The sequence below is a fragment of the Amycolatopsis sp. genome (assembly GCF_025464955.1).
In the GTDB taxonomy this organism is placed as follows: Bacteria; Actinomycetota; Actinomycetes; order Mycobacteriales; family Pseudonocardiaceae; genus Amycolatopsis.
The window spans coordinates 218,038-331,146 of record NZ_JAODNM010000124.1; the positions used below are offsets into that span (position 1 = coordinate 218,038).

Sequence of the window (113,109 nt, forward strand, 5' to 3'; positions counted from 1 at the left end):
GCTGGTCAGCTCCGGCATGGCGCGCTTGTACTGCTCCTGGACACCGGCGCCTTCCTTGCGCAGCCGGTTGATCACCTTGGCGCCGCGCCGGGCGAGGTCGAACATCTTCGCCCGGTCGTACTTCCGCACGCGGACGCCCTCCTGGTTGGCGTCGGTCACGACGGCGGTGTCGAACTGGGCCACGTGCCACCAGTTCGCCTCGTCGGTCGGGATGGCGCCGAGGGAGTGCTTGTGCCTGCCGAGGAGGCGGTCGAAGACGCGCTTGAGCAGGATGACGCGCTGCAGGCTGGGCCGCGGCGCGCTGTTGATGATCCCGATGTCGTTCGACGCGATCCCCGGCACGTCGGTGGCCGGGTGGCGCTTCGTCTCCGGGTACTCGTCGCGGATGCGGCGGATGTCCTTCATCGCGGCGACACCGCCGTCACGCAGGATCTCCGGGCCCTCGAGGAAGTCCTCGACGGCCTTGATCAGCGTGGCCGAGAGGCCGTACTGCATCCCGAGCAGGTACCTGATCAGCTGCGCGACGAGCACACGCGAAAGCAGGTTGAGGTTGAACGGGCTGTGCAGTGCCGCGGTGATGATCGAGTTGCGCAGGTTGAAGTACCGGTGCCACTCGTCCCAGTCCTTCCAGTGGAAGTCGGCGTGCCAGACGCCAGCGCCGGGAAGGGTGACTGTGGGGAAGCCGTGCTCGCGGGCGCGGTAGCTGTACTCGGCGTCGTCCCACTGGAAGAAGAACGGCATCGGGTACCCGGTGGCTTTGACGATCTCGTACGGGATCAGGCAGGACCACCAGCCGTTGTACCCGGCGTCGAGGCGACGCTCCTGGCGGTTCGGTTTGAGGGTCTCCTCGTCCACGCCGAGCAGGTCCGCGGTGGACAGGCTGTGCTCGACCGGCTGGCCGGGCTCGAGGGTGTTCAAGTTGGCGTACTCGGCGCCGACGTGCAGCTGGTTCGGGTGCAGCAGGTTCAGCATCTGGCCGCCGACGATGATCGGGTTCGCCGAGCGGTTGGAGAACGCCGTCATCCGGATCACCAGGTCCGGCTCGAGCAGCACGTCGTCGTCCATGAACAGGACGTTCGCGTGCTCGGTCTCGGTGTGCCCGGCGACCTCGTAGAGGCCGCGGGTGAACCCGCCGGCGCCGCCGAGGTTCGGCTGGATGATGTAGTGCAGCTTCTCGCCGAGGTCCTTCGCGACCTGCGCGAACCCGTCGCGGGAGTCGACCCGGTCGGTGCCCTGGTCGGCCACGTAGATGGCGTCGAGGGTGTCCAGCGAGGAGATGTCCCCGGCGAGGGCCCGCAGGTTGGCGAGGCAGTCGTCGGCGCGGTTCATCGTGCAGATGGTGACCGCAGTCGGCCGGATCTTCTCCGGCGCCTCGACCGTCCAGCGCACCTGCTCGATGGTCAGCGTCTGGCCGCCCTCGGTCTCGAGGTCGAGCCAGAGCGCGCCGCCGTCGTAGAACCGGTCCAGCTTGGCGGTGAGCGACACGGCCAGCGCCTTCGCGCCGACGATGTTCTGCGCCGCGACGACCCGAGCGTCGCCCTCGACGTCGGAAGCGCCGACCGTGAGGAGGCCGTCACCGGAGACGACTGCCTCGACGGTGACGTCCTTCGCGGTGGTCCAGCGCTGCCAGTAGCTGGCCGGGAAGCGGCCGAAGTAGGTGTTGCCGGACACCTTCGAACCGGGCTCGACGCGGACACTCGTCCGGTCGCGCACGACCGTGCCCCACTCGAGCTCGGCGTACATGTCCTTGCTGATCACCGGCGACGGGCCGGCGTACAGCCCACGCTGCGCGGTGAGCCTGCCCTGCGGAGCACGCTCGGCGAAGGTCGTCTCGTCAGCGGCCGACACGCTGGGGCCTGCCGTTGGGGCGGCCGCGGTCACGGCTCCTGCTTTGCCGGGCATAGATCCTCAGTTCTCCTCTAGTGGCTTTTCAAGAACGGGGGTTTTCTCAGGTGCGGGCTCGCGGAAAACAACCCACTTGAGCATCACGAAATTGATCACGGTCGCGGTTGCCTGGGAAACGACCCAACCGAGGGTGCTCTTCCACGTCGACTCTGGCAGAAGACTCAGCATCAGGCCATTCACACTCACCGCGACGAAGAACGTCACCGTGTAAAGCGCCACAAAACTCCCGATCTGGGCGGCGCCGGTCTTGCGCCCACCTGCGAACGTGAATTTGCGGTTAAGAAAATAGGCAGTGGTGGTACCGATGATGAAACTGATCGCCCTGGCGACGTCGACCCATGGTGACGCGGACATCCCGAGCGCGCGCAGGCCCTGGTAGGTGCCGAAATCGAGCAGCGCGCAGCAACCACCGATCACCGCGAAGCGGATGAGCTGCCCGAGCAGCCCGGGAGCGGCCGGTTTTTCCGCCGTCACACTCGCCTGGGGGTTGGTCGCCACCACTGCTCTACCTCACGGATTTCGATCGGCTGGAGCTTGAAGTGTAGAAGCGGGCACTTCAGGGGCATGTCTCGGGCGGGGTTCGGCACCATTACGCTGGTCGCGTGACCGACTACCCCCATACCGAGCGGCGCACCCTCACCGGCTGGGCTCGAACGGCACCGACCACCGCCGAGGTCCTCACCACCACGGACCTCGACGCCATCAGCCGAGCGGTGACCAGGGCGGGCGAACGCGGCGTCATCGCGCGCGGCCTCGGCCGGTCCTACGGCGACCCCGCGCAGAACGCCGGCGGCCTGGTGATCGACATGACCGCGTTGAGCCGGATCCACTCGATGGACCCCGACTCCGCGATCGTCGACGTCGATGCCGGCGTCAGCCTGGACCAGTTGATGCGCGCGGCGCTGCCGTACGGCCTGTGGGTCCCGGTGCTGCCCGGAACGCGCCAGGTCACCATCGGCGGCGCGATCGCCAACGACATCCACGGCAAGAACCACCACAGCGCGGGCAGCTTCGGCAACCACGTCGTGTCGATGGACCTGCTGACCGCCGACGGCCAAGTGCGCACCGTCACCCCGGACGGTCCCGATTCGGAGCTGTTCTGGGCCACGGTCGCCGGCATCGGCCTCACCGGCATCATCCTGCGCGCCAGGATCAAGATGACGAAGACGGAAACGGCGTACTTCAAGGCGGACATCCAGCGCACCGCGAACCTCGAGGAAACCCTCGAACTCGTCAGCGACGGCTCGGACGACAACTACACGTATTCATCCGGCTGGTTCGATTCGATGTCGGTCGGCCCGAAGCTGGGCCGCGGGGCGTTCCAGCGCGGTTCACTGGCCAAGCTGGACGAGCTGCCGCCGAAACTGCGCGCGGACCCGTTGAAGTTCAACGCCGTCCAGCTGGCGAAGCTGCCGGACGTCTTCCCGAACGGGTTGGCGAACAAGCTTTCGTTCACCGCGATCGGCGAGCTGTACTACCGCAAGACGGCGAAAAACGCACGTGGCGTGATCCAGAACCTGACGGCGTTCTACCACCCGCTGGACCTCTTCGGCGAGTGGAACCGCGCGTACGGCTCGAAGGGGTTCGTGCAGTACCAGTTCAGCACTCCACTGAACGCCCACGAGCCCCTCACCCGGATCCTCCACAAGATCGCCGAGTCGGGACACGTGTCCTTCCTCAACGTGTTCAAGCGCATGGGCGAGGGCAACCGGGCGCCGCTGTCCTACCCGCACCCCGGCTGGATGGTCTGCCTGGACTTCCCGGTCAAGGATGGCCTCAGCGCCTTCTGTCAGGAGCTGGACGAGGACGTGCTCGCCTTCGGCGGCCGCCTGTACACGGCCAAGGATTCCCGCACCTCCCCCGAAACGTTCGCGAAGATGTATCCACGCATCGACGAGTGGCGCAAGGTCCGCGCTTCCGTAGACCCCGATGGCGTTTTCGCCTCGGACATGAGCCGAAGGTTGGAACTGTGATCGACGCCGTTGGAAACCCCCAGTCGCTGCTGCTGCTCGGCGGCACCTCCGATATCGCGCTGGCAATCGCCGAGAAGTACCTCGCGCAGCGCCCACTGAAGGTCATCCTGGCCGCGCGGAAGTCCGAGCGCCTGGACGCGGCCGTGCAGCGCATCAAGAACGCGGGCGGCGAGGTGTCCACTGTGGACTTCGATGCCAAGGACACCGCCTCGCATCCCGGTGTGCTCGACAAGGCGTTCGCCGACGGTGATGTCGACGTCGCCGTCGTCGCGTTCGGACTGCTCGGCGACCCCGAAGAGGTCTGGCAGGACCACGCCAAGGCCGTCGAACTCGCCGCGGTGAACTACACGGCGGCCGTCTCCGTCGGCGTCGCGCTGTCGGACCGGCTGAAGAAGCAGGGCCACGGCACGATCATCGCGCTGTCTTCCGTCGCCGGTGAGCGCGTCCGCCGGTCGAACTTCGTTTACGGCTCCACCAAAGCCGGTTTCGACGGGTTCTATCTGGGCCTCGGCGAGGCGCTGCGGCCGCTGGGCGTGCGGGTGACCGTCGTCCGGCCTGGGCACGTCAAGACCAAGATGACCGCCGGGCTCCCGGACGCGCCGCTCGCGCAGACCGCCGAGCAGGTCGCCGAGATCGCCGTCGACGCCGCCAAGAAGGGCAAGGAGCTCGTCTGGGCTCCCGCGCCGTTCCGGGCCGTCATGTCGGTACTGCGGCACGTCCCCCGCCCCATCTTCCGCAAACTTCCGTTCTAGGACTCGTGAGCGTTCCGGCACGCCCGGGTGCGGGTGCCCCGCAGGGCACAGTAAGCGGCCGGAACGCTCACGAGGGCCGACCTCCACTGATCGGTTGATGCGCGCCGAAGTCAAGGAGCGCACGATCAGGGCATGGCTGACACACCGGTTCGCTCGAACGCGTCCCCCGGGACGACACTCGTCACGCTCCTGTGCGACGTCGTGGCACCCGTCGGCGGCTACTACCTGCTCCGCGCGTTCGGGGTCGACGAGCTGTGGGCGCTGCTCCTGAGCGGCCTGCCGCCGGCCGCCCGAGTGGTGTTTTCGCTGGTCAAGCACCGCAAGGTGGACGGCATGGGCCTGTTCGTGCTGTTCATCGTCGGGCTGAGTGTGCTCACCGCGGTCATCAGCGGCGACCCGCGCACGCTGCTGATCCGGAGCGGCTGGGTAAGCCTGCTCGGCTCCGTCTGGATGTTCACCAGCCTGGTCGTCGGGCACCGGCCGACCACCTACCAAGCCACGATCGCGCTCCTCCCGAATCGGGCCGAGGCGCTGGAGCACTTCTGGGAGACCCGGCCGCGGTTCCGGCAGATGTGGCGGCGGCTCACCGTGATCTGGGGTTTCGGCACGCTTGTGGGCGGCCTGCTGAACGTCCTGATGGCGTACACGCTGCCTATCGACTCGGTGCCCGCGCTGGACACCACGCTCCAGGTCGCATCGATCGTGATCCTGCAGGTCATCACCCAGCTGATGCAGCGACGGGAAGGCACCATGCGCGAGACCTTTGCGGGCGGTAACCACGTCGGAGCGGCGTCCACTTGAGCAAGTCCGTCGAGATCCCGCCACCCGGTGACTACGTGATCGACCCCGGTCGGTCGAGGATCACCTTCTCCGGGCGGCATCTCTTCGGGCTCGCGCCGGTGCGCGGGAGGTTCGCCATCAACAGCGGACGGATCCGCGTCGCCAACCCTGTAACCGGTTCCGTCGCCGAAGCGCAGATCGACGCGACCAGCTTCGACACCGGGAACCGGATGCGGGACAGCGAGCTCAAGTCCTCGCGCTTCCTCGACGTCGACCGCTACCCGGAGATCACCTTCCGCGACGGCCACGTGCGCGAAACCCGTGGTGGATGGGTACTCGAAGGCACACTGACCGTGCACGACGTGGCCAACAACGCCCGCATCGAGATCGAACGCGCGACGGTCTCGGACGGCGAGTTCACCGTCCGAGGCACGACCCGGATCGACCGGGGCGAGTTCGGTATCACCACCGGCAGCACGCTGGGCGGCCGGGAGTTCGACCTCGCACTCGACGTCACCGCGCGGCTGAGCTGAACTCCGAGCTCAGACGGCTTGTCCTTGCCGATTATGCCGCCGACCACGCGGTAGTCGAAGGGAGAACGTTGCCCCCACGATCCTGACGAAACCTTACCGTTCAAGGCTTGCCGGCCTGATCACCTTGATACTGGAACCGACTGTCGTCGGGCCGGCCTTACCTGTCATTGAGATGCAGCGGAGTCGTCAGAACCAACCCTCGATGGAAACAGGAGGTCATACCGGTACTCATAGTACCGGGATAGATCGAAAACGTTGATCGTCTTGGCCCAGGTGCCGACGTCTATCTGGGTAAATCCCCGTTTCTGCGCTTCCGATTTCTCGTCTCCGGCGTAGTACAACCCTACAGATCCGTCCGCATCAATCGCGACGATACGACATGGCATTCCCAGATAAGTCGTATTGGTGGTTATCTCCACCAATGTTTCACAGTGTTCAACAGGAACCACGGCCAGCCAAGCACCGAACGCTTCGTTCCAGGAAAAGAGTTCAGAAAGCGGAGGATCTTCGCCGCGGTGCACCAAGGTTATTCGATCTCCATGAGGATACGAACTTGCTTCGTACTCCCGACCATCCACCGTCGCGAAGATTCCCGACCTGGGCCGCTGGATCGTCATCGAAGACTCTCCCACCCTAGCGCAGCTCCACGGTAGATCGCCACTGGCACCTTGACTCCCCGCCTGTCGTGCTCAATAATTGTCGCCGACTCCGGCACTTCACCAAATCGCATCCAGCGCTCCGGGAAGCCGATCTCCGAATTCGCCGTAATCCCCGTACCTGTGTACGGCCAAGGGTTCAGCTCCATCCGGTATGTACCGGGATCCAACTCGCTGCGCCGCGCCGCATCAAACATTTCCCACGCTGCTACTCGAACGTCTGCTTGGTTAGGCGGGTAACCAATTCCCGGATAAGGCAACGTCGGCGCACCGAGCGGAATAACAAATTTGTCCGGATCCACCGCCAGAAACTCCATCGCATGAATGACCGGAATATTCGGCGTGAACGGGCTTCCTGGGAAATCGAGTCGGAACCCGGCGATGAAGTCTTCTGGACCTCGCAGGTGCGTCGTATCCTGCTGGCGCGCAACCATACCGCCGACCGTCCGAAAATTGAAGGGCGGCTGCCGTCCGGAAACTCCAGCGGACATCTCGCGACGTAGATAGCGACTGAGCGCGTCGGGACGCAAGACCTTGATCATGACAGTGTTGCTCTCGACCGGCGCGAACTGGAGGGAGCGTGCAACCAGGTCTCGCTGCTCACGAGTCAACTGCCCAGAACCGGGGATAGGTTGCGTCACGTTCGCGCGGCCTCGCCGTCGACTCGCTTAAAAGAATCTTCTCTCCAGAGATCGAACAGGAGGTCCTGCCACTCCTCGCGATACCCGCGGAGCTCCGAAATCGGGACAACCTTCGAAAAGGTTCCGGGATCACTCTGCACGAAACCATCTTCTTCTGCTCGCCCTGTGTTCCCGCCAAGATAGTAGACCAACGCCGTCTTGTCATCCGAGATCGAGATAACCTGGCACTCATATCCCAGGTAGCTGGCCTTACTCTTGATATAATAAGCAGCCTGACACTCTACAAGAGGCACTTCAGCTTGCCAGGCATTCCACTTTTCCAGGTATTCAAAACGGTCATCAGGTGGACGCTCGCCGCCCACCTGAGTGAGACCGACCATGTCGTCATCCAGTTCATCAACTCCGGTATAAATGATCCCTTTGAATTCTACTATTCTATCGAATCTTGGGTATTTGTTACTCATCTCAGGTCCTCCCACCCCAGCGTCAGCCCACGGTAGCGCGCTACCGGAGTCTTGTTTCCGGCAGAATCGTATTCGTAGATAGTACTGCCGCTCTTAAGATCGTCATAAGGTCGAATTCGCTCGGGAACACCGTTCTGGGCATCTGCAGTCATCCCTGTCCCACTGTATGGCCATTTCGACACATCCCTGCGGTAGGAACTCGAATCGTGGCCCTGGGACTCTGCCGCTCCGACCATGTCGTCAGCTGCACCTTGAACCGAACGCCAGTTCTCACGAGTACCGCTCCCTCCACCAAAAGGCGCTCCGAAAGGCGTCTGATACTCACTTTTTCCTGCTGGAAATTCAATTACGTGAACAGGCCTCGAAGAGACCTTGTAGGGACTGTTTTCGTAGTCAAGACGGTTACCCTGGATGATCTCCGCCGGCGTACGCATGTGCGTGGCGTCCTGCGCTCGGGCCACGAAACCGCCGACTGTGTTCGAGTTGAATCTCGAATCCGGGCTGTCGTCGACTTCGTTTCTCAGGTATCTGTCCAGCTGACCTGGCGGGATCACCTTTTGCATCGTGGTGTCGGGGGTGATGACGACGAGTTTCTGGGCGCGGGCGACGAGTTCGCGTTCGCGTTGGGTGAGCTGGCCGGAGCCGGGGACTTCACCGGGTTTGGGTTTGGCGGCCATCTTGCCGAAGGCCGTGTCCAGTTCCTTCTGCTCGCCCGGGGTGAAGTTGTCCTTGATCGTGTCCCGCCAGTGCTGCGGCGGCGGGTTGGTGGGCGGGGCCGCCGACGAGGGCGGGGTGCTGGAGCGGCCGCCACCGGGTGGGGTGGAGTCGCCTGGGGTGGGGGTGCCGGCGTGATCCGACGGGGTCGTGGGGTGCGGGGTCGGAGTGGGGGTTGACGTACTTGAGGGCGACGTCGAGGTGCTGGGGCTGGCCGAGGACGCCTTCGTCGACGAGGTGTCGGGGACGTCGTTGACCTTCTTGTTGAGCGCGTCGGCGGCATCGGTTTCGGTCTGCTCGTAGCGCCGGGCGACTTCCGTCGTGCGGTCGCGGGCGGAGCGGACGGTGCCGGCGGCCGATTGGACGTGGGTGTGCGCGGTGGCGATGCCGTTGTTGACGTCGCCGGCCGCACCGGCGCCGAGGAGGCCCAGCGACCGCGAGTCGAAGTGGACCCCGCCGACGGTCTGTGCGACACCGTCGAGTCGCCCGGCCGTGGCGTCGAGTTTGGTCGACATCGCGTGGACGGTTTCGGGATCGGCGTTGAAGCCGGTGCCTCGCCCGCCGCTCGTGCCTGGCCTGCCTCCCGAACTCGGCTTGCCGCCCGGCTTATCCGGTTTGCCGCCGGGCTTGGTGCTCGGCTTCGACGGCGTTTCGTCCGGCCCCGGTCTGGATCTGGTCTCGGGTTTGGTCTCGGGTTTGGTCTCCGGCTTGTCGCGCGGTTTGGTGCTCGGCTTCGTGTGCTCGGTCGTTGTGTGGTGGCTCGTACCGTGTTTGACCACCGCCTACGCCCCCTCGGCCGGCATCGGCTTCGCCGCGTCATACGCGCCCATGGCGAGGCCGCCGGCCTGCGAGAACCGGTCCAACCCCTTCGTGAGCTTCTCCATCGACTCCGCCAGCTTCGCGATTCGGCCACCCTGCCTGCCGAAGCCTTCCAGGAGTTTCGAGATCTTGCTCGCGATCTTCGACGCCGTAGCCGCCGCACGAGCCGCGCCGACGCCACAGAAGGCCGCGATCGAGCCGCCGAAGGTGACGACCGCCGACGCCGCGGCGATCAGCGCGTCCCGGATCAGTTCGGAGATCACCGAGGAGATCAGGCCGAACACGATCCCGCGCAACGTCGTCACGAGCATGCCCGAGATCCCGGCGACGGCGGCCGTGCCGTCGATCGTCTTACCGAGCGACTCGAGTTCCTCGGCCGCCTGGGTCAGGCTCGAGCGGTACGCGTCCGCGGCCTCACCGTTCCAGTCGCCGATCGTCGCGAGGTCCTGCCGGTGCTCGTCGGCGAGGGTGCGCATCTCGGCCGCGGCCTGTTTCAGCTGGTCGACGTTGGCATTGATCGCATCGGGGTTGCCGAGCAGCGCGTCCAGCGGCTCACGCAGGAAGCTCACGTGCTCGAGCAACCAGCCGACACCGGCGTTGAGCAGCGCGCCCAGCGGGTCCACCATGGCCCCGACGGTGTCCACCACGGCGCCGGCCGCGGCGATCGAGACGCCGACGACCTTCTCCCCCTCGGACTCCGAGTCCGAAACCACCGAATCGACCAGGCCCGAATAGGTGTCGAAGATGCCCGCACCCGAAGTCGCCGTTGTCATGTGATCCCCCTAGTGCCGTCTCAAGAACGAATTGTCGCCGAAGTCTTCGTCGTCCTCGTCCGGCCGAGGCCGCCGCGGACGGGCCGGCGGCGGTGTCGGTGGCCGTGGCGGGGCGGGCATGTGGGGTACTTCGGGCTCGTCGGTGACGAACAGCCGGCGCTCCTGCGGCCCGCCTGGCGTCTCCGGCTCGTCCGGTTCCTCCGGCGGGATGTACCCGGTGACCATGTGCATGGCCTCCGAGTCGCCACCCAGCGGCGCGAACGCCTCCGCGACGTGCACGGCGGCCTCCCGCTGCGCCTTCCGCGCCAGCTTGAGGATGTCCTCGGCGAGCTTCGTGCCCGACCCCTTCACCGCCGAATCGGCGATCACCAGGTCGGTCAGCGAACCGTTCGGCGCGACGGTGACCCGGATCGAGCCGTCACCGGACGCCGCGGAAGCACCGGACGCCTCCAGGTTCTCCTGGAACTCCGCTGCCTTCTCCCGCACGTCGGCGATCTTCGATTCGAAGTTCGCCAGCCACTCCTCGGGTGTCACCCGTTCCTCCCATACACCGCAAAGCCGACACTAAGAGTGCAGGGACAACGTACCGGTTCCCTCGCCGCGCGATTATTTTCGCGCGGCGAACCACTGAGAAGACAGACTAAGCATTGACCAGGAAGAGCCGCTGCCGACCGGTCCACGGCGAACTGATCAGCCAGACGGCCAGCGCGTTGGGCGGCGGTGTCCCGGCGGTCTCGCCCAGGATCAGGTCCGCGGTCATCGGCGCGACGGACTGGTCGAAGAACCTGAAGTTGGCGTCGATGAACGCCTTGCCGACGTCGCCGGCGCGGTCCTTGCTCGCCTCGATCTCCGGCTCGACGGTGCCACGATCGGAGAACTGGTCGACGATCGGGCAGCCGCAGTAGTACGCGAGCGCGCCGATCTCGCCGGCGCTGTGGACCGTCCGCCCAGCGGCGATGACGGCGACCTGCTTGCCGATCGCCTCGTACTGGGCCGAAGTCGCGTGGTTCGTCGTGATGGGCGGCGCACCTGGCACCAGGTACGCCCCGAGGGCAGCCGCGGCCGTGAGCACGAGTGCCGCGGTCGCGCCGACACGGTAATGCTCGCCCACCAGCGCGATGCCTGCCGACACGAAGATCGTCGCGCAGATGATGCCCGGGCCGTAGTACCAGTGATAGGGCGGCACGGTCAGCCACCCGTAGGCCGCGTAGTGCAGGCCCCCGGCTGCGGCGAGAGCCGCAAATGGCGTCAGCCTGCGGGCGGCGTCCGACCCCCTTCGCAGCGCGACAAGCCACAGCACGCCACCCACACCGGCCAGGAGCACCGGCAGGAAGGACAGCACGGTCGCTTCGGGGAAGTGCCGCCAGTAGACGAGCGGACCGTTGGCAAAACTCCACGGTCCCCAGGATCGCTGCAACGTCTTGATGATCAGCGTGTCCGGCACCGCGGAGCCGAGCACGACCCAACTGAAGGTGAACCACGGCAGCGCCACGGCCAGCGCGGCGAACAACGACCGCCAGATGCCTTCCCAGAACGTGCGGCGGGCGAAGAAGACGACCGCGGCCAGCAGCAGCAGGTCCAGCCGGATCATCGCGAGCAGGCCGACGGCGACCCCGAACGCGACCGGCCGCCGTTCGACCGAGAACACCAGCAACCAGGCGACCCCGGCAGCGCCGAGCACGACTTCGAGGCCGACGGACGACAGCAGCAGCGGGTTGACCAGCAGCAGACCCGTCGCCAGCGGCGCGAACCAAGCCGGTAGGTCGGCGTGCTCCCCCAGCCGCCGCAACGCCAGGACGAACAGCACCTGGCAGACGACGAACAGGACTCCGGCGGCGAGGACGGTGTCACGCAGGACGACCGTCAGTGTTGCCAGTGCGAACACGTTGAGCGGCGAAGTCGCGGTGTTGGCCGTGCCCTGCTCGATGAGGCCCCAGTGCCCGTGGAACGCGAGGTTCTTCGCGTACGAGCAGGTGATGAACGCGTCATCGATCAACTGGCCTCTGACCAGCACAAACACCACAGTCGAGGCGACCGCGGCGGCCGCTGGGACGCCCCACCGCCCGCCTGCGGACAGCAGGCGGGCGGTGGGCTGCGTTTCACCGGGTGCGCTGCGCATCGGAGAAAGCGTACACGCCCGTCGTTACTGTTCTGTTACCAAGCCGCCCGAGGACTCAGGTGTTGTTGCCGGCCCCTGGGCCGTTGCCCTGGTTGCCGCCCTGGAACCCACCGGGGCCGTAGCCCTGCTGGCCGCCGGGGAAGCCGCCTTGCTCACCGCCGCGGAAGTTGTGGGTGCGGGAGTACGAGCCGCCGGGGCCGCCGCGGTGGCCGTCGGAGTGGCTGACGATCGCACCGACGACTCCGCCGCCGATGGCCAGGCCCAGCACCCCGGCCGCGACGATCTGGGTGGCGCGGTGGCCGGCGAACGTGCGGAACGAACTGGGCTGCTTCGGCCCGGGAGGAGGCGCATACGGCGGCTGCTGCGCGTACGCCGGCTGTGGGCCGGGGGCAGCGGCCTGCGGCGCTTCGGCGGCCGACGCAGCCGTGGGCGCGGCGGCCGGCGGGGTCTGCGGGGCTTCGGAGCCGAGTGCGGCCTCTGGGGCTTCGGTGGCCGGCGGCGTCACGACCGTCGGCTGCTCACCGGCGTCAGGCCCGGGGGTCACCGGCAGCGTCGTCTCGGGCTCCGGGGTCTGCGCGTGGTCCTGCGGCTCGTTCATCTGGGAGCTCCTGGTGTCGCTGAGGGCCGGCGACTTGCCTGCCCTGCTGACTCCAGGATCGTCCCCGATCCTGTGCCCAACCTGAAGCGAACCTGTCGGTTTCTTGTACGACTTGTCCGAACTGCGCCTGTCAGTTGAAGTAGAACGAGAGGAACAGGGTGACGATCCAGGTCGCGCCGAGCACCTGCAGCACCCGGTCGCCCAGCGCGATCTCCTCGGGAGCGCCGGCGTTCCCGCTGTCCGCGTCGACCGCGTAGCGCAGCACGGCGACCACGAACGGCACCATCGAGACGACCGGCCACACCGAGTTGTGCGAGTCACCGCGCAGCTCGAACGCCCAGAGGCAGTACGACATGATCATGATCGCCGCCGACGTCGCCCACACGAACCGCAGGTAGCTCGACGAGTACTTCTTCAGCGAAGACCGGATCTTGGCGCCCGTCCGCTCGAACAGCATGACTTCGGCGTAGCGCTTGCCGGCCACCATGAACAGCGAGCCGAACGCCGTGACCAGCAGGAACCACTGCGAAAGGGCGATCCCGGAGGCGACACCACCGGCGATCGAGCGCATCAGGAAGCCGGAGCTCACGATCGCCAGGTCCACCACCGGCTGGTGCTTGAGGCCAAAGCAGTAACCGAGCTGCACGGCCTCGTAGACGCCGAGCACGATCGCCAGCTGCGGGTGCGCTAAGAACGAGACGCCGATCCCGACCGCGAGGAACGCCACAGCCGAGGCGTAGGCCACCGGCACCGGCACGATCCCGGCCGCGATGGGCCGGTTCCGCTTGGTCGGGTGGGCCTTGTCCGCCTCGACGTCGACGGCGTCATTGATCAGGTACACCGAAGAAGCGACGAGCGAGAACGCGATGAACGCGATCACGGCGTGCATCAGCAGGCTGCCGCGGTCGTCGGAAGTGGAGAACACGAAGAACGGCGCCGCGAAGACGAGGACGTTCTTCACCCACTGGCGCGGCCGAGCCGTTTTGAGGACGCCTCGCGCGATCCGGAGCGGGCTGTTCGGGCCGGCCGGCGTGGCTGACGGCTCGGCGCTCGCCATGTCCGGCTCGATCGGCTCGATCGCCTCGATCGCCTCGGATGACGCGACAGCTTCAGCCGCCGCGTCGTTTTCCGCGGTCTTGTTCGGTGAATCGCTCACTAGCGGTTACCCCTAAGCCGGAATTTCTTACGGAGAACACCCCCGACCACACCGCCGAGGACAGCGCCCGCGAGCACATCGGTCGGGTAGTGCACGCCGAGCACGAGTCGCGAAGCCAGCATCGGCGGCACGAGGGCCGGGACCAGGTTACGCCCGGTCAAACCGGAGTAGAGCACCGCGGCCGCCGTGGTCGACGTCGCGTGGGACGACGGGAAGCTCAGCTTCGACGGCGTGTCGACGAGGACCCGGACGGTCGGATGGTCCGGGCGGGGCCGCCGGACGACCCGCTTCACCGCGATCGACGCAGCGTGCGCGCCGACCACGCCGGTGGCCGCGACCAGCCATTCCTTACGCCTCGACTTGTCGACAGCGGCGCCGAGGAGACCGAGGGCGAACCAGCCCGCGCTGTGCTCGCCGAAGTGGGACAGCCCCCGTGCGGCCTTGACCGTGGTCGGGTTCGCGATGGCGCGCTGCACCGAGGCGAGGAGCGCGATCTCACCCTTCGGCTTGCCCTCAAGCATCGATCGAACCGTCCAGCGGCGCACCATCGGTGAGGTGCGGGGCGATCTTGTTGTCGAACGCGGACAGCGCCGAACCGATCGCCATGTGCATGTCGAGGTACTTGTAGGTGCCGAGGCGCCCGCCGAAGAGGACGTTGCGCTCGGCGGCTTCGGTCTTGGCCAGCTCGCGGTAGCGGGTCAGCTTGTCGCGGTCGTCCGTGGCGTTGAGCGGGTAGTACGGCTCGTCGTCTTCCTTCGCGAACCGCGAGTACTCACGGACGATGACCGTCTTGTCCTTCGGGTAGTCGCGCTCGGGGTGGAAGTGCCGGAACTCGTGGATCCGGGTGTACGGGACGTCTTCGTCGTTGTAGTTCATCACCGGGGTGCCCTGGAAATCACCGGTCGCGACAACCTCCTGCTCGAAGTCGAGCGTGCGCCAGCCCAGCCGGCCCTCGGAGTAGTCGAAGTAGCGGTCCAGCGGGCCGGTGTACACCGTCGGTGTGCCGGCCGGGATGTGCGCGCGGACGTCGAAGTAGTCGACGTCGAGCCGGACGTCGATGTTCGCGTGGTCGGCCATCTTCTCCAGCCACGCGGTGTAACCGTCGACGGGCAGGCCCTCGTAGGTGTCGTTGAAGTAGCGGTTCTCGAAGTTGTAGCGGACCGGGAGGCGGCTGATGACGGCCGCCGCGAGCTCCTTCGGGTCGGTCTGCCACTGCTTCGCGGTGTAACCGCGGACGAACGCCTCGTACAGGGGCCGCCCGATCAGCGAGATCCCCTTCTCCTCGAGGTTCTGCGCGTGCTCGGTGTCGATCTCGGCGGACTGCTCGGCGATCAGCGCCCGCGCCTCGTCCGGGGTGTAGGACTTGCCGAAGAACTGGTTGATCAGCGCCAGGTTCATCGGGAACGAGTAGACCTGGTCGGCCACCTTCGCGAAGACGCGGTGCTGGTAGCCGGTGAAGGCGGTGAACTGGTTGACGTACTCCCACACGCGCTTGTTCGAGGTGTGGAACAGGTGCGCGCCGTAGCGGTGCACCTCGATACCGGTCTCCGGTTCGGCCTCCGAATAGGCGTTGCCGCCGAGGTGGCTGCGGCGCTCGAGGACGAGAACCTTCTTGTCGAGCTGCGTCGCAGCCCTCTCGGCAATGGTCAAACCGAAGAAACCGGACCCGACCACGACGAGGTCGTAACCGGCGAAATCGTCTTCAGTAATCTTGGCTTGGTTCGAGTGCGCGCTCACGGGCGATTAGGGTACGCAAGTCCCCGGGGCGCACCGCACCGACCATGACATTGCAACCGACAGTCACGAACGTCGGCCATCGCCGGACGACCCTGAGGAAGCAGTGCCCCCACCGGACACGTCCTGGACCTACTTCGGCGCGGTCGCGCTCTACCTCGGAGTACTTGCGGTCCCCGGCGGGCTGATCGGCGTCGCCGCCGGGCTCCGCGGCTGGGCGCTCGCCGGCCTCGCCCCCCTGCTCACCTACGCCGCGCTCGGGCTCGCCGGGCCGTGGCTCTCGGTGATCGGGCTGAAGTACAACGTCGGCACGGCCGCAGCGTGCACGCTGCTGCTCGCGGCCGCGGCTTACGGACTTCGACGGCTGGGCCTGCGCCGCAGCTGGTCTGCGGCCGAACCCGACCGGCCGCCGGTGGACTGGAGCCGCGGCGCCCACCTCGTCGTCCTCGGATTCGTGCTGGTCGCGACGGCCCTGTCGGTGATCGTGTTCCTGCGCGGCTCCGCCGGGACCGGGGCCATCTTCCAGCGCTGGGACACGGTGTTCCACGCCAACGGCATCCGCTACATCGCCGACACCGGCGACGGCGGCCTGTTCGGGATGAGCACGGTCAACTGGTACCAGCCGGGCGCCGCGCAGTTCTATCCGAACGCGTACCACCTGGTCGGCGCATTGGTGTACTCGCTTTCGGGCGCCACCATCCCGACCGTGCTCAACGCCATCACGGTGCCGATCGCCGGCATCTTCGCGCTGTCGATGGTCACCCTGGTCCGCCAGTTCGGCGGCCGCGCGGTGCTTGCCGGCAGCGCCGCGCTGGTGGCGGGCGCCGCGACGACCGGCGCCTACGAGTCCGTTTCGAGCGGCCTGCTGCCCTACGCGCTGTGCATCGTGCTGACGCCGTTGTCCGCTGTCGCCGTCCAGCGCTTCCTGGCGCGTCCGGCCCCGGACAGCGGCATGGTGCTCGCGCTGGCGGCCGTGGGGCTGCTGGCGGTGCACTCGAGCGCGCTGTTCGGCGGCATCCTGTTCTCTCTCCCGCTCCTCGTCCAGCGTTGGCTGACGCGCGAAGGCAAGGTCGGCCGTGACCTGCTCCGGCTGCTCCCGGTGATGGTGGGGGCCGTCGTGGTCGCCGCGCCGCACGTTCTGGGCGCGATAGGCGTGACGTCGAGCGGCTACCCGTACACGGCCTGGGCGTCGGGTATCGAGGTGTCCGAAGCGCTGGACGAGCTCCGGCAGTTCCGGCAGATCCTCCCGACGGCTCAGCCGTGGCTTTCGGTGCTGATGGTGCTGGGGCTGCTGAGTGTGTGGACGTTGCGCCGGCTGCGGTGGATCGGGCTGTCCGCGGTGCTGCTTTCGGCGATGTTCGTGCTGGTCGCCTGCTTCGGCGGGCTGTCGTGGGTGATTTCGTTCTCCCGGCCATGGTGGAACGACCGGTACCGGCTGATGGCGCTGGCGGCGATCCCGCTCTGCCTGCTGGCCGCGCACGGACTGGCCGAGCTGCAACGCTGGATCGCGAAGGGCTTCTCGTACTGGGGCTGGCTGCGGTCGAGGCCTCGGCTGGCAATGCGGCTCGGGGTGTCGGGCGCGGTGGTCGTACTGGCGGTCGGCGGCGTGCTCACCAACGGGTTCTACGCGGCCGCGAACGCGACAGCCGTCGGCTACGCGTTCAACAACGGCGAGCCGGAGGACGTGGGCCAGCCGCCGGTCAGCGTGGACGAGCTGACCGCGATGTACGTCCTGCAGAAGATGGGCGTGGGGCCGAACGAGAAGGTCCTCAACGACCGCATCGACGGCACCGCGTGGCTTTACGCCATCACCGGCATCCGCCCGGTCGCCGGGCACTACGACGCGGGTGTCCCGCCCAAGGACGCCGCGTACCTCGCGCTCCACTTCCGCGACTACGACACCGACCCCGAGGTGCGCGCCGCGGTGAAGCGGCTCGACATCCACCACGTCCTGCTCGGCTGGGGCGCGATCCAGCCCGGCCTGATGCGCGCGCCCGGCATCAGCAACCTCGACGGACTCGACTTCCTCCGCCGCGACTACGTGAACCCGCACGCGGTCATCTACACGCTCGTGAGTGTTCCGGCCGCTTAGAACCTGCCTAGAACCGGCCGGAACACTCACGAGACCTGCGCCGGACAAAGCAGTAGCCCCCGTGGCCGCGGCTGCCCCGTCCGCGTCCACGGGGGCTACTCATCCCCCATTCACCCCCGGGGTGAATCCGGTGCGGGCCGAAACCCGCTCCCCTCATCACAGTCGACGCCTGGAGCGGGTAATCGGTTTCCTGAACCGGCGACTATCACCCGTTCGTACTAACAGTCAGGGAGTTTCTTGAAGTTTCGGAAGCAAGTCGCCAGCTACCACTTCGAGGACGGTCTCCCGGCCTTCGTACGGGCTGCCAGAGCGCGGCCAGTGAGTCACGATGTCGGTGAAGCCGAGTTCCCCGGCACGGCCGGCGGCGTCGGCGAAGGCCTCGACGCTGCTCAGTGAGAACACCGGCGACGCGTCGATGTTGACGTAGCGGTTGATCGTCGACGGGTCGCGGCCCACCTCCGCCAGGGTTTCCTCGAACCGCTTGGCCAGCCCGGCGACGCCGTTCCACCACTCGTCGACGGTTTTGTTCTTCAGCCCGGTGGTGGACCAACCGGTGCCGTACCGCGCGGCCAGGCGCAGGGTGCGCGGACCGTTCGCGGCGATCACGAACGGGAGCCGCGGCCGCTGTACCGGGCCTGGGACGTTCCTGGCGCCGACGGCCGCGTAATAGGCGCCCTTGTGGTCGTACTTGTCCGTGGTGAGCAGCCCGTCGAGCGCTTCGACGAACTCGAAGAACCGGTCGGCGCGCTCCTTGGCTGTCAACTCGGGCTCGCCGAGGACCTGGCCGTCGTAGCTGCTCGCGTCGACCCCGGCACCGACGCCGAGAATGAACCGCCCGTCGGACATGTCGTCGAGTGTGATCAGTTCGCGCGCGAACGGGACGGGGTGGCGGAACACCGGTGACGCGACGAACGTGCCCAGCCGGATCCGCGAGGTCACCATGGCGGCCGCGGTCAGCGTCGGCACGGCGCTGAACCACGGCCCGTCGACCAGGGTTCTCCACCCGAGATGGTCATACGTCCAGGCGTGGTCGAAGCCGTATTCCTCGGCCGCGCGCCACTTGGGCTCGGCGGCCCACCACCGGTCTTCGGGAAGGATCACAATGCCTACTCGCACGGCGGCACACGCTAGCGGTCGCCACCGACACTTCTGCCGACGGGGACCGTTCAGGAACAATGGGATCCGTGGACAAACCCCAGCTGATCGCATCGGACGTTGACGGCACCCTGCTCGGCCCGTTGGAGCTGCTGACCGAACGGACCGTCGCGGTGATCCGCCGGGCCACCGCCGCCGACGTGCCGTTCGTGCTGGTCAGCGGCCGTCCGCCGCGCTGGATCCCGAGGGTGGCCGAGGCCGCGGGCCTGACCGGCTACGCGGTTTGCGCCAACGGCGCGATCCTGTACGACGTCGGCGCGGACGAGATCGTCGAGGTGCACGGGCTGCTCGACCCGATGCAGCTGCACGACGTCGCCACCGCGCTCGACACGGCGTTGCCGGGCGCCAAACTGGCCGTCGAGCGCATCGGCAAGCGCGCTGTCGACCCGGACGTGAAGAACTACGAGTACGAGCACGGCTACCGCAACCCGTGGGGCGACGGCGAAGGCGAGACCGCCAGCCGCGCCGAAGTCCTCGGCTACCCGGCGGTGAAACTGCTGGTCAGGCACGCGGGAATGACCTCGGACGAGATGGCGACCGCGGCCAGGACAATCCTTGACGGCACGGTCGACATCACCTTCTCGTCCAACAGCGGCCTGATCGAAGTCGCCGCGCACGGGGTGACCAAAGCCACCGGGCTGGCCGAGGTCGCCGACCGGCTCGGGGTCGGGCCGGACCGGATCATCGCGTTCGGCGACATGCCCAACGACCTCGAGATGCTGCGCTGGGCGGGCCACGGGGTCGCCATGGCCAACGCCCACCCTGCCGTGCTCGCCGCGGCCGACGAGGTCACCGGCCCCAACTCGGAGGACGGCGTCGCGCAAGTCCTGGAACGCTGGTTCTGACGTGAAGGCCACCTTCACGGCGTAAGGCGCACGCAACTAGGCCTTCACAACCTCACTGCCCTACCGAAAGTCGCCATGTCGTGGCCTTGAGGGAACGCCGCAACCACCCGCCGACCCGCGCCTAGTCGCGCTTGGCGTCCAGTTCGGCGGCTTCCTCGGGGGTGGGCGCGGTGCCGCCGAGATGCGCCGGGAGCCACCACTTCTCGTCCAGTGAGCGGGGTGCTTCCGGGTACTCGGCCTGGACCTGGTCGAGGAGCTCGGACATGCGCGTCCGGAGGTTCTTGGCCAGCAGCTCGCGATCCTCGCCCTTGACCGGCAGCATCGGCTCGCCGACCAGTACCGAGATCGGCATGTGCCGCTTGGTCAACGTCTTGGGCCGGCCCTTCGTCCACAGTCGCTGGGTGCCCCACAGCGCCATCGGGATGATCGGGACGTGGGCCGCGGCCGCCATGCGCACCGCGCCCGACTTGATCTCCTTGACGGTGAACGAGCGGCTGATCGTGGCCTCCGGGAAGATGCCGACCACCTCGCCCGCCTTCAGCCGGTTGACGCCTTCACGGAAGGACGCCATGCCCGCGTCGCGGTCGACCGGGATGTGGTGCATCCCGCGCATCAGCGGGCCGGCGATCTTGTTGTCGAAGATCTCCTTCTTCGCCATGAACCGCACGAGCCGCTTGGCGGGCAGGGCACCGAGACCGCAGTAGATGAAGTCGAGGTAGCTGATGTGGTTGCACGCGATCACGGCACCGCCGGTGGCCGGAATGTGCTCGGTACCCGCGATCTTGAATCGGTTGTCGAGCACCCGGAACAGGGTTTTTGCCGTCAGCAGGACGGGCGGGTAAACGAGCTCAGCCATCTCGTCAGGTTACGCGACCGTAGGTTGGCTTGGTGCTCTCAAGCGGGACAGGCCACATAAACAAAACGCTGGTCTTTCGCCAGGTCGGCGATCAGCGTCGCGGCCTGGTCGTTGCGCAGGTAGAGGGTGACCCACTCCGGCAGACCCGCCCGCTGGAACGTCGCGACCTGGTCGTCACCGCCGTAACGCGCGTCGAACCCGCACTCCTGGTGGTTCGAATACCCGTTCCCGGTGGTCACCGAGACCGACGGACGACGCACATTGACGACGTAGTCGTAGTCGCTCGCGATATGGCCGATCGGGCCGGCGTTCTCGTCGCGCTGACCGTCACGCGCGATGTGCTCGTCGGTCAGGCCGAGGACGTCGACAACGACGATCTGCGTGCCCGCGTGGTAGGACAGCGTCCCGTTCGCGTAGGTGCTGATGACGGTTCCGGGCTGCAAGCTCGTCCCCAGCCACGACCCGATCTCGGACAGCTGCGAGATCGCGGTCCGCCAGCCGTGCATGCGGTCCAGCACGTTCGGGCTGGCCACGGTGACCAGCACCGAGAGGCCGGCCAGCACGGACGCGACCAGCGGCACCAGCCGCGTGTTCGGCCGCCGCGCGCCCTCCTTGGCGAGGACGCCGTACGCGGACGCGGCGGCCACGGCGATCAGCGGTGGCACCGGCGCGAGCAGGCGCCAAGCCGGCATCCAGTCGCCACCGGCGTACGTCACGAACGCCGTGTACGCGACCGTGACGACGAGGACGAGCCAAACCATCGACCGCGCCACGGGCGTACCGCGGCCGCGGCGAGCCACCATGGCCACGATCGTGACCAGTGCCAACAGCAGGAAACCCAGGTGTACCAAGGAGAACTGCGTCAGATAGTGCCAGCCCTGGCCGAGCTGCCAGCCCAGCGAACCGCCGCTCTTCGCCGCGATCGCGTTAGGCACCAGGTGGCCGTAGTAGGTCACTCGCCATGCCGTCCAGGGCACCGCGAACACCAGTGCGCCGAGCGCGTACCCGGCCGGTGCCCACCAGGTATGTCGCTGGTGGATCGCCGCCCAGATGAGCCACAGGCCGCACAGCACAGCGATGAGCAGCCCGTCCGGCCTGGTCATCCCGGCCAGGGTCACGAACACCCCGGCTACCACCGGATGCCGGGTGGTCAGTGCGTAGAACACACCCAGGACGAGCAACAGGAACAACGGCGTCTCGAGCCCGGACGGCCCGTACGCGGCAAGACCGCTCGCGGCGGCGGTCAGCACGGCGGCGGCGATGCCGAGCGCGGGCAGCTCCCGCTCTGCCGACGCCACGATCCGGTTGACGAGCAGGTAGACCATCACCACGCAGCCCAGCGCGCAGAGCACCCCGAACACTGACGCGGTGACCACGATGTCCCAGCCGAACATCGCCTTCGGCAGCGCGATCACGATCATCCACAGGAAGTTCGAGTAACCCTCGACGTGCTCACCCGGGTTGAACACCGGGCCGTAGCCCTCGGCGATGTTCAGCGCGTACCGGAAGGTGATGTAGGCGTCCTCGGCCACGGTCGAGAAGACGAGCTGGTTGAGGAGGGAAAACGCCAGCGTCAGCAGGAGCGCGCCGACGCGCCACGACTTCTCGGCGTTGATCTTCGGCCAGGCGGCGACGACGAACACCGCGAGTACCAGCCACCCACAGCCCAGCACGAACACCAAGTGCTCCCCGCCCTTCGATCCGGACCTCGGCTATCAGTATCGAGCAAGTCGGTCAGGCGGGCCGGAGCCGGGCAGCGAGCGCGGCGCCACCGGCGGTCAGGAGGTCGGCGACGGTGAACATAACCCGCGAAGCCAGCGCGAACGCGGTGGCCTGGACCACTGTCAGCCCGCTCGCGGTGAGCACCGCGATCTGCACGACCTCGCGGACGCCGACCCCGCTGGGCAGGATGAACGCGAACGTGCCCGCCGTCATCGCGACGGCCATCGCGCCCACGCACAGGATGAACCCGCCGAAACCGGGGGCGCCAACGGAGTTGGCGAGCAGCCACAGGTGCACGCCCTGCAAGCACCACGCGACGACCGAAGCGCCGAAGACCTTGCCGATGACCGGCCAGCCGAGCTCGTGGTCGAGCGGCGGCCGCCGCAGGATCTTCAGCACGAGCGACGTGCCCCAGGTCAGTACCTTGGGGTGCAGCGCGGCGAGGCCGAACGGGATCAGGACGAAGAGCCACCACGCGTTGGGGCTGTGGCTGAACACGGCAGGCATCGCGAGCAGCGACAACACGAGCGCCGCGACGATGCCGACGCCGAGCTGGATCAGCGAGCCGGTGAACGTCCGCGCCCTGGCCAGCCCCGCCTTTCGGCCGAGCTCCATCTGCAGGAGATACGCCCACACCGAACCCGGCACGTACTTGCCGAGCGAGCCGACCAGGAAGATCTGCGCGCCGGTGGCGTACCGGATGGGTTTGCCGAGGTCGTTGACCATGACCTGCCAGCCGTACGTGGTCACCGCGATGCCGGCCACCAGCGCCAGCAGGCTGAGGATCGACGACGGCCACGCGACGTCGGCGAGCGTCCGCCAGAACGCGCCCCAATTCGACGCGAGCTGTTTGCCCGCGAACACGACGACGGCGGTCAGGGCGACCCATCGGGCGACGTCGATGATTTTGGTTTTGGTCGACTTCGGCTGCTTTTCGACAACCGGCGATTGCCGATCCGGCAGCTCGGACTCGACGGTCGTCATCAGATCCTGGTCTCCCTGTAGGCCACGGCGGGCACGATACTTGCTGCTCAGACCCGCACAGTGACCAGGCGGCTGAATTCGGCGGGCAGGTCATAGCCGTCCCAGATCGCGGAGAATGTCAACGCCGAGCCAAACGGAACAATCCGGTCAACTCCGCGGCCGGCCAATTCGGCCGCGAATAGCACCAATTCTTCTTTCGTGAACCCGAATTGCGTCACCGTCTGGTCTTTGCGTCGCACGATCGGCACGAGGTCGGTGAGCGCAGACACGCGGGAGTTGGCGAACGTACCCGCACCGAGCCATTCACGCGGCAGCGAAGCGGCGTCGGCGAGTTCCAAGGTCGCGAGGCCGTTGGTGTCGGCTCCGGCGCCGTCGAAGGAGATCTTCGTGATCAGCCCGTCGACAGCGGCACCATAGGCCGAAACTCGCTTCTGGACAGCCATCGCGGGCTCGGTGACGTGCTGTTTCTCGGCGAGGACAGCGGCGAGGAGGCTGCGGAACTGCGCACCCGATTCCGCCGCGCCCTCGACGTCGCCGACCCAGAAGATCGCCCGCGGTGAGGAACACGCGGCCTGGTCGAACCAGTAAGCGTCGTTGTAGAAGCCTTCGGCAGCGGCTTTGCGCTCCTGTTCGGACGAACCCTGCCAGCCGGCCACCGACGCGATCGCGAAGGACGAACGATCCGGGAACGTGAGATCGCGGGCGTGCGGGGCCAGCGGGTACTGCCGCAAAGCGTGCACCGCGGCGTCCCCTCCCCAGATGACCCGCAGGTCCGCGGCCTTCGAGAGGGCACCGCTGATCTCCTCGCTGCGGTCGTAGGTCACCATCCGCTGCGTCGCCGCGACGAGCCGCGCGGTCGCGGGGTCCACATCGGACAAAGCGGCGTTCAGTGTCTCGATGACCGTCTCGGCGGCACCGGCCGAACGGGACGACACCCGCACCACGTTCCGGTTTCCCGCCAGCGCGGACAACGCCCACGAGTACACGAAAATCGTGTCCACATTGGCCGGTGGCACATGAAAGACGAGCCCGCGCGGGAACCGGTACGAATCGCCGTCGGTGTCCAGCTTGGACAGCACCTTGGCGATCTCGCCCTTGCGCAGGAAGAAGCCGAGCGACGCGAGCTCCGGGTAACGCCGTGCTGTCGCGGGCGCGAGGAGTCGTCGAGCGAACTTGGTCAGGAACTCGACGATCCGGGGGTCGCCGACGGTCAGCCTGCCGCCTTCCGGCTCGTCCTGGACTTCCGAAACGAGCACGTCGACGTCGACCGGTGCCTCACCGGGGAAACGCTGGGTGAGGGTCATGCCGACGCTCCCGCGAAGGTGTCCGAGCAGCCGCGGGCTTCGGCCTTCGGCAACCTGCCGAGCACCGAGAAGTGCTTGCCCGGCCAGTCGCCGTCGTCGATTCCGTTGTAGACGCCGAGATCTTCGGTCAGCAGGACGTGCCCGGGATACGAAGTCGGCAGCGTGCTGACGACCTCGATCACGCCTGGCACACCGACCGGCCGCTCCGCCCAGGTGTGCGGGTCCCGGATCACGACCTCGGCGAAATCGGGGCAGTACAAGGAATTCCCCGACGGACCTTCGAGGAACACCGTCCCGATCTGCTCGATCATCCCGTAGTAGTTGTGGATCCTGGTCAGTCCGGTGTCCTCTTTGAACCGGCGGCGGAACTCCGCGTTGTCGACGGCGCGGTCGATCAGCTTCTTCCAGCCGCCGGAGTGGATCAGGATGCCGTTCGACAGGTCCAGCCCGTGCTCGCGCGCGACCTCGTAGAGGTACTGCCACACCATGAACGTGAACCCGAAGATCAGGAACGGCTTATCGCCATACGCGGCAAGGAATCCCTTCACCGCCTCGACGTCCGGCTGGTCGTTCTCGTCGAGGACGTACACGTGCTTGCGGCCGAAGTTGGCCATGCCCAGCACCCCGGCACCACGCGCGGAGAACGAGCGCCGGTTCTTGATGATGCCGACGGTGTCGACCATCAGCATCGGCAGGCGCTCGTTGCCGAGCACTTCCTGCAGCGTCGCGCCGAGCTGCTTGGTCTGCGCGCCCGCCGCGGCCTTATCGAGGTAGATCCGCGACGCGCCGGAGCCGGTGGTGCCCGAGGACGTCAACGTCTTGAACACCTCGTCGTCCGGAATGCTCTTGAGGTCGTGTGTCTTGAACAGCCGGACCGGCAGCCACGGCAGGTCCGCGATGGACCCGAACTCGACGTCGGGCGCGATTCCCAGCGAGGACAGGATCCGTTCGTAGCCCGAAGAATTCGCCCGGTGGAACGCCGTGAGCTCGGCCAGCCGCGGCAGCAAGAACTGCTCACGTTCCGAAGTGGACAACGTGAACACGCTCATAGCCGGGACTCCAGCCGCCGGTAGTCGATCTTGCCGCTGGCGAGCAGCGGCACGATGTCGATCGGGCGGACGTCGAACCCGCTCGTGTGCAGGTGCAGCCGTTCGGACAGCGCGCGGGAAGCGTCCTTGCAGATGGCCTTGGCGGCGGCTCCGCCCTCGGGCAGCTCGGCGAACAGGACCACCTTGTCCCCGGCCGCGACCGCGGCAACGATGTCGATCCCCACCGCGGCCGTGCGGACGGCCTGTTCGAGGTCGTCCAGGCTGATCCGGTTACCGAAGACCTTGCCGATGCGCTTGAGCCTGCCGGTGATGAAGAGATAGCCGTCCTGGTCGAGATAGCCCAGGTCACCGGTGGCGAGTACGCCCCCGACGGTGTGGCCGTCGGCCAGCTCGGACTCGGTCTCCGCGTAACCCATCATGACGTTCGGGCCGCGGTAGACGACCTCGCCGGTGATCTTGGGATGCGTGGTCTCGGACCCGTCGTCGCGGCGGATGCCGAATTTGCCGCCGGGCAGCGCGGGCCCGACGGAACCGAGCTTCTCGCCGAGTCTGTCCGCGGGCAGCGTCGTCATGCGCGGCGCGGCTTCGGTCTGCCCGTACATGACGTGCATCCGGCCGCCGACCGCGCGGATCCGGTCGTTGAACTCGGCTACGAGTTCGTCCCGCATCTTGCCACCGGCCTGCGTCAACGTGCGTAGGGTCGGGTATTTCGCGGGGTCGAACTTCATGCGCCGCAACATCTCGTAGTGGTAAGGGACACCCGCCAGCGACGTGACGTTGTGCTCGGCGACGGCGTCCCAGAACCCGCGGCCGAGCACGCCAGAGGCCTCGATCACCACGGTCGCGCCGCGCACGAGGTGGGAGTTGAGCACGGACAGGCCGTAGCTGTAGTGCAGCGGCAGGCTGGTTGGCGCGACCTCGTCGGCGTCGATCCCGAGCGCCTCCGCGATGGCCTCGGCATTGGACAGGATCGCGTCGCGGGAGAGCCGGACGAGCTTCGGGTTCCCGGTCGAGCCGCTGGTCGGCAGCAACACGGCCAGGTCGGGATGCGGGCTGACGCCTTCGGGTGAGACGCGCCGCCAGCTGTCTCCGCTCGCCGCGTACCCCGGCGGCGCGGCGCCTTCCGGCGCGGCCAGCACGGCGGCGGGCCGGAATCGCTCGATCAGCTCGACCAGGACCTCGGTGTCGAGCGCGGGATCGATCAACGCGATCGCACGGCCGGCGCCGAACGCGGCGAGATACCGCAGGACGCTGTCCAGCTCGACCGGCATCCGCGCGAACAGCACGCCGGATGGCAGTCCCTCGAGCGCCGCAGCCTGCCGCGACACGGCCGCGTCCAGCTCTTCACCGGCGAGCGTCCGGCCGCTCGCCACCTCGATCAGCCGTGCGCCGGCGCCCACCAAAGTCACAGCGTCAAGCCTCCGTCGATGCCCAGCACCTGTCCGGTGATGAAGGACGCGTCGTCGCTGACCAGGAACAAGATGGCCTTCGCGACGTCCTCGGATTTGCCGAGGCGGCCCAGCGGCGTCCGCCCGACGTTCGCGGTGACGGCGTCCTCGCTCAGGCCCTCGGTGAGTGCCGTCTCGATGATGCCGGGCGCGACCGCGTTGACCCGGATGCCGGACCGGCCGAGCTCCTTCGCCGCGGACAGCGCGATGTTCGCCACTGCCGCCTTCGACGCGGCATACACCGTCTGACCAGCGCTTCCGTGCTCGCCGACGATCGAGGCGAGGACCACGATCGAGCCGGACTTCTTACGCATCATCGCGCGCGCGGCGGCCTGCACGGTGTGGATCGTGCCGGCGACGTTCGTGGCCAACGTGGTGTCGACCAGCTCCTCGCGGATCATGCCGAGCAGCGCGTCTTCCATGATCCCGGCGTTGGCGATGACGATGTCGAGCCTGCCGTGTTCCTTGGCGACACCGCGGACCAGCGCCGCGACGGCCTTCGCGTCCGTGACGTCGAGCGCCAGGCCGCTGACAGTGCCCGTGACAGCCGACGCGACGTCTTTCGCTTTCGCCTCGTCGCGACCGGTCAGCACCACGGTGGCGCCCGCCTCGGCGAGCGCCCGGACCGTCGCCAGGCCGATCCCGCGCGTGCCGCCGGTGACCAGCGCGATCCGGCCGGAAAGGTCAGGCATCCGGCGACTGCAGCTCGACGACCATTTCCGCGGCGACCTTGAAACTGCTCATGTCGATCACCTGGTCGGTATCGAACTGCACGTCGAACTCGTCCTCGATGGCGGCGACCAGCGCCATGTGGCCGACCGAGTCCCAGGCTTCGAGGTCGCGGTACTTCAGGTTCTCGACGTCCACGTCCTCGTCGAGGTCGAGCGCCTCGACGAAGATCTCGCGCAACTTGGTGGCCACAGACGCGGTCATGTACTTCCTTCGGTCAGTTCTCGAGCGGGCGGGCGTCCCATGCCTTCACCAAGGTAGAGAGGTCGCCGGGCAGCCGGTCGGCCAGCCCATCCGCGGCGAGGTCGCCCTTGCCCTTGAGCCACGGCCCCAGCGCCTCGATGGTCTCCTCGTCGAGGCCGCGCCGGGACAGGCCCACCACGTTGACGCCGGTCACCCTGGCCGGGTTACCGACGGCGATGGTGAAGGCGCCCACCTCGCGGCGGACCGCGGAGAGCATGCCGACCATCGCGCCGGGGCCGATCCGGACGTGCTGGTGCACGGTGGTGCCCATGCCGAGGTTGGCACTGGACCAGATGTGGACGTGCCCGCCGAGGACGGTGTTGGAGGCCAAGGTCACGGCGTCGTCGATGAGGCAGTCGTGCGCGATATGGCTGTTGCGCAAGAAGTAACCGTCATCGCCGATCGTGGTGGTGCGCCAGGTCCCCTGGTGGACGCTGACGTACTCGCGGATGCGGTTGCGACTGCCGATGGCGATGCCGTGGCCGTCGTGGTCAGGATCACCCGTCGGGGCGGTGTCCCAAGCGGCGGGATGCTCGCGGCCGCGGTCCTCGCCCGGGGTGCCGATCGTGACGTGCGGGCCGATCCAGTTGCCGTCGCCGATCGTGGTCGGCCCGACGACCACCGCGAACGGACCGATGACGTTGTCTTCGCCGAGTTCGACACCCTCGCCGAGGACGGCTGTTGGGTGGATGCGATTCACCAGGTGGAGTCCGTTCGTCGCGGCTGGTAGCAAGCCTGGAGTAAGCGGCTGACGTGCCTGCCCGTAACGTGGGCCCGCGTCGAGAGCCACACCGCGAACCGGCGGCCCACTGTACCCGAGGCGGCAAAACCGCCCGCCACCAGCGAGAGATGTGAATGATCCCGATTACCGTGGTCGATGTCCGTGACTCGGAAGCCCTCGTCGTCGAGGTGCTCCGGTCCGGCGCCATCGCGCAGGGACCGATGGTCAAGCGCTTCGAAGACGCGTTCGCCGCGATAGCCGGCACCAAGCACGCGGTGGCCGTCAACAACGGGACGACAGCGCTGGTCGCGTCGCTCCAGGTGCTCGACCTGCAGCCCGGCGACGAGGTCATCACGTCGCCGTTCACCTTCGTCGCGACGCTCAACGCCATCCTCGAGGCCGGCGCGACCGTGCGGTTCGCCGACATCAAGCGCGAAGACTTCGGTATCGACCCGGACGCGGTACCCGCGGCGATCGGCCCGCGGACCAAGGTCCTCATGCCGGTGCACCTCTACGGGCAGACCGCGAACATGGGCAAGCTCGCCCCGCTGGCCGCCGAGCACGGCCTCCACCTCGTCGAGGACGCCGCGCAGGCCATCGGCGCGTCGTTCGAAGGCCAGCGGTCGGGCTCGTTCGGCGTCGGATGCTTCTCGCTGTACGCGACGAAAAACATCACCACCGCCGAGGGCGGCGTGATCACCACCGACGACGACGAGTTGGCCGATCGCCTGCGGCTGCTGCGCAACCAGGGCATGCGCGCCCGCTACCAGTACGAGGTCGCCGGGCACAACTACCGGATGACCGATCTGCACGCGGCCGTCGGCATCCCGCAGCTGGAGAAGCTCGACGAGCTGACCGCGGCCCGCCAGTCCAACGCCAAGCGGCTTTCGGACGGCCTGGCCGGCACGCCCGGCCTGGAAACCCCGCAGGTGCTGCCCGGCCGCGAGCACGTGTGGCACCAGTACACCGTGCTCGTCGGCCCGCACGCGTTCCTGGAGCGGGACGAACTCGCCGCGGCGCTCACCGAAAAGGGCGTCGGCAACGGGATCTACTACCCGAAGCTGGTGTTCGACTACGACTGCTACACCGGGCACCCGCTGATCCCCCGGGTCTCGGCCGCGGACTTCCCGGTGGCCTCTTCCGTTGCGGTACAGGCACTTTCGCTGCCCGTGCACCCGAAGCTCACGGAGTCCGACATCGACTACATCATCGAGTCCGTTCGCGAGGTGCTCGGCGCGTGACCCACCGCATCGCGTTGGTCGGCACCGGAAGCATGGGCACGCTGCACGCGCGCGTGCTGTCGGGCAACGACCGGGTGGAGCTCACTCGCGTCATCGACCCCCGGGAAGAGGCCGGCCGTGCGGTGGCGGACCGCTTCGGTACGAAGTGGACACCCGAGCTCGGCTCACTGTCCGATGTGGACGCCGTCGTACTCGCTTCGGCCACCGAGGCGCACCACGAGCTGGCACAGGAGATTTTGGGCCAGGGCAAGCCTTTGCTCGTCGAAAAACCGGTCGCGAACAGCTTCGAGCTGGCCGAGGAGATCGTGTGGCTCTCGGCGACCAAGGACGTCCCGCTGATGTGCGGGCTGCTTGAGCGCTACAACCCGGCGGTCATGACCGCGCTCGCGCTCGTCGGCGAGCCGGTGCACCTGATGGCGATGCGGCACGGCCCGTACGCGCCGCGCATCAAAACCGGGGTGGCGTGGGACCTGCTGGTGCACGACGTCGACATCGCGATCCAGTTCTTCGGCGGCGCGACCCCGTCGCGGGTGACCTCGGGCGCCGGGTACTTCCACCCGCAGTCCGCCGCGGGCGCCGAGGACACCATCGAGACGGTCCTATCCTTCCCCACCGGCCTGGCCACCGTGTCGGCGTCCAGGCTGGGTCAGAAGAAGGTCCGCTCGCTCGTGGTGTCCGAACTGGACCGGATGATCGAGATCGACCTGCTCCGCCGCGATGTCACGATCTACCGGCACATCTCGCACGACTCGGTGACCGAGGACGGCCTCGGCTACCGGCAGCAGACCGTCATCGAGATCCCCGAACTCGTCAGCGCGCGCGAACCGCTGGCCACCCAGCTGGACCGGTTCGTCGACCTCATCGAGGGCAAGGTCGACGCCGCCGAGGAACGCGACTCGATCCTCCCGTCCCACCGCGTCGTCGCCGACGTCCTGACGCAAGCGTCGCTTCCTGCCTGAAGCTCAGTGGGAGAGCAGGTTGCCGGCGGCGTCGTAGGCCTTGGGCGGGGTCATCAGGTTCGAGTCCGGCACGTCCTGCTGGGCGAACCAGAGGATCTTGACGGCTGAGTTCTCGCTCCACTGGGCGAGGTGCGCCTGCACGGTCTGCCCGTGCACGGTGGTGGTGATCTTCGCGGCCGGGCCGACGTAGTAGCCGAAGGTCGGGATGAACGTCCCGGCGGCGTTCAGGGTGCCGTTGAGGCTGTGGAAGCCCGGCGCCACGTCCGATCCCGAGGTCTGGTTGCCGAGGTAGACGTCCGTCACGCTCCCGGTCGCGTCGCGGACGCCGGCCATCATCCCGAAAGTGACACCGGGAGCGACCGAGCCGTCGATCTTGACCCCGTAGATCATCAACTCGCCTTGGGACGAGCTGATCCCGGTGTCGACGAGGGTACCCAGCTGGGTGTGCTTGGGCACTGGGAACTCCGAGGTCGCCGAGGGCACCGCGACCGACAGCGTGGGGGCGGCGGCCGGGGTGCTGACCGTGCCGGACCGCCCGAGCTGGCCTGCCCCGAAGATGACCACGACCACCGCGACGACGGCCGCGGCGACACCGCCACCGGTAGCGAGCCGACGTCGACGGCGGATACGGCCGCCATCGGCCATGATCTTCGCCAGATCGGGAGCGCTGAAGCTCTCCGACGGCGGTTCCCGCAGTGCGGACCGCAAGCTTTCCAGGTCGGTCATCGGCCCGCTCCTCCGCTCATGCTCACATCGGCCGGATCCATCGTGACGCGCAGCTTGGCCAGTGCGCGCGAGTTGGTGCTCTTGACAGTGCCGAGGGAAACGCCGAGCTCCTCGGCCACCTCGGCTTCGGGAAGATCGAAGAAGTGCCGCATCACGACCACGGCACGCTCGCGGGGGGTCAGCCCCGCGATCATCTCGAGCAGCCATTGGCGTTGCGCCACCGAATCGGCCACGTCGCCCTTGGCGGGCACCTCCGGCAGCTCTTCGGTCGCGTGCTCGCGGATCGGACGTCGCCAGCCGTCGATGATGTGGTTGACGAGCACTGTGCGTGCGTAGGCATAAGCGTCCTTGTTCCGTATTCGGGCCCAAGCCGCGTAGGTACGGGCCAGCGCGGTCTGCGTCGCGTCCTCGGCCTGGTGCCGATTGCTGGTCAGGAGGTACGCGGCGTGCACGAGCCGCGAAGAACACGCCTGGACGAACTCGACGAACTCCTCGTCACCACGCGCCATTCGGACTCCTCATACCGGGTGCGACGGCTGAACGACGGAAAAGGTTGAGCGGGGACCACCACAACTTTCCCACGGGCTTGGCCGTACTACCCGGTGAAACGATCTTCACTTCGAGCACAGGGAGAATAGATGAAGTCCGAAAACCACCGTTCCGGTCGTACCCGCGGTCTGCTGATCGGCGGCGGCGTGGCCGCGGTCTGCGGCGCGATCGCGCTTTCCGGCGTCCTCACGGCCAATGCCTCCCCCGCTCCGACGCAGGTCGCCGCCGCACCGGCCGCCGCCGTTCAGCAGGCCGAGCAGCGCGCGGCAGCCGCACCCGCCGACGAGAACCCGAACCCCGCCCCGCTGGGTGCGGTCATCTCGAGCGGGGTCAAGACCGCGGGCGGTGAGCTGGTGTTCTACGGCGTCGCGATCAACGAGCCCGCGCTCCCGCACACGACGTTCGGCGTCATGGCCGGTACCCGCGACGCGGCAGGAAAGACCACCGGCGAGTACCTGACCAACGAGACCTCGGGCACCGACAAGGACGCGGGCTTCCACGGCATCAGCGGCGGCGCGAATGTCAACGGCATCGACGTCCCGACCTTCGGCTACTACTCCGGCCCGGCCGCGAAGATCACCGCCCAGGTCGGCGGAAAGACCGTCCAAGCACACCAGGCCGCGTGGAGCCAGGACTCGAAGATCGTGATCTTCTGGTTCGACGGCACCGCGGGTGACCCGACCCACATCACCGCGTTCGACGCCGCCGGCAAGACGCTGCCATCCGGCCGCACCGGCGTCAGCCACGGCTGAGGCTCGGCGATTGGACGTGAAGGCCACCTTCACAACGGATTACGCAATGAAGGTGGCCTTCACGTCCGATCAGACGCCCGGGGTGACCCCAGCCAGCGAGGACAGCGTGTCGAGGTGTTTGGCGATGACGGCCTTCATCGAGAAGTTCTCGTTCACCAGCTCGGCGGCCGCCCCGGCGATGTCCTTGGACTCGGCCGGGTCGGTGATCGTCTCGATCAGCCGCTCCGCCAGCTGCGCGGCCGAGCCGACGTCGACGAGGTGCACGTTGCCGCGGTCGACGAGCTTGATGTCGAGGAAGTTGTCCGCGCGGACGGCGGCGACCACGGGGACGCCGGCGGCCATGCTCTCCAGGCTCGCGGTGCCGAAGCCGTAGCCCTGCAACTCGTGGCTTTCCACGGTCGCCGCGGCCAGGTAGTGCGGGATGTCGGACTTGGGCACCGCGCCGGTGGTGATCACGGCCTTCTCGACACCCAGTTCGCGAGCCCGGTGCAGGAACGCGTCGAAGTAGATACCGCCGACGACGACGAGCTTCGCGTCCGGCACCGCGCGCAGTACCGCGGGCAGCGCCTCGACCAGCGCCAGCCGGTCGCGCAGCGGGATGACGTGCCCGGTGGACAGGATGACCGGGTCCTCACCGAGCTCGTGCTTGTCCCGCATCAGCAACGGATCGCCGTCGCGGACCCATTCCGGGTCGACCCCGACCGGAATGGCGACCGTGCCGGACACCCCGCGCTGGTACTTGCGCTCGATGTACTCCTTCATGTGGACGTCCATCACCACGTACGTCGGCTTGTACCGGCGCATGAACGGCGCGACCACCAGCGCGTCGAGCACAGTGAACACGGCCTGGTACAGCTTGCTCGGGCTCTGCAGTCGCGTGTGGACACTGAGCAGGGTCGGCACGCCGTTCTTGTGTGCCCACAGCCCGCTCGCCCAGGTGAGGTCGAAGAACTGGCCGTGCTGGTGGATGACCTCGGGCTGGAACTCGTCGAGCAGCTTGCGCATCCGGCGCGGCAGCGAAGGCCGGGTGGTGAACGCGATGTCGAAGTTCACCGCGAGCCGCGTCTCGGGCATCCGGAAGGCCGGGAAGCGGACGACCCTGATGCCGTCGACGTTGGCGTCCGACGGCGCTTCGGCGTGCTCGGCGGTGATGACCAGCACGTCGTGCCCGGCCACGGCGTACCCCTTCGCCAGCGACTCCGACAGGTGCGCGCTTCCCCCCACTCGAGGCGGGTAGAAGTTGTTGACCACGGCGATCTTCACTGCTCGGGCTCCTTCAGATACTCGAGGCGCGGCGTTGCGCCGTCGAGCCGCACGGTCCCGGTCCGCGTGGCCGGGACACCCGTGACCACCGCGCCCGCCGGGACGTCCTTGGTGACCACCGCGCCCGCGCCGATCACCGCCGAATCGCCGATGGTGACGCCCATCAGCACGACGGAGTTCGCGCCGAAGAACACGTTGTTCCCGATCACCACCGGCGCCCGGTCGATCTGGTCGTACGATCGCCCGGACACGCAGCGGCGGACGGTGTTGTGCGTGTAGATCTGCACGCCGCACGAAAGGTCGCAGCCGGACCCGATCTTGAGCCCGCCGGACCCGTCGACCACGGTGAAGGCACCGATCCAGGTGCCCGCACCGATTTCGGGATCTCCGCTGATCCAGGCCTGCGGGTTGTACTTGTTCGCGGGCAGCTCGGTCACTTGCCGGACGCGCCGACGATCGTTTTGACGAGGTCGCGCATGCCCTGTTCGACGGTGATCGTCGGCTCCCAGCCGAGGATCTCACGGGCGCGCGTGATGTCCGCCGCGCGGCGCGACACCAGCACGTCACGCTCGTTGAACTGCGCCTCGACGTCGACACCGACCGCCTCGATGAGGATCTTCGCCAGCGTGGCGACGGAGGTGTCGATGCCGGTGCCGATGTTGATCGGCACGTTCGACCGCTCCGACTCCAGCGCCGCGACCACGGACCGCGCCAGGTCGTGGACGTGCACGAAGTCCATCGACTGGTCGCCGCGGCCGTCGATGATCGGCGGCTGGCCCGCGCGCAGGCGCGTGATGAAGTGGTTGATGACCGAGGTGTAGTACGCCTCGCTTTTCTGGCCGGGTCCGTACACGTTGAAGAAGCGCAACGCGTTCCAGGACAAGCCCTTCTGCCGCTCGTAGAAGCCGAGCAGGTCCTCACCGGCGCGCTTGGAGATGCAGTACGGCGTCAGCGGGCGGAGCTCGTCGTCCTCGTGCATCGGCAGGCGCTTCGGCTCGCCGTAGACCGATGCCGTCGACGCGAACACGAGCCGCTCGACGCCTTCGTCGGCCGCGGCGGCGAACACGTTGTGGTTACCGGTCATGTTGATGTCGATCGACTCGTGCGGGTCGGCGATCGACTTGTTGATCGACACCGTCGCGAAGTGGATCACGTGGGAGCAGCCGCGGATGGCCTCGCGCACCGCGCCGCCGTACCGCACGTCCTTTTCGACCAGCTCGACCTTGCCGGTGGCGACCCAGTCGTTGATCCGGGCGCGGTCGCCGCGGGTCATGTTGTCGAAGATGCGCACCGAGTAGCCGCCGTCGAGCAGCAGCGGGACGACGTGGCCGGCGATGAACCCGCCGGCCCCGGTGAAGAAGACCTTCTTGTCTGACGTGTCTGACACAGTCGGGATTACTCCTTTTAGGACAGTACTTTCAGGACAGTGCCGGCTTCAGGGCAGCGCCGGTTCTACGACAGGGCCAGTACGGCGGCGCTCACGGTTTCGGCGACCCGGTCGACCTGCTGGTCGGTCAGGTTCGCGTGCATGGGGATGGCCAGGTGGCGCGCGAAGATGTCCGCCGACACCGGCAGCGACTCCGTCTTGCCGTACAACGGCTGGAGGTGCGAGGCGTAGGTGCCGAAGTTGCACTGGACGCCTTGCTCACGCACGCGCAACGCGAGTGTGTCGCGGCTGATCTCCGGCGCGATCGTCAGGATGTACGCCTGCCAAGGGTGTTCGCGGTCGGGCAGCGCGACCGGCACGGTCACGCCGGGCAGTCCGTCGAACGCCTCGTGGTAGCGCTTCGCGACCGAACGCCTCGTGGCGAGCAGGTCCGGCAGCCTGCCGAGCTGGACACCCATGATCGCGGCCTGGATGTCGGAGAGGCGGAAGTTGTAGCCGAGCTCGTGGAAGCTCGGGATCGGCAGCTCACCGGAGCCTTCGCGGGTGATCGCCGGCTCGATGCCGTAGGTGTGCAGCTTGCGAGCGTGGGCAATGAGGTCTTCGCGGTCCGAGACGAGCGCGCCGCCTTCGCCGGCGGTGATGCCCTTGCGGCCGTGGAAGGAGAAGGCCGCGAGGTCGGCCAGGCTGCCGGCCGGGCGCGTCTTGTAAGTCGCGCCCGCGGCGCAGGCGGCGTCCTCGAACAGCCACAGGCCGTGCTTGTCGGCGATCGCGCGGTACTCGTCGTAGTCACCAGGCTGGCCCGCGACGTCGACGGCGAGGATGCCGACCGTGCGCGGGGTGATGGCGGCTTCGATCGAGGTGGGATCGGCGGAGAAGATGTCCGGCCGCACGTCCGCGAACACCGGCGTCGCACCGGCTTGGAGGACGGCGTGGCCGGTCGCGGGGAACGTGTAGTCGCCGACGATGACCTCGTCACCCGGCTGGACCCCGAGGACCTTCAGGCCGAGGAACAACGCGGACCCGCAGTTGCTGGTGCTGAGTGCGTGGCGCGTACCGACGACCTTCGCGAACCGCTCTTCGAAGCGCCGGCAGGCGGGCCCGGCGCCGGCGAGCCACCCGGAACGGAAGACCTCCGCGACCGCGGCGAGCTCCTCGTCGCCAACCGTCGGCTGGCCGAGGGCGATGCTGTCAGTCATACCTCTCCCGTTGCGTGGGGACGCGCTGAAGTGTAGAGAGGCGCGCCTACGCCTCCCGGGCGCCCCGAGAATCCGCAGGTCAGGACTCGTGAGTGTGCCGGACGGCCAGAACCGGCCGGAACACTCACGAGCCCTGGTCCGGATACCCTCACACCATGCGATTCGGGATCCTCGGACCCACAGCGCTGCGCGGCGACGGCGGCGCGGTGCTGGCGGTGGGCGGGCCGCGGGTCCGGACGCTGCTCGCGTTGCTGCTGCTCGACGCCGGCCGCGTGGTTTCAGCCGAGCGCCTGATCGACGGGATGTACGGAGAGAACCCGCCGGAGGGCTCCGCGAATGCGTTGCAGTCGCAGGTTTCGCGGCTGCGCCTCGTCCTCAAGGCCACCAACGTCGCCGTCGAGTTCAGCGCCGCGGGTTACCGGCTCGACGTCGATCCTGACGACGTCGACGCGCATCGGTTCACGCGGCTGGCAGCTGAAGGGCACGCAGCGCTTGCGGCCAAGGAGCCCGCGAACGCGGCGACGGACCTGCGGGAGGCGCTCGCGTTGTGGCGCGGTCCCGCCTTCGCCGACCTCACCGAAGCGCCGTTCGTCGAACCGCAGGCGGCGCGGCTGCACGAACTCCGGATGACGGCGACCGAGGACCGGATCGAGGCCGACCTCGCCCTCGGTCGACACCAGCAAGTCGCCGCCGAGTTGCGGGAGCTGGTCGCGGCCGATCCGCTGCGCGAGCGCTCGATCGCCCTGCTCATGCGGGCCTTGCACACGGGCGGACGTCAGGCGGACGCACTCGCCGTCTACGAGGACACGCGGCGCGCGCTGGCCGACGAGCTCGGCGCGGACCCGGGTGCGGAACTCGCCGAAACCCATCTTTCCGTGCTGCGCGGCGAATCGACGTCGACAGCCCAACGCACCCTGCCCGCCCAGATCACCAGTTTCGTCGGCCGCTCGGACGACCTCCGACGCGTCGAACAGCTACTGGGCCGGGGCAGGCTCGTCACCCTCACCGGCCCGGGCGGCGCCGGCAAAACGCGGCTCGCCATCGAAGCCGCCGGGCGCCAGCCGGGTTCCGTCGCGTTCGTCGAACTCGCGCCGCTCACCGGCTCCGACGTGCCGAAAGCCGCACTGTCCGCACTCGGCCTGCGGGAGACCACGCTGGCCGTGACTCCGGGAGTACCACCGCCGGACCCGACGAAACGGCTGGTCAGCGCGCTCGCCGAACGGCCGGCCCTGCTCGTCCTCGACAACTGCGAGCACGTCGTCGACGCGGCCGCGCGGCTCGCCGCCACCCTGCTCGCCGACTGCCCCGGGGTGCGCCTGCTGGTCACCAGCCGCGAACCGCTCGGCATCACCGGCGAACTGATCTCGCCCGTTCCGCGTCTTGACGTGTCGCCGCCGGGCACCTCCGCCGTCGACTCGCTCGCTTACCCGGCGATCCGGTTGTTCGCCGACCGGGCTGCGGCCGGGAGCGAGGACTTCGCCGTCGACGACTCGACGATCGGTGACGTCCAGCGCATCTGCGCCGCGCTGGACGGTTTGCCGCTCGCGATCGAGCTCGCCGCGGCACGGGTGCGATCGCTGCCGGTCGGGGAGATCGCTGTCCGGCTCGACGACCGGTTCCGGTTGCTGTCACGGGGAAGCCGGACGGCCGAAGCGCGGCACCGCACGCTGCGCGGGGTCGTCGAATGGAGCTGGGAGCTGCTCGGCGAAGACGAGCGGGAGCTGGCGCGACGGCTGACTGTGTTCTCCGGCGGCGCGACGCTCGACGCCGTCGAGCGGGTGTCCGGGCTGGCAGACACCGTCGAGCTGACCACCAGCCTGGTCGACAAGTCGCTGGTCGAGGCCAACGGTGGCCGCTACCGCATGCTGGAGACGATCCGCGCGTTCTGCGACGAACGACTGGCCGAGGCCGGCGAGACCGAACGCCTGCGGGCGGCGCACGCCGCGTACTTCCTCGCGCTGGCCGAAGAAGCCGACCCACAGTTGCTCACGGCCGATCAGCTGGACTGGCTGGCGCGGCTCGACACCGAGTACGACAACCTGCTCTCGGCGTTGCGCTGGGCCACGGACGCTGACCACGAGCTGGCACTGCGTCTCGTCGCCGCGCTGGCGACGTACTGGTGGATGCGGGGGCGCCGGTTCGAGGGCGCGCAGCTGTGCCTCGAACTGGTGAAGACCCTCGGCCCGGAACCACCGGCCGGCCTGCCCGAGGAATTCCTGCTGTGCCTGCTCAGCGCCATGAGCGGGATGCCGGATCCCGAGCCCGTCCGGCCACACCGCGCCGTACTCGACGAGTTCGTCCGCGACCGGCCGTGGATACCGGAACGGCCGATTCTCCATCTGTTGCTCGGGGTCGCGATGGGACCGCCGAAGGACATGAGCACCATCAGCGACTGGGAAGCGGGCGTGCGGGCCAACGGCGACCTGTGGATCCAAGGCCTGCTGGAACTCGGGGCCGGGCTGCGGGGGCTGCTGATCGGGGACTTGGCCGAAGCAGAGCGCGGGCTCGTCGAAGCGCTGGTCCTGTGCCGCGCGACCGGCGAGCGCTGGATGACCGCGTCCGCGCTGGGGGACCTGTCCATCCTCGTCGCGTGGCGTGGGCAGGCTCCCGAAGCGCTCGCCATGATGGACGAGGCGCTCGACCTGATGCGCCAACTCGGCTCGAACGACGACGCCGCGGACCTGCTGTGCAAGCGCGCCGAATGCCGGGCGCGGTTCGGCGACCCGGTGGGCGCGCGAGCCGACTACGAAGTGGCGGTCCGCGCCGGGATGCCGGAAAGCCGTGCGGCCGGGATGCTCGGCCTCGCCGACCTGGCGCGGCTCGAAGGCGACCTGAGTACGGCACGGCGGCTGGGTGAACAGGCCCTCGCCGAGTGTCCGACCGGCGCGTTCAGCAACGAAGGCGTCCGGTCTCGGGCATTGATCGTGCTGGGCAGAGTCGCCGAAGCCGAGGGCAAGGTCGAAGAAGCGACCACACGGCATCGGCAGGCCCTGCTCTCGTCTGTCGATCACACGAACAGCACAGCCTCCGCACTCGCCGTCGAAGCGCTGGCGGGCGTCGCGCTGCTGGAGGGCGACCCCGGCCGTGCGGCGACCCTGCTCGGCGCGGGCGAATCGCTGCGCGGCACGACGATGGCAGGCGATCCCGACGTCGCCAGGGTGGCTACGGCGGCGCGCGAGCTGACCGGTGAGCATGCCTTCGACAGCTCCTACGCGCTGGGCCGCGAGATGAACTCCCCCAAAGTGCTGACTGTGGCGGGCGTCGACAGCGCGTAACCTGGTCGATCGTGCGCACTGTCGTGGTGATCGGTGGCGGGATACTCGGACTCGCCGTGGCCTGGGAGCTGACCAGGCGCGGCACGGACGTCACCGTGCTGGAGAAAGAGGACCGGTGGGCCGCCCACCAGACCGGTCACAACTCCAATGTGGTCCACGCCGGGCTGTACTACAAACCCGGCTCGGCCAAGGCCACCATGTCGACCGCGGGCAATCGGTCCATTGTGGACTTCGCGAAGCAGTACGGGGTCCCGGTGGAGATCTGCGGCAAGCTCGTCGTCGCCACCTCCGACGCCGAGTTGCCCGCCTTGAAGGTGCTCGCCGAGCGCGCCGAAGCCAACGGTGTCCCGGCGAAGCTGATCTCGGCGCGGGAAGCCGCCGAGTATGAGCCTGAGGTGTCCTGCGTCGCCGCGCTGCGGGTCGAATCCACCGGGATCATCGACTTTCCCGTCGTGTGCACCACGCTCGTGCGGCTGCTCGACGAAGCCGACTCAGACCTGCGCCTCAACACCACGGCACTCGGCATCCGCGCGGGTTCGGCGGGCGGGGTCGAGGTCGCGACGAACGACGAAGTCATCCGCGCGGACGCGCTCGTCAACTGCGCGGGGCTGCAGTCCGACCGGGTGGCGCGCCTCGCGGGCCTCGAGCCGAGCGCGCGGATCGTGCCGTTCCGCGGCGAGTACTACGAACTGCGGCCCGAACGCCGTCACCTCGTGCGCGGGCTGATCTACCCGGTGCCGGACGCGTCGCTGCCGTTCCTCGGCGTCCATCTGACGCGCATGCTCGACGGCAGCGTCCACGCCGGCCCGAACGCCGTGCTGGCGCTCAGCCGCGAGGGCTACAGCTGGGGCGACATCTCGGTGAAGGACATCGCCGAGATCGCGACCTTCCCCGGTGTGTGGAAACTCGCGCGTAAGTACGCCTACCCGACAGGCCTCGACGAGGTGCGCCGCTCGTTCTCCCAGCGCCGCTTCGCCGCGAGCCTCGCCCGCCTCGTGCCCGCGGTGCGTCCGGAGGACCTCGTGCGCCAAGGCTCCGGTGTCCGAGCGCAGGCACTCCTGCCCAGCGGCGCGCTGGTCGACGACTTCCTCATCGAGTCCGCGCCCAACCAGGTCCACGTCCTCAACGCGCCCTCACCAGCCGCCACCAGCGCGCTGGAGATCGCGAAGCACATCGCCGACCGCGTGGGCTAGGGCAGGGACCTCGTGAAGGCCTAGTTGAGTGCGCCTTACGCCATGAAGGTGGCCTTCACGACAGGTCACAACGCCCCACCTGCCGCATCAGCCGCACCAGTCACAACGACACGACGCGACAGGCCCTCGAACCCCTTGCGCGTTCACCAACTCGCCCCGGTCCTTGCTGCAGTAAAGCCGAACCCGCACCTCAACCGACCAACCACCCTCAAGGCGTGATCGGCCTCAGCTGGCGGGCAGGTTTCCGGTGACCAGCGGGATCGCGGCCTTGACCTCGTCGCACATCTTGGTGCTGTCGGTCAGGTTGCCGCTCGTGAGCATCACCGACGACTTGTCGGTCACCGCAAGCGTCGCCGAGCAGTTCCCCGGCAGGCCGCCGGCCACTGGGAACACGGTCCAGTTCTTCCCGGCTGACGGGAAGGGCTGGCCTTCGACGTCGAGGCCAGGCCAGCCGGTGGCCGGGGTCGACGGATCGACCCAGACGTCCAGTGCCTTCACGCCTTGGGGACCGTCAGTGTCTTTCCACTCGCAGCCGGGGGCGAGTTTGGTGGTTCCGCCGCCCATGGATTGCCCGGGGCCGGTCAGGTTGAGCTGGGTGACCTGAGCCGCGGTCAGCAGCTTGCACGGGTCCACTGTGGCCAGCGGGCCGGAGGGCGTGGTCGAGCTCGGCGCCGACGGAGCGGGCGCGGGCGCGCCGCCCGGCAGCTGGGAGCCGATGAACGGCAACGCCGCCTTGCCGAGGTCGCACGCCTTCGTGTCGTCGGAGTCGTTGTAGGAATCCACGGTCACGAAGGACGTCGGCGACAGCACGATGTCGAGGCTGCAGTAGAAGCTTCCCAGGATGTTGGCGTAGCGCTGCCACTTCAGGCCGCCGGCGGTGACCGTGTCCATCAGCTGCGCGCCGTTGATGTAGTCGGAGAACGACAGGTCCGTGGCCCAGCCGACGTCGAGCGAGTTCGTCGGCGCGGCCGGGTCGCTGATCTCCCAGTGGCAGGAAGGCGGGACGATCTTGTCCGGGTCGCCCTTGATGGCCTTCGGCGTAGTCGTCAGACCAAGCGACGTCGCCTGTGCGGCGGTCACCAGGGTGCAGGGGTCATCGGCCTTCTTGACCGGTCCCTGGCCCGGTACCGGCTGTGCCGAACCGACCACTGTGGACGTGCAGGCCCCGAGCAGGACCGTCCCCGAAAGCGCCAAACCCAGCAACGCGAGTCGCTTCACCGATGATCTCCCTCCCCCGACCGCTCGCACTTTACTTCTTGCGAGGGCTCAGCACCTCGAGACCGCCGAGATAGGGGCGCAGCGCTTCGGGGACCCGGACGGAACCGTCTTCGAGCTGGTGATTTTCCAGGATCGCCACGATCCAGCGTGTGGTCGCGAGCGTGCCGTTGAGGGTCGCGGCGATCTGCGGCTTGCCCTTGTCGTCGCGGTAGCGGACGCCGAGCCGCCGTGCCTGGAACGTCGTGCAGTTCGACGTCGACGTCAGCTCGCGGTACGCCTCCTGCGACGGGAACCAGGCCTCGCAGTCGAACTTGCGCGACGCGCTGGAGCCGAGGTCGCCGCCGGCGGTGTCGATGACCCGGTACGGAACCTCGATCTTGCCGAGCATTTCCTCTTCCCAGCCGAGCAGCCGGGCGTGCTCGGCCTCGGCGTCCTCGGGACGGCAGTAGGTGAACATCTCGATCTTGTCGAACTGGTGCACGCGGATGATGCCGCGCGTGTCCTTGCCGTAGCTGCCGGCTTCGCGGCGGAAGCACGACGACCAGCCCGCATACCGGCGCGGACCCTCGGCGACCTCGATGATCTCGTCGGAGTGGTAACCAGCCAGCGGCACCTCCGACGTCCCGACGAGGTACAGGTCGTCGTCGCGCAGCCGGTAGACCTCCGCGTCGTGCGCGCCGAGGAAACCGGTGCCCGCCATGATCTCCGGCCGCACCAGCGCGGGGGTGATCATCAGCTGGAAGCCGTTCGCGAGCGCCTGCGAGGTGGCCATGTTGAGCAAGGCGAGCTGCAGCTGCGCGCCGATCCCGGTGAGGAAGTAGAACCGCGAGCCCGAGACCTTCGCGCCGCGTTCCATGTCGATCGCGCCGAGGCCCTCGCCGAGGTCGAGGTGGTCGAGCGGGGTGAAGTCGAACTTCTTCGGCTCGCCGACGTGCTTGAGCACGACGTAGTCGTCTTCGCCGCCGGCGGGCGCGTCCGGGTGCACGATGTTCGACACCGAGCGGTGCAGCTGGGCGAACTCCTCGTCGGCGCGGGTTTGTTCGGCCTCGGCCGCCTTGGTCTCGGCGGCGAGCTCCTTGCCCTTGGCCAGCAACGCGGCCCGCTCGTCACCGGCGGCCTTGCCGACCGAGCGACCCAACGTCTTCTGCTCGGCCCTCAGGTTGTCGGCGCGCGCGATCGCGGAACGCCGACTGGTGTCGAGGGAGAGCAGCCTGTCGACCACTCCTTCGTCCTCACCACGGGCGCGCTGCGAAGCGCGCACGGCATCCGGGTTGTCGCGCAGAATCCTGGGGTCAATCACGCGACAGAGCGTATCCGCATGCCACTGGCGACCTCGAACCAGTTTCGGTATAAGGCTCGACCGCGGTCAGCCGCGGACGAATTTCGCCACGATGGCAGCGAGTTGCTCGCCGGCGTCCTCCTGGAGGAAGTGACCGGCACCGGGCACCGTCGGGTGCTCGAGCCCGGCCGCGCCCTTCATCGAACGCTGCAGGATCGGGCCCATCGCGCCGGTGATCGGGTCACTGTCGGAGAACGCGCACAGGAACGGCAGGTCCAGCTCGGTCAACGTCGCCCAGGCTGCGCGGTTTGCCTCGGACGCCGGATTGTCCGGACGGGTCGGCACGAGCGACGGCATCGCGCGTGGGCCGGCCTTGTACATCTCGTTGGGGAACGGCGCGTCGTACGCGGCGCGGACCTCCGGCGCGAGCTCGGTACGGCAGCCGGATTGCACGAACCGGCCGACGTCGAGCACCTGCGCGTTCTCCACCGCGTCGTGGAACGCCCACCAGAGCTTGGGCATGTCGGTGTCGCCGGTCGGCAGGCCGGTGTTCGCGGCGACGACGCGGGCGAACCGCTCCGGGTTCTCCGCGACCAGCCGCAGCCCGATCAGGCCGCCCCAGTCCTGCCCGACGACCGTGACGTCGTGCAGGTCCAGGGCGTCGAACGCGAGCGCGCGCATCCACTCGACGTGGCGGGCGTAGCTGTGGTCGACGATGTCGCCCGGCTTGTCCGAGCGGCCGAACCCGACCAGGTCCGGCGCGATCGCCCGCAGGCCCGCGTCGGCCAGCACGGGCAGCATCTTGCGGTAGAGGTACGACCAGCTCGGCTCGCCGTGCAGCAGCAGGACGGGTGGTCCGTCCGCTGGTCCTGCCTCCACATAAGCGACTCTGATCAAGCCGCCCTGTGGGTCCGAAATGTCCGCGTAGTGCGGCGCGTAGGCGAAGTCGGGCAGGTCCGCGAACCGGTCGTCCGGTGTCCTCAGTAGGCGCACCTACCCCACGGTAGTGGAACTCAGGAGATGGCGACGGCGATGACGAGCCCCAGTGCGATGTGCGCGGCCGCGACGACGACGCTGACCGGCTCGAACTTCTCGCTTTCGATGGTCTCGCCGACGTTGATCCGGGTCGCCCACTCCAGCAGCCGGACGGCGATGACCTGGACGACGATCCCGATCAGGCCGTAGACCAGCGCGGTGATCAGGCCGCCGGTCAGATCGCTGTCGGAGTTGGCGATGGCCACCACGATGATGAACGCCATCGACAGCAGCCCGGACGCCGTGACGATCACGGCGTTCGGCAGGCCGCGGTGGACCAGCTGCGACAGCTTGCCGGGCGTGGTCCAGTCGATCGCGTAGAACCCGATGAACATCAGCAGCAGGCCGACGACCCCGTAGAGCAGGATCGCCCCGATCCCGCGGACGAGGTCATGGCCGAACGTGCTGGACAGCGCAAGCGTGGTCGTCATCGGGTCTCCCACTGATTTGGACGCAGCCGGGTGGCGCCCGAATTATGCCGCTGTGAGGTCTCTTCTACGACTCGGGGATGCGATGCGGGACAAAAGCCGCGCCGTCGTCGGTGACCAGGCCCGAAGTCTCCCGGATGCCGAGCCCCGCCGCGCTGTCGCCGACCACCCACGCGCCGAGCGCCGGGCGGTAGCCCTGAAACTCCGGCAGCGGGTCGAACGCCTGGTAGACATACCCTTCGGCGCCGTAGACGCCACCTGTCTGGGTCTCGTAGCCGGTCGCGACGATCTGCACGTTCGCGCCCTCACGACCCAGCTTCGGCTTGCGGACGTACTCCGTGAGCAGGCCGGGGTCGTCGACGAACGCCGGCAGCAGGTTCGGGTGCCCGGGGTAGTTCTCCCAGAGCACCGCGAGCAGCGCCTTGTTCGACAGCAGCATCTTCCAGGTCGGCTCGATCCACAGGGTCTTCGGCTGGTTGGCGAGCGCGGACTTGCCGAACTCCTCCTCGACCATCCACTCCCACGGATACAGCTTGACCACGGTGTTCATCGCCGCTTCTTCGAGATCGACGAACCGCTTGAGCACCGGGTCCCAGCCGATCTCCTCGATCGCCAGGCCGACGGTGTCGAGCCCGGCCTCGGCCGCTGTCTCCTGCAGGTACGCCGTGGTGACGTGGTCCTCACCGGTGGGATCGGCTGAGGACCAGGTGAAGTGCAGCTCGTTCGACGGGAGCTTGTCGGCGATCTGGGCCCAGCGCTCGACGAGCTTCTCGTGGATCGAGTTCCACTGATCGTCGTCGGGGAAGACGTCGGTCTTCCAGTGCCACTGCACGATCGCGGCTTCGAGCAGCGTGGTCGGGGTGTCGGCGTTGTACTCGAGCATCTTGGCCGGGCCGCCGCCGTCGTAGCGCAGGTCGAACCGCCCGTAGACGTGCGGGTCCTGCCGCTTCCACGACTCGGCGATATGCGGCCAGGTCCACTCCGGGATGCCGAAGTCGCGGTAGCGCTCGGTCAGGATGACGTTGTCGACCGCTTCGAGGCACATCGAGTGCATCAGCTCGACGTCCGCTTCGAGGGACAGGATCTCGTCCATCTCGAACACGTAGTGCACGGACTCGTCCCAGTACGGACGCGATTTGCCCGCGCCGTCGCGCGCGGGGGTGCCGAACACCAGCCCCTGTTCTTCGACGGTCTTCTGCCAGTCACGCCGTGGGGCACTGGAATCCCTGCGCACCTACGAGCCCCCGCTCTTTCCCGTGCCGCCGGTGCCGCCGGTCTTGCCGCTGACCCCGCCGCTGCTGCCACTGCTGCTCTTGCCGATGCCGAAGCCGCCGCGCTGCACGGACTTGCCCGTCTTGGTGCTGACGTTCGAGTGGGTGGACGGCGCGCTGAACGAGCCGCCGGAGACCCGGCTTCCGACATTCCCCGAGCCGCCGTAGTTGTAGCGGTACTGGCCGCCGCCGAGGAACAGCGGCATCACCCAGAACCCGGTGCCCGCGTTGTACGTCGCGCCCTGGCTCTGCAGGTACGCCGGGTCGCAGTCCTGGTCGGCGACGACCGTACTGCTGCCGTCGGTGCACACCGCGGTGACCTCGTTCGGCTTCGCGACGGTGTAGAACGTCGCGATCAGCCCGACCAGCCCGATGGTGACGCCGCTGCCGATGAGGATCTTGCGCTTGGTCCCGGCCTTGCGGGCGGCGACCTCGGCGGCCTCGGACTCGGCCGCTTCGCGCTCGTTCTCCTCGATGAGCGCTTGGCGGCGTGCCCGCTGCTCAGCGAGGGAGAGCTCTCGGGGTGCGGTGTTCTCATCCTGGAACCGCATCGACCCACGCTTGGGCGGTTCTTCGGGTTCGCCGAGGGGGCTCTGCCCCTCCGGGTCGTTCACATCCGTCATCGAGCGCTCCGTAATCGCCTGCCGCCACGAACTCGAGCTGTGGGCCCTGCCCACCCTAGTTGCATTCCGTGCCCGAAGTGTCCAGTACCCCGATCCCGGCCGCACCCTCCCGCGCCGAGTTCGGCAATCGCGGGCATCATGGGACTCGATGTCTGGCAACCTCGAACGGTTCCGTTCGCCCCTGGATTCCCTGAGCACCCGCCTGGTGATGGCCGGGGTGTTCATCGGAGCGATCCTCGCGCTCGCCCTGAGCGTGACGTTTTCCTGGGGAAGCAACGCCAACGGCGGCAGCGGCGGCGGTGCCGGGCACCTGTCCGCGGAGGCCGACGCCGCGTTCCACTCGCCGCCGGGCAGCTGCCTGTCGTGGACGCAGGTGGACGCCGCCGACGCGCACAAGGTCGACTGCGCCCAGCCGCACCTGTTCGAGGTCACGCAGGTCGTCGACCTGACGGCCAAGTACCCGTCCGGGGCACCGGGGCCCAACCTCGACCTGTGGCAGCAGATCTCCCAGGCCAGCTGCAGCGATGGCGCGAAGGCGTATCTCGGCCGCCCCCTCGACCCGTACGGCAGGTTGATGGTGAACATCCTGCGGCCGACCGTCGACCAGTGGGGCAGCGGCGACCGGCAGATGCGCTGCGGGCTGGAGTGGACCGGCCCCGGCGGCGGGATCCAGCCGACCACCGGCCCGGCGAAAACCCAGCAGCAGTCCTACGTCTGGAACCCCGGCACCTGCCTCGGGCTCAACGGCAAGACCGTGGGCGACCCCGTCGACTGCAACCTGCCGCATTCCTACGAGATCATCGCGACGCTCGACCTGCGCACGAAGTTCCCGGACAGCTACCCGTCGCAAAACGACCAGAAGGCCTGGCTCGACACCCAGTGCGGCAAGGCCGCCGACGACTACGACGGCAAGGCCGACCTCTCCGCGAAGAAGCTGATCCTCACCTGGGACGTGCGTGAGCAGGAGAGCTGGGACGCCGGGTCGACCACGGTCAACTGCAAGGTCGCCGCGACGCTGCCGGACAAGAGCGGCCTCGCGCCGGTGACCGGCAGCATCAAGGGCGCGGCGGGCACCGGCGGCGACAGCCCGCCCGCGTCCGGCGGCGCGTCTTCCGACGCCGGAGCGAACCCGCCGCCCGGCGGAACGGGCGGCAACTGACCAATGCCTGTCGAAATGACGCGTCTGCGGTTCGAGGAGCTGGTGGCTGACGCGCTTGACGCCGTGCCCGTCCGTTTCGCCCAGGCCATGGACAACGTTGTCGTGCTGGTCGAGGAGTTCAACCCCGAGGTGCCGACCATTCTCGGGCTCTACCACGGCATCGCGCTCACCGAGCGGACCTCGCACTACGGCGGCGTCCTGCCGGACCGGATCTCGATCTACCGCCGCCCGATCCTGTTCCTGTGCGACACCGAAGAACAGGTCGTCGAGGAGGTACTGGTGACGGTGATGCACGAGATCGCGCACCACTTCGGCGTCGACGACGCACGCCTGCACGAACTCGGCTGGGGCTGACCGCTCCGGTCCAGGGCGGTCACTTTTGTACAAGAGTGCCCTGCTTGCGACTTCAACGAGGGCACAAAAGTACAAAAGTGCCCTCGTTGCGCCAAGTGCGGCTTTACGGATGGTGATAGGGCAACCACTTTCGGCTATCCTGGCTGATGGGCCGTGCCCGCGGCCTGAGCACCGGTTCCACCATGTACCTGGGGGTACTTGTTGGCCGAAGCAGAGTTTGTCCCCACCAGCCCGCGCCCGGACCGCCGCCTCACCTGGTTGCTGTCCTCCAGCGCGGTGTCGAACCTGGGCGACGGCATGGGAAAGGTCGCCTTCCCACTGCTGGCCGCCACGCTGACGCGCGATCCGGTGCTCATCGCCGGGCTGTCCGCCACCCAGTTCCTGCCGTGGCTCCTGTTCGCGGTGCTCGCGGGCGCGCTCGTCGACCGCGTCGACCGACGCCGGGCGATGATCGCGGCGAACGTCGTGCGCGCTGTCGTCGTCGGCGGGGTCGCCGCGCTCGCCCTCTCCGGGGCGGTGTCCATCTGGGTCGTCTACGCCGCCGCGCTCGTGATCGGCACCGCCGAGACTGTCGCCGAAAGCGCGGCGAACGTGATGATCCCGGCGATGGTCGACCGCGAGCGCCTCGAGGACGCGAACAGCAAGCTGCAGGCCTGCGAGATCGTCGGGCAGACGTTCCTGGGCGGTCCTGTCGGCAGTCTGACGTTCGGGCTGTTCGCGGCGTTCCCGTTCCTGCTGAACTCCGCGGGCTTCGCGATCGCGGCCGCGCTCTTGGTCGGCTTGACCGGCACCTACCGAGCACGCCCTCGCGACTCGAAACCGGCCGCTGAGCCGAGCCGCCTGCGCCAGGATCTCGCCGACGGCCTCCGCTGGCTCAAGGCCAGCCCGCTGCTGTTGCGATTGGTGATCATCGCCGGACTCGTCAGCCTGGCCAGCGAACTCGCGCAGGCGCAACTCGTGCTCTACGCCCTACAGGATCTGGGCTTGAGCAACACGACGTTCGGCCTGTTCGCGTTCGTCGGCGGTATCGGCGGGCTCGCCGGGGCCGCGGTCACACCGAGGCTGGTCAAGGCGTCGAGCCGGCGCGCTGTCCTGCTGTGGAGCATCGCGTGCTGCGGCGCCGGGTTCGGCGGCATGGGCCTGAGCGGGCAACCGGTGGTGTCGGCGGTCCTGTTCGGGGTGTTCGCCGCGGCGGTGGTCGCGGTGAACGTCGTACTCGGGACGGTCCGGCACACGCTCGTGCCCGGCGAACTGCTCGGCCGGGTCCTCGGTGTCTGGCGAACAGTCGTCTGGGGCGCGATCCCGGTCGGCGCCCTGCTGGGTGGCGTGCTCACCGACGCGCTCGGGACAGCGAGCCGCACGTTCGGCGTCTCCGGACTGTTACTGCTGGGTACCGCTGCGTTCGCGTTGGTCTCGCTGCGGCACTTGTCGCTCGGATCCGAGGCCGAACTGTCACGCCAGCAAGGGGTGTAAAGCCGCCATTTCGGTGCTGAAATGGCACATCACCCCTGGCTGGGAGGTTCGGCATGGTCACCATGAACAGTGCCGGCAGTGCCAACAGTGCCGGCAACATCGGGCTCACCGTGAGCACCGAAGCCACCTTGCCGGACGACGGCCGGATACGACGGCCCCTGGTGCTCGCCGCCGTCGCCGGGTTCGTGCTCGGCTGCGGCCTGATCGGGGTGCTGTGGAACGTCTCGGGTGTCCAGACCAGCTCGGTCGACGACGCGCAGGCCGCCTGCTCGGCGCTGTACCGGCTCGGTGACCTGCCCACTCCCGGGCAGAAGATCCCGCTGGGCGCACCCGTGCTCGCGGACGGCGTCGAGCACCGGATGACGGCGGCCCGCGAACTGGCCGCGGCCGCCGCCGAACAAAATCCGGCTTACCGGGCCCTGTCGGACGACATTTCCGATGTCAACACGATGGTGTCCAACCTGCGCTTCGACGACCCGCGTGGCCAGGCGAGCCTGGCGCACGCGAAGCAGCTCTGCGCGAGGTTCTAGCTCTTGGCGACGGTCTTGACGGTGAGCTGGTCGCCCGGGATCTTCTCGTTGGCGCAGCCGGTGCCCGGGTCCTGGATGAACTTCGACGCCGTGTCCTGCGGGAGGTAGATCCGCAGCCCGTTGGTCGCCGTCGGACGGCAGGTCGCCGGTTCGAAGTTCGCGACCTGCACGAACCCGATGTCAGCCTGGACGCTGTCGCCCTTGTTCAGGGTGAACGCCGCGCCCTTGGTCCCGACGCGGACCGCCGCCTGGCCGACCTGGTGACCGTCTGCGCCGGCCACGTACGAGACGCCGGGGAACCCCTGGACGATACATTTGCGACCGCTGGAGTTGGTGATCACCAACTGCCGGTAGACCGTGCCCGCGGCGGCGTCACCTTGGCCGAAGGACAGCGTGACATCGGCGGCTTTGCAGAAGCCGTCGGTGTTGCTCGCCTGCGCGGGCGGCTCAGTGGCGGAGTTGCTGCTCCCGGCCGGACTCGGTGTCGCGCTGGACGAGGATGAAGCGGGGGTCGAAGTGTCCGATGCAGGGGAGGATGGTGTCGACGACGCGGAGCTGCCGGAACCACTTCCGCACCCCGCGAGCACGGTGGCCAGCACCGCTCCGGCCGCGACCACCCCGACGTGCGTGATCTTGTTTCGCACCATGGTCTTACACCTCCAGTTACCAGTTGACTTACCAATCGGTAGACGTCTCATCAACCGGCCCGGTTGCGTCACACCCCCCGAAACGGTGAATCACCCACTTACCGAATGGCGACCATGACGGAATTTTGTAACGAAGCATGGCTCCACACTGTGAAACTACAACAGGCGGTGCTTGACCACCCGTTCAACGAGGAGCTGGCCGACGGATCACTCTCCCGGGAGCGGTTCCAGTTCTACCTCGCACAGGACGCCCGGTACCTCGTCGGCTTCGGCCGCGCACTGGCTGTCGCGGCCGCGCGGGCGCCGGAACCGGACGACCTGACGTTCTTCGCCGGCGCCGCGCGTGAGGCTGTCGTCGTCGAGCGCGCCCTGCACGAGGACTACTTCGAGAGCTTCGGGCTGAGCGAAGCGGATCTGTCGGCGATCGAAACCTCCCCGACCTGCCTCGCCTACACGTCGTTCCTGCTGGCCACCGCGCAAACCGCGAGCTACGGCGAGCTGGTCGCGGCCCTGTTGCCCTGCTTCTGGGTGTACCAGCACGTCGGCAGCGGCATCCTCGGCCGCACACAGGTGGCGGACAACCCGTACCGGGCGTGGATCGAGACCTACGCCGACGACGAGTTCGCGGCCTCGGTACAGGCGTGCCGGGACGCTGTCGACCGCGCCGCGGCCGCCGCCGACCCCGGCACCCGGCAGCGCATGCTGGCGGCCTTCACCCGGGCGTGCGAGTACGAGTGGATGTTCTGGGACAGCGCCTACCGGCTGGAATCCTGGCCGACGCTGCCTTACCGCGGTTAGCGGTCGTCACAGCGTCACGATGTCACAGCGTCAGAGCGGGGTGTCGACCCAGCGAAGGCAGTGCCAGCCGCCGGGTACGGCTTCCAGGACGACGACCCCGGTGTTCGGGATGAGGGCGGAGTTCGCGACCTCGGGCCGGACGTTATCCGAGAGCCAGTCCGCGGCCAGCCGGATCGCGCCGCCGTGGCTGACCAGCACCGCGATGCCGTCGGGGTCGGCCTGCTCGTGCTTCGCCCGGATCTGCGCGGCGGCGGCCGTCATCCGCGCGTGGACGCTCTCGCCGCTTTCCCCATCGGGCATCGACGAGCTGAGATCGCCCCTGGTCCAGGGTTCGACGGTGGTCAGGTAGGTCTTGACCGACTCCGGGTCGCTCAAGCCCTCGAGCGCGCCGGCCTGGACCTCATACGCCCCGGCGACGACCTGGACGTCGAGGCCGAGCTTCGCCGCGAGCGGCGCGGCCGTCTGCTGCGCGCGAGTCGCCTCCGACGCGTAAACGGCCACGATCGGCTCGCCGTCCAGCCGCTCCGCCAGTTCGTTCGCCTGCTCCAGGCCCAGTTCGGTCAGCGGCGGTCCCGGCAATGCCGTATCGAGCGACTTCCGCACGTTGCCGATCGTCTGTCCGTGCCGGACCAGGTAGAGCTTCAAGCGAGTTCGCCCTTTCGGATGGCCGCGACCCAGCCGGCGGCTTGGGTGAAGTCCTCGTTGGCGGCGTCCGGCTGGATAGTCGCCCGGACCTCGTCGGCGCGCGGGTGCGAACCGAGGAAGCGGACATCGCCGCAGCGGCGGCGCAGCGCGGCGAGCGCGTCCCCGATCCGCGCTTCGGACACGTGGCCTTCGAAGTCGACGAAGAACCGGTACTCGCCGAAGTTGCTCTTCGTCGGCCGGGCGTCGAGCTTGGTCAGGTTGATCCCGCGCGAAGCCAGCTCGGTGAGCAGCTCGGCGAGCGTCCCGATGCGGTTCGGGGTGGAGGCGACGATGGACGTCCGGTCGGCGCCCGTCGGCTCCGGCAGCGAACCCGGCTTCGTGACCAGCAGGAACCGGGTCTGCGCGTCGAGGACATCGGCGACGCCGGTCGCGAGCACCTTCAGCGGGTAGTGCTCGACAGCGATCGGCGCGCTCACCGCGGCGTCGAAATCACCGTTCTGGACCTCGACCGCGGCGGCGGACGTCGACGACGTGGCCACCGGGCGAGCGCCCGGGAGGTTGGCCTCGAGCCAGTGCCGGACCTGCGCCAGCGCATGCGGATGGCTCGCGACCGTGCGGATCTCGCCGGCGTCGTGCCTGGTGAGGATGCTGAAATGGACCGGCAGCAGCGCCTCGGCCACCGCGATGAGCGGCTCGCCCGTGCTGAGCCCGTCCAGGGTCGCCGTCACGGGCCCCTCGACCGAGTTCTCCACCGGCACACAGGCTGCATCGGCATCACCGGCCCGCACGGCGGCGAGCGCCAGCGGGATGGTTTCGGCGGGGATCAGTTCGTCGTCGGACGTGGCAAGGGTGCGGGTGGCCTGCTCGGCGAACGTTCCCCGTGGGCCCAAATAAGCGATTCGCGACACCCCGCCAGGCTACGCAACCCCGCGGTGACGGCGTTCACTCGCACAGACTCCACGGAAAGCGGTTACGCGCGGTGGCCTTTTTTGCCATGCTGGGCGGGTGACCGCTGAATCGGGCACACACACCGGCCCTGACGGTATGACCGAGCGGGTGTCTTCTCCCGCGCCGGAACTGGTGCTGTGCGCCGTCGACGAACCGCTTGCCCGCGCATGGCGAGCCGTGCTGGGCAGGATGACCGGTCCGGTGCGGGTCCACCCAGGGTCGGTGCTCGACGTCACCGCACAGGCCATCGTCAGCCCGGCGAACTCCTACGGCTGGATGCGGGGCGGGATCGACGCCGTCTACGCACGGGCGTTTCCCGGGGTCGAACAGAACGTCCGCAGTGCCGTGCTGGCCTTTCACGGCGGCGAGCTGCCGATCGGCGAGGCCCTCGTGGTGCCGACCGGCGAGACCGAACCCGCCTGGCTGATCAGCGCGCCGACCATGCGCGAACCGGGTGAACACCTGCCCGAGGACACCGTGCATCCGTACCTCGCCGCGCGGGCGGTGTTCCTGCAGTGGCGCGACGGCCGGCTGGAGCACGGTGTCGGCGTCCGCCAAACGGTGGACACGATCGCGATGCCGGGACTCGGCACCGGCGTCGGCGGAGTCGCCCCGGAGACCTGCGCGCGCCAGGTCGCGGCCGCCTGGGAAGAGGTTTTCGGTACCCGCTGAAGTCCGTCACCCAAGGTGACAACGGATTTCGGGTGCAGAACATCACAGCGCGTTCACCGGCCGTAGGCCCTACCGTTAAAACCCGTACGCAGTTGTACAACGCCAGTTCAGGCGACGGGCGAGGAGTGACGATGCCGCGGGTCCGTGAGCTCAGTCCTTATGTGGAACTGCACCGTGAGCAATGGCGGGAGCTGCGCAGCTCGACGCCGCTGCCGCTGACCGCCGACGAGCTGCTGCGCTTGCGCGGGCTCGGCGAGCAGGTCGATCTGGTGGAGGTGGCCGAGGTCTACCTGCCGCTGTCCCGGCTGATCAACTTGCAGGTCGCCGCCCGGCAGAGGCTGTACAAGGCGACCACGACGTTCCTCGGTGAGGACTGTCTCGCCACCAAGGTGCCGTATGTGATCGGCATCGCGGGAAGTGTCGCCGTCGGCAAGTCCACCACCGCCCGCATCCTGCGTACGCTGCTCGCCCGCTGGCCGGACCACCCCAGGGTCGACCTGGTCACCACGGACGGCTTCCTCTACCCCCGCGCGGAGCTCGTCCGCCGCGGCATCATGCACCGCAAGGGTTTCCCGGAGAGCTACGACCGCCGCGCGCTGCTGCGGTTCGTCACCGAGGTCAAGTCCGGCGCGGAGCGGGTCAGCGCGCCCGTCTACTCGCACCTCGCCTACGACATCCTGGCTGGTGAAGAGCAGGTTGTACGGCAGCCGGACATTCTGATCGTCGAGGGCTTGAACGTGCTCCAGCCGGGGCCCCGGCTCACCGTCTCCGACCTGTTCGACTTCTCGATCTACGTCGACGCGAACAGCTCGGACATCGAGCACTGGTACATCGAGCGGTTCCTCAAACTGCGCCATACCGCGTTCGCGGATCCGACCTCGCACTTCCACCACTACGCCGACCTGCCGGACGACGAGGCCCGCGCCGAAGCGCAGCACCTCTGGAGCTCCATCAACGAGCCGAACCTGGTGGAGAACATCAAGCCGACGCGGCCGCGCGCGACCCTCGTGCTCCGCAAGGACGCCGACCACTCGATCAACCGGGTCCGGCTGCGCAAGCTCTAGCTGTTCCCTCAAGCGCGGCGCTCCCGCGCACCGCCTGGCACGGTGCCGAGCACGCTGCAGCGGCCGCCGGGTAGGGATTCACGGTTCACCCGAAGGAACCGGACATTCTCACCGTTGGCGCCCGCTCGATCGCACACCGTCGCAGTTGGTCCCACCAGCCCCACGGGTCGGCCGAACGGCCGATCCAGTGACCGCACGTATAACCGGTTGGCCGATTCCAACAAGGCGACCTCGGAGCGACCCTTAGATAAGGAAAACGACCTTGACCTGGGGGGAGACCCAAAATGTTCTCGATCATCTTGACCTGGGTGGGTGCGGTCGGTGGTATCGGACTGCTGGTGGCAATGGCGTTGGGCACCTTCGCCGTCGACTTCGACGACGCGTTCGGCGACCGGCTCCGGAAAGCCAAGAAGCCTTCGGAGACCACCACAACCACAACCACTCCGGGACCGACGGTGGCCCCGCTGGGCTGAGGACTGGGCTGAGGACAGGTCCAGTCAGGCGAACGGGTTGTGCAACCGCGCTCCCGTGCCGGCCATGTCCGCGACGTTCCGCGTGACGAGTGTCAGGTCGTGGGCGGTGGCCGTGGCGGCGATGAGCCCGTCGATCGACGGGATCGCCTTGGCCGCCCGATGCCTGCCCCATTCCGCCGCGACCGCCACGTCGACCGGCAGGATGCGGTCGGAGAACTGGCGGACCAGATTTTCCAACCAGACGTCCAGCTCCTTCACGCGGCGGGTTTCCCCGCGACGCCTCAATTTCTCGATCCCGCGTTCGATCTCCCCCACGGTCAACGCGCTGAGATAGAGGCGGCCCGACTGGACGCTCGCCCACCAGGCCGCGAACCCGCGGTTCTGCGTCCGGCGACGAGCCTCGGACACGATGTTCGTATCCAGCAGAAAACTCACCCGTCTACGCCCATCTCCACCTCGCGCGGCAGATCCGCCCGCCGCTGCGCCACGATCTCGTCCAGGGCGTCGGCCAGCTCATCCTCGTCCTGACGCGCGCCGCTCAACGCGGCCTTGAAGTCCAGCTCGAACTCGACGCCGGTGAGCTGCCGGTAGTACGAAATATCGAGCACGACAGCCACCTCCTCCCCATGCCTGGTGACGAACTGCGGACCCTCCGCCGCCGCCTTACGCAGAAGCTCACTGAGTCGCTGCTTCGCATCCTGAACCTGCCATGCCGGTTCTTGTCCCATCTAGACAGACTAGACAGAGTTGGCCGCAGAGACAAGGGCGGGCGGGTACGAACGGCCCGTTCGCGCCCGCCCGCTTCCTTCGACTCAGCTGATCGCGTCCAGCGCCCGGCGGTAGTCCTCCAGGTCGAAGCGCATTTCCTCGGCATCGGTCGGCCGCAGCTGCCCGCTGAGCACGCCACCGAGCTCATCGAGGATCTCGTCGCGCTCCAAGCCCTTTTCCCGCAGCCGCTGCGCGGCCAGCCAGGTTTCCGCAGGCTCGTTGTCCCACAGCTGGTCGACGATGGCCGTCTTCAACGCGAGCTGCATGCGGGGTTCGCCGTCGAACGTGTCGTCGGCGAGGGACTCGTGGTACTCCGGGTGCTCACCGATCACCAGCAGCCGCCGCTGCTCGGGATCGGTCGGCTCCAGGTCGACCTCCTCGTCACCGATGTCGGTGGACACCGACGGAATCGCGAACATCCGCCGGTCCAGGGCCGCTGCCAGCTCGCCGGCGTCTTCGAACTCCTCGGAACCGTCGAGGTAGACGTCGATCGCGGTGTCGTCGCGGTCGAACTCCTCCAGATACTCCTCGACCGTGCCGAGCAGCATGGCGACGGCGGACTCTGACAGCTTCGCCCGCGTGCCCGCCCACTGCGTCCAAGCGAGCAGGACCTCCGGGAGAGCCGCCTGGAAGTCCTCGTCGAGCTCGCCTTCGAACTCCTCGAGCTCCTCGTCCAACTGGTCGAGCTCAACAAGCTCGTCACGCTCCGAAGCGCCGCTTTCGTCGAGGTCCGGGAAGAACTCGTCGACGTCTTCCTCAGTATCAGCTTCGGCATCAGTGTCCGTGTCCAGGATCATTTCCAGGAACCGGGCGATCTTCTCCGGCCCGACACGCAGCGGGTCTCCCGGCTCGTTCTCGCAGCCGAAATCGACGATCAGCCGCGCACAGACGCGGGCGGCTTCGGTGTCTTCGACGTCAGCCGAAGACAGGAACTCCTCGACGATCGCGTCGCGGTCCTCATCCGAGAGCTCCTCGAACACCGGCGACGGCTCCGCCTCGGGCAGGGCCTGGCAGCGGTTCAACGCGAGCGCACGGAAACGCGCGTAGTCCTCGCCGACCTCGGGCTCCTCCAGCGCGTCCGTCGCGGCCAGACCGTCGGCCAGCAGCTGACGCGCTCTGCCCGGCGAAACCTGCTCGAGCGTGACCAGGTCACCGTCCGACGCAGCCTGTCCGCGCATGTCCGCGAGGACCTCTTCGGGGGCATCGATCACGACGACGTCGCGCACGCGGCCGCCGAGCTCGTTGAAGTCGAGCAGGGCGAGCAGGCCGTGGCGCTGTTCGCCATAGCCGAAAATGCACAGCAGCGACGACTCGTCGCCATAGACGTCACCGGTCCGCCAGCATTCGACGACGGTGACCCGGCCCAGCGAACCGGTCCAGTCCGGCGCCGGGATCCCGCGGCTCAGCACGGTTTCCAGCGCCGCGGACGCCGCCTCGCGCTCCTCGGCCGTCTCACTGAGCACGCTCATCGACGCCAGCAGCGCGGCAGCGCCCGGGGTGATCTTGCGGCTCACGAACGCGATCAGCTCAAGGCCGACCGGCAGCTCTTCGTCGACAGCTTCGTCGTCGGCGTCAGCTGGGACCTCGCCGACCGGGAGGTCCCACCACTGCCCGACCACCTCGGAGGTCAGCAGCTCGACTTCCAGGGGGTCCGGGTCGGCGCCGAGCGACGAGAAGTCCCGGAGGATGTCCTTGAACAGGCCGTTCAAACTTTGCGGGGTGGGCTCTGCGTTCTTCTTACGCACGCGACTGACCGGGCTCATGGTGCCCATGTTTCCACCGGCCACTCGGCGCTCACCGCTCGGGCGCCGCTGACGTCACCCGCCGACGAGGACGACGATCTTCCCGCGGGTGTGCCCCTGTTCGCTCGATCGGTGCGCGGCGGCGGCCTCGGCGAGCGGATACGTCTCGGCGACCTCGACGGTGACCTTGCCCGCCTCGGCCAGGTCGACGAGCGCGGCCAGATCAACGGCGTCCGGGCGCACGAAAACGTAGTGACCGCCCAGTTTGCCGACACCTTCGCCGTCCACGATGGAAGCGACACGCCCCGGCTCGACCAGCACGTCCGGCGTGGTCTGGAGCGCGTCACCGCCGACGAGGTCGAGGACCGCGTTCACCCCTTCGGGGACCAACTCGCGGACGCGCGCGGCCAGTCCGTCGCCGTAGGTCACCGGTTCGATGCCCCGCCCGCGCAGGTACTCGTGGTTGCGTTCGGACGCCGTGCCGATCACGCGCGCGCCCAGCGCGACGGCGATCTGCCCGGCCAGCGAGCCGACCCCGCCGGCCGCGGCGTGGACGAGCACAGTGTCGCCGTCGGTGACCTTCAGCGCGTGGACCAGGCATTGGTAGGCGGTCAACCCGGCCAGCGGCAGCCCACCGGCCTGCGCCCAGCTGAAGTTGCGCGGTTTGCGAGCCAGCGTGCGGACGGGCGCCGCGACCTGCTCCGCGAACGTCCCGTTGAACAGGACGTCCTCGCGGACGTAACCGACCACCTCGTCACCGACGGCGAACTCCGTCACCGCGGGCCCGGTGCGCTCGACGACGCCGGCGACGTCCCAGCCGGGGATCGCCGGGAAGAAGACGTCCAGTACGGAGTCGAGGTAACCGGCGCGGATCTTCCAGTCGACCGGGTTCACCGACGCGGCGCGGACGTTCACCAGCACGCTGTCCGGGCCGACCTTCGGCGTCGGGCGCTCGGTGAGTTCGAGTACCTCGGCGCCGCCGTAGGTCGAATAGGTGATCGCCTTCATCGCACTCCTCTGGTCAGCGGATACCGCGGTCGAGCATGCCCGCGAAGGCGGCTTCGGTGATCACCGGGATGCCGTAGTCGCGGGCCTTGCGGCCCTTCCCGGACAGCGTGTCCGGATCGGCGGCGACCAGCAACTTGACCTTTTTCGTGATCGCCGGATGAACGAGCAGCCCGGCGTCGAGGGCCGCCCGCTCCCACTCCGGTCGTTCGCGCCGCATCTCGCCGGTGAACACGACCTTGTCCCCCGCGGCGAGCGAGAACCGCCGTACCACCGGCGCCGCCTGCCCCGCCGACGCCGTGCGCAACGCCTTGCCGACCTCGTCGCGGCCGAGGCCGAGCAGCTCGGCGACGTGGCGAAGATCCTCCAGCTCAGGCTTGTCGAGCACGCTGTTCAGCGCGGCTCCGGCCAGCTGCCGGAGATACGCGCGATGCAGTTCGAGAACGGCCTTGCGCCCGATGCCCGACTCGGTCGCGAGCGCGACCAGCGCGTCCGCTTCGGCGACCGAGATGTGCCTGTCGAGCAGAGCCTGGTCGAGCAGTTCGAGGTATTCGAAGTGCGCGTTCCCCTGCGGCACTTTCGCCGAGGGCGGAGAATCCACCAAACGAGCTAAGAAGTGCTCCTGGGTCGTCGCCAGTTCTCGCGCGATCCACTCGCCGCGCGGGTGGGTGAACACCGGCCACGGGTGCGCGGCGGCGACCTCCAGCTCTTCGGCCCACCGCGGGCCGCCCGGGTCCATGCGGAGGTAGGCGGCGAGCAGCTGAGCCGTCGCGTAGGCGTCGGCGCTGGCGCGGTGGGCGTCCGAGATGACGATGTCGAGCGCCGCGCAGCAGGCTGCGAGGCTGCGCCCGGACCGTGGGAGATAACGCGAAGCGAGCTGCATCGTGCACATGCCGAGGTGCGGGCCGAGCGGCACGCGGTAACCGTGGCGCGCGTACTCGACCTCGAGGAACCCGCCGTCGAAACGCAGGTTGTGCGCGACGACGACCCGGCCGGCGAGCAGCTCCGCCAGCTCCCCCGCGACGAGGTCGAACGTCGGCGCGTGCGCGGTCTGCGCGGCGGTGACGCGGTGGATGCGCTGCGGCCCGAGGTCACGCAGCGGATTGACCAGCGTTTCCCAGCGGCCGGTGAGCTCACCTTCGGGTGACACGTGCACCACGGCCAGCTCGACGATCTTGTGCTGCCTGTTCGGGGTCAGCCCGGTGGTCTCCAGGTCGACGACGGCATACCCGGACATGCGGGCCAGTTTGCCTTACTGCGCCACGAAATCCGGGCACCGACGCGCTGTCAGGGCTCGTGAGTCCTAGACGCGCGCGGGTTTCGGCAGGGCGATGCGGGCGGCGCGGACTTCGGCGATGAGCCTGGTTTTGCGTTTGTGTGTTTCGACCAGGTCAGCGAGGTAGGAACTGAACTCCTCGGCGGTGTCGGCGCGCTTGTGCAGCGTCCGGAGCTTTCGCAGCTGCTTCGCGGCTTCGCGGTAGTACGACGGGTCCTTGTGCGCGATCAGCTGGTCGACGTGGATCTTGTAGATCGGGATCACTTCGACGGGATGCTCGGCTTCGCGTGTTTCGGCGAGTTCGAGCCGCAGTTCGAGCGAGCCGCCAAAGCGCGTCGAAACCCGCCACGCTTCGTCCGTGCGCTCCTCGGTGATCAGCACCCGCACGAGCTCGTCGGCGGCGTCGGAGTCCTCGGCCGCGCGCTCGCGCAGCAGCGACTGCGCGGCGCGGCGATGGGTGGGCCACTGCTTGAGTTCGGTCGCCGCTTCCCGCAACGCGAGGTACGAGTCGAGTGTCGGTTTCCGGTCGAACTCGGTGCGGCGCAGCGTCAACGCCTCGTCGCCCTGGCCGGCTTCCTGATAGGTCTCGGCCAGCGCGTCGACGACCGGATCGCGCGTCGGACCCTTGTCGTGCGCGAGTGCCCTCGCGGCGTGGGCGATGGCTTCGCTGTGCCGGCCAGCGCCTCGCAGCACGCGGACGATCTTCAGGCTGACGTCGAGCCTGGGGGGTTTCGCGGACAGGATCGCGACCAGCGCGTCGACGTCGCCGGAGACTTCGGCGAGGTCCTCGAGAAGACGCTGCGCCGTGTCCTGCCTCGGGCCTTCACCGCCCTCGGCCAGCACGGTGTCCACAGTGGACTTTATCCGGCTGAGTCCCTTGTCGCCCAACGCCTGGGCGAAGTCGGCGAGGTCGATGTCCGGCCAGCCGGGGCCGTCGAACTCGATCTGCAGGATCCAGTCTGCGAGCCGCTCGACGTCGGGCGGGTGGGCGGCGCAAGCGCGGGCGTAGAGCTGGACGCAACGCTCCAGCACGTCGTAGACCAGACCGGACGAGTCGTCGATCTGCTCGAGCATGCGGCTGACGTCGTCCAGCGTGCGCCGGGCCAGCGGGGCCAAGTCCGCGCGGCTTCCCGCGTCGAGCAGGCGCTCAAGGGTGTCCAGCACGGAACCGACCTTGGCGGCGTAGTCGTAGTCGTCGGCCGTCGCAGCGGTGTCCAGCAGGAGGTGAGCCTCGACAACGGCTGTCGCCGGTGTCACTGTCGCACGGGTCTCGAGCGACTGCCGTAGCTCGGGGTCGCGCGCCAATTGGCCGTGAAGCAGCTCGACCAGCGTTTCCGCGTCCAAGGTGCGCAGGTACGGGCGCAGATCTGTCGTCGAGCTCACCCCGTACATAGTGCCCTAACCGGTCGAGCCACCGTGTGGGCCAACTGCGTGCTCTTTTCGGTCTAATTTATTACGCGGAGTGAGCGTTTCACAGTTTTCGAATCCCTTCGAGTACAGCTTGCATAACCCGCATATCCGGCATCTCCAGTGGAGCGGCGCTCGGCGAGGGCATGATCCGAAGTCGCGCGGACCGCGGCTGGGGCACGAAAACCTCGACGTCAGGGACTTCCTCGGGCACGACACGCTCTGGGCGCGGCGCCAGACGCAACGCGACGACGAAGACGAGCGCGGCCAGCAGCAGAATCGCCGCGCCGCCGGACAGGGCGCCGGTGAGCGTGCGGCGGCCACTGTCCGTCGTCAACTGCACAACGTAAGCACTTTGCCCGGCATAGAGGTCGGACAGTTGCCGCGCCACCTTGGCGGCGGAAGCGCGCCAGTCACCCTGCGACACGGGCAGCGGGACCCCGGCGAGCAACGCGTTCTCCGCGGCGGTCACCCGGCTCCAGTCCTCACTCTGGATCAGCGCGGTGTACAGGTCGCGGCCGTGCGCGGTGAGGTTCGGGGCGACGGCGTCGAGGTCCGCGTGATACGCGCCGACCTGCCCGGCGTAGGCGCGGAAGCCGTCCGAACCGAGCCCGGCGGCGGCGAGCGAGTCGGTGCGGTACATGCCGTCGGCGGCGGACAGTAGCCGTGCGGCGGTGAGCTGCTCGAACCCGAGGGCGGCGTCCGGCGCTTGCTGCGCGGTGTCCTGCAGCGACGCGATGGCGGCGTCGATCAGCTGGTTGTAGTGGTCGTATGCGGCGGCGCGGCCGTCCCGCGGAACCAGCGCTTGGCGGCGTTCGACCTGTTCCGCCGCGACGTAGCTCGTCACGCGGGACGTCGTCCTCGCCAGATCCCCGGCCGCGTTGCGGGCCTGGATGGCTTGCTGGACAAGGAACCCGGCAATCACGAGTGCGACGAGTACCAGCGCGACGCAGGGAATCAACACCACGAGCGTGGCGCGCTTCAAGCTTTTCACGGCGGTCCGAGGTCCTTCCGCTGGCCGGCTGGGTCCCCGCACCCGACTTCCGCCAACGCTATGCAGGCTGCAATTTGCACGTCAATGAACATCCGCCATACGGCCGCTAGCCCTGCGTAGTTTCTGGCCGCTTTCGGTCAGAATTTGGTCTAGACCTGGACGCACTGTGGCGTAGCGCACACACTCGGTGCCAAGCGCGCTTACCTCCCTTCCCCACCGCCGGATTTTTGGAGAAAAGTGATGGCCCGCAGAACCTTGTTCAGATTGGGTACCGCCGCGGTACTCGTCCTAGGCACACTCTCCGCAGCTGGAACTGCTTCCGCACAAGATCTTTCGCCCGGTTTGCTGTCCGCGATGCAGCAGGATCTCGGCCTGAACACCCAGCAGGCCCGAGTCCGGCTCGCCGAAGAATCCACCGCGACCCGTGTCGCGCCGCTAGCCGAGGCCGCCGCAGGTGCGGCCTTCGGTGGCGCGTGGTTCGACGCCGGCCGCGGCAAACTCGTCGTCGGCCTCACCGAGGGGGCCAACGCCGCCGCTGTCCACGCGACCGGCGCGGACACCGCGACGTCGACGGTCAGCAAGGCCAAGCTCGACGACGTCAAGGCCAAGATCGATTCGTACTCCCACGCCAAAGCCGCCCCCGCCGGGATCACCGGCTGGCACACCGATCCGCGGTCGGGCAGCGTCGTCATCACGGTGCGTCCGGGCGCGAAAGACGTCAGCGCGTTCGTCGACCGAGCCAAGCAGGCCGGCCCGGTCACCGTCGAAACGGCAGCCGCGCCGCAGACCTTCGCGGCCGGCACCGTCGGCGGAGATCCGTACTACATCAACGGAAACACGCGCTGTTCCATCGGTTTCTCGGTGCAAGGCGGCTTCGTCAGTGCCGGGCACTGCGGCACCGCGGGCAGCTCGGTCGTCGGCTGGGACGGTTCTCAGATGGGCAGCTTCGCCGGCTCGACGTTCCCCGGCAACGACTGGTCGTTCATCCGAACCGGCTACGGCTGGTGGAATGTGGGTGTCGTCCTCGGCTGGGGCACCGTCAGCGACGCGCCGGTGCACGGCTCGAACGTCGCGCCGGTCGGGACGTCGGTGTGCCGCTCGGGGTCGACCACGCACTGGCACTGCGGCACGATCCTGGGCCAGAACCAGACGGTGAACTACGCCCAGGGCGCGGTCTACGGCATGACCCAGACCGACGTCTGCGCCGAACCCGGTGACTCCGGCGGCTCGTTCATCAGCGGTGACCAGGCTCAGGGCGTCACGTCCGGCGGCTGGGGCAACTGCTCGAGCGGCGGCCAGACGTGGTTCCAGCCGGTGAACCCGATCCTGCAGCACTTCGGCCTGTCGCTGGTCACGCTGTAACCCGTGCGCGCCCGGCACTTCGGTGCCGGGCGCCACGTCATACTGGCGACGTGAACCTCGAAGACCTGATCCAGCGCCTCCGCGATTTCGCCGCCGCTCGCGAATGGGAGCCATTCCACACCCCGAAGAACCTGACCATGGCCCTGTCCGGCGAGGTCGGTGAGCTGATCTCGCTCTTCCAGTGGCTGACGCCGGAAGAGTGCGCGGCCTGGCGCGAAGACAAGACGCTGGAGGCGAACGTCCTCGACGAGATCGCCGACGTCACCCTCTACCTCGTCCGGCTCGCCGACATCCTCGGCCTCGACCTCTTCGCGGCCGCGAACGCGAAAATCGACCGCAACGAGGTCCGTTTCCCGGCACTGACCAACCAGGGCGCGATCAACCGCGAGGGTTGAGCTCGTTCACGTGCCACCCGCCTATCAGCGCCCCGATGCCCAGACCTCCCAGCACCAGCGCGGCACCCACTGATGTCCCGCCGAAGAGCGCCACGATCGTGAAGAACATGAGGAGCAAGCCGGGGTAAATGGCCTCTGCTAAGCGAGCGTCAGCTTCACCGGGGCTGGAAGCGTCTCGTGGTCCTGGAGTTGCCGCACGGTGAGCGGCCGGTCGTCGTTGCCGACGGCGGCGACGATCAGGCCGAAGACCATACCGGCGAGTTCGCCGGGGCTGATCTCGAGCTCGGCGGCGACATCCCGGGCGGTCTGGCCGCGCTCGCGCAGGGCCGCGAACACCTTGCCCAGCAGCTGCGAAGTCTCGCCGACCAGGCCCGAGAACTCGGCGCGCCGGTAACCGCGTTTGCTGAGCTCGACACAGGTCGAGCGGTATTGCCAGTCGGTGAGCATGCGGAGTTCGTGAAGTCGGTACGTCAGCGCGAGCGCCGACACGCGCCAGATCCGTTTGGCCTCGATGATCTGGTCGATCAACGGCGACATCGGCATGCGGCCGCGGACGCTCAGTTCCGGCATCAGGAAGGCACCGGCGAACCTGTTGGCCTCCTGCTCGGCCTCCGGGCCGTGCGACTCGCGGGCACCGCCGTGCATGACCAGATGTCCCAGTTCATGAGCGGCGTCGAAACGGCTGCGCTCGGGGGTCTTCTTGGTGTTCAGGAAGACGTACGGCGTCTCACCTTGCCAGAACGAGAACGCGTCGACCTCGGAATGCTCGACGGCCAGCGAAAAGACGCGGATTCCCTGCGACTCCAGGAGGTGGACGACGTTCACGATCGGGTCGACACCCAGGCCCCACCGCGCGCGGGTCATGTCCGCGGCCGTTTCCGGGTCGGGATGGTCGAGCGTCGGTACGTCGGCGGCGGGGAGTCGGAAAGTCTGGTCGAGCCAGAAGTTGAACTCCACCGCGAGCACTCCCGCGCTCACCGCGGCGGCGCGTTTGCCCTGGCTCAGCTTGCTGCGCGCCCGAAAGGACACCGCCGTGTCTGGCAGCTCCACGCTCGCGCCTGCCGTGAAGAACCCCTCAGGAAACCCCAGGACTGACACCAGCTTGGCGAGCGTCGCCCTGCTCGGCTGCTGCCGGCCGCGCTCGTAGTTGGTCACGCTCTGCGCACTGACATCAAGCTGCCTCGCCAACTCGGCGACGGTAAGTCCTCGCCGCCGACGTGCCAGGGTGATGCGCTCCGGGGTAACCATGATGCCGCCATTGTTGTTCGGCGCGGGCTGTCCCGCACGGCCGGGGTCAGCGCGCGACCACTTCGAAGTTCAGGCCCTGCGCCGCCTGATCATCGGCGATGTCCAGCACCGGCTCGGGCTCGAACGGGTTGAGACAGCAGCGATACGCCCACTCCGTCACGAGCCGGCCCTCCTGAGTGGGCTCCGGTTGCGAGAGTTCCAACTGGACCCGATCGCGACCGTGGTCGCCGCCGGCCACAAAATGGGTGACCAGAAGCCACACTTTGGCTTCGTCAGCGGCTTTCCATCGAATGCCGAGGTCCTGGTCGAGCGAGAGCTGGAAGGACTCGTTCGAGCTGGTGAGCGCGGCCATGGTGACTCCCCTGACGGACTCGCTCCGCAGATCGCCGCCCGGAATCCCGGTCGCCGAGTTGCCCGGCATGACGCCCAGCAGCACGTCTCCGCTTGGGCTCCGGACGAACGGCGAGTTCCACCTGTCGACGAGCTCCCACCCAGCACCGACAAGCCGGCGCCGCAGCTCGCGCACTCGCCCCATCCAGTCCCGGAGACCGGCCGCGATGGTCGGGTCGAACTCCGTCGCCGCGCGCCGCTCCTCGAGCCCGGCCCGAACAGCGGACACCAGGTACTCACGAGGAACCCCCAGCGCGGCGAGCAAACCGGCCACAGCAGCCCGGTCGACGCCCTCCGCGATGACAGGCGACAACGACGACGGCAACTCTGACATGCGACCCCCTCCAACTGACTTATGAATATGCTACCTCATCTGAGGAAGTAAAGTCATAAGTCGATCGGGTGATGAGGTCGCCAATCGCAGACCACAGCGGCCGGTAGGCTGCTTCGCATGTCGCCGGTATCTCATGGCCGCACGCCGAAGAAGAACAAGAAGAAGAGCCCCGCCCGCCAAGGAGGCAGGCCACCAGGGGCACCTGCGCGGCCGGCGTGGTTCAAGGGAGCGATCAACTCCGTCCTCGAGGGCGCCGAAGCACTAGTGACGGCTGAGGGACCTCGGGAAATCGAGGAAACCACCGCAGCCTTGCTGGGCGCTGAGCTGGATCTCGTAGTCCAGAACAAGAACACCGGCCTGTTCTTCGACGACTGGTTCGAGGACCTCGTAGCCACCGCAACGGCACAGATCAAGGCGTCCTCCCTGGTCGGCGATGACAGTGGGGAACGGCCCTGGCGGTTGTTGCAAGGGCTGAGTTCCCTTACCTCTTCAGAGGTAAGGGAGACAGTCCGGATCGCCTTGCGACGCGCGGGAAAATGGCGGCGCGGCAAGTCGGAGTCACCATGGGTGGGTCAGCTCGGCTCGATCGCGGCTGTCGGTGACGTCTGGGAACTGCGTGATGCGTACGGGACCCGGTTCGGGATGGTCGCGAACTTCGCCTATCCCGAGGGCCTGGATCCCACGGTGTTTCTCTGGGACGTCGACGCGTCGGGTTTCATCGCACTCGGGCCGGCCGGGGTTTACGACGACGTCGAACAAGCAGCGGACGCCTGGCGCGAGATGGTGGGCGACACGGCGGCCAACGCGGAGTTGCAGCAGGTGGAAGGCCACTCCGTCGGCTTGTCCGCGCTCGCCCACTGCGGCCGGCTACCGCGTTACGTCATGGGAAACGAATCGCGGACCACATTCGACAACTGGTTCCGTGCTCGTCGGCGGATAGCGGATCTCGACGAAGCACTGCACCTGCGGGGCAGGTCGCTGGTCGACCCGGAATCGCTTTTCGCAGAGCCCGAGGACGAGGACATGGCGACGCAGTTCGCCGACTGGTACCACCTGCACTTCGGCGCCAAACCGCGCTTGGATGCCGTGGAAGAGTTGGCTACGGAGTGGATGGAAAGCTTGCTCCCGGAGACCTGGTTCTCGGTCTCCCCACTCCGCATCAACCATTTCCTCGGCCTGTTGAGCGATTGGCTGCCCGAAGACTCTTTGACCGTCGAGGCCAAGTTGCTGCTGCCGAAATGGGCACAGTGGCTGGGCGAAACGTCAGGGCTGCCCAGTGAGCTGGTCGAGCGTGTTGTCGCTGACGCCGGCAGTCCTTATGTCGCCGAGTAACCCGTCTGTCACGCGTTCTTCCGTCACAGCGGTGCCGTGGTGGAGGAGAGCGGGAGCGAGGTCGGAGTCCCAGGGGGCGTCGGTGACGCGGCCGACGGGTGGGCCCGTGGGGGTTTGGGCGGCGAGGTAGTCGGCGGTGGACATGCGCCAGGGGTGTGCGCCGGTGCGGGCGATGACGTGGGCGGCGATGCGGAGGCCTTCGCCGTCGAGATCGCCGTGGTAGTGGAGGGCCGAGCCTGCGCCGGCGAGGTGACGTAACAGCAGGATGCCTGCGCTGTTGGGCCAGCCCGAGGTGCAGACGAGGGGCGGACAGTCGGCACCGAAGCGGCGGAGGGCGACGGCCAGGACGCTGGGGTTCTCGACGATCCAGACGTCGGATGGGGTATCGGCCAGGGTGGTGGCTCGGAGTTGGGCGAGTGTCAGCGCTGCGGCTTGGGCGGTGTGGGCGCATTCCCGCAGAATGACCGCGGCGATTCCGTCACCTGCCGGGCTCAAGCCGGCGGCGAGAACTACCGCTGACAGCGCGTCGTCCGCGATGCCGGCATGTTCCCAGAGCGCACGACGCTCGACGGCCGTGGCCGGTGGGGTAAGGCCGTAGACCATCGCCAGCGCACGGAGGACCAGGCCGGACTCCCTGGTGTTGTCGTCCAAGGCGTGCGGATTGCCCAGGAGATTGTCGGCGAAAGTCGGCAGCGGAACACCGTCTGCCGGGAGGCGCGCCAGGACATGGAGGACATCTTCGAGCAGCGCGCGAGTGGAGGTGCCGGAGCGACGGACTTGCGCAGCCCAGTCAGCGAGAGCGGGCTGCTTGGTGACGACGTCGTGGGTTTCCAGCCACTGCCACAGGGCCGCTCGTTCCGCGGCTTCCGCGGCGCGGCGGGAGGCTCGGTCGTCGAGGGGGCCCACTACCTCCGTGACGACTGTACGGACGTCGAGCGGGGCGAGTGCGTCCGCGAGTTTGCTCATCGAGACTGTCGCGTGTTCGCCAGGGAGTTTCGCCAAGCCCAGCAGGTCGGCCAAGGCTTCGCGCTCGTCGACGGCCAACGGCCCGATGCGGATCGTGGTGACTGCGGTGCCCGACGAAAGCCGGTGGTGGACGGCACGCCAAAGCGGCAGCAGGGCCGGGGACAGCGTCATGCGTCGTCCGGAAGGAGGTCCGCGCCGTCCCAGATGAAGCGCACGGTGGTGACCGCGTCGTCACCGTCGCCGCCGGTGATCAGCTTGTGGATCGCGATCCCCGGAAGTTCCTGGTAGTCGCACCATTCGTGGTCCGAGGTCAGCAGGAGGTCGAGGTCCAGCGACGCCAGCAAGCCGAAGATCTGGCCGCGGTTCGCGGTGTCGACCCCGACGAAGACCTCATCCAGCAGGATGATCCTCGGTGCTTCCGGGACAGCTTGGTAATGCGCGGCCACCGCCGCGAACAGGGGCAGGTGCAGCGCGATGGCCTTCTCACCGCCGGACAGGGCTCCGTGCAGCTTCTTGGTCAACAGCTGCCAGCCGGTGCCGTTCGCCCGGTCGATCTTGACCACGAACTGGTGCCAGCTCGTGTAGTCGAAGACCTGCGCGAGCTGCTGCTCCCAGCTGGTCGCCGTGTCGTCCGCCTTGGCCTCTTCGATCCGGTCGCGGAAGAACCGGTGCAGCGATTCACGATCGGCGTCGCTGAGCCGGACCGGGTCCTTGAGCAGCAGTTCCCGCGCGGCTTTCGTGCCGGCGGGCAGGTCGTCGCGGATCTGCCAGACGAGCCGCACCGCGACCTTCGACGCGGTCCGTACCTGCTCCAGCCGCTCGTTCATCGTCTCGACCAGGCCGGTGGCCTGCCGGATCCGAGCCGCCAGGTGACGTCGGGTGTCGCCGGTCAGCGTCTGGTCGAACAACTCGCGTTCGGCGCCGGTGATGTCGCCGCGGCTGCGCTCGGCCTCGGCTCTGAGCAGATCGAGCAGCTCGGCCGCGCCGACCCGCAATCCGTTGACAGCGGCGCTGAAGACGCCGACGTCTTCGTCGGTTTCCAGCTCCAGGTCCGCGCGATCGCTGAGGATCTCCCGACAGGCGTGCACCTCTTCAGTCAGCCGGTGGAGCGCGTCGCCCAGATTCTTCGGCGCGTACAGGAGGCTCGGCCACTTCGCTGCGACCGCCCGCGCCGCTTCCAGCGTCGGCCGTGTGCTCTCGGCTGTCTGCAGCTCGATGCCGGCGTCGGCCGGGAAGCTGCCTGACGCCAGGTGCCGAAACCTTTCGGCGGCGGAGTTCCGGCTCTCGACCGCGGTCCGCTGCGTCACCTCGTCGATGGACCGCTGGTTGTCGAGTGAGCCCAGCCGGGTAGCGAGCTGCTGAAGCTCCCGGCTGAGCTCCTTCGACCGGACCTTGATGTCGGCCAGCTCATCCCGCAACGTGCCGACTTCGATCATTACCTCATCGAAGTCGACCCCGACCGTGCTCCGGACGGCCTCGAGTTTTTCCGCGAGGACACTGGCCTCCCGCTCAGCATTCAGGGCGTCCCCCGCAGCCTCCTCCGCGGCCTCGGTCGAACGTCTGGCCTGTTCGGCGCGCTGGTCAGCTTTTTCCTTGGCCGCGGACCACCGTTGGTGCGCATCAAGCCAGTTGTCGGCGACATCGCGAAAGGCGTCCAACGCGAGCGCGAGATTGGCGAGCCCGTCGCGTTCGGCGGGCAGACCGTTTTCCGAGGCCTTCAACGTCAAGTCCTTCAACGCCTCGCGCACGGCCTGCTCACAGCTCGCCAGCTGCTCCACGACCCGGGCAACCGCCCTGTTCGCCGAGCTCACCCCGGCCTCGGCGTGATTCAGCTCATTCGAGGCGGCGTCCAGCGCCTCATGACCCGGCCGGCTCGCGCGCTCTGTGTCGACGCGGGCCCGCCGGTCTGCCAACTGATCGAGCGCGACGTCGAACTCGGCGACGGTGGCGTCGAGCTCGCCGATCTGCACCGTCAGCTCGTCCACTCGGCGTCTGCGGGCCTTGTCCCGGGCCACCGCACCGATGTGGGCCGCCTCGTCCTTCGCCCAACTGCCGCTCGCGTTCGCCAGCCGCCACCAACCGTCCGCACCGATCGCCACGGGATGCCCGGCGGGCACAAACTCGCCGTAGGCGATCCCGGCGAGCAGGTGGTGGAGCCGCTCGGGCGGAACCGCGCCACCGGGTTCGGGCTGCAGCACGGAAGCGAGCGAATCGCCGGCGACCGCGGGAAAGTCGGCTTCCAGGAAGGTGTCGTGGCCGAGGACCTCGATGCCGCCGTGCGCCGGGACCCAGGCGTCGAGCAGCCCGCTGGCCTGCAACGCGGCTTCTACGCCTGCTCGGACATGTTCAGGGGTTTCTTCGGCGAACGCGACGAGCTTCCAGAGCGGCGCACCCTCCATAGTGGACCGATCGGCGGTGCGGGTGACCGGCGCGCCAGGTGGGAGGTCGACATCCTGCGCCACGCGACGCCGTTCCTCGGCGAGCGTCGCTCGTTCTGCCGCCGCGGCCTCGCGTGCCGCTGACACGACCGTCCTCTCGACCGTGATCTCTTGCAGCACCGAAGCAGCTGCTGCATCGACGAAGGCCAGGACCGACGCCTCGGAGTCGGCTCGATCGGCCAGTGAATCGAGGTCGGGAAAGCTGAGCTCACCACACGCCGACGCCCATTCGCGAAGACGTCGTACCTGCGTCTCGATGGCGGCTTCGTAGGCTTGGAGCAGCTCATCGCGCTTTCCCATGGCCTCGGCCAAATCCGTCCGAGCCTGCTCCAACCCCTCTTCGGCGCCGCGCCGGCGGTCGACAGCCGACGCGTGCTCGCCGACAGCCTCCCGCACGTACTCGATCTGCTCCTGCCGGCTGCGGATCGCGGCACGCAATAACTTCCGCGCCTGGGCTGGGCCCGCCGCCATCTCGGTCCAGACCCCGTCCAGCCGGGCGCGCTCCGCGCCGCGACCGGTGTCCGCCGCGGCTTCGGCGAGCGCATCGGCTTCTCTGCTCGCGATCCCCTCAGCCACCTGGGCTTGGTGGGCATCAGCCTCGGCGACGCGCTGCTTCGCTTCGGCACTGGCGCGCCTGGTCACGGCCGTTTGTCGCGCCTCTCTGGCCTGTTCGCGCAGCGTGTCCCACTGTTTGTACTCCTCGCTGCCGGTCAGCCCGTCGATCCGCGCTTCCACCTGATCGCGCCTGGACTCCAGGCCATCCGCCCGCCCAACGGCTTCGTGGTGCTGGACGACCGCAGCCTGGTAGGCCTCTTCGGACTCGCGCGCCGTCCTGCTCAGCTTGTCCAGTTCCGTGGTCGCGGAGACCAGACTGCCTGCTGACGCGCGCAGCACACGCTGGGCATACCCGCGCTGCTGGGCAGCCAGCCGACGCGCGGCCTCGACTTCGTCGTCGAGCAGTTTGAGCTGCTCACGCTGCCTGTCCAACCGCTCGAAGCCCTCGGCCAGCTCGGCGATTTCCGCCTCGCCCAGCGGTGGCAGCGCGCGAGACAGCAACGTCGACAGCAACGCCGGATCGAGACGCTGGGACAGCTTCGGTGTGCGCAACTGCAGCAGCGCGGTGATCAACGCGTCATAACGCTGTTCCGACAGGCCGGCGAACAGCGTCTTTCGTACCGTGGCGCGATAGCCGGCCGACGAATCATGCAGCGTGCCCTGCTCCCCCAACGCCTCGTGCAACGCGGCCTTGGTCAGCGGCTGCCCGGTTTCGGTGATGACGGCCAGCCCGTCAGGCAGGCCGATCCGCAGGGTGGACGTGAAATAGTCGACATGCACGATCTTCGTGTGGGCACTCGCCTGCAACCGCGCGCCGCAGGTGAACCAACCGCCTTCGCCGAGCGTGAACTCGAGCCAGACGTACCCGACCCGCGTCGTCCCTGTCGCACCTTCGCCCATCAGGTTCCAGTGCATCGTCCGTTCACCGGTACCGAACGTGGACAGCCTGTTGGCCCGCAGGTTCGCGTCGAACAGGAACGGCAGCAGGAGTTCCAGCGCCTTGGACTTGCCCGTCCCGTTCGGGCCGTGCAGCAGCAACCGTCCTTTGTGGAACTCGAAGACCTCGTCGTAGTACCGCCAGACGTTGAGAATCCCCGCGCGCGTAGGCATCCAGCGCGAGACACCCGAGGGCGCCTCGACTGCCGAGCCGCGGGGAAGTTCGGTGATCGTCATACCGCCTCCTCCGACGACCGAGCGCCGGTCACGACATACCGGGAAGCGGCGGGCAACGCGACGACGACCTCGCCGGAAAACGCGACCAACCCGAACTCGGAAAGCACCGCAACCGCGTCGGTGACCAACTGCTCCTTGCCTTCGTCACCACGATATCCCTTGGCCCACCGGGGAAATTCCCGCAGCAGGCGATCGGCTTCCGCACTGAGCTGCTCCGGCGCCACCCCGACGGCCGACGCCGTGATCACGTCCAGCAGCAACAGCGCGGCGACCTTGGCGTTGCTCGAGTCATCGGGGAATTTGCCATCGGTGGCCAGCGCGTCCGGATCGACGAACAACACGCCCTCGGCTCGTTCTTCAAGAAGGAAGCCTCCTTGTTCGGCCGCTCGCCGAAGCAGTTGACGGCCGGTGGGTGAAGACAGATAGGCCAGCTCCGCGGCGGACAGTTCCGCGCGGTACACGACCGGATCGTCCACCAACCGCCGGAAGATCGAATGCCGGAGCCAAAGGTTCCGCTGGACCTCGGAGGCGCCGTCCGCCGCGTGTGCCGCGTCAGGCGCGTCCCCGTAGCGCCGTTCGCGCCGCAATGCGGCGAGCAGTTCGTCGAACCGGCCGGCGATGTCGTCCGCGGGGAGGGTGAACTGGGACGGCCCGTTGGGCGCCGCGAGCAGCCGCATGACCAGCGTCGAATCCACCCGGTAAAGCACCTTCGCCGTTTCACTGCCGACGAAGGCCTCGGTGGCGCCGTCCACCACTTCGATGGCGCCATAGGACTCCAGCATCCGCAGCACGTCGACATACGCCATCCGCTCGCCGCGGGCGGAGGTGTCGAACGGGTCGATCACCGGATCGGCCGCCGCGGCCTGGGTGACCCTGTCCGCGAGTAGGCCGATCGTGGTGACCGGCGCGGCCAGCAACTCGGCCGCGACCAGGCACAGCAGCGTGTAGCGACGACGATCGAACGGTGCCTTGCCCGAGCGTGACCGCCGCGCGGGACGAGTCGGGTCGGCCTGCGCCCGGACCTTCGTCAGCCGCACATAACCGAGCCGCGGCTCGACGAGGAGCTGCCAGCCGCAGTAGTAGTCGAACCATTTCGCGATCGGTTCGCGGCGTCGCCGGATGAGGTCGAACGCCTCCGGCGCGAGCCGCTCACTGAGCAACGGGGTGGCCAGGAGAAGCCGGATACCGCGGGCGACGTCTTCCTGTTCGGCGATGACGAGTTGGTTCGCGAGGTTGCTCATCCCGTCTCCTCCCGCCGCTGCCGGACGCCGGCGACCCGCACGTCGACCACGAAATCGGGACCGGCGAACCGGCCTCTCGGGGTGTACAGCACGGCGCCGCGAGCGTCCTGGGGTGCGGTGAGCAGGATCTCGACCTTCCCGTCGCTGGTGGTCCCCTGCCGGACACCCGTGGAATCCGGCGCTGTCGACAGCGCCCTGCCCAGCAAATCCAGTAGGCGCTGGAAAACGGCGTGTTCCAACTCCCCGAAAGCCGACAGCCGGACCGGACCGTCGGTGGCGAGCAGGCTCCACGCGGCCTGAAGTTCCGCTCGCTCGAGCTTCGCCAGTTCTCCGCGCGCGGCCTTGATCTCGGTGACGTCCCGGACCCGGCCCGTGCGGCTGAACCGCTCGGTTCGTCCCGCACTGCGCAACAACGCCGAGACCTCGACCGCGGGGGCTTCCTCCCAGGTGGCAGCGGCGCTGATGAGCTCCGGATCGGGATGACCGAGATGGGCATGACGCGCCGAGCTCAGCCCGAACGCCGTCGACCACAGGCGGTGCAGATCGGTCTCGGACGGCGCCGCGGCGAACCATCTCGCCAGCTCGCGAAAGTCTGCCACCGCGCTGCTCGCCCGCCGCCGCGACTCGGTGATGCGGTCCAGCACCTGCAGCAAGGTGACGATCGCCCGCCGGGCGACGGTGTGGAGCTGCTCGGCCCGCGCGGGGCCGCCGTCCTCGGGGCGGAACCAGGCGCGCAGCCCGTCCCACCGGGCGCGACGATGTTCCAGCCAGGCGGGCGCCGGATCTTCACCCGCTGTCGGTGGCAGCTCCGCCCCCAGCAGCGCACGCTGCCGCAACAGACTCACGCCGTGGAAATCGACCCGCTCGATACCCGCGGAGATCGCGTGCGCGCGCTGGTCCAGGTTGGTCAAGAACTCCTGGAGATAGGTCACCGTGGCGCCCTTGACCTCATGGAACGTCGTCAGGTCCGCCCCTTCGGCGCGCAGCAGGCGCTGCAGTTCGCCGTTGAACTGCTTGGTGTTGCCCCGGAGCGCGTCGAGATGGGACTCCAGTTCCATCAGCGTGGTGAAGACGCGGCGATGGGTCGACGACGACTCGCTCAACAGCCTGCCGAGCTCGTCGAGCCGATCGGAAATGGCATCGAGCACAGCCGTCTGCAACGCGCCGGTGGAGGCGAGCACGGTCAGCGCGTGCTGGACCCCGGCAAACGCCGCCTCACCACGTTTGGTCAGCGAGTACTGCAGATTTCGCCGCTCGTACTCGCTCGCCGTGCGGTAGTTCTCGGCGTGGTTCTGGATGACGTCGAGCAGCAGCCACTCACGCAACTGGCCGAGCGCGGCGGCGAGATCCTCGTCGTCAAGCTCGCCGAACCAGCCGACGGAGCGCAGCCTGGCCCGCACGTCGTCGAGGCCGAGCGCGGTCTCCAACCGCTCGTTCGCTTCCCCGAACGCGTGCAAAATCGCGGTGTACAAGGCAGCTCTGTCGCCCGTGGTGAAACGGAACATCTCTGGGGGCACCCGCGGGACGGCAGACAGCCCGGCTTCGGATCTCACACACCCTCCCCGTCTGCTGGACGAACATCTCCTCGCACCGTACGGCCCACCACCGACAAGGTCACCACAAACGGTACGAGATGCCCTTTCGCCCGGGCATCCACACGCGGGTTGAACCCCTCAAATGGACGCTGACCTGCGGATACGTCGATCCTCCCGGCAAACCGCCGACGGCACCGGAGTGCCGCGATTTGCCGACGTCCGGCTAACCTCGAAACAAATCCGTCCTCCGGTAGCTAGGAACGCTGCATGCAGTACACCGAACCAGGCGCGCTCGACGAACGACTGCTCAACCGGCTTGCCGGGCTGAGCAAGGAAAAGCTGGCGCAGGTACTCGAAAACCGACCCGACGTGTTGGAGCATCCCTACCCCAGGCGGCTGGGCGGCGTGGTCGCGCGACTGTGCCAGGCCGAGTCTCTCGAGGCCGCCGCCGGGCAGTTGACCACTCCGGCCGTGCAGGTCCTTTGCGCCGCGCAGCTGTGCGCCGCGCTCGGCGACGACGAGGGCATCACGGTTTCCGCGGTCGCCTCCGTGCTCGGCGCCTCGGTCTCCGAGGTGACGGCCGCGGTGGACCAGTTGTCCGCGTTCGCGTTCGCCTGGCTGGAGGGCGGTTCGATCAGGCTCCCCGCTCTCCTGCAGACCGACGGCTATGCGCGCTACGGACTGGGCCAGCCACTCGCACCGATCCTCTCGCGGATGACAGTCCACCAGCTCCAGGAAACCGCTCGGGCGCTTGATCTCCCCATGCGTTCACTGAAACAGGCACTCGTCGACGAAGTCCTCGAGTTCTTCCGCGATGGCAATCAGGTCCGCGAGCTCGCGGCGAGCGGCCCGGAGGGCTCGACGGAACTGCTCGAAGCCTTCGTCCAGAACGGTCCGGAACTCCCCATCGACCTGGGCATGCTCTACGACTACCGACGCCCGGCTGAGAAGGCCCCGACGCCCGAGCTCTGGGCCGTCAAGCGCTGCCTGCTGGTCGCCACCTTCGAGGGCGACGCGCACATGCCCCTCGAAGTGGGCTTGGCGCTGCGCGGCGCGGACTACAAACTGCCGTTCACCCCGGAACCGCCTGCCGTGCCGGTGACGACCATCGCCTCGGAACAGCTCGCCGCCGAAACCTCGGCCGCGGCGTTGCGTCTGCTCGACCGGGTGACAACCCTCGTCGAAAAGGCCGGCGCAGAACCCCTCCCCCGGCTCAAGAACGGCACTGTCGGTACGCGGGTGATCAAGAAACTGGCGAAGGACGCCGGCGCGACCACCGACGAAATCACCCTCGCCCTCGACCTCGCCGTGGAAGGCGAACTGCTCGAAGCCGAACCACCGCCACCGCCACCGCCCGGGCGGCGGCCCCGCAAACCACCCCCCGAGCCACCGACCGGGCTCGTGCCCGGCGAACAGTTCGCGCACTGGCGAGCCGGTACCTCCGCGACGCGGCTGCGCCATCTGGTCGAGGTGTGGTGGACGACGCCGATCAGGCTCGACGGCGGCATCGAGGACGTCCGTGACGTCATCATCCGGCTGCTGACCGAACTCGGGCCCGGTGCCGCACCGCTCGACGTCGCGAAGTTCGCCGAGCTGGTCGCCTGGCACGCCCCCATGGTCCCGCCGGACGCCATACCGATCGCGGTCAGCCTGTGCTTCAGAGAGGCAGCACTGATCGGAGCGGTGGCGGGCAACGCGGCCGCCGGGCTGGCTCAGGCGTTCGTCAGTGGTTTGGGTCTGGCAAAGGCAACCGAAGAACTCGTCGCGAGCGCCTGGGCCACCGCGTTGTTCGGCACCGACCTGACCGCGATCGTGACCGGCCCGCCGAGCACGGAGTTGACCGCGCTGCTGGACCGGGCGGCCGACCGGGAATCCCAGGGATCGGCCTCGACCTGGCGGTTCAGTCCCACAAGCGTGCGCAGGGCCTTCGACAACGGCGACACGGCCGCGGCGTTGACCAAAGAGCTGGCCGCGGTGGCTCACGGCGACCTCCCCCAGCCGCTGGTCTACCTGATCAACGACGTCGCCCGCCGCCACGGCGAGGTCGAAGTACTCGAGGTCGGATCGGTCGTGATCGGGGAAAATCCCGGTCTGCTGGCCGAAATCGCCGCCCACCGCAGGTTGGCCAAGTTCGCGCTGCGTGTCGTCGCGCCGACCGTGCTGACCTCCTCGGCGGACGCCGTCACGACACTCGCGGCTCTCCGTGACGCCGGGTACGCACCGATGCATCGTGCCGCCGACGGCACCATCGCCGTGCGGGCCGCGACGGTCCCGGTCGTGACTGTGACTCCGGAGCCCGAATACCTCGAACTGCCCGAATCCGAAGGTCGCGAGGATCCGTTCGAGCATGCCGAGCGACTGCTGCGGGAGCCGCGGGCCGCCGGCCGCCCGCTACAGCGGGGCAAGCTGCTGGGTCTTCTCCCCGGAGACCGCAGCAACGCGTGGATGCGGCTGACGTGGCAGCTGGAAGCCGGGTTCCCGGTTTGGATCGTCTACGACGAGCCGGACGGCGGCAAACGTAAACTGCTGGTCGCGAACCCTGAGCTGCACGGGGACCAGCTCGACGTCTGGTGCCACGATCCCGGCACCTACCGGAAACTCGAGCTGAGCCGGATCGTGCCCGGCCAGGACTGACCGGGAGGTCACCATCACGAAAGCATCAGCCAGGGAACGGCCGCAGACGCTCGTCGGCAGGCTGGCCGCCGAGATCCTCGGCGACGCTGTCCTGTCGTACGAGAAGTGCCCGAGTTGGCTGGTACGGCCGGCCAGAGAGGACTATCGCGACGCGTGGCCCGCACTCGCGCAGATCTACCAGCGGCTCACCGGCTGGGAGCTGCCCGAGCAGGCGCCCGCGCGCGAACGGCGTCGGCTGGACATCCTGGTTCGCCACCCGGGTGATGTGCTTCAGGTCATCGAAGTCGACGAAGTCCAGCATTTCACCGGCCCCCGTGCCGAGACGCTCGAGCTCTACCCCGCGGACAGCGCGCTGGGATTCGATCGTGAGCTGTGGCTGGAGCAGTCACTGGCGCTTCGCGGCCGCGAGCCCGGCGGCGGATTCGCCCGGCCGTGCCCGCCGATGTTCCCCGGCGCCGGCGGACGTCACCGGCAACGGGCCTTCCGCGACGCCTTGGCGGATCTCATCCCACCGCAGCACGGCTGGCTGCCGACGATCCGCATCGGGGACTTCCAAATCCCGGCTTCGGACCACGACAACCCGGACTGGCTGCGGCCGCTCCTCACCGGAGGCACCTAGGCCGGGTCTGTCAGGCGCGCCCGTCGGTTCTCCAGGAAAGTTCGTTCGGCGTCGTTGGTGGCCAGGGCGATCGCCTCGCCGTAGGCGGCGACGGCGTCGGCGGAACGGCCGAGGCGGGTGAGCAGGTCCGCGCGGGTGGCCGGCAACAGGTGGTAACCCGGCAGGTCCAGCTCATCGATGGTGGCCAGCGCCAACGCCGGACCGTGCACCTCGGCGACGGCGACCGCGCGGTTGAGCGCCACGATCGGGGTCGGGATGTGCTGCAGCAGCTGGTCGTAGAGCGCCAGCACCTGCGCCCAGTCGGTGGCTGGGCCGTCCGTGTGCACGGCGTTGATCGCGGCCTGCAGCTGGTACGGCCCCGGCTGAGCACGGCGCAGGCACCGGCGAACCAGGTCATGCCCCTCGGCGATCAACTCCCGGTTCCACAACGACCGGTCCTGTTCCGCGAGCACCACCAGCTCACCCGAAGGCCCCAGCCGCGCCGGCCGACGCGCATCGGTGAGCAGGAGCAGCGCCAGCAGCCCGAGTACCTCCGGCTCGTCCGGCATCAGCTCGGCGAGCGCCCTCGCCAGCCGAACCGCCTCCAGGCACAGGTCCGCCCGCAGCAGTTCCCCCGACGTGGACGTGTATCCCTCGTTGAAGACCAGGTACAGCACGGTGAGCACCGGCGGCAGCCGATCGGGGAGTTCCGCGGCGCCGGGCACCCGGTAGGGGATGCCCGCGTCGCGGATCTTCTTCTTCGCGCGGACGATCCGCTGGAAGACGGTCGCCTCCGGCACGAGGTAGGCCCGCGCGATCTCCGCCACCTCCAGCCCGCCGAGCAGGCGGAGGGTAAGCGCGGTCTGCGCGAGCGGCGACAGGGCCGGGTGGCAACAGGTGAAGATCATGCGGAGCGGATCGTCGCGCACCGGTCCCACCTCCTCCGGCGCCGTGACGCCGCTGGGTTGGTGCAGCAGCAGCGCCTGCGCGTGACGGGCTTCGCGGGTGGATTCCCGGCGCAGGCGGTCGATCGCCCGGTTGCGGGCGGTGGTCACGATCCACGCGCCGGGATTGGGCGGCGCCTCGTCCCACTTCTGGACGGCCACCGCGAACGCGTCCTGGACGGCTTCCTCGGCGAGCCCGATGTCACCAAGGAGGCGCGTCAGCGTGGCCACGCACCGGCTGTACTCCGTCCGGTAGACGCTGTCCAGATCCATCAGTGCCGGCGCGACGCGTCGTCGAACGGGCGCACCTCGATCGGCTGCCCGCAAGCCAGCGCGCACTTGTCGGCCCAGACCAGCGCCTGATCGAGGTCGTCGACCTGGATCACCCAGAACCCGGCGAGCTGTTCCTTCGTCTCGGCGAACGGGCCGTCCGTCATCGTGGTCGTGCCGCCCGAGGGCCGGACGACCGTGGAGGCGTGCGAGTGCTGCAGACCGCCGGCGAACACCCACGAACCGGCCGCCTTCATCTCGTCGGTGACCTGGCCGGTCCGGGCCATCTGGGCCTGCATCTCCTCTTCGGACTCCGGCGGCGCGCTTTCGTCGAACTGGACGGCGAGCAGGTACTCCTTCATCGTGAGCTCCCTTGGTGTGTGGCGACCGGCCCGGTGCCGGTCTCTCACCTTGGCTACGAACTGGCTCGACACCATTCGACACCGCCGCGAAAAAAGTCGGAAGACGTACTCGCGGCAGGCATGGACTGGCCGCCACTGAAACAAATCCGGATCATCGGACGATGAGACGTGGAGTCCGGCTCTCTCCGCTCGGGACCCAACTGGGGAGATCCAGCGATGCCCACCGAAGCACCCCACTCCACGCCATTGCCCCAGGTCCTCCGGATCGCCGCGTCCGCGCTGATCGTCGCTTCGACGCTGGCGGCCGCCGCCAAGTCCTGGTCGCACTGGCACAACTACCTGGCTGTCCGGGACTACCTCGCCGGGTCGACCGAGTCCGTGGACGTCACCTTCCTCGACCGGGCGGGCCAATTCAGCACCTGGATCATGCTCGCGGCGGCAGTCGTCTTCGTCTGGTGGCTGTGGGAGGCCCGGCGAACGGCGGAGTTGCTGTCGATCGCGCAGCACGAGCACGGCGTGGGCTGGGTGATCGGCGCCTGGATCTGCCCGGTAGTGAACTTCTGGTTCCCCCGCCGGATCGTTTCCGACATCCGGAAGGCGAGCCGGCCGGTGGACGGGCCGAATCGCTTGGACCTCCGGCTGCTGCCGGGTAGTCCGCTCATCGACTGGTGGTGGTCGTTCTTCGTGGCGTACAACCTCATCGACGAGCTCGCCATCGGCGTCCTGTACGGCACGCCGAGCTCCGACCAGCTGCAGACCGTCGCCGTCATCGACACGGTGTCGATGATCTGCAAGGTCGCCGCGGCGGTGCTGATCATCATGGTCATGGGCCAGATCACCCGAGCGCAGGCTCACTACCGGCCCCTCACTGTCAGGGCAGCCACGTAACCTCGGGGTATGCCGATCCAGGTGCTGCTCGTCGACGATCACGAAGTCGTACGCCGCGGGCTCAGGGAGCTGCTCGGTGACGAGCCGGACATCGAGGTCATCGCCGAAGCGGGCAGCGTCGACGAAGCGCTCGCTGTCGCGCTGCATGTCGAGCCCGACGTTGCGGTCGTCGACGTGCGGCTCGGTGACGGTGACGGCGTCACGCTGTGCCGTGAGCTGAGGTCCAGGCCGAACGCACCGCAGTGCCTGATGCTCACCGCGTTCGACGACGAGGAGGCCATGATCGGCGCGATCATGGCCGGCGCTTCGGGCTACCTGCTCAAGCAGGTCAAGGGCCAGGACGTGGTCAACGCCGTCCGCGAAGTCGCCGCCGGGCGGTCGCTGCTCGATCCGCTCACCACCGCCCGCGTGCTCGACAAACTGCGGCACCCGCCCGAGGACGAGCTCGCCGCACTGACCGAACGCGAGCGGAGCGTGCTCGACCTGATCGGGCAGGGCCTGTCGAACCGCGAAATCGCTGAGCGCCTGTTCCTGGCCGAGAAGACGGTCAAGAACTACGTCACTTCGGTGCTCGCCAAACTCGGCATGCAGCGCCGCACCCAGGCCGCGGCCTGGATCGCGCGCCGGGGCAAGTAGTGGCCGAAAAGCGCACCCCCCCCCCGGAGTTCTGGCGCAGGGTTCCGGTTGACCCGGGGTACCGCGACTGGCTGACCGTGGGGTTCGATCGGCAGGTCCTGGTGGTGATCCGGACGGTCACCACGGCGACGCGGCTGCTGGACGTGCTCTCCCTGTTCGAACACGACCGCCGCATCCAGGTCGTGTTCACCCACGACGACGAGAACCGGGCCGTCTTCAGCCCCGGCATCGACACCTTCCTGCGCCGGCTCGACGCCTCGGTCATCACGTGGCCGCAAGCCGTCGCCACCCGCTTCGACCTCGCGATCGCCGCCAGCGAGAACGATCGCCTCCACGAACTCGACGCGCCCGTTCTGCTGCTGCCCCACGGCATCGGGTATCAGAAGTTCTATCCGGCAGGCCAGGTCGTGTCGGGGATGAACCCGAACCAGTTGCTGCGTCATGGGCAAGTTGTCCCGGACGCGATCGCGTTGTCCCATCCAGTGCAGCGCGACCAGTTGCGCGCGGCGTGCCCGGAGGCGCTCGGGCATGCCGTGGTCGTCGGCGATCCTTGCCACGACCGGATGCTCGTCAGCCGCCACCTGACGCCCCGTTACCGCGCCGCGCTCGCCACCGGCAACCGGACGCTCGTCGTGTTGTGCTCGACGTGGGGCCCGGGTTCGTTGTACGGCAGCAGGCCGGAGTTACCCGACCGGCTGCTGGCCGAGTTGCCGCTCGACGAGTACCAGGTCGCGGTGATCCTGCATCCCGGTGTCTGGTCCGCGCACAGCGCTTGGCAGCTCCAGGCCTGGCTCGGGGCTCCCGCGAAAACGGGTCTGGCGGTCATCCCGCCGGAGCAGGGTTGGCAGGCCACGATTCTGGCTGCCGACCTGGTGATCTCCGATGAAGGATCGGCCGCGCTCTATGCCGCCGCCGTCGACAAACCGCTCTTGATGGCCGCCGGTGACACCGCGACGACGGTCACCGACTCCCCGTTGGCCGCGCTCGCGGCCCGGACCGCCCGGCTAGATCACGACGGCGACTTGGCCGCGCAGCTCGACATCGCGCGCCGGGCACACCGCCCCGGCGATCACGAACCCGTCGTCAAGCAGGCCGTCGACAGCCCTGGCCGGTCGGCGGAGCTGCTGAGTCGGCACATCTACGACCGCCTCGCGCTTCCCTTACCCACAGTCAAACCCTCCTTCCCGCCGGTAGCCTCCCCAGTAACGGAACCTGCCGACATCACCGCGTTCCTCGTTTCGGCTCAGGCACTGGACGACACCGTCTCCGTGAGCCGTTTCCCTTTGATACCAAGACTTCCCGAACCCCCGGTCCGCCCGTTCCAGCATGTCGTCGCGCACGCCGAAGCCGCGGAACTACGCGAGTTGGACGCGGCCGCCGTCGTCTACACCGACCTCGGCCCGGACACCCTCGGCGACCTGCTCGACCACTGGCCCACCGCGCGGCTTGCCGCGTCAGTCGAGAACGGCACCTGTCACGTCCTGCCGCGCGGCGGCTCGGCCGTACGACTCAGCGCGGCGGGCGTCGACCCGCTCGCGCTGGCGTCCCTGGCCTACTTCCGCCTCGCCAGGCACGAGGAAATCGTTGGCGCGCAGCGAATCCAGCTCGGAAAGCGGACTGCTGAGGTCATCGCGGGCTGAGAGCGGCCAGTCGCCCGCGGAACTCCGCCTCGCGCGGATGTCCGGCGTCCAAGTACGTCTGCCACACCCGTTGCCACAGCGCGTACGCCGTCGCGCGGTCGCCTCGGGCATAGGCGAGGTCGCCGAAGTCTTCGTTGAACTCCGTCGTGTACTGGGTCGCACGGGCTTCCGCGGCGAGGTACCAGGCTCGCTGCAGCGCTTGCTCAGCTTCCGCGTAGGCGCCGAGGCCGGACAACGCCTTCGCCCGCACAGTCAGTACCCGCGCGATGTTCCGCGACTCGCCAAGGAGGTCGGCGATCGCCGCCGACTCGGTGAGCAGGGTGAGCGCGCCTTCGAAATTGCCGACCTTGACCTGCATGTTCGCCAGCATCCGCGTATGCAGCCCAAGAGCTCGCGTGCCGGGTTTTCCCATCACGCGATCCAGCGTCACCGCGCGGTTCATCAGGTCCAGGGCGACCGGGAAAAGGCGTTGTTCCTCGTGAAACCTTGCGGAAAATTCCAGCACCGACGACTCGAGCCCCGGGTTACCCAAGCCGCTGACCAGCGACATCGCCCGCCGCAGCAGCGGCGAGGCCCGTTGGAACTCGTGCAGCAGGAAGTGCGCGCGACCCTGCTGGCTGAGGATCCGAGCCTCCAGCGCAGCGTCGCCGAGCCGCTGGGCACTCTGGATCCCCCAGTGGTTGATCTCGATGAACAGCCGGTGGTGCCCACGGTTGAGCATCAGGACTTCGAGCGCCCCGCAGATCTGCCCGAGCTCGACATCCCGACCGCGCAGGTGCGCCTCGCGAGCCAATGCGCCATACGCCTCGCGCTCGTCGTCAACCCAGTCGAGCGGCGGACGGCTGCCGAAGTCCGCGACCACGCCCGGCAGCGGTTGGTAGCACCGCAGCCTGTCCATCCCCAGCGAGTAGTCGGCGGCGACAGCTTGGTCGCGGTAGAACGTCAGCGCGCGCTCAGTCGCCTCTTCACGCGGGCCGCGCCGACGCGCACCCTCTCTGACCAGGTTGTACAGCTTCTGGCGCGACGAATTTGTCGGCGCCAGGAACCCGGCGTCGCCAAGTTCGTCGAGCGCGTCTTCGACCGGGCGGCCGAGCAGCGCCTGGGCGCTCTGCGAGGTGAAGTCAGGCCCGGGGTGTGACGCGACCAGCAGGCACAGCTCGGCTGCGTCCGGCGAAAGTTCGCCGAAGGTGTCCTCGAACGCTGCCGCGATGACGTCGACCCCGCCGAGTACTCCGGTGCGCCGGAAGTCGGCGAGCACCGAGGCGATCGCGCCCGGCCCCCTAAGCAAACGCTTGCGCACCCGGATTCCGGCCTGGCGCACCGCGAACGGCATTCGATCACAGCGCTCGACCAGGTCGATCGCGGCATCCCGCTCGGCAGTCACGGCTTCCGGACTCGTGACACTCTCCAGCAGTGCCAACGCATCCTCGACGTCGAGTGCACCGAGCGCGATCTCGGACGGGAACGCCGTCAGCAGGTCGTCGCCCGGTTTGATGGCGGTCACCAGCACCAGCCCCGACGCGGACGGCGGCACGAACTCGCGCACATCGGTGACACTCTCGGCATTGTCCAGCGCGAGCAGGAACCGGCACCGCGCTGTCACCGACCGGTACTGCGACCACAGCTCGGGGCCGGGCGCGCTCACCAAGCTCGTCTCGACGCCCAACCTGCCGAGGATGTGCGCGGCGACTTCGCTGCGGCGCAGCGCATTGCCCTCACGCCAATCGGCCAGGTCGACGTAGATTTGCCCATCGGGGTGGGATCCGCTCAGCTGCTCCGCGATGCGGTAGACCAGCGCGCTTTTGCCGGCTCCGCGCGGACCGGAGATGACGTGCACGCCGGCACGGCTCGCTCGTTCCCGCTGGGCATCCCGGTCGACGAAGTCGGCGGGCGCGGCCGGGACGTCGGAACCCGCGTCCCCGGACGGCCGCAGCTCCGAGACCAGGTCGTCGAGTCGTTCGGCGAACTCGGAATCGGCTTCGGCCGCGTCCTGGATCGCGACCGCGAGCCGTTCGTGGTCGGCGAGGAGTGCGGTCAGATCGCCTTCGCGACGCTGGGCGAGCTTGCGCGACACGACGTCCTTGACCGCGCCCAACACCCCGGCGACCACGACTTTGGCCGCTTCACTGGCAATGACTTCCAACACGACGTGTCCCCTCCGTCACAGGTGGTCCACGCTAGCAACTCAGTCCAGCGGAAGGTCGAACGCGACGAGCGTGCCGAGGCTCGGCGAGGAGTTGACGAAGTACTTCCCGCCGGCGGTTTCGGCGCGCTCGGCGAGGTGCCGTAAGCCGCGTGTCGCGACGCCCTCGGGGACGCCGGACCCGTTGTCGCGGACGCGGAGTTTGACACCCTCGGCGTCCCGGTGCAGGGTCACGCGCGTCTCGCTGGCCCCGGAGTGCCTGACCACATTGGACAGAGCTTCGCGCAGGGCGGCGCGGATGTGGTCGGCGCGTTCGGCCGGGATGTCCGCGAGTTCGCCGGAAAGCTCCAGGGTGGGCGGGAAGCCGAGCAGCTCACCGGCGATGCGGACCTCGCCGCGGGCGGACTCCGCGAGGTCGATCGCGGGCTGCGACTCGCGTTCCGGCTCCGGTGACCGGAGGGCGCGCACGGTGCCGCGGATCTCCTCGATGGTCTGGTCCAGCTGGTCGATCGCCTCGCTGAGGCGCACGCCGTCGGCTTGCGCGAAGCGCTTCCGCATCCGCCGGCGGACGCGATCGAGCTGCATCCCCGCGCCGTACAGCCGCTGCACGATGACGTCGTGCAGCTCGCGCGCGATCCGTTCACGCTCTTGGTACAGCGAGACGCGGTTGCGGGCGACGGCGCCCTCGGCGAGCGCCAGCACGACGCCGACCTGCGCCGCGAACGCTGTCAGCACCTCGACCGTCGACGAGGAAAAAATCCCGGAACCGTGCCTGCGATAGACCGTCAACGCGCCGAGCACACGCCCGCCTGCCCCGAACGGCGCGGCCGCGAACGGGCCGAACCCCGTCAGCTCCGGCGGGACGAATGGCGCGGTGCGGGGATCGGTGGTGAAGTCCACGCTGACCACGGGCTCGCCGCCGCGCGCGACCTGCCCCGCCGCCGACGCCGACGGCAGCACGAGACCGCGAAGGTCGGCAAGGCACTCGCCGTGCGCGGCTTCGACCACCACGGTGCCGTCGCCGGATCGGACCATGACCAGCCCGAGGTCCGCTTCGGCGAGTTCGACGGCCCGGCGCACCACAGTTTCCAGCACCGCGCCCGGGTCGTCACCGGACAGCGCGGCGGTGGTGATTTCGGTGGCCGCGGACAACGCGCGCGCGGCGAGTGTGGGATCCATGAGCGTCATCAGACTAGGCGTCCGGCGGGTTCCTTGGTTATGACGTGACCCTCACGAACCTCCAGCACCAGGTCAGCGTCGACGGCTTCGTCGCGGTGGTGGGTGACCTGCACGACGGTGTGTCCGGCGAGCTCGCGCCGGAGGTTGGCCAGCAGCTTCCGGGCGGTGAGCTCGTCGAGGTGCGCTGTCGGCTCGTCAAGCAGCACGAAGTCGGCTTCCGGCGCGGCGAGAAGTGCCCGCGCGAGCGCGACACGCTGAGCCTGCCCACCGGACAGCCCCGCCCCCGCGCTGCCGAGCACGGTGTCCAGCCGGACGTCGTCGAGCGCGGCGAGGTCCAGGGCGTGACGCAGCTCTTCGTCGGTCGCGCCCGACTTGGCGAGCCGAAGGTTCTCCGCGACGGTCGTCGAGACGAGCTGTGGCTCCTGCGGCGCCCACGCGACCTTGGCCGGCACCGAAATCTCGCCCCGCGACGGCGGCAGGAACCCCAGCAGCGCCGCGATCAACGTCGACTTGCCGGCGCCGCTCGGCCCGACGACGGCCACCTGCGTGCCGTGCGGAATGTGCAGATCGACGTCCCACAGCACCGGTTCCCTGTCGGGCCACGCGATGTCGGCGTGCGTGACGTCGATACTCCGGGACGTCTGGGCCCTGGCGTCGACGTCGCTCGCCGGGAAGTCCGCGAGCCGCACCCGAGCCGCGCGCAGTGTGTCCCAGTGCTGCGCCACCGGCGGCAGGGTGGCGAGGACCTCGGCGAGCGCCAACGGCACCAGCGCGAGGAGCGGCACGAGGACGCCGTCCAGGCGCCCGGCCGCGACGGCGTCCGCGGCGAGACCGGTGCCGAGGACCGCGGCCGCGCCGCAGACCAGCGTGATCAGCGCCTCCGCCGCGCCCGTGCCGACGGCCTGACGACGTGCGTCGGCGACGAGCACGGCGTCCGTCGCGGCGAGCCGACGGCGTCGTCCGACATGAGCACCGAACGCGATCAACTCGGCCGCGGACTCGAACAGCCCGAGGACTTGCGCTGCCACAGAACGACGTCCAGCAGCCAAAGCTGACGTCGCATGGCGCTCGAAACGCAGTGCCAGCCAGGGTGCAGCGAGCCCTCCGACGAGTACCGCGACGGCCAGCGCCAGGCCGACGGCCGGAAGTACGGCCGTCTGCACACCGACGGCGCCCAGCGCGACCAGCGCCGCGACGAACGAGGGCGTGACCGCCCGGGGTAGCAGGTCGCGCACGGTGTCGACGTCGTCGACGAGCCGGCGTTGTCCTTCGTCGGCACGGAACGCCCGAGCCGGGCCGCGTCGGACCAGCGCTTCCCAAGTTCGCACGCGCAGGCCCCCGGCGATGCGGAACGCGGCGTCGTGCGTGATCACCCGCTCGGCGTACCGCAGCACCGCGCGCCCGAGCCCGAACGCGCGCACGCCGACGATCGCGACGGAGAGGGTCAACATCGCCGGCTGCTGTGAAGCCTTCGCGATGAGCCAGCCGGAGGTCGCCGTCAACGCGATCCCCGACAGCGCCGCCAACGCCCCGAGCAGCACCCCGACGAGCAGTCGTCGACTGACGAGCGAACGCAGTCGCAGTGGCTTGACCTCGGTAGACGTCACCAACTTGGTCGTGGGAAGCCGCGGCGGGTCGAGGTCGAACACGACTCCGTCCGGCCGGTCGTGCGCGGCGATGACCACCGCCGCACCCGTCGCCCGAACCGCCGCCATGACCCGCTCGGCGTTGACGCCGTCGAGGTGCGCTGTCGGCTCGTCCATGAGGAGTAACCACGCGCCTTCGCGGACGCGGATCAGTGCCCGCGCGACAGCGACGCGCTGACGTTGTCCCGGGGACAATTCGCTGATCGGCCGATCGGCAAGGTCCGCCAGCCCCAGCGTGTCCAACTCGTCCCGAACCTCGCCGGCGAGTTCCAGCTCGGCGCGAACGGTCCCGCCGGCGAACGCCGGCGACTGCGGAACCCATGCGACACTCTTCCGCCACATCGACATATCGACTTCATCGAGCGGGACGCCGCCGATCGTGACCAGGCCCGACGCCAGCCGCGCGAACCCGAGCAGCACGCCCAGGGTCGTCGACTTTCCCGCGCCGCTCGGCGAACGCAGCCACACCGTCTCCCCAGGCCGCACCGAGAACGACTCGCCGTCCGGCGCGAAGCCGCCGCGCCGGGCCACCCTGAGCCCGCTGACCAGCACTTCCCCGCGAACGGGGACCGTGCTGCCGTCCCGGACGACAGGTTCCGCGAGGACGTCCGTAACCCGGCGAACCGCCTCGACGCCGTCCTCGCTCGCGTGGAACGCGGCCCCGACAGCGCGCAGCGGCTGGTAGCACTCGGGCGCGAGGATCAGCACACCGAGCCCGATCGCCAGCGGCAACTCCCCGGACACCAGCCGGATCCCGATCAGAACGGCGATGAGCGCCACCGAGATCGTCGCGATCAGCTCGAGGGCGAACGCCGAAGCGAACGCCACCCGCAGGGTTTTCACCGACGCGCGCCGATGCCGGTCCGACAGGCGCCGCACGGTCTCGGCCTGCGCCGCCGCACGCCGGAACGCCGCCAGCACGGGCAGAGCGCGGACGAGTTCGAGCAGGTTGGCCGACATCCGCTGCACCGAGTCGGCGACGGCCGCGACGCGGTCCGCGGTGTACTTGCCGATCAGGATCGCGAACATCGGCAGCAACGGCACGGTCAGGACGAGAATGAGCGCCGACGGCCAGTCCGCGAACAGCACCGCGACTCCGGCGCCGAGCGGCACCACGGCCGCCGTGACCAGCGCGGGCAGGTAGCTCGTGAAGTAGGCGTCGAGCGCGTCGAGGCCCCTGGTCGTCAACGCGGTAAGGCGGCCGCTGCCGTGCTCGGCGATCCACTCGGGACCGAGTCGCAGCGCGTGGTCGACGGTCCGCGCGCGAAGTTCTTCCTTCGCGCCCGCGGCGGCACGCGCTGAGACGACCTTGATCGCCCAGCCGGCGAGCGACCGTCCGGCGACCACACTGAGCAGGATGACCAGCTGACCCCCGTGTCCGCCGGCATGACCCGCCACGATCTCGGCGAGCACGTCCGCGAGCAGAAACGCCTGTGCCACCAGCAAACCCGCGTTGACCAGCGACAAAGCTCCGGTCAGGACCAGTGCGCGCCGAGCCGTCGCGGACAGGGACGGCAACGCCCCGAGCGGTCCGCTCATGGCACGTGCACCGGCGGGATGTGCTGGACGCTGATGCGTTTGCGGAACACCCAGTACGTCCAGCCCTGGTAGATGAGCACGGCCGGCGCACCGAACACCGAGACCCACGTCATGATCTTCAGGGTGTACGGGCTCGACGCCGCGTTCGCGACGGTCAGCGAGTTCGCCGCGTCGCCGGTGGACGGCAGGACGTCCGGGTAGAGCGAGCCGAACATCACCACGACCGCCGCGACGATGACCACGCCGAGCGTCACGAACGCCTGCCCGTCACGGCCGGCGGTGAGCCGCCACCAGGCCAGCGGGACGGCCACGAACGCGATGACCAGCGGCACAACCGTCCACAGTGAACCCTCCCGGAACTGCACGACGACCAGGAACGCCAGCAAGGGCAGCAACGCGACCGGGAAGATCCCCAGTGCCAGCGCACGCGCACGGTCCCGGAACTCGCCGGAAGTCTTCAACGTCAGGAAAGTCGCGCCGTGGACGAGCGCGAACCCGGCGAGCGCGACCGCGCCGAGCAGCGTGTCCCAGCGCACCGAGGCGAACGCCGAGCCGATGCGGTTCCCGTGGGCGTCCAGCGGAAGGCCGAGCACGGTCGTCGCGAGCAGCAGGCCGACCGCGAGCGGCGGCACCCACGAGCCGACGACGATCACGCGGTCCCAGTTGCGGCGCCAGCGATCCGAGTCGACCTTGCCGCGGTATTCGAACGCGACGCCGCGCCCGATGAGCGCCAGCAGAATGACCAGTGTCGGCAGGTACGCGCCCGAAAAGAGCGTGGCGTACCAGTCGGGAAACGCGGCGAAGGTCGCGGCAACGGCGACGACGAGCCACACCTCGTTGCCGTCCCACACCGGACCGATGGTGTTGATCATCAGGCGGCGCTCGACGTTCTTGCGGCCGAGGATCGGCAGCAGCATGCCGACGCCGAAGTCGAAACCTTCCAGGAAAAGATAGCCGAGCCAGAAGATGGCGATAACGCAGAACCACACCGTTTGCAGGCTCATAGCCAACACCCCTGAGGATTAATAGGCAAAGGACAGGGTTTCTGTGTCTTCCGCATCAGATCCGTTGTCCTGCTTGGGTTTCTCGGGTGGCATAACGCCTTCGACGCCGCCCCGGACGTACTTCCGCATGAGATAGAGCTCGACAACACCGAGCACGGCGTACACCAGCGAAATCGAGATCAGCGAGGTCCAGACCTCGCCGGTGGACAACTGCGAGACGGCCTGGGCGGTGAACATCCAGACTCCGTCCACACCGGACGGATTGGGCACCACCACGAACGGCTGCCTGCCCATCTCGGTGAAGATCCAACCGGCACTGTTCGCGATGAACGGCGTCGCGATGCCGATCAACCCGAGCCGCGGGAACCACTTGGTCGACGGGATCCGGCCGCGCCGCGTCAGCCACAGCGCCAGCAGGCCGATCCCGGCCGAGACCGCGCCGAAGCCAATCATGATCCGGAAGCCCCAGTAGGTCACCGGCAGGTTCGGCACGTAGTCGATCGGCTTGCCGGCGAGCGCGCCGAGCTCCGGGTCGTTCGGGTAGTTCGTACCGTATTTCGCCTGGTACGCCGAGATCAGCGGTTCGACACCTTTGACCTCGCTGGAGAAGTCGTTGTGCGCCAGGAACGAGAGCAGTGCCGGCACGGTGAACGTCTTGACGCTCTCGCAGTTGGCGTTGGCGACGTCGCCGATCGCGAGGATGGAGAAGCTGGCCGGTTTTTCCGTGTGGCACAGGGCTTCCGCCGAGGCCATCTTCATCGGCTGCTGCTCGAACATGAGCTTGCCCTGGGTGTCGCCGGTGATCGCGAGCGCCGCGAACGCGACGATCCCGACCCACGAACCGAGCCGCAGCGAGGACCGCCACATCGAGCGGTGCTCGTCTCCCGCCGAGCGTTTCCGCCACAGGTGCCACATCGCGACCCCGACGATGAACGCCGCCGCCACCGAGAACGCGCCCGCGATGGTGTGCGGGATCGCGGCGAGCGCGGTGTTGTTCGTCAGCACCGCGCCGATCGAGTTCATCGTCGGCTTCCCGTTGACGAAGTCGACGCCCACCGGGTGCTGCATCCACGAGTTCGCCGCGAGGATGAAGTACGCCGACGCCATCGTGGCCAGCGAAAACGCCCACGCGCAGGCGAGGTGGACCTTCTTCGGCAGCCTGTCCCAGCCGAAGATCCACAGCCCGAGGAACGTCGACTCGATGAAGAACGCGAACAGCCCCTCCAACGCCAGTGGCGCCCCGAAGACGTCCCCGACGAACCGCGAGTACGCGCTCCACGTCATGCCGAACTGGAACTCCTGGACCAGCCCGGTCACCACGCCCATGGCGAAGTTGACCAGCAGCAGCTTGCCCCAGAACTTGGTCATCTTGAGATAGCGGCGGTCGCCGGTGCGCACCCACGCCGTCTGCATGCCCGCGACGAGCACGGAAAGCCCGATCGTCAACGGAACCATCAGGAAGTGATAGACGGTGGTGATGCCGAACTGCCACCGAGCGAGCTCCAGGACGTCCACGCTTCCGAGCGTGCTCCCTGTCCCCAGCACTCGCCAGTCCTACTGGTCCCGATCATGAGGGGACCAAGGTCCCGAACGGGACGCTAGAACTCGGACAGCGCCAGCCGGGCTTCATCGGCCACCGGCCGCCGCGCTCCGGAATCCCCCAGCGTCAGCACCTGCTCCAAGGCGAGCTGGTACGCGGTGGTGAACGCTTCGGCGGCCGGCACCGCGATATCCGGCTGGACTCCGCAGCCTTCCCAGTTACCACCGGACACGGGATTGATCGCCCGTGCGTGTGACACGGTGACGTCCAGATGCGTCGCGATCTTGTACTGCCGCCGCGGGTTCGCGCCGCCCCTCGTGGGCTCGCCGACCGTCTTCGCGCGTTTCGACTGCTGGAGCGAGTAACTGAGGTCCTCGCCACCGGAGAATGTGTCCGGCCCGATCAGCGCCCACACCGGCTTCGTGCCGCCGAACTTGCGCCCCGGCACGTACTGCGACGTCCAAAACTGCTGGGTGCGGTCCCCTTCGCGAAAGTAGACGTCGTTGAGGTGCTTGGCTTCGTCGAAAAGGTAGCTGCTGATCAGCGCCGACGTGGCCGATTGACCACCGTCGTTCTGCCGGACATCGATCACCAGCGCGTCGGTCGGCGCGAGCAGTGACATGGCGGCGCTGATCGCCGGGCCGGAGACCTCGGAAAACGGCAGCCAGCGTGTATCGAGGTAGCCGACGTTGCCAGGCAGACGCTCGACCCGTGCAATGCCGTAACCGCTCAACTCGGCTTCGGCGCGATACGCCTCGATGTCGAACGAGCCGTCTCCGCCGTCGTGCACCGGCTCCAGGTGGTACCGCAGCCTGAGGTGCTTGTCGCCGTTGACCGACTGCAGATCCTCCGTGACGACAGCCGCGAGCTCCTCGTCGTCGAGCCCGTCGTATGCGCCGTCGGCGACCCTTGCTCGCAGCAGCTTCGCGAGCTGCCCAGCGACGTCCGGGAAGACGTACATCGTCTCCAGCCGCCGACACACTTCGTCGATCTGCCCCACGCGTTCGGTCATCTCCGAAGGATACCCACACAATGAGATTCGGCATACCGAAATAAAATGTCCGGCCGGTCGATAACGACCATTCACCGGTACCAAAACCGGTAATTCGGGAAATCCATCTACTTGCCGGTACTGAACGGCTCCTTTATCGTTGCAGTGAAAGGGGCGTGTGAATACCGATGTCTCCCGCAATGTGGGCGCTGATAAGCGCGTTCGGCCTGGTACTGGCAGTGGAACTGCCGGATAAGACGCTGGTCGCAACGCTGGTACTGACGACCCGTTTCCGGGCTTGGCCGGTATTCGCCGGAGTCTGCGTCGCGTTCGCCATACAATGCGTGATCGCGGTCGTGTTCGGGAGCTTTCTGACCCTGCTCCCGGGATCGCTCGTCACCGGAATCGTGGCCACCCTGTTCGCCGTCGGCGCCTACATGTTGCTGCGCGAGGGCTTCACTCCCGGCGTCGACGGTGAAGAAGACGCTTCCCGCTCCGGCCCCACGCCGGTGACGTTCCTGCGTTCCGCGATCACGTCGTTCGGCGTGCTCTTCGCCGCGGAGTGGGGCGACGCCTCCCAACTGGCGACGGCAAGCCTGGCCGCGAAGTTCGGCAACCCGTTCGCGGTCGGTGTCGGCGCGTTCGTCGCGCTGGTGTCGGTCGCCGGGCTGGCCGTGTTCATCGGCCAGAAGATCCGCAGCCGCATCCGCCCGAAGCTGATCCAGCGTGTCGCCGGGTTCGTGTTCGCCGGATTCGCCGTGTTCGCCGCCGGGGAACTGCTCGTGAGCGTTCTGGCCGGTTAGAACCGGCTGTACTGCTCACGAGTTCACAGGTTGGCACGGTAACCTCAGGCGAAGTCCAGATGAGGGCAAGGTGAACCGGCGATGACGCCGCGGGGCCTTGCCCTCGATGTCTGTCGTCGCCACCCCTGGCCCAGTCGCCGAGGAGGCCACCGGAATGACCGCCGTCCAGTCCCCGGCCGCCCGCGTTTCGCCCCTGCCCGGGCGGTTCGCGGTGGCCGGCATGGCGGTGGCGGTGGTCATCGCGGTGGACCTCCACCTGCGACTGTCGAAGCAGGTCAGCCCGGTCTGGCAGACGCTGAGCGAGTACGTCTACGGGCATCTGGGCACCAGGTCCGCGGCGCCGCTGTTCAGCGCGATGTGCCTGGCGCTCTCCCTCGGCTCGCTCGCGTTGCTGATCGGCATTGCCAGGGTCCGCCGGTCGACGCCGATCCTGGTCCTGCTCGGGACGTGGTGCGTGGGCCTGCTGATCTGCGCGACCTTCCCTGTCGATCCCGAAGGACAGGCGCGTTCGTTCAGCGGACAGTTGCACAACTACGCGGCACTGACGGCGTTCGTCGCGCTCCCGTCGGCGGCGTGGCTACTCACTCGCGCCAGCGCGGTCCGCTGTCCGTGGGAACCCCGCCGCAAGGCGATCCGGCGGCTGGCCGTGGCCAGCCTGGGCAGTGTCGTGGTGGTGCTGGGCGGATTCGTCGCGACGCTGGTCATCGGCACTTCCGCACATCCCGAAGTGACCATGGGCCTGTTCGAGCGGCTGCTGTTCACGATCGATCTCGCCTTGCTGGCGACGATGGTCCGGCCGCTGCTCAGCGCCGGAGAACCTCGCTGAGCGCGGCCGCCGCCTCGACGATCTGAGGCCCGACCACCCTTGCGTCGAGCGGTTCCAACGTCACGACGCCGACGCTCGCGCGCAGCCCCGAAACGCCACGGATCGGCGCCGCTATCCCGGACGCGCCGTCCTGCAGCTCTCCGCTCGACGTCGCCCAGCCCTGCTCGGACGTCCTCATGGCCATCGCCTTGCCGGCCGCGCCCGCGGTGAGCGGATGACGGCTGCCGACCCGGTAGGCGACGTGGAAGTCCGTCGACGTCGGCTCGACGACCGCCACGGCCTGCGCCTGGTTTCCCTGCGCGACGGACAGGTGGGCTGTCGCGCCCACCTTCTCCGCCAGCTCGCGCAGCACGGGGTACGCCGCGTCCCGCAGCTGCGGGAGGACCTGCCCGGCGAGCCTGAGCAGGCCCACACCGAGCCGGACCTTCGTCCCGTCCCGCCACACCAGCCCGCGTTCCGACAGCGGCACGAGGAGCCGGTAGACCGCCGCGCGGCTGGCGCCGATGGTGACGGCCAGCTCCGTGATGGTCGCCGCCTCGCCACCGGCGTCCGCGACGGCTTGCAGCAACGCGAGGCCGCGATCGAGCGTCAGCGACCCCTCGCCGCTCATAGCAGTTTGAGCTCCGCGAGGTCGGCCACCGGCTCGGCGAAGGACGCCGCGGCGTACGACCCGAACAACGCCCGGACGGCCTTGGCCGCGTCGTCGGACAGCGCCTTGGCCTCCTTGGCCAGCGACTCTCCGTCGGTTTCTTCCAGCGCGCCTCGCACGTCGCCGCCCGAGAGGCACCGCGCGGAGGCCACCAGCAGGTTCAGGAACCCGTGATGGACGACGCCGGAGCCTTCGGCGGTGTGCCGGACCGCCCGGTGCAGGCTGTTCGTGGCCTTGAACGACGCCCCGCTGGACGCGCTGACCACGGACAGGAAGTCCGCGACCTCGTCGACGCTCGGGAAGTTCTCGCTGGACAGGCCGCCGCAGCGGATCTTGGGCCAGCTGCCGTGCTCGATCACCTTGCGGACGCCGTCGAGCCAGCCGACACCGCGCCGCGGCTCGACGACCCGGATGACGTCCTCGGGCACGAATTCCGACACCCGCTCCAGCCACACCTCGTCGACGTCGGACGGCGCGGGCATCTCCACCATCCGCAGCGCGAGCAGCTCGCCACGCGACTCGACGATCGAGATCGCCTTCGGGACGCCGCCGAGGCCGGTGTCGATGATCAGGGAAAGCGGCAGCGGCTGCTTCGGCTTCACCTTGATCAACTCGGTGATCAGCTCAGGCAGCCGCGAGGCCTGACAGAGGAATACCCCCAGTACACCGGCATGTTCACCGGCCTTGGTTTCGAAGTGCGCCCGCAACGCTTCGGGCATGGACGCCTCTCCGGGAGGGAAGAGGGCCGAGTCGTCGACGAGCCGCGCGAACAGGGGAGGGATTCCACGGGGGCCGGGGGGAGTGAGTTCCACAGCGCTTGACACGACTAACACGCTAGTAGCGTTCGGCATCAGGACAAAATCGTCCGTTCTGCGGACGCAGTTCGGCCGGACGTCAAGGCCCTCTTCAGCCGCCGCAACGGTTCGGCAACTTCGGTCGATCTCCGTCTCGGCCACCGGATACTGAGCCCTCTACGATCCCCGCCGGCTAGCACGGAGGTTCGATGACCCTGAACGCGCAAGCCGCCCGGAAACGGCGCCGGAAGATCTCGTTCCTCGCGGCGATCGTGGTGGCCGCCGGGCTGATCGTGGGCCTGCGCTACCTGACGAGCGACTCCGGCTCGAGCGCGGCGCCCGGCAGCCAGGCCAAGTGCGCCAGCTCCGACGCGCTGTCGCTCCACGTCACGAGTTCGCCGGAGAAGGCGGGCGTCATGAAGGAGGCGGCGAACGCCTACAGCGGGCGCTCGGTCGCCGGCAAATGCGTGGACGTCGTCGTGACGGCCCAGAGCTCCGGAACGACCATGCAGGAGCTGGCGCAGGGCTGGAACGAGGTCGCCGACGGCCCCCGCCCCGACGTCTGGTCCCCCGCGGCCTCGGGCTGGGTAAACCTGCTGCGGCAGCGCCTCACCGGCACCGACCACGCATCGATCGTCTCGGCGGACACCCCGCAGTCGATCGTCAACTCCCCGCTGACCATCGCGATGCCGAAGCCGATGGCCGAGGCTCTCGGCTGGCCCGGCAAGCCACTGGGCTGGAAGGACCTCGACGCGCTCGCGACCGACCCGGCAGGCTGGGCGAAGTTCGGCCACCCGGAGTGGGGCAAGTTCCGCCTCGGCAAGACCAACCCGACCATCTCGACGGCCGGCCTCAACGCCACCATCGGCGCCTACTACGCGGCCACCGGCACGTCGTCCGACCTGACCGCCGCCGCGCTCGCGAAACCGCAGGTGGTGTCGTTCGTCCGCGGCGTCGAGCAGTCGATCGTGCACTACGGCGACAACACGCTCACCTTCCTGACCAACCTGCAGAAGGCCGACGACCGCAGCGCGGCGCTGTCCTACATCTCCGCGGTGACCGTCGAAGAGAACTCGCTGATCGGCTACAACGAGGGCAACCCGACCAACGACCCGGCGAAGCTCGGCCAGCACGCCAAGCCGAAGGTGCCGCTGGTCGCGATCTACCCGAGCGACGGCACGCTGAACTCCGACCACCCGTACACACCGCTGACCTGGATCGACGACGCGCACAAGCAGGCGGCCGCGGACTTCTTCACCTACCTGCGCGGCGCGGACGCGCAGAAGAAGTTCGAAGACCTCGGGTTCCGCACCTTCGACAACAAGCCGGGCCAGCAGGTCACCGCGGACAACGGCGCGCAGCCGGACGCCAAGCTCAACCTGATCACGCCGCCGAGCCCGCCCGTGCTCGACAAGCTGCTGCAGTCGTGGACCCAGCTGCGCAAGAAGGCGAACCTGCTGCTGGTCGTCGACGTCTCCGGGTCGATGGGCGACCCGGTGGCGGGCACCGGCAAGTCGAAGATGGACCTGGCGAAGCAGGCGGCGATCACCTCGCTCGGCCAGTTCACCGACACCGACCAGGTCGGGCTGTGGATGTTCTCGACCCAGCTCGACGGCGACAAGGACTACGCCGAGGTCGTGCCGGTAGGCCCGGTCGGCGGCCAGGTCGACGGCGTCAAACGGCGTGACGCGCTGGCGACCCGGCTCGGCGGGCTGTCCCCGCAGACCGGCACGGGCCTCTACGATTCGACACTCGCGGCGTACCAGTACGTTCAGCAGCATCTGGACCCGTCGGCGATCAACGCGGTCGTCGTGCTCACCGACGGCCGCAACGAGGACACCTCGGGCATCGACCTACCGAACCTCCTCGGGCAGCTGAAAACCGAGGGCGCCGACCCGGTCCGCCTGTTCACCATCGCCTACGGCGGCGACGCCGACCAGGACACGCTGCGCCAGATCGCGCAGGCCACCCAGGCCAGCGAGTACGACTCGTCCAAGCCGGACACCATCGACCAGGTGTTCACGGCCGTGATCTCGAACTTCTGAGGACGTATGGCTTTCGGTAAGGAACTGCGAGAACCGTGGGGACTGTTCCTCGCGGCCGGGACGGCCGGCGTCGCGTGGGCGGTGCAACTACCACTGGGGATAGCCGCCGGTGTCGGCGTTGTCGTGCTGCTGGCCCGCGCCGGCGTCGCCGCGGCCGGCAATAAGGGGGTGCCGGCAACCAAGCCGCCGAAGGCCATCGAGGTCGATCCCCAGTCGGCCGAAGGCGTCTGGTGCGCCAGGGCCGCCGCGGCGGCCGCCGATTTCGCGCAAGCCGGCGGTGCGCTTGAGGACGGCCCGCTCGCCGAACGGGTGGCCGAGATGAAGCCGGGCGTCGACGAGACGATCGAGACGCTGCGCCGGCTCGCGGGCCGCGCAACGACCGCGGCGAAGGCGCTCGGCCACATCGACCGGTCCGCACTGGCCGTGGAAAAGTCGCGGCTTCGCCGGAGCATCGCGTCGGCGGACGCGGACGTGCACGCCGACCTCGACCAGGCGCTGGCGTCGATCCAGGAGCAGGAAGACGTCCACGCCCGGCTGACGAGCTCCCGCACGAAGCTGCTCGCCCGGCTCCAGTCAGGCGCGCTCGGCCTGGAAGCCCTGGTCGCGCGCGTCGTCGAGCTCTCGGCGCTCGAGGACACCGGGCCCGACGCCGCGTCCGGCACCGTCGCCGACCTGGGTGACCAGCTCGAAGGCATCCGGCGCGGCGTCCTCGAAACCGACGAGGCCACCCGACGCGCGCTGGGGACGTGAGCGGATTACGCGGTGAGTTTGACTGTGCCGTGCAACGGATAGCCCGGTAGGCCAACCCTGAGCCGGACCCCCTGCCGAGGCGGGCCGATGATCCACAGCCGCCCGGTCGCGATGACGTTGACGATCAGGTTCACGTCGACCTTGATCAGCCGAAACGTCGCCTGGCGGCCGTCGGGCAGGGTGGCGCTCCCGCCGACACTCGCCACCCCGGCCGCGGTGAGGACGAAGTCCCCGTAGGTCACCACGGCCAACTCGGTCCACGTCGTCTCGACCGGCTTCCTGCCGATCCGGAACGCGCTGACGATCACCAGCCCCGCCAGCAACGCGAACACCGCGGCCACCGATGGGGCGAACCCGGAGAAGAAGTCGCCCACCGGACCCGAAGCGGAGTCCACGGATAGCCAGATCCAAGCCAGCCAGGCGAGGATGGCGGCGAAGCACGTGATCACGGTCACTTGCCCCCGCCGCACGTCCGCCAGCCGGGCCAGCAGCACCGGGTCCTCGTTCGGTCCGCACGGTTGCCGTGGTTCAAGCGGGAGCTCCTCGGCACCGTCCGGCGGCTCCGGCCGGACGCGCCCGAGGGTTCCGACGACCGCGCCGGGCAGGAGCACCAGCGCGTGCCCGCGGGGACCGGGACCGAGCACCCAGACCCGCCGCTGCCCGGCGAGCTGGAGTCGTTTGGCCGCGGCCATGCGAAGCACCAGCCACTGCGGGTCGCCGTCGCCGGGGAGGCGGAGGCCGACCTTGTTGCCTGCGTGCAGAACTCCGCCCTGACCTGGCCAAAGTTCCCGAAAACCACCGCCGAGCAGGTTGCCCATCGGGCGAACCGTGCCGAGATAGGTCCGCAGAGACAAGACCCCGGACGGGCCGAAGAGGACGACGAAGAAGCCAGGAGCCGCGATCCCGACGTCGCTGCGGACGAAGATCACCACGCCGAGTGCGACGAGGACCAGGTTTGCCACGAACGAGCGCAGTACGCGCCGGCGGCCCTTGGTGAACAGGTCGGCGAACAGCGGGTCGGCGTTCGCCGCCCGGTCCGGGCGCGGTTCGAACACGCGTACCCGGTCCACCTGAGTGCTTTGCACGGTTGGTCCTTCTCGGCAGGTGACCTGGTCATCCCCCTTTCGGTGGTACCCGGTGATCCGTTACGCACCGGCCTTCCCAATCCGGAGAGCACAGGTTAGCCTCACCTAACTAGGAGGTGCGCCAGTGACCGAGACACCCGTGACAACCACCCGTCGACCGCCGGCCCCGAACCCGTCCGAACGTGCCAAGACGATCGCCACCCGCACTGGGCCGGCGACGCTGATGCCCACCGTCGAAGGTCCGGACCGCGACAGCGAACGCGTCGTCCCGGTGCTGCATCACGTGCACGCCAGCGGCAGCGTCAGCATCCTGCTGCCCGACGACCACCCGATGCTCACCGCGACCCGGCAGACCCAGCGCGGCGAGCTGGCCGTGGTGTGCGAACTCGTCGACCAGGCGCCGGTGGACCTGCGGGAACCGGTCCGGGGCCTGCTGTGGATCACCGGCTGGTTGCGGCCGCTCAACGACGTTTCGGCACGGGCGCGCGCGGTGTCGATCGCCGAGCACCGGCCGGACGAGCGGCTGCTCGACGTCGGACACGGCGTGAGCGTGCTGCGGCTGACGCCCGCGTCACTGGTACTGGCCGACGCCGACGGCACCCACTCGCTGCGGCCGCACATGTTCAGCGCCGCCAGCCCCGATCCGTTCCACGACTACGAAGCCGGTTGGTTGCGGCACCTGGAAAGCGACCACTCCGACGTCGTCGAGCAGCTGGCCCACCACCTGCCGCCGGATCTGCGCCAGGGACGCCTCCGGCCGCTCGGCCTCGACCGCTACGGCCTTCGGCTGCGCGTGGAAGCCACGAGCGGCGACCACGACGTCCGGCTGGCGTTCTCACGCCCGGTCGATGGCCCGCCGCAACTCGCCGCCGAGTTGCGGCGCCTCGTCGGATGCCCGTTCCTGCAGCGCGAACGCTCGTGAGCGTTCCGGCCGGTACCGTGCCCTGCGGGCCACCCGCACCCGGGCGAGCCGGAACGCTCACGAGCCCTCAGCCAGCTCCGGCGGGAACCCACCGGTCGCGATCGGGCCCCAGCTCGCGATGGTGATCCGGATCAGGCTCTTGTTCTGGCGGACCATGGCTTCGCGGTATTCGTCCCAGTCCGAGTGCTCGCCCGAAATGCTGCGGAAGTACTCCACCAGCGGCTCGACGGCTTCGGGGATGTCGAGGATCTCCGCGGTCCCGTGGAACTGCACCCACGGCCCGTTCCACTCGTCGGAGAGCATGCAGACCGAGACCTTCGGGTTCTTCCGGATGTTGACCACCTTCGCGCGCTGCGGGTAGGTGGCGATCACCAACCGGCCTTCGGCATCGACGCCGCTGGTCGCAGGCGAGAGCTGCGGGCCGCCGTCGGCCTTGGTGGTCATCAGGATGGCGCGGTGCCGGGTGCGGAGGAACTCGACGAGACCGGCGCGATCGACTTTGTCATTGGTGGCGATGTAGGGCGACATGACACCCAATTTACGGGTGGACGGTAGCGTGCGCTGATGAGCTCCACCGCGCGTTCCTGGTTGCGCCCCGAACGTCCCGGCCTCCCCGAGGTGAGCACCGACCCGGCGCGGCGGCGCGTGCTCAAGATCGAGCTGTTCGTGGTCTTCGGCATCACCCTCGGCCTGTCCGGGCTCCGTAGCCTGCTGTCCCTTGTGGACTCACTGCTGAAACCGGTCGCGCTGTCCCAGCAGCACGTGGCACTCAACGTCTCCCAGGCCACGGCGAGTCTGATCGACCTGCTCCAGCAGCTGCTCGACGTGGTGCAGCTGGTCGGCTGGGGCGCGCTCGGGCTGTATCTGCTGTGGCAGGGCGGAATCAAGCTCGCCTCGATCGGGCTGGACACCAGTCGCCGCGGCCGAGACCTGGGCTGGGCGTTCGGACTCGCCGCGCTCATCGGCATTCCCGGGCTGGTGCTGTACTTCGTCGGCTACCAGCTGGGGATCAGCCTCGCCGTCCAACCGTCCACTTTGGGCGACACCTGGTGGCGGCCGATCGCGCTGGTGCTGTCGGCCTTCGGCAACGCGTTCGCCGAGGAAGCCCTCGTCATCGGCTACCTGCTGACCCGGCTGCGGCAGCTGGGCGTCCGCGAGAACAGCTCACTGCTCGGCGCGGCCGTCCTGCGCGGCTCGTACCACCTCTACCAAGGGTTCGGCGGGTTCATCGGCAACCTGGTGATGGGCCTGGTGTTCGGGCGCGTCTGGCAGCGCACGAACCGGCTGTGGCCGCTGGTGGTCGCCCACACACTGTTGGACGTCGTATCTTTCGTCGGTTATTCGCTACTGAAGAACCACATTTCCTGGCTGCCCTAGTCGTGGGTCATTAGGCTCACCTGGTGATCGAAGAACCGAAAGCACCCCGCGTGGACAGCGAAGTCGGCCGCCTGCGCACCGTTCTCCTGCACCGGCCCGGCAACGAGCTCAAAAGGCTCACTCCGCGCAACAACGACCAGTTGCTCTTCGACTCGATCCCCTGGGTCGACCGCGCGCAGCAGGAGCACGACGCCTTCGCCGAGGTGCTGCGCGGCCGTGGTGTCGAGGTACTGCTGCTCGGCGACACCCTGCGCACCGCGCTCGCCGATCCCCGCGCCCACGCGGCCGGGGTGCACGCGGCCGTCGACGACCGACGGCTCGGCAACGACCTCGCCGACTCCCTGCGCTCCCACCTGTCCGGCATCGACGCCGCGGCGCTCGCCGAAACGCTGATGGCCGGGATGACCTTCGAGGAACTCCCGGCGGCCGAAGGCAATTCGCTCGTCCAGAAGATGAACCACCCGCACGACTTCGCCGTGGACCCGCTGCCGAACCTGCTGTTCACGCGCGACTCCTCGGCGTGGATCGGCGACCGGGTCGCGATCTCCTCGCTCACCATGCCCGCGCGACGACGTGAGACCGCGTTGCTCGACCTCGTCTACGCCTATCACCCGCGGTTCCGGCAGGCCGCGCGCGCGTACGGCGCCCACTCCGCGCCGATCGAAGGCGGCGACGTGATGCTGCTGTCGCCCGGGGTCGTGGCCATCGGCGTCGGCGAGCGCACCACCGCGGCCGGTGCCGAGTCGCTGGCCCGTTCGCTGTTCGCGGACGACGTCGCCCACACCGTGCTCGCGGTGCCGATCGAGCAGGCCCGCGCCACGATGCACCTCGACACCGTGTGCACGATGGTCGACTCCGACGCCGTGGTGATGTATCCACTCTCCCGCGACTCGCTGACCGCCTTCACCGTGCGTCCCGACGGCAACGGTTCGGTGCATGTCACCGGGCCGGCACCGTTCCTGACCGCGGCCGCGGAGGCCATGGGCATCGAGCGGCTGCGGGTGATCGACACCGGGCTCGACCCGGTCACCGCCGAGCGTGAGCAGTGGGACGACGGGAACAACACCCTCGCACTGGCGCCGGGGGTCGTCGTCGGTTACGAGCGCAACGGCGAGACCAACGCACGGCTGGAAGAAGCCGGTATCGAGGTGCTGCCGATCGCCGGTTCGGAGCTGGGATCCGGCCGCGGCGGACCGCGCTGCATGTCCTGCCCGGTGGTCCGCGACCCTGTTTAGCCTTCCCTCAATAAATAGTCACAACAATAGCGGTAAAGCCTCTGAAAGTTAGGGAAGGCTAAGCGAATTTAGTCTGGCCTAGCTTGTGGAATAGTAACCTAATAGGGGGTAGATCACCAGTGAAAAGTGGAAATAAATAGGCCTTTCGGTTATCTTCGAAGACATGGCCCTCACGAAAAAAGAACCGCGATCGAAGTTCTACGAACTGCTGCAGGCGCAGGTGCACAACGAGTTCAACGCGTCCCAGCAGTACATCGCGCTGGCGGTCTGGTTCGACAACGAGGACCTGCCCCAGCTCGCGAAGCACTTCTACAAGCAGTCCGTCGAGGAGCGCAACCACGCGATGGCACTCGTCCAGTACATGCTGGACACCGACCACCATGTCGAGATCCCCGGCACCGGTGAGGTCCGCAACGAGTTCTCCGGCGTCGTCGACCTGATCGAGCTTGCCCTCGCGCAGGAAAAGGAGGTCGCGGCCGACATCCAGACGTTGGCCAAGGCCGCCCGCGCGGAAGAGGACTTCATGGCCGAGCAGTTCGTGCAGTGGTTCCTCGCCGAACAGGTCGAAGAGATCTCGCAGATGACCACGCTGCTCAACGTCGTCAAGCGGGCGAACGGAAACCTCTTCGACATCGAGGCGCACCTGCACCGCGAATCGGTCGGCGACAGCGCGCCCAGCGCCAACATGCCCCCGGTCGCCGGCGGCGCACTGTAATAGCTTCCGCACAAACGGAAAACCCGGGCTCTCCCCCTGTGGAGTAGCCCGGGTTTTCGTTTGCGCGCCCCGCTCAGGCGGCGCAGTCCTGGTTGTCGCTGCTGAGGTTCACGTTCTCCACCTGCTGGGAGTTGTTTACCGAAAAGCTGTAGGTGCTCGTGACTCCGGCGGGCGCGGTAAGCCCGCCAGTCCCACCGTCGGTGGCCCCGGGATACGCGGTGAACACGTCGTCCTCTGAGGAACCCTGGCCGATGCCCTCCGGGGTGTGCACCGGTGCGTCCGGCGCGATGGCCACGAGCCCGTTGGCCGCCGAAATGGCGATCGATCCGGTGCTCGGCACGCCGCTGCCGGCGATGTCGAATGACGAGCAGGAGGCCGTGCTGCCGGTCTGGGTCAACGTGACCCCCTGCGCGGCGGCCTGCGCGGCGGTCATCCCGAGCTTCAGGTTGCCGTAACCGGCGGCGTTGAGCTCCGGACCGACGTACTTCGGCATGGTGGGCTTGCCGGCGACTTTGGGGTTGGTGACGGGAGGCATGTCGTTGCGGCGCGATGGCGGAGGCGTTGGGGTCGGCGATTGCGGTATCACCGGCTCGACGACGGTGAACTGCGTGCTGGGGTCGCTCGGAGCTGGGGGCACAGTGGACAACGCCGTCGGGTGGACGCCGTCCGCCGAAGTGGTTTCCAGCGGCTGCGAGGCCACGTCGACCGTCTGATGGTGCCCGCGCAGGCTGCCGACCGTCACGACGCCGCCGACCATCATCACCGCCAGGGTCACCCCGGTGGCAGAGGTCAGTATGGCCCGCCGACGGCGGAGGCGCTGGGCGCCCGCGACGATGGCCTGCTTGGTGCCTGCTTCGGGCTGCACCCCGAGGCGGTCGTCGGTGAACAACCGCCGGAGTTCGCCGTCGAGCTCGTCGTCGTCGAAAGAGCTCAAGCTGTTCCCCTCCCTTCACCGTCCTGCATGACCGGCATCAGTTTTGTCCGTAACGAGGCCATGGCCTTACTCGCCTGGCTCTTCACCGTGCCGGCGCTGATACCCAGCGTCGCCGCGATTTCGATTTCGGAGAGTCCTTCGTAGTAACGCAGGACCATCACCGCACGTTGCCTCGGCGGCAAAGCCCGTAACGCGAGCCACAGTGGTTCGTGCTCGAACGGGTCCGCCGGACTGAACGGCTGGGTGTCCGGCATGTCGGCGACGAGGTTCTCCCGCCGCGTCCGGCGCCACCGGCTGACGTGCGCGTTTGCCATCGACCGGCGGATGTAGGCCAGCGGGTCCCCGGTCTTGCGCTGGACGTAGGTCCACCGGGAGCCGATCTTCTCCAGCACGGTCTGCACGAGGTCGGCCGCGTCGTGCGGATTGCCGGTCAACGCGTGGCCGTAGCGGAGCAGGCCGGGCAGGGCGGACTCGACGAAGTCCGCGAAGTCCGAGAACTTCCCCTCCGCAGCCACCGGCCTCCCTCGGTGCTTGGTGACCGCCCAGCCTTCGACCCCGGATCCCCCCGAGACGGCCGGCACGCGCGCGGTCACCGCGTGTCTTCCCTCCAGCATGGCCTCGCCAGGCGCTTTCGCACCGCCATGAGCAAAACGCATGACCGCCCCCGCTGGTTGTCCCGCTGCTGTGCCCGTTTATTACGACACATTGAGGGACGCCCGAACGGGGGCGGCGTTGCCCCCGTTTACCGGTTCGCGAGAACCTCCGGTAACCGGAAAGAACCATCCGGCTCCGGCGGAAGGGGGTGGACGGCCACCACGGCCGCACGCGGGATCGGACCGTAGACGTGCGGGAACCAGGTGGCGTCCCGATTGTCCGGATAGGCCTGCTCCCAGCGCAACGGCACCCCTAGTGCGGCCGGGTCGACCTCCAGCACGACGAGATCGGTGCGGCCCAGGTAGAGCCGGTTCGCCGGCTGGTGCAGCGTGCCGGGGTCGGAGCAGTGGATGAAGCCCTCGGTGTCGAGCGAAGCAGCCCGGTAGGAGCCGCCCTCGGGCACGGCGGCCCACTCGTCGGCCGAGCACATGTGCAGGATCATTCGCCGCTACCTCAGCGTGAGCTGGCGGCCGATGAGCCCGTCACGAGACCGGCGCTCGGCGGTCGTCAGCGGCTCCGAGTCCAACGACTTGAGCGCGGCCTCCAACCGGATACCCAACTCCTTCGCACCCTCGGTCCACTCGCGCGCATGCGCCTCGGGGTCGAGGTCCCACACCGGCACGAGCAGGCCGTGCGCCCGGAACGAACCGGCATACCGCGAACCCTCGCCGATCCCGATCTCGCCGGCCGCGGACAGCCGCGCAAGCGCTTGCATCAGCAGGTTCTCCGGCTCGGGGCGGACCCAGCGCAGATGTGCCTTGTCGCCGGCCTCGACCCAGTACGCGCCGGGGCTGAGCCGCTCGGTCGGCATGATCGCCGCGTTCGCGCGCTCGAGGGACATGGCGATCTCGTCGTTCGACTCGGAGTCCTCGGGCAGCCACCAGGAGAAGTCCGTGTGCAGCGTGGCGTCGAGTTCGACGTCCGCGACCAGCAGATCCTGCAGGCGCTCACCCTCGGCGGCGGGGGTCGTGGTGTCGGGCACGCCAAGAATGTCGCCGACGTTCGCGTCGAGCACCCAGCGCAGCGACCGGCCAAGGTCGCGGCTGATGTCGGTGGACCGGGTCTGCACCTGCAGGCCGACGAACCGCTCACCGTCCGACCGCACGAACGCGGCTGCCGCCACCGGCAGCACCGTGCCCAGCGTGACCGTCTGGTCGCTGTCCCGAAGCGTCAGCTTCGCCGTCGCCGACGGCACGAACTCGCGCAGCGCGATCAACTCGGACTCCGCGGCCAAGCCCTCGAACGGCTGGCCGACGAACACCTCGCGCACCTTCGGTTTACGGTCCGTCTTGGGACCCTTCTTGCGCCCGCCCTTGCCCATTTGGCCTCCTTCTGCTCGGCCAGCAGACGCTACCGCCCCGCGCCCCGGCACCACGGCGGCGGGGCGCGGCTCGTGAGTGGCGGCGCCGGCGAGAACCGGCCGGAACGCTCACGAGTCCTTTACGCTCGGGTGGTGTTCGACACCGCAGATCCCGTGTTCCTCGCTGACCCGTATCCCGCGTACGCCGCGCTGCGCGCCGAGGGTGAAGTGCACCGGCACGAGGGGCTCGGGATCGCGGTCGCCGTGTCGCACGCGGCATCGGCGGCGGTGTTGCGGCATCGCGGGCTCGGCCGGATCTGGTCCGACGCGACGCCGTTGGAGCGGTTCACCTCGTTCAACCTCCTGCACCGCAACTCGTTGCTGGAGAACGAGCCACCGGCGCACACCCGGCTTCGACGCCTGATCGCCGGCGCGTTCGGACGCGGGCACGTCCAGCGGTTGCGGCCGATGGTGGCCGAGCTCGCCGAAGGCATGGTCGACGAGCTGGCGGGCAAGATCGCCGCGGACGGCGAAGCCGACCTGCTCGAGCACCTCGCCCAGCCGCTGCCGATCTCGGTGATCGCGGAACTGCTCGGCGCGCCGGTGGCCGACGGGCGGCAACTGGTCGTCCTCAGCAACGCGATCGTCAAGATGTACGAGTACGGCCTGCCGGAGGCCGAGCGCGACGACGCCGAGCGCGCGGCCGGCGAGTTCGTCGCGTACGTGCGTGACCTCGCGGCCGGTCCGCTGGGCGACGACCTGATCAGCGACCTCCGCCGGGACGGGCTGAGTGCCGACGAGCTGGTCGCGACAGCCGTCCTGCTGCTGATGGCCGGGCACGAAGCCACCGTCAACGTGCTCGGCAACGGCGTGTACGCCCTGCTCAAGCACCGCGACCAGTGGGAAAGGCTGCTCGGGGACGCCGAACTCCTCGACACCGGTGTCGAGGAGTTGATCCGCTTCGACGCTCCGCTGCAGCTCTTCGAGCGCACGGCCACTACCGACGTCGAGATCGCCGGGTACTCGATCGCGAAGGGTGAGCGGATCGGCGCGCTGCTCGGCGCGGCCGCGCGTGATCCGAAGGTGTTCGACGACCCCGACACGCTCGACATCGGCCGCACCCCGAACGCGCACCTGGGTTTCGGGATGGGCATCCACTACTGCGTCGGCGCGCCGCTGGCGAGGGTCGAGATCGCCGCGGCACTGACCGCGTTGACCACCCGGCTACCTGGTCTGCGCCTGGCGGCCGAACCCAGGCGACGCGCGGAGTTCGTCATCCGCGGCTTCCAGGAACTCCGAGTCGCGCTTTAGCGGACGCCGCCATGTGACCGGACAGCGCGCAGCGCCGGGTCCGGTGCGCCGTCGACCTTGACCACGCGGAACGACCGGAGCTTGCGGGCGTCCATCGGCGCGAGCAGGCCGGTGAACCGGCGGATCAGCAACGCCGTGACCACGGCCAGCGCGACCGCGGACAAGTCCAGCAACGCGGTGAGCACGGTGCCGTCGGCCTGGGCCTGGACACCGTCTTGAGTGCGCCACCAGAGCACGACCACGAGCAGCACCCAGTTGACGATCCAAGCCGCCCACCAGCCGAGTACCAGCCTCGACGGCGAAGGCCGACGGGCGGACGGGCGGCTGAGAACGGCGTGTTCGAGTTCGGCGATGATCGATCCGGCCATCACCAGGTTGACCACCGGCACCAGGAACCCGGCCAGCACCTGCCGCGAGCTTCGCGGCGGGTTCTCGCCGACGGCGTCGGCCGCGGCGACCCGGGCGACGAACAGCCACCACAGCGCGAGCACGACCGGGACCAGCGAAAACACCGAAGTCAGCAAGGACGACGTGAGCAGGAGGCTGTCCGAAGTCGCGACTACCCCGGTGTTCAGCGCCGACGCCCGGCTCTGCACCAGCAGCACGTACCGCCAGATCTCGGAACCGCCGGCCACCAGCCCCAGCACCGCGAGGATCCACAGCATCGGCGCGGTGTTGCGGGCGATCATCCGGACCCGCTGCAGCGGGCTCGCGACGTCCGACGCCGTGCCGGGCACGGCTGTCGGGGAACGCCACGTCAGGTTCGGGAAGCCCCAGCGGGGAATCGCGGCATACGACGGCGGACCGGCGTACCGCTCGGCGCCTTTCGCGCGCCGGGCCGGCCAGGCACCGGGCGGCGGCGACGCGACCCAGCGCACACGCGTGCGGTACCGCGGCTGCTGGAACGGCTGGGGCTGGGCATAACGCGGCTGTGGTGGCATCTGCGGCCGCGCCTGCGGATACTGACCTGGGTGCATGCCTTATAAGATCTCGGGTTCGGTGTCCGGCCGCTCGCTGATGAGCTCACGTCCCTCGACCTGCCACGACTTCATGCCGCCGGCCACGTTGACCGCGTCCCAGCCGCTCGAGTTCAGCCACGCGGTGGCGCGGGCGGACCGGCCGCCGCTGCGGCAGATCACGTACACCGGCACGTCGGTGGGCAGTTCCGTCAGCTCCTCGACCCGGGAGGGCAGGTCGCCGAGCGGGATGTGCTTCGCGTCGGGCGCGTGTCCGGCAGCCCATTCGTCGTCCTCACGGACATCGAGCAGCACCACCGCGTCCTTGGGCAGGTCGGCGATCGAGACAGTCGGCAGTTCAGCAGGGCTTACCACGTTCTCATGCTCCCATGTTCGGACGTTGTGCGCGTGTGAGGCGGTGCGGGGAAGGTCCCGTTCATCGTCGAAACGGGACCTTCCCCGCACCCGAGGTCACTCCGGGTTGGCTTTCTCCGCGCCGAGACCGGTCAGCGAGCGGACCTCCATCTCGGCGTACTTCTTCGCGTTGTACTCCTTGGACAGCACGGTGCCCAGCCAGCCGAGGATGAACGCGAGCGGGATGGAGACGATGCCGGGGTTGTCGAGCGGGAACCAGTGGAAGTCGACGTTTTGCAGCATCGACGCGCTCTTGCCGGTGGTGGGGCTCTTCGGTTTCCCCGACACCGCCGGCGAGAAGATGATCAGCACGATCGTGATGATCAGGCCGCCGTAGATGCTCCAGAGCGCGCCCTGGGTGTTGAAGCGTTTCCAGAACAGCGAGTACAGCAGCGTCGGCAGGTTGGCCGAAGCCGCGACGGCGAACGCGAGCGCGACGAGGAACGCGACGTTCTGGCCGTTGGCGAGGATGCCGCCGAGGATCGCGACCGCCCCGATCACCACCGCGGTGATCCGGGCGACCTTCACCTCCGACTTGCTGTCGGACTTGCCCTTCTTGATCACGTTGGCGTAGACGTCGTGGGCGAAGGACGCCGACGCCGTGATCGTCAGCCCGGCGACGACCGCGAGGATCGTCGCGAAGGCGACCGCCGCGATCAACCCGAGTAGGACCGGTCCGCCGAGCGCCTTGGCCAGCAGCGGTGCGGCGGAGTTGACGCCGCCGGGTGCCGCGCTGATGTCCTTCGGTCCGACGAGCGCGCCGGCGCCGTAGCCGAGCACCAGCGTGAACAGGTAGAACACGCCGATCAGAGCGATCGCCCACACCACCGAGCGACGCGCTTCCCTGGCCGTCGGCACGGTGTAGAAGCGCATCAGGACGTGCGGCAGGCCGGCTGTGCCGAGCACCAGCGCGATGCCGAGCGAGAGGAAGTCGAGCCGAGTGGTACCGGTGAGCCCGTACTGCTTACCCGGGCTGAGCAGTGCTTCGCCGGTCTTCCCGCCCTTGTCGACGGCGCCCTGAAGCAGGCTGGACAGGTTGAAGCCGAACTTGCTGAGCACCCAGATGGTCATCACGAGCGCGCCGATGATCAGCAGCGTCGCCTTGATGATCTGCACCCAGGTGGTGCCCTTCATGCCACCGACCAGCACGTAGACGATCATGATCACGCCGACGATCGCGATGACCAGCGCCTGCCCGGTCTTGCTCTCGATTCCCAGTAGCAGCGCGACGAGACCACCGGCGCCGGACATCTGCGCGAGCAGGTAGAAGAACGACACCGCCAGGGTCGAGATCGCGGCGGCGGCGCGGACCGGACGTTGTTTCATCCGGAAGGCCAGCACGTCGCCCATGGTGAACTTGCCGGTGTTGCGCAGCAGTTCCGCGACCAGCAGCAGTGCGACCAGCCAGGCGACGAGGAAGCCGATGGAGTACAGGAAGCCGTCGTAGCCGTTGATCGCGATGGCCCCGGCGATGCCGAGGAACGACGCCGCCGACAGGTAGTCGCCGGAGATCGCGATGCCGTTCTGCGGGCCGGTGAACGCGCGCCCGGCGGCGTAGTAGTCCGACGCGGTCTTGCTGTTGCGGCTGGCCCGGAACACGATGACCAGGGTGATCAGCACGAACACGCCGAAGATGGTGATGTTGAGGGCCGGGTTGCTGCCTTCGACCGTCGCGGCAAGGTAGGTCATTTCTTCGTCCCCTCGACCTCGGCGCGGATCTGTTCGGCGACCGGATCGAGTTTCCGGTTCGCATAACGCACGTAGAGCCCGGTGATCACGAAGGTCGAGACGAACTGCAGCAGCCCGAACACCAGCCCCACGGTGATGTTGCCGAACATCTTCGTCGACATGAACGGGTGCGCGTAGTCCGCGAGCAGCACGTAGAGCAGGTACCAGACCAGGAACAACACCGAAACCGGGAAAACGAAGTTACGCAGTCGTCGTCGAAGCTGAATGAACTCGGGACTCGACTGGATGCGCTCCCAGTCCTCGTCCGGTGCTGGATCTTCCGAGAGGCCTTGCTCGGTACTGCTCATGTCGGACCTCCATGTGTGCTCTGCCGAGCGACTTCGCTGTCCTCGGCCGCGCGGCCCTCGCACGCTCGGTGCGGAGACAGCAACGGACCGTAAAGAGTTACGGGGATGCTTGGTAAGCCCCTGATCGAGGGACCTGACGACACCGCCGGGTGAACCGGCTTTCGACCTCTCTTCGGTGAACGATCAGTGATCCGGTTGACACGGA

The 113,109-nt window shown here is 68.4% G+C and carries 107 protein-coding genes and 1 tRNA gene (1 of these 108 only partly in view); 37 read left to right on the top strand and 71 right to left on the bottom strand.

What is annotated here, in order from left to right:
* Both JWQ81_RS31405 and JWQ81_RS31410 read right to left on the bottom strand, forming a co-directional pair.
* Positions 1 to 1,902 carry the 5' portion of a glycosyltransferase gene (locus JWQ81_RS31405; protein WP_297547343.1) on the bottom strand. 33 nt of this gene lie to the left of the window's left edge, so 1,902 of the gene's 1,935 nt are visible here — the first part of the coding sequence; it begins with the start codon at positions 1,900 to 1,902; the stop codon falls past the left edge of the window.
* Between the two features lie 6 nt (positions 1,903 to 1,908).
* The gene (locus tag JWQ81_RS31410; protein WP_297547345.1) at positions 1,909 to 2,406 is read right to left on the bottom strand and encodes a GtrA family protein; all 498 of its coding nucleotides are present in this window, start codon (positions 2,404 to 2,406) and stop codon (positions 1,909 to 1,911) included.
* Positions 2,407 to 2,507: 101 nt separating this feature from the next.
* On the opposite strand from JWQ81_RS31410, the gene JWQ81_RS31415 reads away from it, so the two are divergent.
* The 4 genes from JWQ81_RS31415 to JWQ81_RS31430 all read left to right on the top strand — a co-directional run bounded on the left by JWQ81_RS31415 (position 2,508) and on the right by JWQ81_RS31430 (position 5,943).
* The gene (locus tag JWQ81_RS31415) at positions 2,508 to 3,878 is read left to right on the top strand and encodes an FAD-binding oxidoreductase (RefSeq protein WP_297547347.1); all 1,371 of its coding nucleotides are present in this window, start codon (positions 2,508 to 2,510) and stop codon (positions 3,876 to 3,878) included.
* Positions 3,875 to 4,630, top strand: a complete 756-nt coding sequence (locus JWQ81_RS31420) for a decaprenylphospho-beta-D-erythro-pentofuranosid-2-ulose 2-reductase (protein ID WP_297547349.1) — start codon at positions 3,875 to 3,877, stop codon at positions 4,628 to 4,630. Before JWQ81_RS31415 ends, JWQ81_RS31420 begins: the two co-directional genes overlap by 4 nt.
* Positions 4,631 to 4,762: 132 nt before the next feature.
* Positions 4,763 to 5,431: a VC0807 family protein gene (locus JWQ81_RS31425; RefSeq protein ID WP_297547351.1), complete on the top strand. Its 669-nt coding sequence runs from the start codon at positions 4,763 to 4,765 to the stop codon at positions 5,429 to 5,431.
* Positions 5,428 to 5,943, top strand: coding sequence for a YceI family protein (locus JWQ81_RS31430; RefSeq protein WP_297547353.1), 516 nt, complete (start codon positions 5,428 to 5,430; stop codon positions 5,941 to 5,943). Before JWQ81_RS31425 ends, JWQ81_RS31430 begins: the two co-directional genes overlap by 4 nt.
* 164 nt (positions 5,944 to 6,107) lie before the next feature.
* Here JWQ81_RS31430 and JWQ81_RS31435 read toward each other — a convergent pair whose 3' ends face one another.
* The 11 genes from JWQ81_RS31435 to glf form a co-directional block, all read right to left on the bottom strand.
* Entirely contained in the window at positions 6,108 to 6,560 is a 453-nt protein-coding gene (locus tag JWQ81_RS31435) for a hypothetical protein (protein ID WP_297547354.1), read from the bottom strand.
* Positions 6,557 to 7,141, bottom strand: coding sequence for a hypothetical protein (locus tag JWQ81_RS31440; RefSeq protein WP_297547356.1), 585 nt, complete (start codon positions 7,139 to 7,141; stop codon positions 6,557 to 6,559). The genes JWQ81_RS31435 and JWQ81_RS31440 overlap by 4 nt, the downstream gene beginning before the upstream one ends.
* A 95-nt stretch (positions 7,142 to 7,236) precedes the next feature.
* Positions 7,237 to 7,704, bottom strand: a complete 468-nt coding sequence (locus tag JWQ81_RS31445; RefSeq protein WP_297547358.1) for a hypothetical protein — start codon at positions 7,702 to 7,704, stop codon at positions 7,237 to 7,239.
* Positions 7,701 to 9,197, bottom strand: coding sequence for a type VII secretion target (locus tag JWQ81_RS31450; RefSeq protein WP_297547361.1), 1,497 nt, complete (start codon positions 9,195 to 9,197; stop codon positions 7,701 to 7,703). Before JWQ81_RS31450 ends, JWQ81_RS31445 begins: the two co-directional genes overlap by 4 nt.
* 3 nt (positions 9,198 to 9,200) lie before the next feature.
* Positions 9,201 to 10,010, bottom strand: coding sequence for a hypothetical protein (locus JWQ81_RS31455; protein WP_297547362.1), 810 nt, complete (start codon positions 10,008 to 10,010; stop codon positions 9,201 to 9,203).
* Positions 10,011 to 10,019: 9 nt separating this feature from the next.
* Positions 10,020 to 10,544, bottom strand: a complete 525-nt coding sequence (locus JWQ81_RS31460) for a YbaB/EbfC family nucleoid-associated protein (protein WP_297547364.1) — start codon at positions 10,542 to 10,544, stop codon at positions 10,020 to 10,022.
* Positions 10,545 to 10,650: 106 nt separating this feature from the next.
* Positions 10,651 to 12,129: a hypothetical protein gene (locus tag JWQ81_RS31465; RefSeq protein ID WP_297547366.1), complete on the bottom strand. Its 1,479-nt coding sequence runs from the start codon at positions 12,127 to 12,129 to the stop codon at positions 10,651 to 10,653.
* Positions 12,130 to 12,184: 55 nt separating this feature from the next.
* Positions 12,185 to 12,727, bottom strand: a complete 543-nt coding sequence (locus tag JWQ81_RS31470; protein WP_297547368.1) for a hypothetical protein — start codon at positions 12,725 to 12,727, stop codon at positions 12,185 to 12,187.
* 130 nt (positions 12,728 to 12,857) lie between these two features.
* A complete protein-coding gene (locus JWQ81_RS31475) occupies positions 12,858 to 13,784 on the bottom strand; it encodes a decaprenyl-phosphate phosphoribosyltransferase (RefSeq protein WP_297547642.1) in 927 nt (308 codons plus the stop codon).
* Between the two features lie 98 nt (positions 13,785 to 13,882).
* The gene (locus tag JWQ81_RS31480; protein ID WP_297547370.1) at positions 13,883 to 14,404 is read right to left on the bottom strand and encodes a phosphatase PAP2 family protein; all 522 of its coding nucleotides are present in this window, start codon (positions 14,402 to 14,404) and stop codon (positions 13,883 to 13,885) included.
* A complete protein-coding gene (glf, locus tag JWQ81_RS31485; protein WP_297547372.1) occupies positions 14,397 to 15,620 on the bottom strand; it encodes a UDP-galactopyranose mutase in 1,224 nt (407 codons plus the stop codon). The genes JWQ81_RS31480 and glf overlap by 8 nt, the downstream gene beginning before the upstream one ends.
* A 103-nt stretch (positions 15,621 to 15,723) precedes the next feature.
* Between glf and JWQ81_RS31490 the strand changes: the two genes are divergently transcribed.
* Entirely contained in the window at positions 15,724 to 17,709 is a 1,986-nt protein-coding gene (locus tag JWQ81_RS31490) for a DUF6541 family protein (RefSeq protein ID WP_297547375.1), read from the top strand.
* 225 nt (positions 17,710 to 17,934) lie between these two features.
* On the opposite strand, the gene JWQ81_RS31495 is transcribed toward JWQ81_RS31490, so the two are convergent.
* Positions 17,935 to 18,825, bottom strand: a complete 891-nt coding sequence (locus JWQ81_RS31495) for an LLM class flavin-dependent oxidoreductase (protein WP_297547376.1) — start codon at positions 18,823 to 18,825, stop codon at positions 17,935 to 17,937.
* A 68-nt stretch (positions 18,826 to 18,893) separates the two neighbouring features.
* Between JWQ81_RS31495 and JWQ81_RS31500 the strand changes: the two genes are divergently transcribed.
* Complete coding sequence (locus JWQ81_RS31500) at positions 18,894 to 19,709, top strand: HAD family hydrolase (protein ID WP_297547378.1); 816 nt, start codon at positions 18,894 to 18,896, stop codon at positions 19,707 to 19,709.
* A gap of 121 nt (positions 19,710 to 19,830) precedes the next feature.
* On the opposite strand, the gene JWQ81_RS31505 is transcribed toward JWQ81_RS31500, so the two are convergent.
* The 9 genes from JWQ81_RS31505 to JWQ81_RS31545 are packed head-to-tail and all read right to left on the bottom strand — an operon-like array spanning position 19,831 to position 28,747.
* Positions 19,831 to 20,565, bottom strand: coding sequence for a 1-acyl-sn-glycerol-3-phosphate acyltransferase (locus JWQ81_RS31505; RefSeq protein WP_297547379.1), 735 nt, complete (start codon positions 20,563 to 20,565; stop codon positions 19,831 to 19,833).
* 38 nt (positions 20,566 to 20,603) lie between these two features.
* Positions 20,604 to 22,244 carry a hypothetical protein gene (locus JWQ81_RS31510; RefSeq protein WP_366942361.1) on the bottom strand — a complete coding sequence of 547 codons (1,641 nt, stop codon included), beginning with the start codon at positions 22,242 to 22,244 and terminating at the stop codon, positions 20,604 to 20,606.
* Positions 22,245 to 22,299: 55 nt separating this feature from the next.
* Positions 22,300 to 23,271 (bottom strand): lysylphosphatidylglycerol synthase transmembrane domain-containing protein, encoded by a 972-nt coding sequence (locus tag JWQ81_RS31515; protein ID WP_297547382.1) that lies wholly within the window; start codon positions 23,269 to 23,271, stop codon positions 22,300 to 22,302.
* Between the two features lie 47 nt (positions 23,272 to 23,318).
* Positions 23,319 to 24,575 (bottom strand): acyl-CoA reductase, encoded by a 1,257-nt coding sequence (locus JWQ81_RS31520; RefSeq protein ID WP_297547383.1) that lies wholly within the window; start codon positions 24,573 to 24,575, stop codon positions 23,319 to 23,321.
* Positions 24,572 to 25,624, bottom strand: a complete 1,053-nt coding sequence (locus tag JWQ81_RS31525; protein WP_297547384.1) for an acyl-protein synthetase — start codon at positions 25,622 to 25,624, stop codon at positions 24,572 to 24,574. The genes JWQ81_RS31520 and JWQ81_RS31525 overlap by 4 nt, the downstream gene beginning before the upstream one ends.
* On the bottom strand, positions 25,621 to 27,033 hold the full coding sequence (locus JWQ81_RS31530) for an AMP-binding protein (protein WP_297547385.1): 1,413 nt from the start codon (positions 27,031 to 27,033) through the stop codon (positions 25,621 to 25,623). Before JWQ81_RS31530 ends, JWQ81_RS31525 begins: the two co-directional genes overlap by 4 nt.
* Entirely contained in the window at positions 27,030 to 27,764 is a 735-nt protein-coding gene (locus JWQ81_RS31535) for an SDR family NAD(P)-dependent oxidoreductase (protein WP_297547387.1), read from the bottom strand. Before JWQ81_RS31535 ends, JWQ81_RS31530 begins: the two co-directional genes overlap by 4 nt.
* Positions 27,757 to 28,005, bottom strand: a complete 249-nt coding sequence (locus JWQ81_RS31540; RefSeq protein ID WP_297547389.1) for an acyl carrier protein — start codon at positions 28,003 to 28,005, stop codon at positions 27,757 to 27,759. The genes JWQ81_RS31535 and JWQ81_RS31540 overlap by 8 nt, the downstream gene beginning before the upstream one ends.
* A 13-nt stretch (positions 28,006 to 28,018) precedes the next feature.
* On the bottom strand, positions 28,019 to 28,747 hold the full coding sequence (locus JWQ81_RS31545; RefSeq protein WP_297547643.1) for a UDP-N-acetylglucosamine acyltransferase: 729 nt from the start codon (positions 28,745 to 28,747) through the stop codon (positions 28,019 to 28,021).
* Positions 28,748 to 28,899: 152 nt separating this feature from the next.
* Between JWQ81_RS31545 and JWQ81_RS31550 the strand changes: the two genes are divergently transcribed.
* From JWQ81_RS31550 to JWQ81_RS31560, 3 genes are all read left to right on the top strand, one after another.
* Positions 28,900 to 30,006 carry a DegT/DnrJ/EryC1/StrS aminotransferase family protein gene (locus JWQ81_RS31550; protein ID WP_297547391.1) on the top strand — a complete coding sequence of 369 codons (1,107 nt, stop codon included), beginning with the start codon at positions 28,900 to 28,902 and terminating at the stop codon, positions 30,004 to 30,006.
* Complete coding sequence (locus tag JWQ81_RS31555) at positions 30,003 to 30,965, top strand: Gfo/Idh/MocA family oxidoreductase (RefSeq protein WP_297547393.1); 963 nt, start codon at positions 30,003 to 30,005, stop codon at positions 30,963 to 30,965. The genes JWQ81_RS31550 and JWQ81_RS31555 overlap by 4 nt, the downstream gene beginning before the upstream one ends.
* Positions 30,958 to 31,055, top strand: a tRNA-Arg gene (locus JWQ81_RS31560). Before JWQ81_RS31555 ends, JWQ81_RS31560 begins: the two co-directional genes overlap by 8 nt.
* A 632-nt stretch (positions 31,056 to 31,687) precedes the next feature.
* Here the strand turns inward: JWQ81_RS31560 and JWQ81_RS31565 are convergent.
* A complete protein-coding gene (locus tag JWQ81_RS31565) occupies positions 31,688 to 32,200 on the bottom strand; it encodes a SigE family RNA polymerase sigma factor (RefSeq protein WP_297547395.1) in 513 nt (170 codons plus the stop codon).
* Between the two features lie 129 nt (positions 32,201 to 32,329).
* Here JWQ81_RS31565 and JWQ81_RS31570 point away from each other — a divergent pair, with 129 nt between their 5' ends.
* On the top strand, positions 32,330 to 32,992 hold the full coding sequence (locus JWQ81_RS31570; protein WP_297547396.1) for a hypothetical protein: 663 nt from the start codon (positions 32,330 to 32,332) through the stop codon (positions 32,990 to 32,992).
* A 69-nt stretch (positions 32,993 to 33,061) separates the two neighbouring features.
* On the opposite strand, the gene JWQ81_RS31575 is transcribed toward JWQ81_RS31570, so the two are convergent.
* From JWQ81_RS31575 to JWQ81_RS31590, 4 genes are all read right to left on the bottom strand, one after another.
* Positions 33,062 to 34,255, bottom strand: coding sequence for a glycosyltransferase family 4 protein (locus JWQ81_RS31575; RefSeq protein ID WP_297547397.1), 1,194 nt, complete (start codon positions 34,253 to 34,255; stop codon positions 33,062 to 33,064).
* A complete protein-coding gene (locus JWQ81_RS31580) occupies positions 34,252 to 34,692 on the bottom strand; it encodes an acyltransferase (RefSeq protein WP_297547398.1) in 441 nt (146 codons plus the stop codon). Before JWQ81_RS31580 ends, JWQ81_RS31575 begins: the two co-directional genes overlap by 4 nt.
* A complete protein-coding gene (locus JWQ81_RS31585) occupies positions 34,689 to 35,642 on the bottom strand; it encodes an NAD-dependent epimerase/dehydratase family protein (RefSeq protein ID WP_297547400.1) in 954 nt (317 codons plus the stop codon). Before JWQ81_RS31585 ends, JWQ81_RS31580 begins: the two co-directional genes overlap by 4 nt.
* A 65-nt stretch (positions 35,643 to 35,707) precedes the next feature.
* A complete protein-coding gene (locus JWQ81_RS31590) occupies positions 35,708 to 36,838 on the bottom strand; it encodes a DegT/DnrJ/EryC1/StrS aminotransferase family protein (protein WP_297547409.1) in 1,131 nt (376 codons plus the stop codon).
* A gap of 155 nt (positions 36,839 to 36,993) precedes the next feature.
* Here JWQ81_RS31590 and JWQ81_RS31595 point away from each other — a divergent pair, with 155 nt between their 5' ends.
* Together JWQ81_RS31595 and lhgO are read left to right on the top strand one after the other, a co-directional pair.
* A complete protein-coding gene (locus tag JWQ81_RS31595; RefSeq protein WP_297547410.1) occupies positions 36,994 to 40,113 on the top strand; it encodes a BTAD domain-containing putative transcriptional regulator in 3,120 nt (1,039 codons plus the stop codon).
* A gap of 11 nt (positions 40,114 to 40,124) precedes the next feature.
* Positions 40,125 to 41,306: an L-2-hydroxyglutarate oxidase gene (lhgO, locus tag JWQ81_RS31600; RefSeq protein WP_297547412.1), complete on the top strand. Its 1,182-nt coding sequence runs from the start codon at positions 40,125 to 40,127 to the stop codon at positions 41,304 to 41,306.
* A gap of 225 nt (positions 41,307 to 41,531) precedes the next feature.
* Here lhgO and JWQ81_RS31605 read toward each other — a convergent pair whose 3' ends face one another.
* The 6 genes from JWQ81_RS31605 to JWQ81_RS31630 form a co-directional block, all read right to left on the bottom strand.
* Positions 41,532 to 42,524 (bottom strand): DUF3558 family protein, encoded by a 993-nt coding sequence (locus JWQ81_RS31605; RefSeq protein ID WP_297547414.1) that lies wholly within the window; start codon positions 42,522 to 42,524, stop codon positions 41,532 to 41,534.
* 31 nt (positions 42,525 to 42,555) lie between these two features.
* Complete coding sequence (gene serS / locus JWQ81_RS31610) at positions 42,556 to 43,824, bottom strand: serine--tRNA ligase (protein WP_297547416.1); 1,269 nt, start codon at positions 43,822 to 43,824, stop codon at positions 42,556 to 42,558.
* A gap of 66 nt (positions 43,825 to 43,890) precedes the next feature.
* Positions 43,891 to 44,796: a haloalkane dehalogenase gene (locus JWQ81_RS31615; protein ID WP_297547417.1), complete on the bottom strand. Its 906-nt coding sequence runs from the start codon at positions 44,794 to 44,796 to the stop codon at positions 43,891 to 43,893.
* Between the two features lie 20 nt (positions 44,797 to 44,816).
* On the bottom strand, positions 44,817 to 45,269 hold the full coding sequence (locus tag JWQ81_RS31620) for a DUF350 domain-containing protein (RefSeq protein ID WP_297547419.1): 453 nt from the start codon (positions 45,267 to 45,269) through the stop codon (positions 44,817 to 44,819).
* A 64-nt stretch (positions 45,270 to 45,333) separates the two neighbouring features.
* Entirely contained in the window at positions 45,334 to 46,500 is a 1,167-nt protein-coding gene (locus tag JWQ81_RS31625) for a glutathionylspermidine synthase family protein (RefSeq protein ID WP_297547421.1), read from the bottom strand.
* Positions 46,501 to 47,160, bottom strand: a complete 660-nt coding sequence (locus JWQ81_RS31630; RefSeq protein WP_297547422.1) for a hypothetical protein — start codon at positions 47,158 to 47,160, stop codon at positions 46,501 to 46,503.
* A 148-nt stretch (positions 47,161 to 47,308) separates the two neighbouring features.
* Here JWQ81_RS31630 and JWQ81_RS31635 point away from each other — a divergent pair, with 148 nt between their 5' ends.
* The 4 genes from JWQ81_RS31635 to JWQ81_RS31650 all read left to right on the top strand — a co-directional run bounded on the left by JWQ81_RS31635 (position 47,309) and on the right by JWQ81_RS31650 (position 50,676).
* Positions 47,309 to 48,319, top strand: a complete 1,011-nt coding sequence (locus tag JWQ81_RS31635; RefSeq protein WP_297547424.1) for a septum formation family protein — start codon at positions 47,309 to 47,311, stop codon at positions 48,317 to 48,319.
* A 3-nt stretch (positions 48,320 to 48,322) separates the two neighbouring features.
* Complete coding sequence (locus tag JWQ81_RS31640) at positions 48,323 to 48,673, top strand: metallopeptidase family protein (RefSeq protein WP_297547425.1); 351 nt, start codon at positions 48,323 to 48,325, stop codon at positions 48,671 to 48,673.
* A gap of 201 nt (positions 48,674 to 48,874) precedes the next feature.
* Positions 48,875 to 50,146, top strand: a complete 1,272-nt coding sequence (locus JWQ81_RS31645; RefSeq protein WP_297547427.1) for an MFS transporter — start codon at positions 48,875 to 48,877, stop codon at positions 50,144 to 50,146.
* Positions 50,147 to 50,199: 53 nt separating this feature from the next.
* Positions 50,200 to 50,676: a hypothetical protein gene (locus tag JWQ81_RS31650; RefSeq protein WP_297547429.1), complete on the top strand. Its 477-nt coding sequence runs from the start codon at positions 50,200 to 50,202 to the stop codon at positions 50,674 to 50,676.
* On the opposite strand, the gene JWQ81_RS31655 is transcribed toward JWQ81_RS31650, so the two are convergent.
* A complete protein-coding gene (locus JWQ81_RS31655) occupies positions 50,673 to 51,323 on the bottom strand; it encodes a DUF4232 domain-containing protein (protein ID WP_297547431.1) in 651 nt (216 codons plus the stop codon). The genes JWQ81_RS31650 and JWQ81_RS31655 overlap by 4 nt on opposite strands.
* 150 nt (positions 51,324 to 51,473) lie before the next feature.
* Between JWQ81_RS31655 and tenA the strand changes: the two genes are divergently transcribed.
* Complete coding sequence (gene tenA / locus JWQ81_RS31660; protein WP_297547433.1) at positions 51,474 to 52,121, top strand: thiaminase II; 648 nt, start codon at positions 51,474 to 51,476, stop codon at positions 52,119 to 52,121.
* Between the two features lie 30 nt (positions 52,122 to 52,151).
* Here the strand turns inward: tenA and JWQ81_RS31665 are convergent, their stop codons facing one another.
* On the bottom strand, positions 52,152 to 52,766 hold the full coding sequence (locus tag JWQ81_RS31665) for a histidine phosphatase family protein (RefSeq protein WP_297547435.1): 615 nt from the start codon (positions 52,764 to 52,766) through the stop codon (positions 52,152 to 52,154).
* Positions 52,763 to 53,674: a prephenate dehydratase gene (gene pheA, locus JWQ81_RS31670; RefSeq protein WP_297547437.1), complete on the bottom strand. Its 912-nt coding sequence runs from the start codon at positions 53,672 to 53,674 to the stop codon at positions 52,763 to 52,765. Before pheA ends, JWQ81_RS31665 begins: the two co-directional genes overlap by 4 nt.
* Before the next feature lie 97 nt (positions 53,675 to 53,771).
* On the opposite strand from pheA, the gene JWQ81_RS31675 reads away from it, so the two are divergent.
* The 3 genes from JWQ81_RS31675 to JWQ81_RS31685 all read left to right on the top strand — a co-directional run bounded on the left by JWQ81_RS31675 (position 53,772) and on the right by JWQ81_RS31685 (position 55,923).
* The gene (locus tag JWQ81_RS31675; protein ID WP_297547438.1) at positions 53,772 to 54,386 is read left to right on the top strand and encodes a macro domain-containing protein; all 615 of its coding nucleotides are present in this window, start codon (positions 53,772 to 53,774) and stop codon (positions 54,384 to 54,386) included.
* Between the two features lie 131 nt (positions 54,387 to 54,517).
* Positions 54,518 to 55,450 carry a type I pantothenate kinase gene (gene coaA, locus JWQ81_RS31680; protein ID WP_297547439.1) on the top strand — a complete coding sequence of 311 codons (933 nt, stop codon included), beginning with the start codon at positions 54,518 to 54,520 and terminating at the stop codon, positions 55,448 to 55,450.
* A gap of 284 nt (positions 55,451 to 55,734) precedes the next feature.
* Positions 55,735 to 55,923 (top strand): hypothetical protein, encoded by a 189-nt coding sequence (locus tag JWQ81_RS31685; RefSeq protein ID WP_297547441.1) that lies wholly within the window; start codon positions 55,735 to 55,737, stop codon positions 55,921 to 55,923.
* A gap of 24 nt (positions 55,924 to 55,947) precedes the next feature.
* Here the strand turns inward: JWQ81_RS31685 and JWQ81_RS31690 are convergent, their stop codons facing one another.
* From JWQ81_RS31690 to JWQ81_RS31720, 7 genes are all read right to left on the bottom strand, one after another.
* Complete coding sequence (locus JWQ81_RS31690; RefSeq protein WP_297547442.1) at positions 55,948 to 56,358, bottom strand: type II toxin-antitoxin system VapC family toxin; 411 nt, start codon at positions 56,356 to 56,358, stop codon at positions 55,948 to 55,950.
* On the bottom strand, positions 56,355 to 56,651 hold the full coding sequence (locus JWQ81_RS31695; RefSeq protein WP_297547443.1) for a type II toxin-antitoxin system Phd/YefM family antitoxin: 297 nt from the start codon (positions 56,649 to 56,651) through the stop codon (positions 56,355 to 56,357). The genes JWQ81_RS31690 and JWQ81_RS31695 overlap by 4 nt, the downstream gene beginning before the upstream one ends.
* A gap of 84 nt (positions 56,652 to 56,735) precedes the next feature.
* The gene (locus JWQ81_RS31700) at positions 56,736 to 58,454 is read right to left on the bottom strand and encodes a hypothetical protein (RefSeq protein ID WP_297547444.1); all 1,719 of its coding nucleotides are present in this window, start codon (positions 58,452 to 58,454) and stop codon (positions 56,736 to 56,738) included.
* Positions 58,455 to 58,508: 54 nt separating this feature from the next.
* Positions 58,509 to 59,441: an NADP-dependent oxidoreductase gene (locus tag JWQ81_RS31705; RefSeq protein ID WP_297547445.1), complete on the bottom strand. Its 933-nt coding sequence runs from the start codon at positions 59,439 to 59,441 to the stop codon at positions 58,509 to 58,511.
* 13 nt (positions 59,442 to 59,454) lie between these two features.
* On the bottom strand, positions 59,455 to 60,675 hold the full coding sequence (locus JWQ81_RS31710) for an exonuclease domain-containing protein (RefSeq protein ID WP_297547446.1): 1,221 nt from the start codon (positions 60,673 to 60,675) through the stop codon (positions 59,455 to 59,457).
* A gap of 66 nt (positions 60,676 to 60,741) precedes the next feature.
* Positions 60,742 to 62,097, bottom strand: coding sequence for a DUF6880 family protein (locus JWQ81_RS31715; protein ID WP_297547447.1), 1,356 nt, complete (start codon positions 62,095 to 62,097; stop codon positions 60,742 to 60,744).
* Between the two features lie 88 nt (positions 62,098 to 62,185).
* The gene (locus JWQ81_RS31720; RefSeq protein ID WP_297547448.1) at positions 62,186 to 63,115 is read right to left on the bottom strand and encodes a nitrate- and nitrite sensing domain-containing protein; all 930 of its coding nucleotides are present in this window, start codon (positions 63,113 to 63,115) and stop codon (positions 62,186 to 62,188) included.
* Between the two features lie 240 nt (positions 63,116 to 63,355).
* On the opposite strand from JWQ81_RS31720, the gene JWQ81_RS31725 reads away from it, so the two are divergent.
* Both JWQ81_RS31725 and JWQ81_RS31730 read left to right on the top strand, forming a co-directional pair.
* Positions 63,356 to 64,477, top strand: coding sequence for a S1 family peptidase (locus JWQ81_RS31725; RefSeq protein ID WP_297547449.1), 1,122 nt, complete (start codon positions 63,356 to 63,358; stop codon positions 64,475 to 64,477).
* A 50-nt stretch (positions 64,478 to 64,527) separates the two neighbouring features.
* Positions 64,528 to 64,872 (top strand): nucleotide pyrophosphohydrolase, encoded by a 345-nt coding sequence (locus JWQ81_RS31730; RefSeq protein WP_297547450.1) that lies wholly within the window; start codon positions 64,528 to 64,530, stop codon positions 64,870 to 64,872.
* Positions 64,873 to 65,010: 138 nt separating this feature from the next.
* Here JWQ81_RS31730 and JWQ81_RS31735 read toward each other — a convergent pair whose 3' ends face one another.
* Together JWQ81_RS31735 and JWQ81_RS31740 are read right to left on the bottom strand one after the other, a co-directional pair.
* Positions 65,011 to 66,120 (bottom strand): XRE family transcriptional regulator, encoded by a 1,110-nt coding sequence (locus JWQ81_RS31735; protein ID WP_297547451.1) that lies wholly within the window; start codon positions 66,118 to 66,120, stop codon positions 65,011 to 65,013.
* Between the two features lie 46 nt (positions 66,121 to 66,166).
* Entirely contained in the window at positions 66,167 to 66,844 is a 678-nt protein-coding gene (locus JWQ81_RS31740; RefSeq protein WP_297547452.1) for a hypothetical protein, read from the bottom strand.
* A gap of 117 nt (positions 66,845 to 66,961) precedes the next feature.
* Here JWQ81_RS31740 and JWQ81_RS31745 point away from each other — a divergent pair, with 117 nt between their 5' ends.
* Positions 66,962 to 68,176 (top strand): hypothetical protein, encoded by a 1,215-nt coding sequence (locus tag JWQ81_RS31745; RefSeq protein ID WP_297547453.1) that lies wholly within the window; start codon positions 66,962 to 66,964, stop codon positions 68,174 to 68,176.
* Here the strand turns inward: JWQ81_RS31745 and JWQ81_RS31750 are convergent.
* From JWQ81_RS31750 to JWQ81_RS31765, 4 genes are read right to left on the bottom strand one after another with little or no spacing between them, the layout of a single operon-like run.
* A complete protein-coding gene (locus tag JWQ81_RS31750; RefSeq protein WP_297547454.1) occupies positions 68,108 to 69,313 on the bottom strand; it encodes a TIGR02679 family protein in 1,206 nt (401 codons plus the stop codon). The genes JWQ81_RS31745 and JWQ81_RS31750 overlap by 69 nt on opposite strands.
* Positions 69,310 to 73,308, bottom strand: a complete 3,999-nt coding sequence (locus JWQ81_RS31755; RefSeq protein ID WP_297547455.1) for a TIGR02680 family protein — start codon at positions 73,306 to 73,308, stop codon at positions 69,310 to 69,312. The genes JWQ81_RS31750 and JWQ81_RS31755 overlap by 4 nt, the downstream gene beginning before the upstream one ends.
* Positions 73,305 to 74,549: a TIGR02678 family protein gene (locus JWQ81_RS31760; RefSeq protein ID WP_297547456.1), complete on the bottom strand. Its 1,245-nt coding sequence runs from the start codon at positions 74,547 to 74,549 to the stop codon at positions 73,305 to 73,307. Before JWQ81_RS31760 ends, JWQ81_RS31755 begins: the two co-directional genes overlap by 4 nt.
* Positions 74,546 to 76,054 carry a TIGR02677 family protein gene (locus JWQ81_RS31765; RefSeq protein WP_297547644.1) on the bottom strand — a complete coding sequence of 503 codons (1,509 nt, stop codon included), beginning with the start codon at positions 76,052 to 76,054 and terminating at the stop codon, positions 74,546 to 74,548. Before JWQ81_RS31765 ends, JWQ81_RS31760 begins: the two co-directional genes overlap by 4 nt.
* Positions 76,055 to 76,351: 297 nt before the next feature.
* On the opposite strand from JWQ81_RS31765, the gene JWQ81_RS31770 reads away from it, so the two are divergent.
* Positions 76,352 to 78,718, top strand: coding sequence for a helicase-associated domain-containing protein (locus tag JWQ81_RS31770; RefSeq protein ID WP_297547457.1), 2,367 nt, complete (start codon positions 76,352 to 76,354; stop codon positions 78,716 to 78,718).
* Between the two features lie 25 nt (positions 78,719 to 78,743).
* On the opposite strand, the gene JWQ81_RS31775 is transcribed toward JWQ81_RS31770, so the two are convergent.
* Positions 78,744 to 78,974, bottom strand: coding sequence for a hypothetical protein (locus tag JWQ81_RS31775; RefSeq protein WP_297547458.1), 231 nt, complete (start codon positions 78,972 to 78,974; stop codon positions 78,744 to 78,746).
* A gap of 9 nt (positions 78,975 to 78,983) precedes the next feature.
* Here JWQ81_RS31775 and JWQ81_RS31780 point away from each other — a divergent pair, with 9 nt between their 5' ends.
* Positions 78,984 to 79,337 (top strand): hypothetical protein, encoded by a 354-nt coding sequence (locus JWQ81_RS31780; RefSeq protein ID WP_297547459.1) that lies wholly within the window; start codon positions 78,984 to 78,986, stop codon positions 79,335 to 79,337.
* Here the strand turns inward: JWQ81_RS31780 and JWQ81_RS31785 are convergent.
* A complete protein-coding gene (locus JWQ81_RS31785) occupies positions 79,334 to 80,533 on the bottom strand; it encodes an RNA polymerase sigma factor (RefSeq protein WP_297547460.1) in 1,200 nt (399 codons plus the stop codon). The two genes, JWQ81_RS31780 and JWQ81_RS31785, sit on opposite strands and share 4 nt — an antisense overlap.
* A complete protein-coding gene (locus JWQ81_RS31790) occupies positions 80,533 to 80,892 on the bottom strand; it encodes a YciI family protein (RefSeq protein WP_297547461.1) in 360 nt (119 codons plus the stop codon). The genes JWQ81_RS31785 and JWQ81_RS31790 overlap by 1 nt, the downstream gene beginning before the upstream one ends.
* A gap of 216 nt (positions 80,893 to 81,108) precedes the next feature.
* Here JWQ81_RS31790 and JWQ81_RS31795 point away from each other — a divergent pair, with 216 nt between their 5' ends.
* The 3 genes from JWQ81_RS31795 (at position 81,109) to JWQ81_RS31805 (ending at position 84,056) form a co-directional block, all read left to right on the top strand.
* On the top strand, positions 81,109 to 81,780 hold the full coding sequence (locus JWQ81_RS31795) for a DUF4328 domain-containing protein (RefSeq protein WP_297547462.1): 672 nt from the start codon (positions 81,109 to 81,111) through the stop codon (positions 81,778 to 81,780).
* Between the two features lie 9 nt (positions 81,781 to 81,789).
* On the top strand, positions 81,790 to 82,416 hold the full coding sequence (locus JWQ81_RS31800; protein ID WP_297547463.1) for a response regulator transcription factor: 627 nt from the start codon (positions 81,790 to 81,792) through the stop codon (positions 82,414 to 82,416).
* A 77-nt stretch (positions 82,417 to 82,493) separates the two neighbouring features.
* The gene (locus JWQ81_RS31805; RefSeq protein WP_297547464.1) at positions 82,494 to 84,056 is read left to right on the top strand and encodes a hypothetical protein; all 1,563 of its coding nucleotides are present in this window, start codon (positions 82,494 to 82,496) and stop codon (positions 84,054 to 84,056) included.
* Here the strand turns inward: JWQ81_RS31805 and JWQ81_RS31810 are convergent.
* The 6 genes from JWQ81_RS31810 to JWQ81_RS31835 all read right to left on the bottom strand — a co-directional run bounded on the left by JWQ81_RS31810 (position 84,043) and on the right by JWQ81_RS31835 (position 94,119).
* On the bottom strand, positions 84,043 to 86,202 hold the full coding sequence (locus JWQ81_RS31810) for a hypothetical protein (RefSeq protein WP_297547465.1): 2,160 nt from the start codon (positions 86,200 to 86,202) through the stop codon (positions 84,043 to 84,045). The genes JWQ81_RS31805 and JWQ81_RS31810 overlap by 14 nt on opposite strands.
* A gap of 39 nt (positions 86,203 to 86,241) precedes the next feature.
* Positions 86,242 to 87,378 carry a GAF domain-containing protein gene (locus JWQ81_RS31815; protein ID WP_297547466.1) on the bottom strand — a complete coding sequence of 379 codons (1,137 nt, stop codon included), beginning with the start codon at positions 87,376 to 87,378 and terminating at the stop codon, positions 86,242 to 86,244.
* Positions 87,379 to 87,386: 8 nt separating this feature from the next.
* Positions 87,387 to 90,563: a thiol reductant ABC exporter subunit CydD gene (cydD, locus tag JWQ81_RS31820; protein ID WP_297547467.1), complete on the bottom strand. Its 3,177-nt coding sequence runs from the start codon at positions 90,561 to 90,563 to the stop codon at positions 87,387 to 87,389.
* Entirely contained in the window at positions 90,560 to 91,567 is a 1,008-nt protein-coding gene (cydB, locus tag JWQ81_RS31825) for a cytochrome d ubiquinol oxidase subunit II (RefSeq protein ID WP_297547468.1), read from the bottom strand. The genes cydD and cydB overlap by 4 nt, the downstream gene beginning before the upstream one ends.
* 18 nt (positions 91,568 to 91,585) lie before the next feature.
* Positions 91,586 to 93,082, bottom strand: a complete 1,497-nt coding sequence (locus JWQ81_RS31830) for a cytochrome ubiquinol oxidase subunit I (protein ID WP_297547469.1) — start codon at positions 93,080 to 93,082, stop codon at positions 91,586 to 91,588.
* Positions 93,083 to 93,165: 83 nt separating this feature from the next.
* Positions 93,166 to 94,119: a S41 family peptidase gene (locus tag JWQ81_RS31835; RefSeq protein ID WP_297547470.1), complete on the bottom strand. Its 954-nt coding sequence runs from the start codon at positions 94,117 to 94,119 to the stop codon at positions 93,166 to 93,168.
* Positions 94,120 to 94,298: 179 nt separating this feature from the next.
* On the opposite strand from JWQ81_RS31835, the gene JWQ81_RS31840 reads away from it, so the two are divergent.
* On the top strand, positions 94,299 to 94,901 hold the full coding sequence (locus tag JWQ81_RS31840) for a TMEM165/GDT1 family protein (protein WP_297547645.1): 603 nt from the start codon (positions 94,299 to 94,301) through the stop codon (positions 94,899 to 94,901).
* Between the two features lie 154 nt (positions 94,902 to 95,055).
* Positions 95,056 to 95,727, top strand: a complete 672-nt coding sequence (locus JWQ81_RS31845; RefSeq protein WP_297547471.1) for a DUF998 domain-containing protein — start codon at positions 95,056 to 95,058, stop codon at positions 95,725 to 95,727.
* Here JWQ81_RS31845 and JWQ81_RS31850 read toward each other — a convergent pair.
* Together JWQ81_RS31850 and JWQ81_RS31855 are read right to left on the bottom strand one after the other, a co-directional pair.
* A complete protein-coding gene (locus JWQ81_RS31850; protein ID WP_297547472.1) occupies positions 95,705 to 96,337 on the bottom strand; it encodes a helix-turn-helix domain-containing protein in 633 nt (210 codons plus the stop codon). The two genes, JWQ81_RS31845 and JWQ81_RS31850, sit on opposite strands and share 23 nt — an antisense overlap.
* Entirely contained in the window at positions 96,334 to 97,188 is an 855-nt protein-coding gene (locus tag JWQ81_RS31855) for a hypothetical protein (RefSeq protein ID WP_297547646.1), read from the bottom strand. Before JWQ81_RS31855 ends, JWQ81_RS31850 begins: the two co-directional genes overlap by 4 nt.
* Positions 97,189 to 97,379: 191 nt before the next feature.
* Here JWQ81_RS31855 and JWQ81_RS31860 point away from each other — a divergent pair, with 191 nt between their 5' ends.
* Positions 97,380 to 99,215, top strand: a complete 1,836-nt coding sequence (locus JWQ81_RS31860) for a substrate-binding and VWA domain-containing protein (protein WP_297547473.1) — start codon at positions 97,380 to 97,382, stop codon at positions 99,213 to 99,215.
* A 6-nt stretch (positions 99,216 to 99,221) separates the two neighbouring features.
* A complete protein-coding gene (locus JWQ81_RS31865; protein ID WP_297547474.1) occupies positions 99,222 to 99,965 on the top strand; it encodes a hypothetical protein in 744 nt (247 codons plus the stop codon).
* Positions 99,966 to 99,970: 5 nt separating this feature from the next.
* On the opposite strand, the gene JWQ81_RS31870 is transcribed toward JWQ81_RS31865, so the two are convergent.
* Positions 99,971 to 101,050 (bottom strand): hypothetical protein, encoded by a 1,080-nt coding sequence (locus JWQ81_RS31870; RefSeq protein ID WP_297547475.1) that lies wholly within the window; start codon positions 101,048 to 101,050, stop codon positions 99,971 to 99,973.
* A 124-nt stretch (positions 101,051 to 101,174) separates the two neighbouring features.
* On the opposite strand from JWQ81_RS31870, the gene JWQ81_RS31875 reads away from it, so the two are divergent.
* Complete coding sequence (locus tag JWQ81_RS31875; protein WP_297547476.1) at positions 101,175 to 101,972, top strand: DUF2470 domain-containing protein; 798 nt, start codon at positions 101,175 to 101,177, stop codon at positions 101,970 to 101,972.
* A gap of 57 nt (positions 101,973 to 102,029) precedes the next feature.
* Here JWQ81_RS31875 and JWQ81_RS31880 read toward each other — a convergent pair whose 3' ends face one another.
* Positions 102,030 to 102,500, bottom strand: a complete 471-nt coding sequence (locus JWQ81_RS31880; protein ID WP_297547477.1) for a PPOX class F420-dependent oxidoreductase — start codon at positions 102,498 to 102,500, stop codon at positions 102,030 to 102,032.
* Between the two features lie 36 nt (positions 102,501 to 102,536).
* Here JWQ81_RS31880 and JWQ81_RS31885 point away from each other — a divergent pair, with 36 nt between their 5' ends.
* From JWQ81_RS31885 to JWQ81_RS31895, 3 genes are all read left to right on the top strand, one after another.
* Complete coding sequence (locus JWQ81_RS31885) at positions 102,537 to 103,349, top strand: CPBP family intramembrane glutamic endopeptidase (protein ID WP_297547478.1); 813 nt, start codon at positions 102,537 to 102,539, stop codon at positions 103,347 to 103,349.
* Positions 103,350 to 103,399: 50 nt separating this feature from the next.
* Positions 103,400 to 104,584 (top strand): arginine deiminase, encoded by a 1,185-nt coding sequence (gene arcA / locus JWQ81_RS31890; protein ID WP_297547647.1) that lies wholly within the window; start codon positions 103,400 to 103,402, stop codon positions 104,582 to 104,584.
* 163 nt (positions 104,585 to 104,747) lie between these two features.
* Positions 104,748 to 105,299: a ferritin gene (locus tag JWQ81_RS31895; protein WP_297547479.1), complete on the top strand. Its 552-nt coding sequence runs from the start codon at positions 104,748 to 104,750 to the stop codon at positions 105,297 to 105,299.
* Between the two features lie 73 nt (positions 105,300 to 105,372).
* On the opposite strand, the gene JWQ81_RS31900 is transcribed toward JWQ81_RS31895, so the two are convergent.
* The 4 genes from JWQ81_RS31900 to JWQ81_RS31915 all read right to left on the bottom strand — a co-directional run bounded on the left by JWQ81_RS31900 (position 105,373) and on the right by JWQ81_RS31915 (position 108,208).
* Positions 105,373 to 106,233: a hypothetical protein gene (locus tag JWQ81_RS31900; RefSeq protein WP_297547480.1), complete on the bottom strand. Its 861-nt coding sequence runs from the start codon at positions 106,231 to 106,233 to the stop codon at positions 105,373 to 105,375.
* Entirely contained in the window at positions 106,230 to 106,748 is a 519-nt protein-coding gene (locus tag JWQ81_RS31905; protein ID WP_297547648.1) for a SigE family RNA polymerase sigma factor, read from the bottom strand. Before JWQ81_RS31905 ends, JWQ81_RS31900 begins: the two co-directional genes overlap by 4 nt.
* Positions 106,749 to 106,975: 227 nt before the next feature.
* Positions 106,976 to 107,329 (bottom strand): DUF952 domain-containing protein, encoded by a 354-nt coding sequence (locus JWQ81_RS31910; protein WP_297547481.1) that lies wholly within the window; start codon positions 107,327 to 107,329, stop codon positions 106,976 to 106,978.
* A gap of 6 nt (positions 107,330 to 107,335) precedes the next feature.
* A complete protein-coding gene (locus JWQ81_RS31915; RefSeq protein ID WP_297547482.1) occupies positions 107,336 to 108,208 on the bottom strand; it encodes a DUF5926 family protein in 873 nt (290 codons plus the stop codon).
* A 132-nt stretch (positions 108,209 to 108,340) separates the two neighbouring features.
* Here JWQ81_RS31915 and JWQ81_RS31920 point away from each other — a divergent pair, with 132 nt between their 5' ends.
* Complete coding sequence (locus JWQ81_RS31920; protein ID WP_297547483.1) at positions 108,341 to 109,498, top strand: cytochrome P450; 1,158 nt, start codon at positions 108,341 to 108,343, stop codon at positions 109,496 to 109,498.
* Here JWQ81_RS31920 and JWQ81_RS31925 read toward each other — a convergent pair.
* The 4 genes from JWQ81_RS31925 to JWQ81_RS31940 all read right to left on the bottom strand — a co-directional run bounded on the left by JWQ81_RS31925 (position 109,495) and on the right by JWQ81_RS31940 (position 112,904).
* A complete protein-coding gene (locus JWQ81_RS31925; RefSeq protein WP_297547484.1) occupies positions 109,495 to 110,475 on the bottom strand; it encodes a DUF4328 domain-containing protein in 981 nt (326 codons plus the stop codon). The genes JWQ81_RS31920 and JWQ81_RS31925 overlap by 4 nt on opposite strands.
* A gap of 3 nt (positions 110,476 to 110,478) precedes the next feature.
* Positions 110,479 to 110,829, bottom strand: a complete 351-nt coding sequence (locus tag JWQ81_RS31930) for a rhodanese-like domain-containing protein (protein ID WP_297547485.1) — start codon at positions 110,827 to 110,829, stop codon at positions 110,479 to 110,481.
* A 96-nt stretch (positions 110,830 to 110,925) separates the two neighbouring features.
* Complete coding sequence (locus tag JWQ81_RS31935) at positions 110,926 to 112,557, bottom strand: cation acetate symporter (RefSeq protein WP_297547486.1); 1,632 nt, start codon at positions 112,555 to 112,557, stop codon at positions 110,926 to 110,928.
* Complete coding sequence (locus JWQ81_RS31940; protein ID WP_297547487.1) at positions 112,554 to 112,904, bottom strand: DUF485 domain-containing protein; 351 nt, start codon at positions 112,902 to 112,904, stop codon at positions 112,554 to 112,556. Before JWQ81_RS31940 ends, JWQ81_RS31935 begins: the two co-directional genes overlap by 4 nt.
* Positions 112,905 to 113,109 lie beyond the last annotated feature (205 nt).

What these genes read in the sequence shown, in the direction of transcription:
- JWQ81_RS31425 (WP_297547351.1), top strand. Translation starts at nt 4,763, where the DNA reads ATGGCTGACACACCGGTTCGCTCGAACGCGTCCCCCGGGACGACACTC.
- JWQ81_RS31435 (WP_297547354.1), bottom strand. Translation starts at nt 6,560, where the DNA reads ATGACGATCCAGCGGCCCAGGTCGGGAATCTTCGCGACGGTGGATGGT.
- JWQ81_RS31440 (WP_297547356.1), bottom strand. Translation starts at nt 7,141, where the DNA reads ATGATCAAGGTCTTGCGTCCCGACGCGCTCAGTCGCTATCTACGTCGC.
- JWQ81_RS31445 (WP_297547358.1), bottom strand. Translation starts at nt 7,704, where the DNA reads ATGAGTAACAAATACCCAAGATTCGATAGAATAGTAGAATTCAAAGGG.
- JWQ81_RS31455 (WP_297547362.1), bottom strand. Translation starts at nt 10,010, where the DNA reads ATGACAACGGCGACTTCGGGTGCGGGCATCTTCGACACCTATTCGGGC.
- JWQ81_RS31465 (WP_297547366.1), bottom strand. Translation starts at nt 12,129, where the DNA reads ATGCGCAGCGCACCCGGTGAAACGCAGCCCACCGCCCGCCTGCTGTCC.
- JWQ81_RS31470 (WP_297547368.1), bottom strand. Translation starts at nt 12,727, where the DNA reads ATGAACGAGCCGCAGGACCACGCGCAGACCCCGGAGCCCGAGACGACG.
- JWQ81_RS31475 (WP_297547642.1), bottom strand. Translation starts at nt 13,784, where the DNA reads ATGGCGAGCGCCGAGCCGTCAGCCACGCCGGCCGGCCCGAACAGCCCG.
- JWQ81_RS31480 (WP_297547370.1), bottom strand. Translation starts at nt 14,404, where the DNA reads ATGCTTGAGGGCAAGCCGAAGGGTGAGATCGCGCTCCTCGCCTCGGTG.
- JWQ81_RS31505 (WP_297547379.1), bottom strand. Translation starts at nt 20,565, where the DNA reads ATGGCTGAGCTCGTTTACCCGCCCGTCCTGCTGACGGCAAAAACCCTG.
- JWQ81_RS31515 (WP_297547382.1), bottom strand. Translation starts at nt 23,271, where the DNA reads ATGACGACCGTCGAGTCCGAGCTGCCGGATCGGCAATCGCCGGTTGTC.
- JWQ81_RS31520 (WP_297547383.1), bottom strand. Translation starts at nt 24,575, where the DNA reads ATGACCCTCACCCAGCGTTTCCCCGGTGAGGCACCGGTCGACGTCGAC.
- JWQ81_RS31525 (WP_297547384.1), bottom strand. Translation starts at nt 25,624, where the DNA reads ATGAGCGTGTTCACGTTGTCCACTTCGGAACGTGAGCAGTTCTTGCTG.
- JWQ81_RS31535 (WP_297547387.1), bottom strand. Translation starts at nt 27,764, where the DNA reads ATGCCTGACCTTTCCGGCCGGATCGCGCTGGTCACCGGCGGCACGCGC.
- JWQ81_RS31540 (WP_297547389.1), bottom strand. Translation starts at nt 28,005, where the DNA reads ATGACCGCGTCTGTGGCCACCAAGTTGCGCGAGATCTTCGTCGAGGCG.
- JWQ81_RS31550 (WP_297547391.1), top strand. Translation starts at nt 28,900, where the DNA reads ATGATCCCGATTACCGTGGTCGATGTCCGTGACTCGGAAGCCCTCGTC.
- JWQ81_RS31565 (WP_297547395.1), bottom strand. Translation starts at nt 32,200, where the DNA reads ATGGCGCGTGGTGACGAGGAGTTCGTCGAGTTCGTCCAGGCGTGTTCT.
- JWQ81_RS31570 (WP_297547396.1), top strand. Translation starts at nt 32,330, where the DNA reads ATGAAGTCCGAAAACCACCGTTCCGGTCGTACCCGCGGTCTGCTGATC.
- JWQ81_RS31590 (WP_297547409.1), bottom strand. Translation starts at nt 36,838, where the DNA reads ATGACTGACAGCATCGCCCTCGGCCAGCCGACGGTTGGCGACGAGGAG.
- JWQ81_RS31595 (WP_297547410.1), top strand. Translation starts at nt 36,994, where the DNA reads ATGCGATTCGGGATCCTCGGACCCACAGCGCTGCGCGGCGACGGCGGC.
- JWQ81_RS31620 (WP_297547419.1), bottom strand. Translation starts at nt 45,269, where the DNA reads ATGACGACCACGCTTGCGCTGTCCAGCACGTTCGGCCATGACCTCGTC.
- JWQ81_RS31630 (WP_297547422.1), bottom strand. Translation starts at nt 47,160, where the DNA reads ATGACGGATGTGAACGACCCGGAGGGGCAGAGCCCCCTCGGCGAACCC.
- JWQ81_RS31635 (WP_297547424.1), top strand. Translation starts at nt 47,309, where the DNA reads ATGTCTGGCAACCTCGAACGGTTCCGTTCGCCCCTGGATTCCCTGAGC.
- JWQ81_RS31640 (WP_297547425.1), top strand. Translation starts at nt 48,323, where the DNA reads ATGCCTGTCGAAATGACGCGTCTGCGGTTCGAGGAGCTGGTGGCTGAC.
- JWQ81_RS31650 (WP_297547429.1), top strand. Translation starts at nt 50,200, where the DNA reads ATGGTCACCATGAACAGTGCCGGCAGTGCCAACAGTGCCGGCAACATC.
- JWQ81_RS31655 (WP_297547431.1), bottom strand. Translation starts at nt 51,323, where the DNA reads ATGGTGCGAAACAAGATCACGCACGTCGGGGTGGTCGCGGCCGGAGCG.
- coaA (WP_297547439.1), top strand. Translation starts at nt 54,518, where the DNA reads ATGCCGCGGGTCCGTGAGCTCAGTCCTTATGTGGAACTGCACCGTGAG.
- JWQ81_RS31685 (WP_297547441.1), top strand. Translation starts at nt 55,735, where the DNA reads ATGTTCTCGATCATCTTGACCTGGGTGGGTGCGGTCGGTGGTATCGGA.
- JWQ81_RS31695 (WP_297547443.1), bottom strand. Translation starts at nt 56,651, where the DNA reads ATGGGACAAGAACCGGCATGGCAGGTTCAGGATGCGAAGCAGCGACTC.
- JWQ81_RS31700 (WP_297547444.1), bottom strand. Translation starts at nt 58,454, where the DNA reads ATGAGCCCGGTCAGTCGCGTGCGTAAGAAGAACGCAGAGCCCACCCCG.
- JWQ81_RS31705 (WP_297547445.1), bottom strand. Translation starts at nt 59,441, where the DNA reads ATGAAGGCGATCACCTATTCGACCTACGGCGGCGCCGAGGTACTCGAA.
- JWQ81_RS31710 (WP_297547446.1), bottom strand. Translation starts at nt 60,675, where the DNA reads ATGTCCGGGTATGCCGTCGTCGACCTGGAGACCACCGGGCTGACCCCG.
- JWQ81_RS31725 (WP_297547449.1), top strand. Translation starts at nt 63,356, where the DNA reads ATGGCCCGCAGAACCTTGTTCAGATTGGGTACCGCCGCGGTACTCGTC.
- JWQ81_RS31735 (WP_297547451.1), bottom strand. Translation starts at nt 66,120, where the DNA reads ATGGTTACCCCGGAGCGCATCACCCTGGCACGTCGGCGGCGAGGACTT.
- JWQ81_RS31740 (WP_297547452.1), bottom strand. Translation starts at nt 66,844, where the DNA reads ATGTCAGAGTTGCCGTCGTCGTTGTCGCCTGTCATCGCGGAGGGCGTC.
- JWQ81_RS31745 (WP_297547453.1), top strand. Translation starts at nt 66,962, where the DNA reads ATGTCGCCGGTATCTCATGGCCGCACGCCGAAGAAGAACAAGAAGAAG.
- JWQ81_RS31750 (WP_297547454.1), bottom strand. Translation starts at nt 69,313, where the DNA reads ATGACGCTGTCCCCGGCCCTGCTGCCGCTTTGGCGTGCCGTCCACCAC.
- JWQ81_RS31755 (WP_297547455.1), bottom strand. Translation starts at nt 73,308, where the DNA reads ATGACGATCACCGAACTTCCCCGCGGCTCGGCAGTCGAGGCGCCCTCG.
- JWQ81_RS31760 (WP_297547456.1), bottom strand. Translation starts at nt 74,549, where the DNA reads ATGAGCAACCTCGCGAACCAACTCGTCATCGCCGAACAGGAAGACGTC.
- JWQ81_RS31765 (WP_297547644.1), bottom strand. Translation starts at nt 76,054, where the DNA reads ATGTTCCGTTTCACCACGGGCGACAGAGCTGCCTTGTACACCGCGATT.
- JWQ81_RS31770 (WP_297547457.1), top strand. Translation starts at nt 76,352, where the DNA reads ATGCAGTACACCGAACCAGGCGCGCTCGACGAACGACTGCTCAACCGG.
- JWQ81_RS31785 (WP_297547460.1), bottom strand. Translation starts at nt 80,533, where the DNA reads ATGGATCTGGACAGCGTCTACCGGACGGAGTACAGCCGGTGCGTGGCC.
- JWQ81_RS31790 (WP_297547461.1), bottom strand. Translation starts at nt 80,892, where the DNA reads ATGAAGGAGTACCTGCTCGCCGTCCAGTTCGACGAAAGCGCGCCGCCG.
- JWQ81_RS31795 (WP_297547462.1), top strand. Translation starts at nt 81,109, where the DNA reads ATGCCCACCGAAGCACCCCACTCCACGCCATTGCCCCAGGTCCTCCGG.
- JWQ81_RS31800 (WP_297547463.1), top strand. Translation starts at nt 81,790, where the DNA reads ATGCCGATCCAGGTGCTGCTCGTCGACGATCACGAAGTCGTACGCCGC.
- JWQ81_RS31815 (WP_297547466.1), bottom strand. Translation starts at nt 87,378, where the DNA reads ATGGATCCCACACTCGCCGCGCGCGCGTTGTCCGCGGCCACCGAAATC.
- cydD (WP_297547467.1), bottom strand. Translation starts at nt 90,563, where the DNA reads ATGAGCGGACCGCTCGGGGCGTTGCCGTCCCTGTCCGCGACGGCTCGG.
- cydB (WP_297547468.1), bottom strand. Translation starts at nt 91,567, where the DNA reads ATGAGCCTGCAAACGGTGTGGTTCTGCGTTATCGCCATCTTCTGGCTC.
- JWQ81_RS31835 (WP_297547470.1), bottom strand. Translation starts at nt 94,119, where the DNA reads ATGACCGAACGCGTGGGGCAGATCGACGAAGTGTGTCGGCGGCTGGAG.
- JWQ81_RS31840 (WP_297547645.1), top strand. Translation starts at nt 94,299, where the DNA reads ATGTGGGCGCTGATAAGCGCGTTCGGCCTGGTACTGGCAGTGGAACTG.
- JWQ81_RS31845 (WP_297547471.1), top strand. Translation starts at nt 95,056, where the DNA reads ATGACCGCCGTCCAGTCCCCGGCCGCCCGCGTTTCGCCCCTGCCCGGG.
- JWQ81_RS31850 (WP_297547472.1), bottom strand. Translation starts at nt 96,337, where the DNA reads ATGAGCGGCGAGGGGTCGCTGACGCTCGATCGCGGCCTCGCGTTGCTG.
- JWQ81_RS31860 (WP_297547473.1), top strand. Translation starts at nt 97,380, where the DNA reads ATGACCCTGAACGCGCAAGCCGCCCGGAAACGGCGCCGGAAGATCTCG.
- JWQ81_RS31865 (WP_297547474.1), top strand. Translation starts at nt 99,222, where the DNA reads ATGGCTTTCGGTAAGGAACTGCGAGAACCGTGGGGACTGTTCCTCGCG.
- JWQ81_RS31880 (WP_297547477.1), bottom strand. Translation starts at nt 102,500, where the DNA reads ATGTCGCCCTACATCGCCACCAATGACAAAGTCGATCGCGCCGGTCTC.
- JWQ81_RS31885 (WP_297547478.1), top strand. Translation starts at nt 102,537, where the DNA reads ATGAGCTCCACCGCGCGTTCCTGGTTGCGCCCCGAACGTCCCGGCCTC.
- JWQ81_RS31895 (WP_297547479.1), top strand. Translation starts at nt 104,748, where the DNA reads ATGGCCCTCACGAAAAAAGAACCGCGATCGAAGTTCTACGAACTGCTG.
- JWQ81_RS31910 (WP_297547481.1), bottom strand. Translation starts at nt 107,329, where the DNA reads ATGATCCTGCACATGTGCTCGGCCGACGAGTGGGCCGCCGTGCCCGAG.
- JWQ81_RS31915 (WP_297547482.1), bottom strand. Translation starts at nt 108,208, where the DNA reads ATGGGCAAGGGCGGGCGCAAGAAGGGTCCCAAGACGGACCGTAAACCG.
- JWQ81_RS31925 (WP_297547484.1), bottom strand. Translation starts at nt 110,475, where the DNA reads ATGCACCCAGGTCAGTATCCGCAGGCGCGGCCGCAGATGCCACCACAG.
- JWQ81_RS31935 (WP_297547486.1), bottom strand. Translation starts at nt 112,557, where the DNA reads ATGACCTACCTTGCCGCGACGGTCGAAGGCAGCAACCCGGCCCTCAAC.
- JWQ81_RS31940 (WP_297547487.1), bottom strand. Translation starts at nt 112,904, where the DNA reads ATGAGCAGTACCGAGCAAGGCCTCTCGGAAGATCCAGCACCGGACGAG.